General features: G+C 64.4%; 103 protein-coding genes and 3 pseudogenes (1 of these 106 only partly in view). 45 read left to right on the forward strand and 61 right to left on the reverse strand.

Annotated features, from left to right (window positions below; translation table 11 throughout):
• Positions 1-959 carry the end of a type IV pilus secretin PilQ gene (pilQ, locus tag ABL838_RS33305; protein WP_418126024.1) on the forward strand. Its footprint begins 1,198 nt before the window's first position, so only the last 959 of its 2,157 coding nucleotides appear in the window; the start codon falls outside the window, past its left edge; it ends in the stop codon at positions 957-959.
• A gap of 184 nt (positions 960-1,143) precedes the next feature.
• Here the strand turns inward: pilQ and ABL838_RS33310 are convergent, their stop codons facing one another.
• The 10 genes from ABL838_RS33310 to ABL838_RS33355 all read right to left on the reverse strand — a co-directional run bounded on the left by ABL838_RS33310 (position 1,144) and on the right by ABL838_RS33355 (position 11,551).
• Entirely contained in the window at positions 1,144-2,451 is a 1,308-nt protein-coding gene (locus tag ABL838_RS33310) for a M20 metallopeptidase family protein (protein ID WP_418126025.1), read from the reverse strand.
• Positions 2,452-2,600: 149 nt separating this feature from the next.
• Positions 2,601-3,155, reverse strand: coding sequence for a nuclear transport factor 2 family protein (locus ABL838_RS33315; protein WP_418126026.1), 555 nt, complete (start codon positions 3,153-3,155; stop codon positions 2,601-2,603).
• Positions 3,152-3,535, reverse strand: coding sequence for a VOC family protein (locus ABL838_RS33320; protein WP_418126027.1), 384 nt, complete (start codon positions 3,533-3,535; stop codon positions 3,152-3,154). Before ABL838_RS33320 ends, ABL838_RS33315 begins: the two co-directional genes overlap by 4 nt.
• The gene (locus tag ABL838_RS33325) at positions 3,532-4,290 is read right to left on the reverse strand and encodes an SDR family NAD(P)-dependent oxidoreductase (protein WP_418126028.1); all 759 of its coding nucleotides are present in this window, start codon (positions 4,288-4,290) and stop codon (positions 3,532-3,534) included. The genes ABL838_RS33320 and ABL838_RS33325 overlap by 4 nt, the downstream gene beginning before the upstream one ends.
• The gene (locus ABL838_RS33330) at positions 4,287-6,419 is read right to left on the reverse strand and encodes an acetate--CoA ligase family protein (RefSeq protein ID WP_418126029.1); all 2,133 of its coding nucleotides are present in this window, start codon (positions 6,417-6,419) and stop codon (positions 4,287-4,289) included. The genes ABL838_RS33325 and ABL838_RS33330 overlap by 4 nt, the downstream gene beginning before the upstream one ends.
• 1 nt (position 6,420) lies before the next feature.
• On the reverse strand, positions 6,421-7,182 hold the full coding sequence (locus ABL838_RS33335; RefSeq protein WP_184642370.1) for an enoyl-CoA hydratase/isomerase family protein: 762 nt from the start codon (positions 7,180-7,182) through the stop codon (positions 6,421-6,423).
• Positions 7,179-8,291, reverse strand: coding sequence for an acyl-CoA dehydrogenase family protein (locus ABL838_RS33340; protein WP_418126030.1), 1,113 nt, complete (start codon positions 8,289-8,291; stop codon positions 7,179-7,181). Before ABL838_RS33340 ends, ABL838_RS33335 begins: the two co-directional genes overlap by 4 nt.
• 5 nt (positions 8,292-8,296) lie before the next feature.
• Positions 8,297-9,457 carry an acyl-CoA dehydrogenase family protein gene (locus tag ABL838_RS33345; RefSeq protein WP_184642372.1) on the reverse strand — a complete coding sequence of 387 codons (1,161 nt, stop codon included), beginning with the start codon at positions 9,455-9,457 and terminating at the stop codon, positions 8,297-8,299.
• Between the two features lie 38 nt (positions 9,458-9,495).
• On the reverse strand, positions 9,496-10,434 hold the full coding sequence (locus ABL838_RS33350) for a flavin reductase (RefSeq protein ID WP_418126031.1): 939 nt from the start codon (positions 10,432-10,434) through the stop codon (positions 9,496-9,498).
• 25 nt (positions 10,435-10,459) lie between these two features.
• Entirely contained in the window at positions 10,460-11,551 is a 1,092-nt protein-coding gene (locus ABL838_RS33355; protein ID WP_418126032.1) for an LLM class flavin-dependent oxidoreductase, read from the reverse strand.
• 102 nt (positions 11,552-11,653) lie between these two features.
• Here ABL838_RS33355 and ABL838_RS33360 point away from each other — a divergent pair, with 102 nt between their 5' ends.
• The gene (locus tag ABL838_RS33360; RefSeq protein ID WP_184642375.1) at positions 11,654-12,565 is read left to right on the forward strand and encodes a LysR family transcriptional regulator; all 912 of its coding nucleotides are present in this window, start codon (positions 11,654-11,656) and stop codon (positions 12,563-12,565) included.
• Between the two features lie 18 nt (positions 12,566-12,583).
• Here ABL838_RS33360 and ABL838_RS33365 read toward each other — a convergent pair whose 3' ends face one another.
• Positions 12,584-13,465, reverse strand: coding sequence for an SMP-30/gluconolactonase/LRE family protein (locus ABL838_RS33365; protein WP_418126033.1), 882 nt, complete (start codon positions 13,463-13,465; stop codon positions 12,584-12,586).
• Between the two features lie 138 nt (positions 13,466-13,603).
• Here ABL838_RS33365 and ABL838_RS33370 point away from each other — a divergent pair, with 138 nt between their 5' ends.
• Both ABL838_RS33370 and ABL838_RS33375 read left to right on the forward strand, forming a co-directional pair.
• Positions 13,604-14,560: a Bug family tripartite tricarboxylate transporter substrate binding protein gene (locus ABL838_RS33370; protein WP_418126034.1), complete on the forward strand. Its 957-nt coding sequence runs from the start codon at positions 13,604-13,606 to the stop codon at positions 14,558-14,560.
• 20 nt (positions 14,561-14,580) lie between these two features.
• Positions 14,581-15,789 carry a CaiB/BaiF CoA transferase family protein gene (locus ABL838_RS33375; protein ID WP_184642378.1) on the forward strand — a complete coding sequence of 403 codons (1,209 nt, stop codon included), beginning with the start codon at positions 14,581-14,583 and terminating at the stop codon, positions 15,787-15,789.
• A gap of 63 nt (positions 15,790-15,852) precedes the next feature.
• Here the strand turns inward: ABL838_RS33375 and ABL838_RS33380 are convergent, their stop codons facing one another.
• The 4 genes and pseudogenes from ABL838_RS33380 to ABL838_RS33395 form a co-directional block, all read right to left on the reverse strand.
• The gene (locus ABL838_RS33380) at positions 15,853-17,019 is read right to left on the reverse strand and encodes an acyl-CoA dehydrogenase family protein (protein WP_418126035.1); all 1,167 of its coding nucleotides are present in this window, start codon (positions 17,017-17,019) and stop codon (positions 15,853-15,855) included.
• Positions 17,020-17,214: 195 nt separating this feature from the next.
• Positions 17,215-18,084, reverse strand: coding sequence for a prephenate dehydratase (locus ABL838_RS33385; protein WP_418126036.1), 870 nt, complete (start codon positions 18,082-18,084; stop codon positions 17,215-17,217).
• Between the two features lie 547 nt (positions 18,085-18,631).
• A pseudogene (locus tag ABL838_RS33390) lies at positions 18,632-19,348 on the reverse strand (CoA-binding protein); the annotation flags it as partial.
• A gap of 99 nt (positions 19,349-19,447) precedes the next feature.
• Positions 19,448-19,885: a helix-turn-helix domain-containing protein gene (locus tag ABL838_RS33395; protein ID WP_418126037.1), complete on the reverse strand. Its 438-nt coding sequence runs from the start codon at positions 19,883-19,885 to the stop codon at positions 19,448-19,450.
• A gap of 186 nt (positions 19,886-20,071) precedes the next feature.
• Here ABL838_RS33395 and ABL838_RS33400 point away from each other — a divergent pair, with 186 nt between their 5' ends.
• Positions 20,072-20,620 carry a hypothetical protein gene (locus ABL838_RS33400; protein ID WP_418126038.1) on the forward strand — a complete coding sequence of 183 codons (549 nt, stop codon included), beginning with the start codon at positions 20,072-20,074 and terminating at the stop codon, positions 20,618-20,620.
• Between the two features lie 215 nt (positions 20,621-20,835).
• On the opposite strand, the gene ABL838_RS33405 is transcribed toward ABL838_RS33400, so the two are convergent.
• The 3 genes from ABL838_RS33405 to ABL838_RS33415 form a co-directional block, all read right to left on the reverse strand.
• Positions 20,836-22,176, reverse strand: a complete 1,341-nt coding sequence (locus ABL838_RS33405; protein ID WP_418117918.1) for an amidohydrolase family protein — start codon at positions 22,174-22,176, stop codon at positions 20,836-20,838.
• A gap of 61 nt (positions 22,177-22,237) precedes the next feature.
• Positions 22,238-23,026: an alpha/beta fold hydrolase gene (locus ABL838_RS33410; protein ID WP_418126039.1), complete on the reverse strand. Its 789-nt coding sequence runs from the start codon at positions 23,024-23,026 to the stop codon at positions 22,238-22,240.
• Between the two features lie 10 nt (positions 23,027-23,036).
• Positions 23,037-23,906, reverse strand: a complete 870-nt coding sequence (locus ABL838_RS33415; RefSeq protein WP_418126040.1) for a fumarylacetoacetate hydrolase family protein — start codon at positions 23,904-23,906, stop codon at positions 23,037-23,039.
• Between the two features lie 185 nt (positions 23,907-24,091).
• Between ABL838_RS33415 and ABL838_RS33420 the strand changes: the two genes are divergently transcribed.
• Complete coding sequence (locus ABL838_RS33420; protein ID WP_418126041.1) at positions 24,092-24,961, forward strand: helix-turn-helix domain-containing protein; 870 nt, start codon at positions 24,092-24,094, stop codon at positions 24,959-24,961.
• Positions 24,962-25,137: 176 nt separating this feature from the next.
• On the opposite strand, the gene ABL838_RS33425 is transcribed toward ABL838_RS33420, so the two are convergent.
• The 17 genes from ABL838_RS33425 to ABL838_RS33505 all read right to left on the reverse strand — a co-directional run bounded on the left by ABL838_RS33425 (position 25,138) and on the right by ABL838_RS33505 (position 40,350).
• Positions 25,138-25,668, reverse strand: coding sequence for a hypothetical protein (locus tag ABL838_RS33425; protein ID WP_418126042.1), 531 nt, complete (start codon positions 25,666-25,668; stop codon positions 25,138-25,140).
• 114 nt (positions 25,669-25,782) lie between these two features.
• Positions 25,783-26,133 carry a hypothetical protein gene (locus ABL838_RS33430; protein ID WP_418126043.1) on the reverse strand — a complete coding sequence of 117 codons (351 nt, stop codon included), beginning with the start codon at positions 26,131-26,133 and terminating at the stop codon, positions 25,783-25,785.
• 210 nt (positions 26,134-26,343) lie between these two features.
• On the reverse strand, positions 26,344-26,808 hold the full coding sequence (locus ABL838_RS33435) for a hypothetical protein (protein WP_418126044.1): 465 nt from the start codon (positions 26,806-26,808) through the stop codon (positions 26,344-26,346).
• A gap of 142 nt (positions 26,809-26,950) precedes the next feature.
• Positions 26,951-27,424, reverse strand: a complete 474-nt coding sequence (locus ABL838_RS33440) for a hypothetical protein (RefSeq protein ID WP_418126045.1) — start codon at positions 27,422-27,424, stop codon at positions 26,951-26,953.
• A gap of 405 nt (positions 27,425-27,829) precedes the next feature.
• The gene (locus ABL838_RS33445; protein WP_418126046.1) at positions 27,830-28,675 is read right to left on the reverse strand and encodes an alpha/beta fold hydrolase; all 846 of its coding nucleotides are present in this window, start codon (positions 28,673-28,675) and stop codon (positions 27,830-27,832) included.
• A 144-nt stretch (positions 28,676-28,819) separates the two neighbouring features.
• A complete protein-coding gene (locus ABL838_RS33450) occupies positions 28,820-29,215 on the reverse strand; it encodes a nuclear transport factor 2 family protein (RefSeq protein ID WP_418126047.1) in 396 nt (131 codons plus the stop codon).
• 171 nt (positions 29,216-29,386) lie between these two features.
• Positions 29,387-29,572, reverse strand: coding sequence for a hypothetical protein (locus ABL838_RS33455; RefSeq protein ID WP_418126557.1), 186 nt, complete (start codon positions 29,570-29,572; stop codon positions 29,387-29,389).
• 915 nt (positions 29,573-30,487) lie between these two features.
• Positions 30,488-30,916: an ExbD/TolR family protein gene (locus ABL838_RS33460; RefSeq protein ID WP_418126048.1), complete on the reverse strand. Its 429-nt coding sequence runs from the start codon at positions 30,914-30,916 to the stop codon at positions 30,488-30,490.
• A 9-nt stretch (positions 30,917-30,925) separates the two neighbouring features.
• Positions 30,926-31,363 carry an ExbD/TolR family protein gene (locus tag ABL838_RS33465; RefSeq protein WP_119557233.1) on the reverse strand — a complete coding sequence of 146 codons (438 nt, stop codon included), beginning with the start codon at positions 31,361-31,363 and terminating at the stop codon, positions 30,926-30,928.
• 88 nt (positions 31,364-31,451) lie between these two features.
• On the reverse strand, positions 31,452-32,279 hold the full coding sequence (locus tag ABL838_RS33470; RefSeq protein ID WP_418126049.1) for a MotA/TolQ/ExbB proton channel family protein: 828 nt from the start codon (positions 32,277-32,279) through the stop codon (positions 31,452-31,454).
• 71 nt (positions 32,280-32,350) lie between these two features.
• Positions 32,351-32,998, reverse strand: coding sequence for an energy transducer TonB (locus ABL838_RS33475; RefSeq protein ID WP_418126050.1), 648 nt, complete (start codon positions 32,996-32,998; stop codon positions 32,351-32,353).
• A gap of 134 nt (positions 32,999-33,132) precedes the next feature.
• Positions 33,133-34,374, reverse strand: coding sequence for an NAD(P)/FAD-dependent oxidoreductase (locus tag ABL838_RS33480; RefSeq protein ID WP_418126051.1), 1,242 nt, complete (start codon positions 34,372-34,374; stop codon positions 33,133-33,135).
• A 13-nt stretch (positions 34,375-34,387) separates the two neighbouring features.
• Positions 34,388-34,750 carry a RidA family protein gene (locus tag ABL838_RS33485; RefSeq protein ID WP_418126052.1) on the reverse strand — a complete coding sequence of 121 codons (363 nt, stop codon included), beginning with the start codon at positions 34,748-34,750 and terminating at the stop codon, positions 34,388-34,390.
• Between the two features lie 102 nt (positions 34,751-34,852).
• Positions 34,853-35,968, reverse strand: coding sequence for an aminotransferase class I/II-fold pyridoxal phosphate-dependent enzyme (locus tag ABL838_RS33490; RefSeq protein WP_418126053.1), 1,116 nt, complete (start codon positions 35,966-35,968; stop codon positions 34,853-34,855).
• A complete protein-coding gene (locus ABL838_RS33495; protein WP_418126054.1) occupies positions 35,965-37,428 on the reverse strand; it encodes a M81 family metallopeptidase in 1,464 nt (487 codons plus the stop codon). Before ABL838_RS33495 ends, ABL838_RS33490 begins: the two co-directional genes overlap by 4 nt.
• A gap of 17 nt (positions 37,429-37,445) precedes the next feature.
• Positions 37,446-38,750, reverse strand: a complete 1,305-nt coding sequence (locus ABL838_RS33500; RefSeq protein ID WP_418126055.1) for an MFS transporter — start codon at positions 38,748-38,750, stop codon at positions 37,446-37,448.
• The gene (locus ABL838_RS33505; RefSeq protein ID WP_418126056.1) at positions 38,743-40,350 is read right to left on the reverse strand and encodes a serine hydrolase domain-containing protein; all 1,608 of its coding nucleotides are present in this window, start codon (positions 40,348-40,350) and stop codon (positions 38,743-38,745) included. Before ABL838_RS33505 ends, ABL838_RS33500 begins: the two co-directional genes overlap by 8 nt.
• Positions 40,351-40,403: 53 nt before the next feature.
• Here ABL838_RS33505 and ABL838_RS33510 point away from each other — a divergent pair, with 53 nt between their 5' ends.
• Positions 40,404-41,012, forward strand: a complete 609-nt coding sequence (locus ABL838_RS33510; RefSeq protein ID WP_418126057.1) for a TetR/AcrR family transcriptional regulator — start codon at positions 40,404-40,406, stop codon at positions 41,010-41,012.
• Here the strand turns inward: ABL838_RS33510 and ABL838_RS33515 are convergent.
• Together ABL838_RS33515 and ABL838_RS33520 are read right to left on the reverse strand one after the other, a co-directional pair.
• The gene (locus tag ABL838_RS33515; protein ID WP_418126058.1) at positions 40,972-42,018 is read right to left on the reverse strand and encodes a dipeptide epimerase; all 1,047 of its coding nucleotides are present in this window, start codon (positions 42,016-42,018) and stop codon (positions 40,972-40,974) included. The genes ABL838_RS33510 and ABL838_RS33515 overlap by 41 nt on opposite strands.
• 15 nt (positions 42,019-42,033) lie before the next feature.
• Positions 42,034-44,121, reverse strand: a complete 2,088-nt coding sequence (locus ABL838_RS33520) for a TonB-dependent receptor (protein ID WP_418126059.1) — start codon at positions 44,119-44,121, stop codon at positions 42,034-42,036.
• A 993-nt stretch (positions 44,122-45,114) separates the two neighbouring features.
• On the opposite strand from ABL838_RS33520, the gene ABL838_RS33525 reads away from it, so the two are divergent.
• Positions 45,115-46,209, forward strand: a complete 1,095-nt coding sequence (locus ABL838_RS33525) for a tetratricopeptide repeat protein (RefSeq protein WP_418126060.1) — start codon at positions 45,115-45,117, stop codon at positions 46,207-46,209.
• Between the two features lie 13 nt (positions 46,210-46,222).
• Positions 46,223-46,483, forward strand: a complete 261-nt coding sequence (locus tag ABL838_RS33530; RefSeq protein ID WP_418126061.1) for a hypothetical protein — start codon at positions 46,223-46,225, stop codon at positions 46,481-46,483.
• A 109-nt stretch (positions 46,484-46,592) separates the two neighbouring features.
• On the opposite strand, the pseudogene ABL838_RS33535 reads toward ABL838_RS33530, so the two are convergent.
• Positions 46,593-47,017 (reverse strand): annotated as a pseudogene (locus ABL838_RS33535) (transposase); the annotation flags it as partial.
• Positions 47,018-47,423: 406 nt separating this feature from the next.
• On the opposite strand from ABL838_RS33535, the gene ABL838_RS33540 reads away from it, so the two are divergent.
• Together ABL838_RS33540 and ABL838_RS33545 are read left to right on the forward strand one after the other, a co-directional pair.
• Positions 47,424-47,774: a hypothetical protein gene (locus ABL838_RS33540; protein WP_418126062.1), complete on the forward strand. Its 351-nt coding sequence runs from the start codon at positions 47,424-47,426 to the stop codon at positions 47,772-47,774.
• A gap of 120 nt (positions 47,775-47,894) precedes the next feature.
• Entirely contained in the window at positions 47,895-48,116 is a 222-nt protein-coding gene (locus ABL838_RS33545; protein WP_418126063.1) for a hypothetical protein, read from the forward strand.
• 23 nt (positions 48,117-48,139) lie between these two features.
• Here the strand turns inward: ABL838_RS33545 and ABL838_RS33550 are convergent, their stop codons facing one another.
• On the reverse strand, positions 48,140-49,510 hold the full coding sequence (locus ABL838_RS33550) for a RepB family plasmid replication initiator protein (protein WP_418126064.1): 1,371 nt from the start codon (positions 49,508-49,510) through the stop codon (positions 48,140-48,142).
• A gap of 656 nt (positions 49,511-50,166) precedes the next feature.
• On the opposite strand from ABL838_RS33550, the gene ABL838_RS33555 reads away from it, so the two are divergent.
• The 6 genes from ABL838_RS33555 (at position 50,167) to ABL838_RS33580 (ending at position 58,655) form a co-directional block, all read left to right on the forward strand.
• Complete coding sequence (locus ABL838_RS33555) at positions 50,167-51,321, forward strand: AAA family ATPase (protein ID WP_260319657.1); 1,155 nt, start codon at positions 50,167-50,169, stop codon at positions 51,319-51,321.
• A 540-nt stretch (positions 51,322-51,861) separates the two neighbouring features.
• Positions 51,862-52,749, forward strand: a complete 888-nt coding sequence (locus tag ABL838_RS33560; protein ID WP_418126065.1) for a ParB/RepB/Spo0J family partition protein — start codon at positions 51,862-51,864, stop codon at positions 52,747-52,749.
• Positions 52,750-54,273: 1,524 nt separating this feature from the next.
• Positions 54,274-56,139: a phage integrase family protein gene (locus tag ABL838_RS33565; RefSeq protein ID WP_418126066.1), complete on the forward strand. Its 1,866-nt coding sequence runs from the start codon at positions 54,274-54,276 to the stop codon at positions 56,137-56,139.
• 253 nt (positions 56,140-56,392) lie between these two features.
• On the forward strand, positions 56,393-57,442 hold the full coding sequence (locus ABL838_RS33570; protein ID WP_418126067.1) for a Bug family tripartite tricarboxylate transporter substrate binding protein: 1,050 nt from the start codon (positions 56,393-56,395) through the stop codon (positions 57,440-57,442).
• Positions 57,443-57,453: 11 nt separating this feature from the next.
• The gene (locus ABL838_RS33575) at positions 57,454-57,846 is read left to right on the forward strand and encodes a chorismate mutase family protein (protein WP_418126068.1); all 393 of its coding nucleotides are present in this window, start codon (positions 57,454-57,456) and stop codon (positions 57,844-57,846) included.
• A 131-nt stretch (positions 57,847-57,977) separates the two neighbouring features.
• Positions 57,978-58,655, forward strand: a complete 678-nt coding sequence (locus tag ABL838_RS33580; protein ID WP_418126069.1) for a hypothetical protein — start codon at positions 57,978-57,980, stop codon at positions 58,653-58,655.
• Positions 58,656-59,222: 567 nt separating this feature from the next.
• Here the strand turns inward: ABL838_RS33580 and ABL838_RS33585 are convergent.
• From ABL838_RS33585 to ABL838_RS33600, 4 genes are all read right to left on the reverse strand, one after another.
• The gene (locus ABL838_RS33585) at positions 59,223-59,627 is read right to left on the reverse strand and encodes a tripartite tricarboxylate transporter substrate-binding protein (protein WP_418126070.1); all 405 of its coding nucleotides are present in this window, start codon (positions 59,625-59,627) and stop codon (positions 59,223-59,225) included.
• 307 nt (positions 59,628-59,934) lie between these two features.
• Positions 59,935-60,423 carry a hypothetical protein gene (locus tag ABL838_RS33590; protein ID WP_418126071.1) on the reverse strand — a complete coding sequence of 163 codons (489 nt, stop codon included), beginning with the start codon at positions 60,421-60,423 and terminating at the stop codon, positions 59,935-59,937.
• A gap of 21 nt (positions 60,424-60,444) precedes the next feature.
• A complete protein-coding gene (gene panD, locus ABL838_RS33595; protein WP_184642643.1) occupies positions 60,445-60,846 on the reverse strand; it encodes an aspartate 1-decarboxylase in 402 nt (133 codons plus the stop codon).
• Between the two features lie 285 nt (positions 60,847-61,131).
• Complete coding sequence (locus tag ABL838_RS33600; protein WP_418126072.1) at positions 61,132-61,353, reverse strand: hypothetical protein; 222 nt, start codon at positions 61,351-61,353, stop codon at positions 61,132-61,134.
• A 489-nt stretch (positions 61,354-61,842) separates the two neighbouring features.
• Between ABL838_RS33600 and ABL838_RS33605 the strand changes: the two genes are divergently transcribed.
• Positions 61,843-62,343 carry a MarR family winged helix-turn-helix transcriptional regulator gene (locus ABL838_RS33605; protein WP_418126073.1) on the forward strand — a complete coding sequence of 167 codons (501 nt, stop codon included), beginning with the start codon at positions 61,843-61,845 and terminating at the stop codon, positions 62,341-62,343.
• Here the strand turns inward: ABL838_RS33605 and ABL838_RS33610 are convergent.
• Together ABL838_RS33610 and ABL838_RS33615 are read right to left on the reverse strand one after the other, a co-directional pair.
• Complete coding sequence (locus ABL838_RS33610; RefSeq protein WP_418126074.1) at positions 62,340-62,792, reverse strand: nuclear transport factor 2 family protein; 453 nt, start codon at positions 62,790-62,792, stop codon at positions 62,340-62,342. The genes ABL838_RS33605 and ABL838_RS33610 overlap by 4 nt on opposite strands.
• 2 nt (positions 62,793-62,794) lie before the next feature.
• Positions 62,795-63,259, reverse strand: coding sequence for a PaaI family thioesterase (locus tag ABL838_RS33615; RefSeq protein WP_418126075.1), 465 nt, complete (start codon positions 63,257-63,259; stop codon positions 62,795-62,797).
• A 30-nt stretch (positions 63,260-63,289) separates the two neighbouring features.
• Here ABL838_RS33615 and ABL838_RS33620 point away from each other — a divergent pair, with 30 nt between their 5' ends.
• The gene (locus ABL838_RS33620; protein ID WP_418126076.1) at positions 63,290-63,706 is read left to right on the forward strand and encodes a hypothetical protein; all 417 of its coding nucleotides are present in this window, start codon (positions 63,290-63,292) and stop codon (positions 63,704-63,706) included.
• Positions 63,707-63,779: 73 nt separating this feature from the next.
• Here ABL838_RS33620 and ABL838_RS33625 read toward each other — a convergent pair whose 3' ends face one another.
• Together ABL838_RS33625 and ABL838_RS33630 are read right to left on the reverse strand one after the other, a co-directional pair.
• Complete coding sequence (locus ABL838_RS33625; RefSeq protein WP_418126077.1) at positions 63,780-64,028, reverse strand: hypothetical protein; 249 nt, start codon at positions 64,026-64,028, stop codon at positions 63,780-63,782.
• Positions 64,029-64,393: 365 nt separating this feature from the next.
• A complete protein-coding gene (locus ABL838_RS33630; protein ID WP_418126079.1) occupies positions 64,394-65,857 on the reverse strand; it encodes a PLP-dependent aminotransferase family protein in 1,464 nt (487 codons plus the stop codon).
• 103 nt (positions 65,858-65,960) lie between these two features.
• Between ABL838_RS33630 and ABL838_RS33635 the strand changes: the two genes are divergently transcribed.
• Positions 65,961-67,085 carry a pyridoxal phosphate-dependent aminotransferase gene (locus ABL838_RS33635; RefSeq protein WP_418126080.1) on the forward strand — a complete coding sequence of 375 codons (1,125 nt, stop codon included), beginning with the start codon at positions 65,961-65,963 and terminating at the stop codon, positions 67,083-67,085.
• A gap of 139 nt (positions 67,086-67,224) precedes the next feature.
• Here ABL838_RS33635 and ABL838_RS33640 read toward each other — a convergent pair whose 3' ends face one another.
• From ABL838_RS33640 to gstA, 3 genes are all read right to left on the reverse strand, one after another.
• Positions 67,225-67,728: a MarR family winged helix-turn-helix transcriptional regulator gene (locus tag ABL838_RS33640; protein ID WP_418126559.1), complete on the reverse strand. Its 504-nt coding sequence runs from the start codon at positions 67,726-67,728 to the stop codon at positions 67,225-67,227.
• A gap of 250 nt (positions 67,729-67,978) precedes the next feature.
• On the reverse strand, positions 67,979-68,347 hold the full coding sequence (locus tag ABL838_RS33645) for a hypothetical protein (RefSeq protein ID WP_418126081.1): 369 nt from the start codon (positions 68,345-68,347) through the stop codon (positions 67,979-67,981).
• Positions 68,348-68,545: 198 nt separating this feature from the next.
• Positions 68,546-69,178 (reverse strand): glutathione transferase GstA, encoded by a 633-nt coding sequence (gstA, locus tag ABL838_RS33650; RefSeq protein WP_418126082.1) that lies wholly within the window; start codon positions 69,176-69,178, stop codon positions 68,546-68,548.
• A gap of 150 nt (positions 69,179-69,328) precedes the next feature.
• Here gstA and ABL838_RS33655 point away from each other — a divergent pair, with 150 nt between their 5' ends.
• From ABL838_RS33655 to ABL838_RS33665, 3 genes are all read left to right on the forward strand, one after another.
• Complete coding sequence (locus ABL838_RS33655; protein WP_418126083.1) at positions 69,329-69,658, forward strand: winged helix-turn-helix transcriptional regulator; 330 nt, start codon at positions 69,329-69,331, stop codon at positions 69,656-69,658.
• 984 nt (positions 69,659-70,642) lie between these two features.
• On the forward strand, positions 70,643-72,127 hold the full coding sequence (locus ABL838_RS33660; protein ID WP_418126084.1) for a diguanylate cyclase: 1,485 nt from the start codon (positions 70,643-70,645) through the stop codon (positions 72,125-72,127).
• Between the two features lie 283 nt (positions 72,128-72,410).
• Positions 72,411-72,647, forward strand: a complete 237-nt coding sequence (locus ABL838_RS33665) for a TRIC cation channel family protein (protein ID WP_418126085.1) — start codon at positions 72,411-72,413, stop codon at positions 72,645-72,647.
• Positions 72,648-72,680: 33 nt separating this feature from the next.
• Here the strand turns inward: ABL838_RS33665 and ABL838_RS33670 are convergent, their stop codons facing one another.
• Positions 72,681-73,340 (reverse strand): hypothetical protein, encoded by a 660-nt coding sequence (locus ABL838_RS33670; protein ID WP_418126086.1) that lies wholly within the window; start codon positions 73,338-73,340, stop codon positions 72,681-72,683.
• A 194-nt stretch (positions 73,341-73,534) separates the two neighbouring features.
• Here ABL838_RS33670 and ABL838_RS33675 point away from each other — a divergent pair, with 194 nt between their 5' ends.
• The 9 genes from ABL838_RS33675 to ABL838_RS33715 all read left to right on the forward strand — a co-directional run bounded on the left by ABL838_RS33675 (position 73,535) and on the right by ABL838_RS33715 (position 80,575).
• Positions 73,535-74,662 (forward strand): hypothetical protein, encoded by a 1,128-nt coding sequence (locus ABL838_RS33675; RefSeq protein ID WP_418126087.1) that lies wholly within the window; start codon positions 73,535-73,537, stop codon positions 74,660-74,662.
• A 220-nt stretch (positions 74,663-74,882) separates the two neighbouring features.
• Positions 74,883-75,398 carry a hypothetical protein gene (locus tag ABL838_RS33680; RefSeq protein ID WP_418126088.1) on the forward strand — a complete coding sequence of 172 codons (516 nt, stop codon included), beginning with the start codon at positions 74,883-74,885 and terminating at the stop codon, positions 75,396-75,398.
• The gene (locus ABL838_RS33685) at positions 75,395-76,096 is read left to right on the forward strand and encodes a hypothetical protein (RefSeq protein ID WP_418126089.1); all 702 of its coding nucleotides are present in this window, start codon (positions 75,395-75,397) and stop codon (positions 76,094-76,096) included. The genes ABL838_RS33680 and ABL838_RS33685 overlap by 4 nt, the downstream gene beginning before the upstream one ends.
• A 218-nt stretch (positions 76,097-76,314) precedes the next feature.
• Entirely contained in the window at positions 76,315-76,770 is a 456-nt protein-coding gene (locus ABL838_RS33690) for a hypothetical protein (RefSeq protein WP_418126090.1), read from the forward strand.
• A gap of 163 nt (positions 76,771-76,933) precedes the next feature.
• Positions 76,934-77,500 (forward strand): hypothetical protein, encoded by a 567-nt coding sequence (locus ABL838_RS33695; protein ID WP_418126091.1) that lies wholly within the window; start codon positions 76,934-76,936, stop codon positions 77,498-77,500.
• Between the two features lie 15 nt (positions 77,501-77,515).
• Positions 77,516-79,498, forward strand: coding sequence for an SMI1/KNR4 family protein (locus ABL838_RS33700; RefSeq protein ID WP_418126092.1), 1,983 nt, complete (start codon positions 77,516-77,518; stop codon positions 79,496-79,498).
• 13 nt (positions 79,499-79,511) lie between these two features.
• Entirely contained in the window at positions 79,512-79,739 is a 228-nt protein-coding gene (locus tag ABL838_RS33705) for a hypothetical protein (RefSeq protein ID WP_418126093.1), read from the forward strand.
• A gap of 96 nt (positions 79,740-79,835) precedes the next feature.
• Positions 79,836-80,351, forward strand: a complete 516-nt coding sequence (locus ABL838_RS33710; RefSeq protein WP_418126094.1) for a hypothetical protein — start codon at positions 79,836-79,838, stop codon at positions 80,349-80,351.
• Complete coding sequence (locus tag ABL838_RS33715) at positions 80,348-80,575, forward strand: hypothetical protein (RefSeq protein ID WP_418126095.1); 228 nt, start codon at positions 80,348-80,350, stop codon at positions 80,573-80,575. Before ABL838_RS33710 ends, ABL838_RS33715 begins: the two co-directional genes overlap by 4 nt.
• A 174-nt stretch (positions 80,576-80,749) precedes the next feature.
• Here the strand turns inward: ABL838_RS33715 and ABL838_RS33720 are convergent, their stop codons facing one another.
• Positions 80,750-81,838 carry a hypothetical protein gene (locus ABL838_RS33720; RefSeq protein ID WP_418126096.1) on the reverse strand — a complete coding sequence of 363 codons (1,089 nt, stop codon included), beginning with the start codon at positions 81,836-81,838 and terminating at the stop codon, positions 80,750-80,752.
• 312 nt (positions 81,839-82,150) lie between these two features.
• Between ABL838_RS33720 and ABL838_RS33725 the strand changes: the two genes are divergently transcribed.
• Positions 82,151-83,311, forward strand: a complete 1,161-nt coding sequence (locus ABL838_RS33725) for a CgeB family protein (RefSeq protein ID WP_418126097.1) — start codon at positions 82,151-82,153, stop codon at positions 83,309-83,311.
• Between the two features lie 262 nt (positions 83,312-83,573).
• Here the strand turns inward: ABL838_RS33725 and ABL838_RS33730 are convergent, their stop codons facing one another.
• Positions 83,574-83,912, reverse strand: a complete 339-nt coding sequence (locus ABL838_RS33730) for a hypothetical protein (RefSeq protein WP_418126098.1) — start codon at positions 83,910-83,912, stop codon at positions 83,574-83,576.
• Between the two features lie 157 nt (positions 83,913-84,069).
• On the opposite strand from ABL838_RS33730, the gene ABL838_RS33735 reads away from it, so the two are divergent.
• The 6 genes from ABL838_RS33735 (at position 84,070) to ABL838_RS33760 (ending at position 100,155) form a co-directional block, all read left to right on the forward strand.
• On the forward strand, positions 84,070-84,933 hold the full coding sequence (locus tag ABL838_RS33735; RefSeq protein WP_418126099.1) for a response regulator: 864 nt from the start codon (positions 84,070-84,072) through the stop codon (positions 84,931-84,933).
• 1,554 nt (positions 84,934-86,487) lie between these two features.
• Positions 86,488-92,931 (forward strand): ESPR-type extended signal peptide-containing protein, encoded by a 6,444-nt coding sequence (locus ABL838_RS33740; RefSeq protein WP_418126100.1) that lies wholly within the window; start codon positions 86,488-86,490, stop codon positions 92,929-92,931.
• 20 nt (positions 92,932-92,951) lie between these two features.
• Positions 92,952-93,800, forward strand: coding sequence for an OmpA family protein (locus tag ABL838_RS33745; protein WP_418126101.1), 849 nt, complete (start codon positions 92,952-92,954; stop codon positions 93,798-93,800).
• A 444-nt stretch (positions 93,801-94,244) separates the two neighbouring features.
• Complete coding sequence (locus ABL838_RS33750) at positions 94,245-95,162, forward strand: LysR family transcriptional regulator (RefSeq protein ID WP_418126102.1); 918 nt, start codon at positions 94,245-94,247, stop codon at positions 95,160-95,162.
• Between the two features lie 762 nt (positions 95,163-95,924).
• On the forward strand, positions 95,925-99,392 hold the full coding sequence (locus ABL838_RS33755; RefSeq protein WP_418126103.1) for an autotransporter outer membrane beta-barrel domain-containing protein: 3,468 nt from the start codon (positions 95,925-95,927) through the stop codon (positions 99,390-99,392).
• A 289-nt stretch (positions 99,393-99,681) separates the two neighbouring features.
• On the forward strand, positions 99,682-100,155 hold the full coding sequence (locus ABL838_RS33760; RefSeq protein WP_418126104.1) for a hypothetical protein: 474 nt from the start codon (positions 99,682-99,684) through the stop codon (positions 100,153-100,155).
• 158 nt (positions 100,156-100,313) lie between these two features.
• On the opposite strand, the gene ABL838_RS33765 is transcribed toward ABL838_RS33760, so the two are convergent.
• The 4 genes from ABL838_RS33765 to ABL838_RS33780 form a co-directional block, all read right to left on the reverse strand.
• A complete protein-coding gene (locus tag ABL838_RS33765) occupies positions 100,314-100,562 on the reverse strand; it encodes a hypothetical protein (RefSeq protein ID WP_418126105.1) in 249 nt (82 codons plus the stop codon).
• Positions 100,563-100,701: 139 nt separating this feature from the next.
• A complete protein-coding gene (locus ABL838_RS33770; protein WP_418126560.1) occupies positions 100,702-101,013 on the reverse strand; it encodes a hypothetical protein in 312 nt (103 codons plus the stop codon).
• A 121-nt stretch (positions 101,014-101,134) separates the two neighbouring features.
• Entirely contained in the window at positions 101,135-101,353 is a 219-nt protein-coding gene (locus tag ABL838_RS33775) for a hypothetical protein (RefSeq protein ID WP_418126106.1), read from the reverse strand.
• Positions 101,354-101,712: 359 nt separating this feature from the next.
• A complete protein-coding gene (locus ABL838_RS33780; RefSeq protein ID WP_418126107.1) occupies positions 101,713-101,904 on the reverse strand; it encodes a hypothetical protein in 192 nt (63 codons plus the stop codon).
• Positions 101,905-102,613: 709 nt separating this feature from the next.
• On the opposite strand from ABL838_RS33780, the gene ABL838_RS33785 reads away from it, so the two are divergent.
• Both ABL838_RS33785 and ABL838_RS33790 read left to right on the forward strand, forming a co-directional pair.
• A complete protein-coding gene (locus ABL838_RS33785; protein WP_418126108.1) occupies positions 102,614-104,146 on the forward strand; it encodes a diguanylate cyclase in 1,533 nt (510 codons plus the stop codon).
• Positions 104,147-104,401: 255 nt separating this feature from the next.
• A complete protein-coding gene (locus tag ABL838_RS33790) occupies positions 104,402-107,728 on the forward strand; it encodes an EAL domain-containing protein (RefSeq protein ID WP_418126109.1) in 3,327 nt (1,108 codons plus the stop codon).
• Between the two features lie 211 nt (positions 107,729-107,939).
• On the opposite strand, the gene ABL838_RS33795 is transcribed toward ABL838_RS33790, so the two are convergent.
• Positions 107,940-108,413, reverse strand: coding sequence for an Lrp/AsnC family transcriptional regulator (locus ABL838_RS33795; protein WP_418126110.1), 474 nt, complete (start codon positions 108,411-108,413; stop codon positions 107,940-107,942).
• Positions 108,414-108,531: 118 nt separating this feature from the next.
• On the opposite strand from ABL838_RS33795, the gene ABL838_RS33800 reads away from it, so the two are divergent.
• Positions 108,532-109,257, forward strand: a complete 726-nt coding sequence (locus tag ABL838_RS33800; RefSeq protein ID WP_418126111.1) for an aspartate/glutamate racemase family protein — start codon at positions 108,532-108,534, stop codon at positions 109,255-109,257.
• 358 nt (positions 109,258-109,615) lie between these two features.
• On the opposite strand, the gene ABL838_RS33805 is transcribed toward ABL838_RS33800, so the two are convergent.
• Positions 109,616-110,734, reverse strand: a complete 1,119-nt coding sequence (locus ABL838_RS33805; RefSeq protein WP_418126112.1) for a hypothetical protein — start codon at positions 110,732-110,734, stop codon at positions 109,616-109,618.
• A 51-nt stretch (positions 110,735-110,785) separates the two neighbouring features.
• Between ABL838_RS33805 and merR the strand changes: the two genes are divergently transcribed.
• Positions 110,786-111,193, forward strand: a complete 408-nt coding sequence (merR, locus tag ABL838_RS33810; protein ID WP_418126113.1) for an Hg(II)-responsive transcriptional regulator — start codon at positions 110,786-110,788, stop codon at positions 111,191-111,193.
• A 537-nt stretch (positions 111,194-111,730) separates the two neighbouring features.
• Here merR and ABL838_RS33815 read toward each other — a convergent pair.
• Positions 111,731-112,144, reverse strand: coding sequence for a hypothetical protein (locus tag ABL838_RS33815; RefSeq protein WP_418126114.1), 414 nt, complete (start codon positions 112,142-112,144; stop codon positions 111,731-111,733).
• A gap of 297 nt (positions 112,145-112,441) precedes the next feature.
• Between ABL838_RS33815 and ABL838_RS33820 the strand changes: the two are divergent.
• Both ABL838_RS33820 and ABL838_RS33825 read left to right on the forward strand, forming a co-directional pair.
• Positions 112,442-112,627: pseudogene (locus ABL838_RS33820) on the forward strand (hypothetical protein); the annotation flags it as partial.
• Between the two features lie 118 nt (positions 112,628-112,745).
• Positions 112,746-112,982 (forward strand): autotransporter outer membrane beta-barrel domain-containing protein, encoded by a 237-nt coding sequence (locus ABL838_RS33825; RefSeq protein ID WP_418126115.1) that lies wholly within the window; start codon positions 112,746-112,748, stop codon positions 112,980-112,982.
• Between the two features lie 148 nt (positions 112,983-113,130).
• Here ABL838_RS33825 and ABL838_RS33830 read toward each other — a convergent pair whose 3' ends face one another.
• Entirely contained in the window at positions 113,131-113,379 is a 249-nt protein-coding gene (locus ABL838_RS33830; protein ID WP_418126116.1) for a hypothetical protein, read from the reverse strand.
• Positions 113,380-113,933: the final 554 nt, after the last annotated feature.

A 113,933-nucleotide genomic window follows, 5' to 3' on the forward strand; every position in this document is an offset into this window, starting at 1 on the left:
CGCAGTCGTTCCAGCTCAACTACGCAAAGGCCGCGACGGTGGTACAGAACCTCAGGGGTGGCGGCGGTACTTCCGGCAGTGGCGGCAGCTCGGTCACGCGGCTGTTGAGTGCGCGCGGCAGCGCGATGTCCGAGGCCCGCACCAACCAACTCTTTGTCACCGACACCCCCGCACGCCTGACCGAGGTGAGCGAACTCATTCGCAAGCTCGACGTGCCGGTGCGGCAGGTGCTGATCGAGGCGAAGATCGTCGAGGCGTCGGATACCTTCGGCAAGTCATTGGGTGCCAGGCTGGGCGGCGGGATTGTCGATGGGAACAGCTCTGTCGGCACCACTCCTGCAGGCAGCAGTCGCGCTTTCGCGCCTTACACCAACCGCAACTTTGTGAATCTGCCAGCCGGGAGTGCCGGTAGAGGGAGTGCCCCGGGGGTGTTTGCGGTCTCCCTGTTCAGCGCAGGGTACACGCGGATGTTGAACCTGGAGGTCTCGGCACTCGAGGCCGAAGGCAGGGGCAAGCTCGTATCCAGCCCTCGCGTGGTCACCGCCGACCAGACCAAGGCCTTGATCGAGCAAGGCGAACAGATCCCGTACCAGCAGGCCACATCCAGCGGCGCCACCTCCGTCTCGTTTCGCAAGGCCGTGCTGAAGTTGGAAGTGACACCGCAGATCACTCCCGAGGGCAACATCATCCTCGCACTGGACGTGAGCAAGGACGCGCGCGGAGTGAATACATCTGCCGGTCCGGCGATCAATACCAAGCACGTAAAGACCGACGTACTGGTCGAAAACGGTGGCACCGTCGTCATCGGCGGCATCTTCGAGGTGACCGAGATCAACGACGAGTCGCGCGTGCCGGTATTGGGCGAGGTCCCCTATTTGGGCGCACTGTTTCGCAAGCGCACACGCACCTTGAACAAGGTCGAGATGCTGGTGTTTATCACCCCCAAGATGATGGGATGACCTGCGTCGAGGCTTGATGGCGAACGCTCCCTGTTGGGACCTGTCCCGCGTGGAGTGGTCTGTGCTGACGCGTCGCGTTCTACTGGCGCGTGACGCTCCCGATCCTGAAGCGGGCCGTGGAGGAGAGCCACGAAGATTGAAGGCGCAGCGAACCATCCCGATGCCAGGCGCCGGCACCAAGCGCTCAGCGCCCCTGGAACCGCGCACTGGCCAGTTGGGACAGTGTCGTCGCGGTCAGTGCGCGAACACCCACGCGCATGGCGGATTCGTCGATCTGAAACAGCGGCGAGTGATTCACCGGTGCGTCCTTGTCGCCCAGCGGCGAAGCATTCAGCATCCAGAACACGACGGGCACTCCGGTCGAACCAAAGGCACCGAAGTCTTCCGAGCCCATGGAAGCAGGCATCTGGCTCACCTTCGCGACACCGCCAGCGGCAGCCTCGAAGGCCCCCACCATCGAAAGCGTGGCGTCGCGGTCGTTGACCAGCACCTCGTAGCCGTCTCCGCTGTCGATCGTCACCTCCGCCTGCACCCCGTAGCTCGCCGCGATACCCGTGGCCCGGCGGCGGATCTCCTCCTGGGCGATCTTCTGGTTGGTCGTCGAGAGCGCGCGGATCGTACCGGCAATCTCGGCCGTCTCGGGAAGCACGTTGAAGCGATTCCCGCTTTGCAGCATGCCGGTGGTCACGATCGTCGGCCCGCCGTCAATGGTCGGGTTGAGCCGATGGCTGACGATGTTCTGCAGGCCCAGCACGGTCTCGGCCGCAGCCAGCATGGGCGTGTTGGAGACCCACGGTGCCGCGCCATGGCCGCCCGTGCCCTTGAACAGGATCCGGAACACGTCGATGCTCGCGAGCATCGGGCCCGGCCTGTAGCGGATCGCGCCGGAAGGCGCCTGGTTGCTGATGTGCTGGCCGAGCACCACGTCGACCTTGGGGTTGTCGAGCACGCCCTCGCGCACCATGGCCATGGCGCCACTGGACTTGCCCAGGCCCGGGCCGATCTCCTCGGCCGGCTGGAAGATGAAGACCACCGTGCCCGTCAGTTGCTCGCGCAGCGAGGACAGCACCTTGGCCGCCCCCAGCAGCATGGCGATGTGCGCGTCATGTCCGCAGACGTGCGAGACCGCGACAGGCTTGCCGAGCCAGTCGGCCTTGGCCACGGACTTGAAGGCCAGGTCGTTGCGCTCTTCCACGGGCAAGGCATCCATGTCCGCGCGCAGCGCCACCACGGGGCCGGGCCGTCCACCGCGAAGCACGGCCTTGATGCCGGTGCCGGCGATGCCGGTGCGCACCTGCAGACCCGGCATGCCAGCCAGGGCCTGGGCGATGTACTTCGCGGTGCCGACCTCCTGGTAGGCCAGTTCGGGGTTTTGGTGGATGTGTCGGCGCCATTCGACCAGCTGAGGCTGCGCGCCATCGGACAGGGCCAGAGCCTGCGAGAGCAGAGAGGCTGCCGTGGCGGGCGCGACACCCTGCGCGTGCGCCCCCATGAAAGAGGCTCCGAGAAGGAAAGCGCAAAGATGGCGTCGAAGGTTCATGGTGATCGCAAGAGTTGCAGAAGAAAGGAGTTGAATGAAGCGTGCGTCGTCGCACTCTATTGCCCGGCAGTGCGCTGCCTCGCGGCAAGCGCCTTGCAGAGTCACCGTCGCGACGCAGCGGATTCGTCGCGGTGAATGTCCTCTAGCAATCGATAGACCAGGTCGTCCGGCGCCGCGCGGCCATTCGGCTGCCGCGGCCCGAACAGGGCCGCGTCGTCCTGCGCAAGCTCGGGTCGCGCGCGCTCCTCGATCCAGTCGTAGACCACGGTGCGCGCAGCCACACGCCACTGCCCTGCCCGGCGCTCGAAGCGGTCGACATAGCGCCCGCAGAGAAAGGTCTGCCCTTGCGGCAGCGCGGCCGTGGACTGCAACGCGAAGAAGCTGCTCTCCACCGCGGCCGTGTCGCCATGCAACTCGATCAGCACGTTGGTGATCTGGTGGACGCGTCGCCCGCCCCGGCGCAGCTTGTCCAGGGCTTGGGCGATGAAACCCTCGGCGCTGCCGTTCCAGGCGCCGTGGCAGTCGGTGGCATCCTCCCAATAGGCCGAGCGCAGGGCGGCCTCGTCGCAGCGGTCGATGCCGCGGCAGTACCGGTACAGGCAGTCCCGGATCGCTTCGCGATCCAGCAGTGCCTGCAACGATGCCTGGCCGCTCATGTGGCGCCAGGCGGTGACCGCCGGAACAACTGCACGATGTTGCCCTCGGGGTCGCGCAACGACAGCACCATGCCGTGGCCGCCCATGTCGCGCATGCCGAGCACCTCGCCGCCCGCGTCGGCGATCCGCTCCTGCGCACCGTCGAAATCATCGACCTCGAACACCATCACCAGGCCAGAGGCAGCGGGCGCCGCCTCCTCGAGGCAGGCCAGCGAAACGTTGGTGTTGCCCACGCCATACTGGAACCAGCGGTCCCCGTCGTTGAACTTCAAAGGCAGGCCGAGCGCCGATGCGTAGAAGGCGTGCAGTTGCCGCGGCTGCTTCGCGGCGACATAGACGTTCTGCAGTCGTCGCGGGGCCGCCGGCTGTGCGGCGCTCACAGCGAGGTCTCCGAGGCGCCGCCGTCCAGGCGCAGCACTTCCGCGTTGAGGAAGCGCGCCGCATCGCCCGCCAGGAAGCAGATGGCATCGGCGATCTCCTCCACCGTGCCCAGGCGCCGCAGCGGCGTGCGCGCGATGCGCCTGGCATCGAGCTCCGCATTGCGGTGCTTGGCCGTTCCCTCGGTGGGTACTGCACCCGGCGCAACCGCATTCACCCGGATGTTGCGTCCGCCGAGGTCGGCGGCCGCCGCGCGCGTGATGCCCAGCACCCCCGCCTTGATGCCGCTGTAGACCACCGAGCGCATCGGTGACTTGAAGCCCGCGATGGACGCCACATTGACGATGGTCCCCCCGCGCTCGGCATCCATTGCCTCGGCCGCGGCCTGGATGCCCCAGATCACCGACTTGAAGCCGATTTCCACCATCCGGTCCATGACCTCGGGCGTGATCTCGGCCAGGGGCTGGTAGCGCACCCAGGCAGCATTGTTGACCATGATGTCGAGCCGCCCCGCCTCGCGCGCCAGTTGCATGACGGCCTCGCGCATGCCCTCGCGGCTGGACACGTCGCGCGGCAGCGCAATGGCCTTGCCGCCGAGCGCTCGGATCTGTGCGCAGGCCTCCTCGACGAACTCCTGTTTGAGGTCGTTGACGCCGACGGTGGCGCCCAGCCGGGCCATCGCCAGCGCGGTGGCCCGGCCGATGCCATGGCCGGCACCGCTGATGAAGGCCACGCGGCCTTCGAGGGATGCATTCATTGCTTACCTTTCTCTGCCTGTTCGGGAATGAGCAGCGCATCGAGCGCGAAGGCGCCCTGTCCCGCCTCCAGCACCACCAGCGGATTGATGTCGATCTCGGCCACTTCGCCGGCATGCCGCGCGGCAAAGCACGACAGCGCGGCAACGGCACGTGCGGCGGCCTGCACGTCGGCCTTCGGCCGACCGCGCGCACCGTCGAGCAGCGGGAATGCCTTGAGCGAACGCAGCATCGCCGCGGCCTGCGCCTCGTCGACCGGCGCGCTCTGCAGCGCCACGTCCTTGAGGACCTCGGCAAAGATGCCGCCCAGCCCCACCATGACCATCGGGCCGAACACCGGATCCTTCCGGGTCCCGAGGATCAGCTCGACGCCGCCTTGCGCCATCTGCGCCACCAGCACGCCGGTGACGCGGGCCTGGGGCACCTTGTGCGCCACGCGGGCGAGCAGGCTCTCGTAAGCCTCGATCAGCTGACCTTCGGAGCGCACATCCACCACCACGCCACCGACCTCGGTCTTGTGCGCGATGTCGGGCGAGACGATCTTGAGCACCAGCGGAAAGCCGATGTCGCGCGCGGCGGCCAGTGCCTCGTCGCGGCTGGCCGCGACGGCCTCCTTGAGCACCGGCAGCCCGGCACGGGCAAGCGCTGCCTTGGCGCTGGCTTCGGTCGCGAAGGCCTCCGCAGGCAGGGTTTCCCGCTCGATGGCCGCGCCCGCGGGGGCCGGTTCGGCGCGCGCACCGAAGTGCACCAGTGCCGCGAGCGTCGCGCAGGCCGCATCGATGCCCTCCACCACCGGGAAACCCATCGCACTGAGCTGCGCGCGCACCTCCTGCGGCGCGCGTGCGCACAGGACGATCAGGCGCGACGGGTGTTCCTTGCGCACCTGCGCGAGGGCCGTCAGGAACACTTCTCGCAGCCGAGGTACATGGAAGGCATTGGCCGACTGGAGCATCAGCGCATCGCAACTGTCGTCCTCGGCCACGGCGGCCAGCACCTTGGCCAACACCTCCGGGCGGCTGGACACCTGCGCCGTCATGTCCACCGGATTCGACGGTGATGCGAAGGGCACCACCTGCAGGATCCGCTCGCGGGTCTGCGTAGCCAGCTTGGGCAGCGCCAGGCCCTGCGCACTGGCGGCATCCGCCAGCAGCACGCCGAAACCACCAGAGGCCGTGAGCACCGCCACCTTGTTGCCACGGGGCAAGCGATCCGGCCCGAGCACGGCGAGCGCATGGCCCACCTCCAGGAGCTGTTCGATGCTCGGCACGCGGATCGCGCCGCCATTGCGCAGCACCACGTCGAACACGGCGTCCGAGCCGGCGAGCGCGCCCGTGTGAGAAGCGGCGGCGGCGCTGCCCGCTTCGGACACACCCACCTTCAGAACCACCAGCGGCTTGCCCGCCTTGCGGGCCATTGCCATGGCTTTGTGCAGCCTGGCGCCATCGCGGCAGGTCTCCATGCAGCAAAGGATGACCGAGGTGCCCGGATCCGTTGCCAGCGAGGCGATCGCATCGGCGATGTCGACATCGCACTCGTTGCCGGTGGTCAGCATCCGGCTGATGCCAAGGCCCCGCTCTGATGCGAGGCGCAGCGTGTAGCTGCCGAGATTGCCGCTCTGGGAAACGATGCCCACGGGGCCCGCGGCGGGGAAGGTATCTTCCAGCGCCACCGAAAAGGTCGCGATGCTCCTGTCCGGCACGCCGATCGCGCCGAGGCAGTTCGGCCCAACGATGCGCATCCCGCTGCGCCTGGCCACCTGTGCGATCCGGGCCTGCAGCCTGCCGCCCTCCTCGCCCATCTCGGAGAAGCCGGCGGAGAGCACCACCGCCGCGCGCACGCCGCGCCCAGCGCAGTCCTCCACGGCGTCGAGCACACCCTCCGGCGGCACGGCGATCACGGCGAGCTCGGGCGCCTCCGGCAGGTCGGCGACGCTCGCATGAGCCTGCAGCGTCTGCACGACGCCGGCCTTGCGATTGACGGGGTAGATCCGGCCCGCATAGCCGTACTTGCGAAGGAACTGCAGCGGGCGTCCGCCGATCTTGGTGACATCGTCAGAGGCACCGAGTATCGCGATCGAGCGCGGACTGAACAGCGCCTCGAGGCCGCGTCCCACTTCCACCAGCGCCTGCATCTCAGCGCCCCTTGTAGACCGGCGAGCGCTTCTCGAGGAAGGCGCGGCGCGCTTCCTGCGCATCCTCGGTCTTCGACAGCGCCATGGTGAAGTTCTGCTCGAAGCGGTAGCCATCGCGCTGCGGCATCAGATCCATCATGTTGGCCGCCTGCTTGGCATAGGCCATGGCCAGCGGCGCCTTCGCCGCGATCTCCTGCGCGAGCTGCAAGGCCACCGGCATCAGCTGGTCGGCCGGCACCACCTCGTCGAGCACGCCGCGGCGATACAGCTCTGCTGCCGACGCGCGCATGCCGGTGAAGAACAGGCGGCGTGTGAAGGAACGTCCAAACATGGTGCGCAGCATCGAGACGCCGCCGGCCAGGCCCACGTTGATCTCCGGCATGGCGAAGGTCGCGTCCTCGCTGGCCAGGAAGATGTCGCAGGCGGCCATGAGCCCGAAGCCGGCGCCGAGCGCCGGACCGTTGATGGCAGCAATCACCGGCTTGGCGCACTCGCGGATCGCATTGCCGGTCTCGCGCGTCAGGCGGTTGTGGCCGAGGAAGTCGCCGGCCTTGCCAGGGTCAGGCCGGTCCTTGAGGTCGGCACCGGCGCAGAAGTGCTTGCCGGTCCCGGTGAGGATCGCAACCCGGATGTCGGTGCGCTCGGAGATTTCGTCGAAGGCTTCGATGAGGCCGCGACGCGTCTCGCGATCGAGCGCATTGACCGGCGGCTTGTCCAGGCGGACGACGGCGACGTATTCGGAAACTTCAAGGCTGACGCTCATTGCGCACTCCTGGCGAGGTTGGAAAGGGATGAGGGACCGGCATCGCCCTGCGATGCCTTCAGGTGGGCGGCATGCAAGAGGCGGTCGCCGTAGCGGAACTCGGAGGCGATCAGGCGCTGCGCGAGGCGCGTGGCGAGCACCTCTTCGCTCAGGCCCATGCCGCCATGCATCTGGATCGCGGCTTCGGCGCAGCCGCGCGCCGTCTCGGCGAGCGACACCTTGGCCAGTCGCAGGCTCCGGCGCAGGTCGGAGCCCTTCTGTTCGTGCGCATGGAAGCAGTGGATCGTCAGCCCCTTGGCGCCGAGGTACTTCACGTACATGTCGGCCACGCGGTGGCGCAGCACCTGGAAAGTGGATAGCGCCACACCGAACTGCCGCCGCTCCTTGAGGTGGCCGAGCGTCTGCTGGGTCAGGGCGGCAAGCGCGGCCACCGTGTCGACGGCAGTGAGCAGCAGCGCGGCATCGCTGGCGGCAGCCAGTGCATTGCGGGCCTGGCCGCCGCGCGCGATGCAGCTGCCCTGCGGCACGGTGAGCCGGGCGAGTGCGAAGTCGGCACCGCGTCGGCCTTCCATCGTCCGGTAGCGCGCCACGGGCACACCGATGCGCTCGGCGTCGACGAGGAAGATCGCCGCCTCGCCATCCACCTCGGCTGGAACAAGCCAATGCGTCGCGGGCAGCGAGACATCGACACCCTGCACGAAGCCATTCAACTCGTAGCCGATGTCGAGGTGACGCGCCCGTAGCGCCATCTCCTCAGGCATGGCGGACAGGGCGATCAGCGGCGCGAGCTGCGCCGAGCCCTCGGCCACGGCCCCGAGCCAACGGTTTCCGACCTCGGGCGCGGCCGCCTGCAGCAGAAGAGGCACGACCGCGCAGGTCTCGACCACCGGAAGGTGCATGCCATGCGTGGCGAGTCCTTCGACGATCGATGCCAGGTCGGCCAGGCTGCCGCCCACGCCACCGGCTTCCTCGGGCACCAGGGTGGCGGTCCAGCCCAGCTCGCGCACCGGGTCGCCGGGCAGTTCCGGCACGGCGGCGTGGTCCTGCGCATAGCGGCTCGCCGCGTCGAGCAGCATGCCCGGAAAGAGGGACGGGAAAGAGGTGGACATGCTTGTCAGGCTCCCAGAAGTTCGTTGGCGATCACGTTGCGCTGCACTTCGGAAGTGCCGCCGGCGATCGTGCGGGCCCGCGTGAACATGTAGTTCTGGATCCAGGTGGCGGCGGGCACCTCGGGATCCGCATCGGCGAGGAAGCGATGCGCGGCCTCGGGCCCGACGGCATCGAGCGCGATCGTGGTCAGCCGCTGGGCGACATCGGCGCACGTCATCTTGATCGCGGACGGCTGCACGCCCAGCGCACGCTGGTGGATCAGATCGTCGGTCGCCTGCGCCATCATCACGCGCGCGCCCTTCGCTTCGGCTTCGCACAGCAGCAGCTTGTGGTGCAGGCCGCTGAAATCGCGTCGCCCGCGCGCGGCCGTTGCGGCCTCCTCGACCAGCCGCACCACCTGGCGACGCAGCAGCTCCAGACGGGCCACATTGGCCGGCGGCAGGCGCTCGCGCTCCAGCAGGTACTTCGCGCAGGTCCAGCCCTTGCCCACCTCGCCGACCAGGTTGTCGGCGCGCACGCGCACCTCTTCGAAGAAGACCTCGTTGAGGTGGTGCCATCCGTCGATGGTGCGGATCGGGCGCACGGTGACGCCCGGCGCATCCATCGGCACCAGGATCAGCGAGATGCCTTCCTGTTTCTTCGCCTCCCTGGAGGTGCGCACCAGCATGTAGATCATGCTGGCCTCGTGCGCATGCGAGGTCCAAATCTTCTGGCCATTGATGACCCACTCGCCCCCATCCAGGCGCGCACTGGTGGACAGCGAAGCCAGGTCCGAGCCCGAGCCTGGCTCGGAATAGCCCTGGCACCACCAGTCGGAGCCGTCCAGGATGCGCGGGAGAAAGCGCGCCTTCTGCTCAGGCGTGCCGAAGCGGATGATGACCGGCCCGATGTGACCCAGGCCATGGTGGTACAGCGGCGGGCAGTCGTTGTCGGCCATCACCTCCTCGAAGATCAGGCGCTGGCGGATGTCCCAGCCGGTGCCGCCGACCTCGGCGGGCCAGCTCGGCGCGCCCCAGCCCTGGGCGTTGAGGATCTTCTGCCACGCCTGGTATTCGCGCTTGGTGATCTTCTGGCCCGCGGCGACGACGGCACGGATCTCGGAAGGGCAGGACTTGCGGGCGAACTCCTCCAGTTCGCGCCGAAAGCCGGCGTAGTCGATGGACATTCTCGTTGTCTCCAGGGATTCGATTCGATGGGGTTTCTTCAGCCCTTGCGCAGCTGGGCAATCAGCTCGTCGAGCGCCGCGACCGCGGCGTCGGCATCGCGCCGGCGCAGGCCGCGCGCGACGTTGCGGCGCAGGGGAAAAAGGTCCGGGCGCGCGCGCACCGGCAGCACGTGCGTCATGCGCTCGCGCAGCACGCCGGTCATGGTCTGTGCCATCAGCATCAGCGCCTGGTTATGGCCCGCGGCGGCAATGGCGCGGAAGAAGCGGCTGGCCGATTCGATGCGGTCCTGGCGCGAGGCGTCGCCGGGGTGGGCCTCGATGGCGTCCACGGCGTCCTCCACCGCTGCCAGTTCGGCATCGCCGGCACGCTCGCAGGCCAGGCGCAGCAAGGTGCCGTAGAGCGTGCGGTAGGCCTCGTCGACGTCCGCGTCGCCCAGCTGGCCTTGCACCACCAGCTTGCGCAGCGACTCGGCCAGCATCATGTAGGCGCCCTTGTAGAAGACCAGCGCATGGTCGCCACCGCCGGCCGCCATGTGCCGCACCTCGCCGATGAAGACGGTGTGATCGCCCGCCTCGTGGCGGGCGAACACGCTGCACTCGAAGCTCGCCAGGCAATCGTCGATCAGCGGCATGCCCAGCAAGCCAGGCTGCCAGCCCACGCCTTCGAACTTGTCCTCGATCTTGCTGGAGGCGAAACGTCCCGACAACGCGTCCTGGCGCTCGGCCAGGATGTTGATGGCGAAGCTCTCGACCCCCAGGAAGGTCTCGCGCAGCCGGCTGGCGTTGCGCAGGCTGAACAGCACCAGCGGCGGCTCGAGCGACACCGAGCTGAACGAGTTGCAGGTCAGCCCCGCGGGCCGTCCGTCGGGCGTGCGCGTCGTGATGACCGCCACGCCGGTCGGAAAGCAACCCAGCAGCTGGCGAAACAGCGCGGGTTCGACGACGGGGCGGGTGCGTTCTTCGGCGACCTCGGACATGGGCGTTCTCCTTCGCTGCGGCGCCTCAGGCGGCAGCGACCTCGCGCTCGGCTGTGCTGGCGTGCGGCGGGTCATTGGCGATCTCCTGCTGCACCGCAGGAATGATCACCTTCGACCAGGTCTGCAGCTGGCGCAGCATGGTGGGATGGTCGAAATCGCCCATCTGCGTCTGGAAGCAGTAGTGCACCGGCTTCAGGGCGCGGATCTCGCTGACCACGCGTTCGATCACGGTGTCGATGCTGCCCACGGGCAGCAGCGCGCGCATCTCCTCGAGCGTGGGCTCGCCCTCGACGATGCCCTCTTCGACCTGGTAGTCGTCGGCGATCTGCGCGGTGCGGCGCTTCAGGCTCAAGGCCACGCGGCGCTGGTAGCGGGCGCAGTCCAGGTAGGCATCGACCTCGGCCTTGTCATTGCTGGCATAGGCCGCGCGCAGCAGGCCCACCTTCACGCCGGCCGGATCCTTGCCTTCGGCTCTCGCCACCTTGTCGATCAGCACGCGATGGGCATGCATCTTCTCCACGCCGCCATCGCCGCCTGAGACGAACACGTGGTGGTCCGACTTCACCGCGCGCGAGACAAAGGCCGGGTCCACGCTGGTGATCCACATCGGCGGCATCGGCTGCTGGACCGCGCGCTGGCTGATCGCGCTCATGGGCTGGCGGTAGTACTCGCCCTCGTAGCTGAACTTGGGCTGCTTCAGGCCCAGCTCGAGCATGTCGAGCATCTCGAAGGTGCGGGCCTTGGCCGACTCCAGCGAGACGCCGAAGCGCTCGAACTCGAAGTGCTGGTAGCCCGAGCCGATGCCCAGGTTGAGGCGGCCGTTGGACAATTGGTCCACCATGGCCACGTCGGCGATCAGCCGCGCGGGCGTGTACAGCGGTGCGACGACAATGCCGGTACCCAGCCGGATCCTGCGGGTCGCCGCGGCGCAGTGCGCGATCATGGTCAGCGGCGACGAGCACATGCCGTAGTTGCTGAAATGATGCTCCGCGAACCATGCCGCGCCGAACCCCAGCTCGTCCGCCAGGCGCGTCTGCTCCACGGCGTCGCGCAGGATCTGGTGGGAGGTTTTGTGCTTGTTTCGCTGCTGCATCAGAATGAAGATTCCGAAATCCATTGCCGGTGCTCCTGTGTGGTTGGTGCCTATGTGCACGAATCGTAGGAACGGGAGCCGCCTGCGGATCGCCAACGTGCGCACAGCTTGTTTGCATCTTTTGAAATGAAGGCCCTCGATTCGCTGCGCATCTTCGTCACCACCCAGAGGAAGGGCAGCCTCTCGGCCGCGGCGCGCAGCCTGAGCCTGTCGCCTGCGACCATTTCGCGGCGCATCAGTGCGCTCGAAGAGGAGCTGGGCGTGCAGCTGGTGGACCGCACCAGCCGCAACCTCCGCATGACCGAGGCGGGACAGGCCTTCCTGGAACGCGCCGAGGTCGTGCTCGAGTCCATGGCGGAGGCGGAGCAGGCCGCACGCGACGCCCGCCAGCGGCCCGAAGGTCGTTTGCGGGTGCATTCGCGCACCCACATCGGGCTGCGGGTGGTGGCGCCGCTGCTGCCGCGCTTCGCCCAGCTCTACCCCGACATCCACGTGGAAGTCGAGCTGTCGGAGCATCCGGTCAACCTCGTGGAGCACGACTTCGACGTCGACATCCGCACCGGCGAGTCGAACGACTCCGGCTTCGTGATCAAGCGGCTGCTGTCCAGCGACGAGGTGCTGGTGGCCAGCCCCGCCTTCGTGAAGACCTACTCGCGCATCAAGCATCCCACCGACTTGCCGCAGGTGCGCTGCCTGACCTACAAGCGCGAGCGCGAGGCCACCATCTGGAAGTACATCGACGAGGCCGGCGAGCAGCAGGAGTTGGCCATCCAGGGCGTGCTCAGCGCCAACAACGGCGAACTGCTGCGGCTGGCGGCCATCGGGGGCATGGGCATCGCGCTGCTGTCGGAGGCCACGGTGCGCGGCGACCTGCGCTCGGGCACGCTGGTGCGGCTGCTGCCGGACTACCGCTTCGCGGTGCGGGCGTACTCCAACGGCATCTTCGCCGTCTTCCGCCAGAACCGCACCCTGCCGCTGAAAGTCCGCGCCTTCGTCGATTTCGTGGCCGAAGCGCTGAAGGACGAGGATCAGCGCTAGAGCCTGCCGGCCGGGTCTCTAGCCTCGGGCGAAGCGATGCGGCAGGCGTCCTGAGGCGGGCAGGCCTTCGATCACGAACAGCCCGCCGTCGTGCGGCTTCGGGCCTTCGAGGCGGGCGCTGCGCGATATCGACGTCAGGTAAATCCGGTCGAGGCGCGCGCCCCCGAAGCACAGGCTGGTCGGGTAGGTCGCAGGCAGCGCCACGAGGCGCTCGAGCTCGCCGTCCGGTGCAAAGCGCGCGAGTTGGCCCGCGCGGGTCAGCACCGTCCAGAAAAAGCCCTGCGCGTCCACCGTCGCGCCGTCCGGTCCGGACTCGAAGCGTCCGGTGTCCACGAACTTGCGCTTATGGCGCAGCGGCCCGAACGGGTCGTAGTCGTAGGCCCAGATCGTGCGCTCCAGGCTGTCGGCCAGATAGAGCGTGTGGCCGTCGGGACTGAAGCAGGGGCCGTTGGCGAAGCCGATGTCGTCGGCCAGTTGCTCCACCCGCGCGTCGGGTCGCAGCCGGTACAGCCCGCCCAGGACAGCCTCGCCGGGTTGGCGCTCCATGTGCATCGTCCCGGCAATGAAGTTGCCGGCTGGATCGCACTTGCCGTCGTTGAAGCGCACGCGGGGATGATCCACCGTGATGTGCGCCAGGATCTCCAGTGCGCGCGTGGCGAAGTCGTAGACGGCGAAGCTGTTGCGCAGCGCGACCACGACGGCGTCGCCGCGGCATGGCGCGATGGCCCCCACGGGCGCCGGGAGGCTGTGCTGCTCGAGCACGCCGGACTGCGGACGCAGGCGCCAGAGGATGCCTGCCAGCGCGTCGATCCAGCATACGGCCTGTGCATCGGCATCCCAGCAGGGGCTTTCTCCAAGCCGGTCCCTGGTTTTTCCGATTCGGCGAATCCGTGCGTCCATGGATGAAGTGTGCCGACCGGTCCTAGCCGGTCGCGACGCGGCGTGCAAAGCATCTTTTCACTCCCTGCAGCACCGGCCCGACGGCGGCCATCTAGACTGATTCGCGAATCCGATTCCGGATCAGAACAAGGAGACAACGTGAGCTTTCGCAACACCATCGTCGGGCTGGTGATCGGCGCGTGCGCCCTCGGCAGCGCCTTCGCGCAGCAGGTCACGCGCATCGTCGTGCCGTTCGCCGCCGGCGGCGGCACCGACCAGTACTGCCGCATCCTCGCGCAGGAGCTCAACAAGCACGGGCTGAACGTCATCATCGAGAACAAGCCCGGCGCCAGCGGCATCCTCGCGGCCGACCACGTCGCCCGCGCGAAGCCCGACGGGCAGACCGTGCTCGTGTCCTCTCTGGGCACGCTGGCGAACAACAGCGTGCTCTACGATAAATTGCCCTACGACGCGGCGAAGGATTTTGCGCCGGTCACACAGATCGCCTACCAGCCGGCCATCATCGTGGGACGCACCGACCTGCCGTACAAGAACATCAAGGAGATGGTCGCCTACGCCAAGCAGCATCCGGGCAAGATCAACCGGGCCTCGCCGGGCGCGGCGATCCTCACCAACCTGGCACCGATCGCCTTCGAGAAGGCCCAGGGTTTCAGCACCACCCACATCCCGTTCAACGGTGACGCGCCGGCCTTGCAGGCGTTGCTCGGCAGCCAGATCGATATCCACGGCACATCCATCACCGGGGCGCTGCCCTACGTCAAGGCAGGCAAGCTGCGCGTGCTGGGCGTGATGGATTCGCGGCGACTGCCGCAAGTGCCCGACGCGCCGACCTTCAAGGAGCAAGGCTTCGACATGGAAGCCACGCTGTGGTATTCGCTGTCGGTGCCGGCCGGCACACCCAAGCCCGCGATCGAGCGCCTCAACAAGGCCGTCAACCAGGTGATCGCCGATCCCGACTTCGTGGCGCGGGCCCGCGCCATCGGCATGGAGCCGCGCGGCGGTAGCCCCGAGGACCTCGACAGGTTCATCAAGGCCGAGTCGGACCGCTGGCTGCCGGTGCTGCAAAGCCTGAACCTGCCCAAGCAGTCGCAATGAAAGAAGGCCCGGCCCCGCACATGAACCATCCCAACCCGCTGCCCCTGTCCGGTGTTCGCGTCCTGGACCTGTCCCGGGTCATGGCAGGGCCACTGTGCGCGATGGCGCTGGCGGACCTCGGCGCCGAGGTCATCAAGGTGGAGCATCCCGAGCGCGGCGACGACACGCGGGACTGGGGCGTTCGCATCGGCAGCCACAACACCTCCTACTTCAACAGCTGCAACCGCAACAAGCGCTCCATCTGCGTGGACCTGCAGGCCGAGGAAGGCCGCGACCTCGTGCGCGATCTGGCCACGCGCTGCGACGTGGTGATCCAGAACTTCAAGTACGGCGGCGCGCAGAAGATGGGCCTGGGCTATGAGGACCTGAAGAAGGTCAACCCCGGTATCGTGTACTGCTCGATCTCCGGCTATCCGGTCCTCGGGCCCGAGAAGGCCCGCCCCGGCTACGACCTTGTGGTCCAGGGCGAGACCGGGCTGATGGCGATGAACGGCGAGGAAGGCCAGGGACCGCTGAAGTTCGGCGTCGCCGCGGTCGACATGTTCACCGGCATGTACGCGGCGCAGGCAATCCTGGCCGTGCTGTACGCGCGCACGCGCACCGGCGAGGGACGCCATGTCCAGATGTCGCTGTACGACAGCGGCATGATGATCACCTCCTACTATGGCCTGACCGCCTGGCTGAACAAGGGCGACCCCGCCAAGTTCGGCAACTCGCATCCCTCGATCGTCCCCTACGGCGTGTTCGACGCCGCGGACGGACCGGTGGTGATCGCGGTGGGCAACAACAGCCAGTTCCGCAAGTTCTGCGAGGAAGTCATCTTCTGCGCCGAGCTTGCGCGCGACCCGCGCTTCGAGAAGAACACCGAGCGCTCAAAGAACCGCGGCGAGCTGCTGCCCATCCTGCTTGCGCAGATCCGGCAGCACACGCGGGCCGAGCTCATCGAACGCATGGACCGCGCAGGCATTCCCTGCGGCGAGGTGCTGGGGCTGTACGAAGCCCTGCAGTCGCAGCGCACGCAGCAGGCGCAGGTATGGCACCGCTTCGAGGATGCCGAGGCGGGCCCGCAGGCCGTGCATGCGCCGCCCTACGTCATCGATGGCACGCGCACGGGCGTGCGCCACCCCCCGCCGCACCTGGGCGAGCACACGGCCGAGGTGCTGGGCGAGCTGCTCGGACTGCCGCAGGAGCGGCTGCAGGCCCTCGGCGAGAAGCACGTCATCCGGTAGCGCGGTACCGCATCGTCCCGCGCACCGGCACACGCGAACGAACGCAGGCTTGCGATACCCGCCTCAGTCGTCCAGCCGGTAGCCCGCCGCGGCGATGGTGCGCTTGGCGATGTTGAGCTGGTGGATCTGGCTGGTGCCCTCGTAGAGGCGGAACAACCGGACGTCCCGGTAGAAGCGCTCGATCGCATGGCCCTGGATGAATCCCGTGCCGCCCAGCATCTGCACGCAGCGGTCGGCCACGCGCCCGCACATCTCGGAGGCGAAGTACTTGCAGATCGAGGCCTGCATCGCCACGTCCTCGCCGTCGTCGCGCTGGCGCGCGGTCTGGAGGATCAGCGCGCGGGCGGCCTGGATCTCGGTCTGACAATCGGCGATCAGCGCCTGCACCAGCTGGAAGCCGGCCACCGGCTGACCGAACTGGCGCCGCTGGCAGGTCCATGCGACCGCTTCGTCCAGCATGCGGATGGCCGGGCCGGTGCACAGCGCCGCCAGATGGATGCGCTGCTTGTTCAGCACCTTCATCGCGGTCTTGAAGCCCATGCCCTCGCGCCCGCCGAGGAGGTTGTCGGCCGGCACGCGGCAGTTCCGCAGGTGCACTTCCGACACCGGCGAGCCGGACTGCCCCATCTTGCGGTAGGGCTCGCCGGTGGACAGCCCCGGCGTGCCACGCTCGACCAGGAAGGCGCTGATGCCGCGCGCGGTGGGGTCGGCGGGATCGGTGCGTGCCATCACGGTGAACAGGCCGGCGATGGGCGCGTTGGTGATGAAGCACTTGGTGCCGTCCAGGATGTAGTGATCGCCGTCGCGCACCGCCCGGGTCTGCAAGGCGGTGGCGTCGGAGCCGGCCTGCGGCTCGGTCAGTGCGAAGGCGCCCGTCAGTTCGCCGCGCGCCAGCCGCGGCAGGAAGCGCTCCTTCTGCTGCGGCGTGCCGTCGGCCACCAGCGCTTCCGAGCCAATGCCGGTGTTGGTGCCGACGCGCGCACGAAAAGCCACCGAAGCCTGCGACAGTTCCATGGCCGCCAGCACCAGTTCCTCGGTGCTCATCCCGGCGCCACCCCAGGCTTCGGGGATGGACCAGCCGAAAAAGCCCCGGGCGGCCATGTCCTCGACCAGGTCGGCGGGCACCTCGTCGTCGCGCTCGACCTCGGCCTCGCGCGGGATCAGGCATTCACGCACATGGCGCCGCAGGTCGGCCAGGGTCTGCGGGAAGGAGGAAGGGTCTCGGATCATCGCGGCAGTCTAGGTGTGAAGACGCCGGGCGTTCCGCCCAGGGCGTGCAAAGGTGCTTTGTATGCCGTGTGGTTTGCTCCGGCCGCGGATGCGGCGGAGGCGGCGGATGGTCGCTGGTCGGACTTCGCCCCTCGGTTTTCCCCCGGGACCGCTCGCGTTGTGGCGCTCCATCAAAGCTGCGAGCACAGGATCAAATCATCGGCGCGGATAGGAGCCGAGGACGCGCAGTTCGCGATGCTCCTCCAGAAAGGCGGCCAAGGCTCCCTGCTTGGCATGTCCTTCGACTTCCACCAGATAGCGATGCGTGTCCAATGTCTTCTTACTCGGGCGCTCGTAGATCGTCAGGATCCGCACGCCTGCCGCGCCGAACTCGGCCAAGGTGCTCGACAGGGTGGCATCCGAGACAGCGACCAGCAAGGATGTCTTGTCGTCGCCGGTGGGCGCCGGCATCTGCCGGCCGAGCACCCACCAGCGGGTGACGTTGTGCGGGCCTTCCTCGATGCCGTCGACCAGCGACACGAGTGGATAGATGTCTGCCCCGACCTTCGGCCCGAACGACGCCGCATCGGGCGTCGCGCTGCGCGCGACCGCCTGTGCGGCCGCGCCCGCGCTGGCTGCGTCGATGCGACGCACGCGGGGCATCTCCCGCTCGAGCCACGGCCGCACCTCTTCGAAGGCCACCGGATGCGCGTGGACCGCCACGATATCTCCTCGCTTCGTCCCCGGTTTGGTCAACAGGCTGTATCCAAGCATCTTCGGGTACTCGGCGACGATGCGCACGTCGGGCAAGTCGATCACCGCGTCGAGGTAAGGCGTCGCGCCAACCGCGGAGGTCGTGGCGGGGACGCAGGCGCGCTCGATCTTTCCGTCCGCATAGGCCCTGAACAACTCGTCGCGCGACAACGGCACGAGATCCCTGGCACCGAACAGGTCCAGGCACGCCTGGTGCGTCCAGCTCCCTGCCGGCCCCAGGTAGCCGATGGAGCCGGCAACGGCAAGGCCCGGGGAGTTTCCAAAGAGCACCAGAACACAGGCAACAGCATTGACGGTTCTGAATTTCAGCATGGCAGCAGACAGAAAGTTGGCAGATGCAACGTGGTTCGTTGATGTGCTCGGGCTGGGAAAGTGTTTCGCATGTCAAGGGGCTGCCGCAACACCTTCGTCGTGTGCAATTCGAGGACCCTCGCGTATGCCCACACCCCGACCGGGGCGGCATGCCGCTGTTGCGTGACATGCAATGGCAGGCCTCACCAGCACGACACGGCACGGCACGGCACCGGAGCATCCGGACCTTCGTCTTCCAGTTCTGCGTAGCTACTCCTGGGGCTTCTCAGCGCAACGCGCCGACTCCAGCCACCGCGCAACCCCCTTGCCCTTGCGCTAACACGAAGATCGAATTGATCTCGGCCTTGGGCTGGCCGCGAACCCCATCGAGCAAGGGTCATGTCCTGAGCTCGTGCACCACGGCCAGCGCTCGCTCCTCGGGAAGCCACCTGCCGCAGACAACAGGCGCATCGTGGTGTCTTTGAAGAGTCCTGCCGTCACGCCTCCCGTGCCCAGCATGGATGGCCGACCAAGGGCATCGCGTACATGGCGAGGATCAGTTCGGTTTCGCCGTACAGCTCTCTGCTGCAACGAGGGCCGGCACGCCAAGCTGAGCAGAGTTGCGGACTCGGGCGCATGCGAACTGAGATAGGCCAAGACCGGTTTGTGGGACAGCCACAGGCAGTCTTCGATCGCGCCGGCCAACAGTTCGGGCCGACTGACGCCTGACGCCTGACGCCTTACGAACCAACGATGACCAAGACATCGTAGGTTGCGCTTGCCAGGAGTGCCGGGATCACCCCGCGCCGTAGATCCGGCCGCAGGCCCGCCAAGGCAACGTCGATCGGATTGCGATCGAGCGAGGTATGGTCGCCGCCTTGCAAGGCGCGCAGCGCAACTGCCGCGAGCTCGTCGGCGCCGGGGCCTCGAATCCGCAGATCCCCCTGTCGGACACAAGCGTGCCGGCGTCCCCCGTCGACGTGAAGAGGCGATCCGCCAGCCCCGCAGAACGCGCCTTGTTGCGAGCGCGGCCGAAATGTCCAGAAGGTCGCCAAAAGTCTGGGCGCGGATCACACCTGTCCGGCGGAACAGGTCCTCGTACATGCGGTCCGTGCCGGCCATCGCACCGGTGTGCGAGACGGCCACCTTGGCGCCCGCTCAGAGCACCTGACCTTGAAGGCAACGACGGGCTTGCCTGCCATCGCCGCCTTGAGCGCAGCAGCGCGGAATTTCTCGGGACGCCGGATCGCTTCGATGTCAGCGCGATGACCCGCGTCACCGGATCGGCGAGTCAACGAGTTCAGCGAGACTGAGGCCGCGCCTCAACCAGCAGGAAGAAGGCTCTGTTGCGGCTTCTGCACCACCATCGATGCGCGCGGTCGCGCTAGTGGCCTAGTCGCTCGGCAATTTCCGGACGGCCAAGGCTTCGCACGGCAGCGAGGTTTTCGAGCTGGGCAGCCCGGGGGCGAGCTTTGCCTTGCTCCCAGTGGTAGATCGTCTGACCCGAGACACCGACAAGCGTCCCGTAATCGGCGGCGGACAAGCCCAGTTTGGCGCGGTGCGCCGCTACACGCGACGCGCTGAAACGTCGACGTGGACCGCCTTCGTCGGACGGCGCCGCTTCGGCCGTCGACATCTTGCGCGAATCGAGCTTGGAGAGTTGCCGCACTGCTTTTTGCAAAGCAGCAATTTCACGCCTAAGTGCCGCAATTGCGCTGCGGTGTTGAACGCTTTGCTTCTTCAACGTTTCGATCTCCGCGCGCACCTCCTTGCGGGCTACGCGTGCGATCTCTTCCTTCAGTGCTGATGCGATATTTGGCATGGCCGCATTGTGCCTTCTGGGAGAGTTATATGACGCCGATTGATGGCAGAGTTCGGAGAACCTCTGAAAAATGATAGGTTTCTGGGCATCAATGCAGTACGACCAGAAGGTTGGAGGGTGACGTACCCATGACAAGCCGAGAGGCTACATTCGGCCAGGAACCGACATTCAAATCCAATCGAATTCATGTCTAAGACCAAGCCGCTTTCCATTTTTCCGCTCGTTCTCCTTGAGCTCACACTGGCAGCTCGTCAGTCAGTGCTTTGCTTGGCAGCCATTATTTTTCTCTGCTCCTGCGCCCCAGTTCCTTATAAGAAGGCCGAAGGACCTGAGGTCGCAACCATAACGTTGACCAACGCATCGAACAGTTGGATTCGGGCAATGGAGTCCCAGCAAGGAGATTGCAGAGATATGCATTTCATGGGCGGCAATGTCGAGTCGATTTATTCTGGCCAGAATCGCACGACATACTCGAACCCAGGTGGTGTCCTTGTCTTTAATGTTGTTGGCAACGTTGGCTTTGGCTACAAGACCATCCATTCCTGCGCGTTCAACGTAGGCCTCGTCGTCGAACCCAACGGCGAGTACGCCCTTCGGTACGTCGGCACAGACGATGGTTGCCGTCTTGAGGCACGCCAACTCACAAAAACTGGATGGCATCCCGTCGAGTTGAAGAAGTACAAGCTTCACAACTTGATCGGACCGCAATCCTGCTCCCCCGCCGAAGTTCCGTGATCCAGCTGCCGAACGGGCGGCGGCATCCGACCGCCTGCAGCGTCGGCTGAACAGCGGCGTTCGATTTGCGCCTCTCCTGAGCGGCTGCTATTGGGCGAAGACACTGACCGCAGTGGGCCCAGTGCCGAACTTCAGGAGGGTCCAATGATTGACCGCTTGCGATGAAAAGCGGCTGCTCGCCGTGACATCCAAGCGAGCAGCCGAACCCGCCGCGGTCAGTGCATCTCCGCCAAGGCTTCCTTAACGCCTTGTTCCCGCAGCGGTGTGTCGGCGCCTTCCAGATGCAGCGCAGCGTGCGGTGGAACAGGCGTGGCGCAGTCCTTATGGATCTCGCCATCCTTCATAACTAGCTGAACTTTGGCCGGATCAGTCAACAGCGACAAATCCTCCAGCGGGTCGCCGTCGATGAGGACGATGTCTGCAAGAAATCCCGCCTTCAACTGTCCGAGCTCATCGGGCCGCTGCATGATCTGGCCACCCAGTCGGGTTGCCGCCGTCAGCGCTTCCTTCGCCGTCATGCCGATGTAATCGACAAAGTACTGAAGGTCGTTGGCATTGGTGCCATGCGGCATCCACGCAAAGCCGTAGTCACCGCCCGGCAGGATGCGAATGCCGCGCTTATGCATCTCGCGCAACGAGGCGGATGCGATCTCCAACTCGCGCTTGTAGCCCATTTGAGTAGCGACAGCTTCGGTGATGCCGTACTCGGCCGCGTTGTAGGTTGTACGAATGAGCCATCCGATGCCAGGCGCGACGAAGTGCTGGTCCTTGGCCGCCTCCAGCATGTCCAGCGCCTCCGAATCGGCAAAGCTGGCGTGGTAGACCATTTCAATGCCGTGGCGCACACACTGCTTGACCGATTCGCTGGAGCGCGCATGCGCGGCCATGCGTTTTCCGTAACGCTTGGCTTCCTGCGCCAGCATGGCTACTTCGTCGTCCGCAAACGGCGACATCTCGGCCGGCAGGCCAGCGATGTACTCGCCGGACAGATTGATCTTCAGGTGATCGACGCCGTACTTGATAAAGGTGCGGGCCGACTTGCGGATCTCTTCGGGGCCGCTGCACACGCTGCCGAAACTGAGCTCCTCGAACTTCATGTGTGGCAGTGTGTTGTCGCCCAGCGCGCCGATGGTGGTGATCTCCTGGCTGCCGGCGAGGTAGCGCGGGCCTGGAAATTCGCCTGCGTCGATGGCGTTGCGCAAGACCACGTCCAGCCGCGGCTTGGCCGCTGCGGCACCAATCGCGGAGGTCCACCCCATGTCGAGATAGCGCTTGGCAACGCGCACGCACCAGAGCATGTGCTCCTCAGGCGGCATGAACTGAATAGCCGCGAGTGAAGGCTGGTCGTTCCATGAGAAGTGCGTGTGGGCCTCGGTCATCCCCGGCATGAGAAAGCGGCCCTTGCCGTCGATCACGCGCGCATCGTCGGTGCTTACGCGCTTTGGAAAGCGAGCGACTTCTACGATGCGCTTTCCTTCGACGAGAAGGTCGCCGGTATATGGATCTTCGCCCGAGCCATCGAAGATGCGGACATTGGTGAATGCAATACGGGTCATCGTTGTCTCCTCCGGCTTGCGGTGCCGGCCATGGGTTGTCGAAATGGAATCCGGCGCTGGCTCAGAGCAGTGCCGCGTAGAAGGCTTCAAGTTCTTGTGCGCAGCGCTGCGGCTGCTCGAAAGTCGTCCAGTGCCCGCATCCTTCGATCACGACGAGGCGGCTGCCTGCGATGCGTTCCTGCATGGCGCGGACATTGACCACGGGGGCTACGCCATCCTGGTCGCCGGTGACCAGGAGCGTTGGCACGCCGATGCGTTCGAGTTCGGCCGATTGCGCCCCGGCGAGCGCTGTACAGCTTTGCGCATAGCCCTCGGGCGACTGGCGCATCACGCTCTCGCGCACCAGCGCGAGCACTGCCGGCTGCTGCTCCTTTGTCTGTGTGCTCGTCGCGCCTTTCACGATGGCATCGGCAATTTCCTGCATGGCCGCCACACCGCCGCGCGCTGCGTTGGCACGGGCCGTGATGTTGGGGCATGCTGCCTCGGGAGGCGCAGCCATCGGCCCAAAGAGCGCCAGCGACTTCACCGTGCCAGGCCTGCGCAGTGCCAGGTGCTGGGCGACGATCGTGCCCATCGAGTGCGCCATCACATGCACCGACCCGATGTCGAGCGTCGAGAAAAGAAGCGTCATTGTCTCCACGTAGTACTCGATGGACAGCGCCTGGCCGTCAGCAGGCAGCGGCGACCTCGCGCTGCCCGGCAGATCGGGCCTGATGCGGCGGAAGCCACCGAGCGCCGGCACTATGGGAGTCCAGTTGTTGGACGAACCACCCAGCCCGTGAATGCACAGCAGCGCCGCGCCTTCACCATCGATCTCGACTGTCAGACCATTCAGAACTTGAGTCGTCATGCGCCCCCCTTCAGACGAATTTGTTCTCGATGGCGCCGAGCCGGTCGATTTCCACGCGCACCACATCGCCCGCGCGCAGGTAGCGCGGTGGGCTCATGCCCATGCCTACGCCGGCAGGCGTGCCAGTGGCGATGACGTCTCCGGGGTAGAGCGTGATGCCGCGCGAGATGGTCTCGATCAGCGTGGGGATGTCGAAGATCATGTTCTCGGTCGGGCCGTCTTGGCGCATTTCGCCGTTGACCCAGCAACGCACACGCGTCTTGGTGCCGTCGAACTCGTCCGCGGTGACGATCCACGGTCCCATGGGGCAAAAGGTGTCGAAAGACTTGCCCATGTCCCATTGCCCATGGCGCATCTGCACATCGCGGGCGGTCACGTCGTTGACGACCGTGTAGCCGAACACATGCGACATCGCAGCGGCGCGCGTGATGTTCTTGCCTCCCTTGCCGATCACGACGGCCAGTTCGGCTTCGTAGTCGATCTGCGTGGACACCTCGGAAGGCACGAGCACGTCGTCGTGCGGGCCCACGACGCACTCGGGCACTTTGGTGAAGACAATGGGCCACTCGTCGGTCTTGGCTGAGTTGTCCTTGAACACCGAGGCAGAAAGCTCCTTGGCGTGCGCGTGGTAGTTGCGGCCCACGCACCAGAGGTTGCGGCGCGGTTTGGGCAGCGGCGCGTCCAGCACTACGTCGGCCAGAGTGACCGCAGGACCGGACGCCTCCGGGAGCGAGCCGCCCTCGGCCAGGGATTCGATCAGCGTCAGCACGCCACTATCGGCCTGGGCCTGGGTGAGCTGCAGTGGGGTGATGGTCTTCCCGTCTTCGGAAACTAGGCCGACCTTTCGGTGGCCCTCGTTTGTAAAAGTGGCGATTCGCATGAACGTTTGCTCCTGTGTATTAGCGATGCGCCAACTTTAGAAATTGCGAGCAGAGCACGCTTATCGAGCGATCCGGCGGCGTATCAAATCGTCTGGTGTGGTCCTAAGGACTTACCCGAGGCGCTATGCCGCTCAGGGATGAGGGGAGGAACAATCGCGTCAACCCATCTCGATGAAGCACGCAGATGCAGGAAGCCTATGCACTCCACGAAGGCGCGTTCGGCACGGCAATCGTTCTGGAGGCGAGTGCCAATCTGGTCTCGCACGCACATTCGGAAACGCAACTCGCCCTTTGGCTGGGCGGCGCGCGTGCCTGCGCGCACGTCGGTACGGAAATCGTGCCCTACAGCGAAAGCGTGGCGCTAGGTGTCAACGCGTTTGAGGCGCACGACATGGTTCGCCTGGACGACACCGGTTCGAGCCTGTTCATCGTCTTCATGATCAAGAAAGACTGGCTCGATGAGCTTGGTCAGGCGAAGGACCGAAGCTTCCGGTTTCCGTCACCGCGCGTTCCCATCGGCGACGCGTTGCGCCGTTCGTGCTGGCGCGTACTTGACCTGATGATCTCCGCCGGCAGCGGACGCAAGCAGATCGACAATGAAGTGGAGCGCTTGCTGGAGGCTGCCATTGCGGCCTCTACGATCGGCGTCGATGCGCCCGCTGTGGGGGGCGGCATTGGCGTTACCCTGGACCATCGCCTGCGCGCAGCTATCGCTCATATGCGGGCGCACGTGTCTGAAAAAACGACCATCGATGAAATTGCCGCGAAGGTAGGGTTGTCGCGCGCGCATTTCTTTGCGCTGTTCCGTGACCAGCTGCACACGACGCCGCAAGTGTTCTGGAGTGGGGTGAGAGTCGAGGAGGCGATGCGGCGCGTCAGTGAAGGTGGCGAACTCACGGACGTGGCACTCGACCTCGGGTTTTCGGCCCCAGGCAATTTCTCGCGCTTCTTCAAGGAGCACACCGGGATTTCACCTTCGATTTTCAAGCGGGCTACACGTGCACCTTCGCCAGTCACTGTCACGGGAATACCGAGGGAAGGCCAGTCGTCTTAGGTACTCAGAGGAACTCCGAAGTTGTTGCGGCTTGATCAAAGAACAAGCCACCCATGGCAGAGACTTGCCAAACACCAAGCGGCATCAACGTCGGGTCTGTGCTCGGGCGACTGCTTTTGAGACCGAACCGGACATTGCCCGTGGCAACACGAGCGGCAGCTCGTGGTCAACAGCCGCTATTCCTTGCGGAACAGCAACGTGTCAGGGGCGTCTGGTTGCGTCAGTCGGCTCAGGATAAGCCCGCCACCTTTTGGCATCGACAAACGCCACCAGGCGCCGTTCGGTTCCGCATAGAACGTTACGTCGCTCTCATCCAGTGCTTGTCCAAGATTCGGCGACGGAAATCTCTCAGGTACTTCGTAGGCGCCCAACTTGTTCATGTGGCACCTGACCAACCATACAACCCGGTAGTGCTCACAGATGCTGAACTCTTCGGCACTCGGCAGGGGATAAGGCCCAGCCAGTTTTCTCCTGTGTTCGATTGCCCAAGGTGGAGGTTCACCCGACTCAATAAATGTATACAGCCCTCGCCATGGCTCAGGTTCCGGCCAGGTCTCTCGGTAGCGCTGTCGCTCTTCTTCCTTCAGGGCCAGGAAGAAAGTTCTCCATTGCCCCCAGTACTCCTCACCCCAGCCCATGCGCCACCCGACGCTACCCCATGGAATGTCAGGATGCTTGACCCACAGCGGTGACATTGCGACTGTCATGTTTCTGTGATTGGCGAGTTGGATTGGAAGGTAGACCGAGGCGGTGAAGGACGGCTATTGGCAACCGCTGATCCTGCCTCAGCTCAAGAGCGCTAGAAACATTCTCACCAAACATCATGCGGTGGGGTCAATCCTGGCGGACCTCTGCTCTGTGTTCCGCCTGCGACGTTCGCGTCGGGCGGCAAAGGACACAAAAATCAATACGACCGTCAAAGGAAGGAGCACGTTTGCAAGCATCTCTCCGACGATTCGTCCTTGGTCGTGGCTTGAAAAACGTCCCATGTCCAATGCGAGCAGCGCTTGAACTGTGAAGAAAAAATACACCGCACAGGCGGCAAGAACCAAGATGACCCCCGCTGTTCGGGAGGGCACAAGGTCTCGCCTGACAAGTAGGTTGAGGCCAGAGGCCCCGAAGTAGCCCACAAAGTAGACCACCGTGTAGATGATGAGTAGCGTTACGGCCATAGTTCCTTCTCCTCAAGACTCTGAGTTATTCTTGTCGAAGATGCCATCGCAATCGCTCGCGTCTCGACGTCTTGGTTCCTGCCTCGGGGTGAATCCTGGCCTAGATTCGAGCGTCCGCTGTTGGCCGACTGCGGTAGATGACGGCATTTTGCCGTGCGCTTTGCTAAATGCGGCGTCGCCACGATCGCTGAGAGGCGGTGCCTTTGCCTCTCATTGAACAGGCCGCATGCGCTGTTGACCGCACCTCTCGACAGATTTCAAGCTACCAGAAAATGCTCCCATGTGCCCGGTATTCTGGCTACTGAATTCGCCTTCTAACCGAACATAGCGATAGCTTGGGCAGTCAATCGACGCAGTTGAAGTAAGCCAATCCGCCGGTAGTTCCAAGGCCACCGCGTTAGAGGTGTTTCCGACACGAAAATCGTCTTGGTGCAGATAAAGTGCACGCCCTTCGAACTCGAGGCTCAGAAATCCGCCGACAACAACTCGCTTGCCGTCAAACTGATCAGGGTTGGCAATCAGCTGAACGAGAGAAACATCAAAGCGCTTGCAACCCTGCCTGGTATCGAGATCCGCACAGCGTGGCTCTCCACTCGCAAAGAAGGCAAAGAGCCCCAAGATAGAAAAAGTAGCAATGCGCCTGATCTTCCTCGCAACATGCAGGGTGGCGTTCACATGAGGTCTTTTTTATGGGTCATTGAACGATCTGCGCGATACACGTTTGACGGGCTAACCTCGAAAGTCAGTTTCGATCGTTAGTACGAAATCCTTTCGGACACCGCTCTTGGTCGAAAATAGTCGGACGCGCTCTGCAACGCTATCGACGCGCCGCACTGCGCACCCGCAGCACTTCGTCTTTTTCCTTCAATGGCAGAAAGAAAATTCCTGGCTTGAGGCTGGAAAATTCTGCCCCCTTCAAGAGAAGTAGTCGCGGAGTCGCATCGTTGTCATGAACGGCCCGGATCTGACTGAGGCTGTAGTGCATAAGCGGATCAAGTGGTATGAGCAACTCCCTTGGAACTCGCTCCGCAGTCGTAATTAAAGCCTCGTCAACAACCACGCGCAGACGGATGAGATTCTTAGAACTAGAGCCTGTGCGCGCCTGATCATCGACGACCGGGCGGCCATCCCCGTCAACCATGTCAACGCTGACGACGTGGCCGACCAGTACATGGTCAGCGTCTGCCGCCATTTCGGCGAGAGACATCTGCAACGGAAGGCTCGCCGACGCAACCAGCGGGATCGTTGCCATCAGCGACAAAAGAAAGTGTCTCGCCAAGCGTTCAATCACTTCACGATCTCCAGGAATATCCGCTTTGCCGTTTGTTGTGCAGCCAAGGGCGACGACTGCTATTGGCCGATGGCGGCCATCGTGGGATGGTTCCAAAAACAGGTTGCGAGGTACGCCTAGATGCCGCGTTCTCGAACAGATGCCCGTAAAACCCGCCTCGTTGGTCGCACGCGCTGGAAACCGATAAGGTCGATGTTCGGGGCTCTTTGTCTTGGTGCCGAATGCACCTGGACAGGTCGCTTGTGAAGGGCCCAAAACGGAAATCAGATTGCGGCGTCACGCCATGTGGAAGACACGAGTTCTCAAGGGAACATTCTCTTTTGCTATCTGCGGTGGCAGCACAAGTGGGAGGGAGAGATGCCCGGTGACCTAGTTTGCCCATGAGCGGCTCGCCTGAAAGTATCTTTAGCGGCCTACTGCGCATGTTTGGCGGAATTCGCGGACGGCCGCGATCAACTGCGCAGGCGCTTCTTCTGCCACGTACTCTCCGCCAGGAATAACCTTGCCGCTTATATTGCTGGCGCCCTTTTCACGGATCGCGGGCAGATAGTCGTCGGGGGTTTTCCCATCCGCGTCACCGCGCACATACAACATCGGAACCTCGATTCGCTTGCTGCGCGCGTTATGGCTGGCATCTTTGGTCATGGCGCGATACCAGTCGAAGCCCGCCGTGAGCGCTTCCGGGCGCTCATACGCCCTGGCATAGGCTTCCCGAGCCTCGTGCGTGATCGCCGACGCGTCACCGGCCATAGCGTTGTAGAAGAATTCGAAATACGCGCGCTGGCGTCCGGCCACCAAGGTCTCCGGCAGTGCAGGGATCGCGTGCAGCGCGAAATGGAAAATACGCGGATCAGCTAGCACCGCATCCCAGGGCGCGATGCCCGGAAGCACAGTGTTCATCACCATGGCGCCGCTAATTCTCCGCGCGTGATCGCGCGCTGCTGCGTAGGCAACCATTCCGCCCACATCGTAGCCAGCAATGATGGTGTCCCTTGCACCCAATTGCGCGGCCGCATCGAGCAAGACGGCGGCCATATCGGTTTTTTCCGAAGAAAGCGGAGTTCCCTCAGAATCACCGATGCCCGGTAGATCGAAGGCGAGCACGAATTGGTCGATGCCCAACTCCGGCAACACATGCTCGAATGCGAGGCTTGATTGCGGCCAGCCATGCAGCAGGATCACCGCGGGCTTGGAGGGATCTCCGCTCGATCGTGCTGCAATCTTCATCCCTTTGACTTCGGTAACTAGCATGCTGTAGTTTCTTCGTCGTTTGATGGGTTGTCCGAGGGATTCTCCGACGGCCGTTAACGCAAGAATTGCGCTGCGGGGCACAATGACTATGTGGGATCAACAGGCGCTGCAGCTCGATCGAACACGCGAGCCTGCGCCTCAGGCTCACGCTGGCGGGAGCAGTTGGTTCTGCTTTTCCGTCTCTGTATGAACAACGGCCAGCCATTTCCCTCCACGTTTAATCCAGGTGGTAGTGTCCAAACAAACCATTTGCTGGGTCTTTCCATTCATTTCAAAACTCTGCGACACCTCATAAGTGGCCACCGCCACCTCCGTGCTGGGAAAAAGGACTTTCTCGTTGGAGAAGGTAAAAGCGGTCAGTTTCGCCGGGCCTTCTTTCGCCATCTTGATGTACTCGTCAGGGGTGAAGTGATGGATCCCAAACATCGCCACATTGGCTGCCGGTTCCGTCAGTAGCGCGGCGGCTTTCTCCGGCTCTCCATTCACCACTGACTGCCAGAACTCTGCCTCAAGCTTCATAATGTCAGATGGAGTGGTCATGCTGCGCTCCGTGGTGATGAGATGTGAGGAAACTTCCAAAACGCTGCTTAACGGTTGTTCGCGATATGCTTTCCAGTGCTTTCGCACGCCAATGGTGTGCTGTGGAATATTCTGCGCTGGGCTTCTTCGAGTACGTTTGACAAATTGTTAAAGCATGCAGGCTCGGAGGCTTTAGCTACTCCGCGTTTTGCAAGTGATCCGCGCAACCACCGCCGGCACGAACGGCGAATCCCCTTCATGAGGAACGGTGGCGTCGATCAGCCCGGCGGCCACCAACACTGCAGCGTTGCGGATGTCGTTGGGGGCGGTCACCTCGAACGGGAACTTCTCTCCTTCAATCCGCCTAAGAAAGTCCATCGGCACTGTCACCTCCTGATATCGCCCACCAAATGTAAGTCAGCTGCACTTTCATGGGGATGATGGATGCGACGCAGTCCTACGGGCGTCTCCACAGCTACGCAATACGGTGGCTCTCGGCAGCCGCTTTTCTCCCTCCTCCCCCGGGGCTGCCCGCGGCCGCCTTCGTGCCGCCCAGCCTTCTGGCTCCTGATCGGGCGCGTTGGCGTGGGTTTTTTCTTGAGCGTGGCCCTGTCGAGGGGTTGCCTTTCCAAGCAGCTCAGGAGGGCCGCCCATGACCCTTTTAGCGTCAGCGCGAGCGATCCAGCCGAGGCACTTTTGCTTCGACAAAGCGACACCCTCAACGGGAGACGATCTCGGCACGCTAAGAACAACCTTGCAGCAAACTTGCCGCGAAAAGAAATATCGGCCGATCCATGGAACGTCTCAGCTTGCGTCGCGTTCACGTAGATGCTGCAGGCCCACAGTCCCGAAAATCCTTCGTAGGTAAAAAGCCCCTCAGCCACGGAAAACCTCCGGCTCTGCGCAGGCTTGGCAACGAAATAGGAGGTGGTGGCGAGCACTGAGCAACGCAAAGTAGCACGATCAACCCCCTCAACAATTCAGAAAAAATGGCCTACTCCGCCGTCAGCGAGTCGAAGGAGCGCTCGAATCCATTGATGCCGCCAGGCTCACAAAGAGGGTGGGTTAATATTCGATGGAAATGCCGGGTCAGGATTCCATGGAAATCAACAGGCACTGGCGGCTTGGGAGAATGACGGCCGACCTGTGAAATGGGACTACGAATGGCGCAGCCTGTATCAGTCGTCGGCAAGCGAAGCCATCACATTACTCAAAGATGCTGCTCGCCCGTTCTTGACCACACGAACCTCCCGAGATCGACCAGCCACCTGCTCCCGCAGTCGCAGACGCGCCTTAATTCGTGAACTGCTCGCTCCCGACGATGCCGATCTTCGTGACGCCCAGGCGTTGCGCGCTGGCCATCACGCCTGCGACATGCTTGTACGGCACAAGCTTGCTGGGCCTCAGATGCACCTCCGGCTGGTCAGATTGGGCGGCGACTTGCGCGAGCCGTCTTTCCAGATCGGGGCGACTCGGCACGACTTCACCGTTCCATCCGACGGTGCCGTCGGTTTCGACATCGATACGAACCTCTTCGGGCGGCTTGGGCGGTGACTGAGCCGTGCTTGGCGCCGGCATGTTCATCTTGACCGCATGGGTCTGAATTGGGATCGTGATGATGAACATGATCAGGAGCACCAGCATAACGTCGATCAGCGGCGTGGTGTTGATATCGACCATCACATCGTCGTCGCCACCACCGCTGCCTACATTCATTGCCATGTTTTCCTCCTAGCGACTGGCGACACCGGCCGGCGGCTCGGTGATGAATCCGACCTTCTGGATGCCCGCGCGCCGGCAGGCAACGACCACGCGGCCGACGGATTCGTACGGCACCTCGGCATCGCCGCGGATATGCACCTCTGGTTGCGGCTCCTTGACCGCAGAGGTCTTCAACCGACTCACCAGCGTCTCGATATCGGGCACGCGCTCCACACCCCAATAGACGTCGCCACCACGGCTGACAGCCAGCACAATGTTCTCGGGCTTGGTCTGCGTCGGAACGTTCCTCTCCTTCGGCAGATCAAGCTTGATGGATTGCGTGACCACCGGAATGGTGATCAGGAAGATGATGAGCAACACGAGCATCACATCAACCAGCGGTGTCGTGTTGATGCTGGAGTTCAGGGCCTCCTCATCATCGCCCCCGGCAGAAATGTTCATCGCCATGATGGAGTCCTCATTTCAGGGAAAAGGACCGGCAGACAAACGAAGCGCCCCTCCTTCGAGAGGCGGCGCAGCCGCCGTGTAGATGTGTTCATCGCTTGCCGGCGATCAGGACATTGTGCAGGTCGCCGCTGAAATTGCGGACCCGTTCCATCGCACGCTTGTTACGACGAATCAGCCAGTTGTAGCCCATCACCGCAGGCACCGCGACCGCCAGGCCGATGGCCGTCATGATGAGCGCCTCGCCCACGGGGCCCGCCACCTTGTCGATGGATGCCTGGCCGGAGATGCCGATGGCGGTCAGTGCGTGGTAGATGCCCCAGACCGTGCCAAAGAGACCGACGAAGGGTGCGGTCGATCCGACGGTGGCCAGGAACGCCAGGCCGTCCTGCAGGCGACTCTGGACCTTGTCCACGGCGCGCTGGATGCTCATGGTGACCCAGGTATGCAGGTCGATCTGCTCGACCAACGTGCCCTCGTGATGCTCGCTTGCGGTCAGGCCCTGCTCCGCGATGTAGCGGAAGGCGCTGCCGCTGTGCAGCGCGTCGGTACCGGCGCGCACCGTGCCGGCCTTCCAGAACGACTTGCCAGCCGCATTGGCCGCATTCATCAGCTTCTGCTGTTCGAACAGCTTGGTGAAGATGATGCACCAGCTGCCGATGCTCATGATCACCATGATCATCAATGTCCCCTTGGCAACGAAGTCGCCCTGCGCCCACAACGCGCCGAGACCGTAAGGGTTCTCGACAGCGTGAGCGGCTGCGGTGGGACTCTCGGCCGCGGCAGGCGCTGGCGTCGCCGGCGTCGGTGTCACCGCCGGTGCAGGGTCAGCCTGCGCGAAGGCGGCCAGGGGTGCCGCCATCGAGACGGTGGCAACGACGGCCAGTACGGCCGCGCGCATGAGTTGGATCAGGGACATGGATTTTTCTCCGTTGAAAACAAGAAGTGGCCGGTACGGCCAGCGCGTGGGGTGAACAGGACTGGGAGGGCTCACTCGAGCTTCCACACGTAGTCGACAGTGGTGACGGCGCCACCGACCGGATGGCCCTCGGCATCGGTCCCCGGTCGGAACGGGCACTTGCTCAGCACTTCGACTGCGGCTGCGTCCATCGTTCGGTGCTCCCGTGTCGGCCCTGAAGGCTTGTCGATCTCGGCTTTCGCGACCCGACCGGTCGCGTCGATCGTGAAGCGGATCCGCGTGGTGCCGGTGGCTTCGGCGCGCAACGCGGCGCGCGGGTACTCCGGCTTCTCGCAAGACGACACATCGATGCGTGCTGGCGTGCCGGTGGGGCGCGGCACCGCAGGCGCCGGAGGCGCGATGGCCACGGGTGTGGGCGGTGGTGCCACCGACGTGGTAGTGATCGTGGGTCCCGGATTCGGCAGTGGCGCGACGCTCACCTCCGGTGGCGGCACATAGCTCGGCGGCAGCGCGGCCTTGCGTACCGGCGGCGGACGCTTGGGAGGCTCCTGCGGAGGCGGCGGAGGTGGTGGCGGGGGCGGCTTGATCTCGTCGACGATGCTGACTTCCACCGGGGACTTGATCACGTCCACGACCTGCCGCGCCAATCCGCTGACAAGCGCCCATCCCAGCAGCAGGTGCAACAGCACCACGATGCCGAAGCCGACCAGCCACCCCATGGGTTGGCGATTCTCATTGAAATCCATTCGATATCCTCCAGGCGCTGCCAGGGCTGGCGTACGACATTCATGTACTGCGGACTCGCCTTCTCCCCGCGCGGGGCGACGAATGAAGTCGTCGGGGTGCGCCGCGACTAGCATGGAAACCTCGAGGGCGAAAACGCCGTCGCCTCCGTGTAAGGCGTGCCACCTTCGATCAGATCTGCCAGGAGCCGCGCGCTGGCCGGCCCCAACGTGAAGCCGTGGTGACCGTGCCCGAAGTTGAACCACAGGCCCTTGTGGCGCTGCGCGCGACCGATGACCGGTTTCATGTCGGCACAGCAAGGCCGACTTCCGAGCCACGGCTGCGCCTCGACCGGCAGCCCGAGGTTCAGCAGCTTGCGCACCTCGGTCTCCGCGCCGGCGAGCTGGCGTGGCGTGGAGGGAGCATCGATGCGCGCAATCTCCGCACCAGTGGTGATGCGCAGGCCACGCCGTTGCGAAGACATCACATAGCCGCGCTCCGCGTCCAGCGTCGGAACGTTGACACCGTCGCCGCCTACGTAGTGCCGGTGGTAGCCCCGCTTGATGAACAGTGGCAACCGATAGCCCATGCGCCGCGTCAGTGCGCTGGACCAGGGTCCCAATGCCACCACGGCATGACGCGCCTGCACGAGGCCTTCGTCGAGACGCACCTCCCAGCCGCCAGCGCGCTCACGCAAGCTGCTCGCGTCACCTCTGGCGAATCGGCCACCACGGTGCCGAAACGCGCTCTCGTACCGTTCGACCAGCGCGCCGGGATCAATCACGCTCCAAGAATCCAGCCAGTGCACCGCACCCGCCATGGGGATGCGAAAAGCAGGCTCGGCCGCAGCAAGGGCGCGTGCATCGAGCAGATCCAGGCCGATCCCATGGTCGCGGTGCAACTGCTGCGCGTGCGCGGCCGCAGCTTCCATTGCAGGCCCGCTGCGGTACATCAGGCGCAGTCCTTCGCGTCGTACCAGATCCTGCGCACCTGCAAGCGCCATGTAGCGCCCGTGCTCTTGCGTGACATGGGCAATCAGGCCGGCATATGCCCGGCCAATGCGTCGGTGCCGCTGCGGCGCCGAATGCCACCAGTAGCGCATCAATTGCGGCAAGGCTCCGAACAGGCCCGCCGCCTGATAGTGGATGTCCAGCCCGCGACCGACAGCTGCGGCGAGGATGGCGCGCACATCGCGCGGAAAGGCATAGGGCTCGACCGCTTCGCGCTGGATGACGCCCGCATTGCCAAAGGACGTCTCGCGCCCGGGCGGCCGCCGATCGACAAGCGTCACGGCATGGCCACGCAGCGTCAGTTCGAGCGCGGTGCAGGTGCCGACCATGCCGGCCCCAAGCACCACAATGTCGTGTGCCATCTGGATTCCGCCCTCAGGATTGCGCGGGCATCGCGGCCACGACGGAGATCTCGATGCCGGCAGGCGCCAGCAAGAGCTGCGCAACGACGGTGGTACGTGTCGGCAGAGGGGCGCGGAAGTGCCGACGGTACGCTGCGTTGAACTCTGCAAAGTCTTCCGCCCGCGCCAGATGGACAGTGACCTGCACCACATCCGCCAGGCCCAGGCCTATGCTGCCGAGCGATGCCTCGATGCGCTGCAGCGTCAGATCGGTCTGGGCTGCGATTCCCTCGGGCATGGGGCCTTGTTCGGCAATGGGCAGTTCGCCCGAGAGAAAAATCAACCCGTTCGCGCTGCGGATCTTGGAAAACGGGAGTTGCGTGACGGCGATGCTCATCTGGTTCCTCTTGCATGCCCGCGGATGACGCAGGCGAAGTCGTTGGTGAAGCTGGCGAAAGAGACCCGTGCATCGGGCACGGGGTGTGTTGCGTCCGCCCGCCTACAGCAGGCTGCGCAGCGTTGTCAGCAGCCGGTCGATGTGTTGCGGCGTGTGATCGGCAAAGGTGGCGCACCTGAGCACGCCCTCGGGGCCGGCACCCACATAGGTGGAGTAGGCGATGAAGATGCCGCGGCCGAACAGAGCGGCCTGGATGCGCTGCATTTCCTGCGCATCGCCATGAACGAAGGTGGCGACGGGACCATCGCTGTCGTCCACCTGCAGGCCGAGCTCGCGCAATCCGTCCTTGAGCGCACGGGCGTTGTCGCGCAGCCGCAGCAGGATTTCGGGATGCTGGCGGATGTGGCGCAGGCTCTGCGCCGTCATGGCCGCGCCTGCCGAGCACCCCAGGACGGCACCGCGCGCCGCCGGGGTGCGCCACAGCGACGCAATGGTTCGCGCCGAGCCCAGTGCCAACCCGCCATGGGCGCCGAAGGCCTTGGCGGTCGATCCACCCGCCACAATGCGCTCGAACGAAAGGCCGGCGGCCTCCACAGCGCCGCGTCCAAGCGGGCCCAGCGTGCCGAAGGCGTGCGACTCGTCGACCACCAGCCAGCCGCAGCGGGAAGCAATGGCCCTCGCATAGGCTTGCAGCGGTGCGATGACGCCGAACGTGGGAAACATGCCATCGGTGGCGACGAGCGGTCGCTCGCCCGGACCCAAGGTGCGCTCAAGGTGACGCGCCAGGTCGTCAGCGTCGCGATGCTTGAACAGATGTACCGGCTTCCTCGTCGCGTGGGCGCCGTCGCGCAGGCTGTAGTGAGCGCACTCGTCGAGGTAGATGGCGTCGCAGTCGGGCGCAAGGCCCGCCAGCGCGATGATGCCGAACAGATAGCCGGTGCCGAAATACATCGCGTCGTCGACATCGAAGAAGCGGCACGCCTCGGCTTCGGCCTCCTGGTTCGCGCCCGCGCTGAAGCCGTAGTGGCGCGCGAGGTGCGTGCTGGCACCAAACTGCCGCAGGGCGGCACATCCGGCGTCCAGCAGTTCGGGGGCTCCGCCCAGGCCCAGATAGCTCGAGCCGCCGAAGCACAGAAGTGCCTGTCCGTCGACCATCATCAGCGCCCCGCTGGGCGACTCGACGCGACCGCCTGCCACTTGTGAAAAGAAAGTCGTCATGCGAGATGAGGTGCCGGGTTGTCGATGGCGGGGAAGAAGTGGATATCCCGGTGCTGGTAGGGCAAGCGAGCGAAGTCCATCGACAGCGCCGCACCGGTCTCGATGACATGGCAGTCAGTGGAGAGCTTCGAGAACTCGGCGTAGTAGTGGTGACTCGATTTCACCGAGATGACCTGCGCCTCGTGAAGTGGCACCCCCAGGCCGGTAAAGGCGGTAGGCGACAAGGTCTGCTGCCGCCGGCTGCACAACACGATGTCGGTGGTTCCGCATCTCACCCAGGCCGCGCGGCCTAGCGGATCGACGATGTTGCCGACGGACTGCGAGTGTTCCTGGGCAAGACCTCGAACAGTGACATTGATCTCCAATGAGCCGCCCGCTGCTTCACCGGCCTTGCCTCCCACGCACAGCCGCAGTGGGGCATCGATGCCCGCCCCGAAGCATGCTTGCACGGCCTGCGGGTCGCACACCATGCCCACGACGCTGCGCAGGTCGGTGCGCTGGACGAGCGCCGCGAGCAGCACGGCGTGATCGCCTGGCGCCCCGCCACCCGGGTTGTCTCCCGCATCCGCCAGGATGCGCGGCACGCCGCAGCCGGGATCGAACCCCTCGAGGGCTTCGTTGACCGTCTCCAGATGTGGCAGCATCGTGCGGCGCATCCGGTAGAACGCCTGGGCGAGCTCGGTCGCCACTGCTGTGGCAAGAGCCTCGTCACCGTCCGCCACCACAAGGACCTTCGTGCCTGCGTCACTCACGTCGCCCCAGGGGAAACCATGCACCAGACTCGCGGACAGGACACCGGGGCGTGCCTCGACCTCACGCAGCCGGTCCACCAGCCCGCGCATCGGCTGGGACGTTGTGGGATAAAAGCCCACCATCCGACAATCGACCACCGCCATCACAGGACGCGTCGCACCGGTTGCAGCGGCGCGGCACACGTCGAAAAGCTCGACGGCTCTTTCCTCGTAGTCGACATGCGGATACTCGCGCATCAGGATGATGGCGTCCGCATGCTGGGTCATCGCCGCACTCATATGGCAGTGGGGATCCAGCTCCACGCCGATCACGCACCGGGGCCCCACGAGATCACGAAGGGCTCTAATCAGGTCGCCCTCGCAATCGTCCTCACCTTCGGCCGCCATGGCGCCGTGGAGAAAGAGCAGGACCATGTCCAACGGCATGGCGGCCTTCGCCGCAGCCAGGATCTCGCCGCGCAGCTGCGCATACGCCTGCGCCTCCACGCGCCCGGCCGGCTGGGCAGTGGCATAGACCCCTTCGTGAACCTCGTCGCCGTAGCGGCCGGCGGCGCGACGCCACTGCTCCACGATCGGACCGACATCGCCCAGCGCCTGGGACGGCGCAAGTCCGCGGATGATGCCCAGCTCCTCGAACGAGGCAAGCGTGGTCGGAAATGTGGAGAACGTGTTGGTCTCGGTGACCAATGCCGATGTGAATATCTTCATGAGAAAACCTGCGTGGATCAAAGTGCGCTCAAGCGTTTTGCGAGCGGAGCCATCGTGAAAAGCGCGATCACAAGAACCGATGCAGGTGCGACCACCCACAGAGAGGCCAAACGATCAAGCGAGAGCTGAGCGATTCCCGCATCCAAGGGCCCTACCCAGTCCAAGCCAAACCCGACGACGATGCCGCCAAGCGACTGACCCAGCTTCTCGGCCGAAAACAGGATGCCCAGGTACAGACCCAGGCTCTCACCCTGCGTGGAGGAGCGCGTGGCCGTTTCCATCGCCAGCGTGCTGATCAAGACGGTCAAGCCACCGCAAGCCAGACCGAACAGCGCTCCACCGGCCACCATCGAAGGCATGGTGCGAGGACCCGCGGTGAGCCAGCCGACGCCCAGCAAGGCCAGACATAACGCACCACCGAGGATGGCGGTCGGCCGCACACGACGCGCGAGCCATGGCGCCGCCGTGACGCCCAGCAGGAGTGCAAGGAAGATGGGCGTGAGCAGGACGGAAAGGTTCTCGGGTCCCGCTTGGAGCAGGTGCTTGTTGGCATACGGCAATGCACTGAACAGCGCTGTCGAACTGGTGCCGAGCAGGACGAGGATCAGAGCAACGCCATAGAAAGCCTTGTTGCGCAGCGTCGCACGCAACGCCTTCGGCAACGACGGCGCCCCCTTGCTTTCGACGCCAGTGCGCAGCGGCACTCGACGCACCACCAGCCAGCAGATGGAAAGTGCAACGAAAGCCCCGACTGCGAGCACAGCCGCCATGCCGAGATAGCCGCCATGGAATGCACTGAAGCGAGCGACGATCTGCGGCGCCAGCACGGTGACGAGCAGCCCCGCAATCGTCTGCCCGAGCGCCCGGGACGACATCAACGTGCTGCGCTCTTGCATGCCGTCGCACATGTCGCTCGCAATGGCCGTGTGCGCCACGGTGAACACCGTGAGCATCAACGATTGCACGACCAGGAGGACTCCCAGCAGCGCAAGGCGGAGAGACAGCGGAAGCGATGCCACGGGCAGGAACAGCAGCAACAACAGGACCGGCAGCGCAAGCGCATGGATCGCAATGAGCCGGCTCCTGCTTCCCATGGCGCGCGCGGCACTGTCCGTCCGACGCCCGATCCAGGGGTCGAACAGCAGGTCTGCAAGCTTCGGGACGGCGAGCAGGACACCCGCGATTGCCGGTGGAACCTTCGCAAACTCAGTCAGATAGAAGAGAAAGAGCAGCGGCACCACGCCCGAGCTCAAGGTGGACCCGAACGCCCCGGCGCCGAAGCCCGCGACGGCTCCCCGCGAAGGCGCGCGAACATCAGCCATGAGCAGCGTCTCCGGTGAAGCGCAACTGACGGGTCCGTGCCGTGTCGAGCAGCAGTTCGCGACGCCCGTCCTCCCCGGTAATCAGGCGCAGCGTCCCGTGCATGGGGATGACAGGGTCCTCGCTCACCATCAGGCAAGTGTTCGCGAGCAGCGGCTTGAGCTTGTAAGTGCTGCGCCCGTACAAACCTGCCACACGCATCGACTCGGGCCGCCCTTCGCCGATGACGATGTCACCGCCGAGTTCTTCGCTGTGCCATCTGCCGGCGAAGCGCGTCACCGCACTGTCGACCCCGTGCGAGGCGTCAACGCGCTCGCAGCGGTAGCGTCGGCCCTGCTCAGTCACGTCAATCGCCGTGACGTCTCCATATTCGTCGCGAACGATATCGACACTGAGCACGATGACCGAAAGCAGGTTCACGCGCAGCGTACCCGACTCGACCTGGGTGAGCGGCAGCGGCAGGCCGAAGCTGTGCAGGAACAGCGCATCGCCATTCCGGGAGACGGAGAAATGTCGCCCATTGGAGGCGCAGTAATAGTCGCCGCCCAGCGCCTCGACCAGCTCAGGGTTTGCCGGTGCCTCCGCGGGTTCGAGCACATCTTCCAGCAGGGCAACGAACAGCTTCTGGGCGACCTCGGTGGCCGCGACATCGCTGCGATTGCTCATGACGACGATCTGAACGCCGTGCGCCGGCGCGGCGAGCATCTGGCAGGTGCCCCCCACCACGCCACCCGCATGATGGAAGATGTCGACGCCCCGCCATTTCTCCCGGACGAGGCCGAAGCCGTACGGATTCAGAAAGCCGTTGTTCAGCTCGGCTGGCGCCAGCATCTCGTCGGACAGGGACTGCGGCCAGATCCTGGGCGATACGAGATGGGTCAACCAACGCTGCATGTCGTCGAGCGTCGAGGCGATCCCGCCCTCCCCCAGGATCACCGCCGGGAAGATGCCTTTCGAGAATCCACCGTCGGGCTTTGCGACGTGCGAGGTGGCACTGCCGAGCAACGGGTCCAGATCGGTCGCCCACAGGAACGTGTCGTGCATCGACAGCGGCTCGAACAGGCGTTCGCGCAGCCCCTGCGCCAGCGGTACGCCCAACACCCGCTCCAGCACCATGGAGAGCATTCGGTAGCCGCCGTTGTTGTAGATGAACTGCTCGCCGGGCTCGAAATTCTCCTCGTGCTGCCGACACTGGTACTCGAATGCGCCTTCGCTGGGCACGATGGTCAGCCCGTTCGAGAACAGCGAGAGATCGAGGTAGTCACGCGTCCCGCCCGTGTGGTTCATGAACTGACGCAACGTACGGGCACCCTGGCTCGCCGGCAACTCCGGCAGCCAGCGGCCGACCGGCTCGTCGATCGACAGCGCGCCTTCGTCGCGAAGCAGCAATGCCAGAGCACAGGCGAAGTGCTTGGTCGTCGAGCCGATGCGCATCTTCGTGGACGGCGTGTTGACCATGCCGGAGTCGAGACTTGCCAGGCCATAGCCGCGGCGCAGCAAGGTCTTGCCGCGCTGCTCGACACTGGCGATCAGGCCCGGTGCGTCGTTGCGATGGAGATTGGAGAGCACAGCCTCCAGCTTTTCGATAGGGGTCGCGGTCATTATGTGTTTTCCAATCCTAAAATGAACGAACAATCATTTAAATTTTCCAGAACATGCCCAAGAGAGACGAAAGCCACATGGCCGCGGTGCGGCAGCAGATCCTTGCCGCCGCCCGCGTCGTCTTCGAGCGCAAGGGGGTTGCCGAAGCCTCAATGAACGATGTCAGTACCCAGGCCGGGTTGTCGGTCGGGTCCATCTACGTCCACTTCCGCTCCAAGGAAGACGTCCTGCTGCAACTCATCGAAGCTGCGGAGGTCAACGCCGCGCCATTCGAGGCATGCAGCAGTGCCGGTGAGCTTCTGGGACTCGTGGAGTCGTCGCTCAAGCTTCAGGAGCGGCCCGACGCGACGAACCAGGTCGCCCGTACGGCGCTGGAAATCGCGGCGATCACGCGGCGCAACCCGGATGTTCAGGCGGTCGTCTCGAAGAACTTCAAGAATCTGCGCCGCGCCTTGCTGGAGACGGTGGTGCGCATCGGGAAGGACGCGAACCATCTCGAGGAAAGCGAAATGCTCGCCGTCGGAGAATCCATCCTTTCCTTGCTCGTTTCGGCGCAGGCACAGATGCTGATCGGCGTACCGACCAACACCGAAGCCAAGATGAAGGCCGCCCGGCTGCTGATCAGGCTTCTGCATGGCGCACCGGTGAGAGTAAAGCGCTGACCGATGCCGGCTGCTCGTCTGCCAACGGCATGAATGCAGCATCCTCGAAAGCGATGAGTCCGTCCGCATAGGTTGCGGATGGGGCCGTGTCAGACGCCATGAGCAAGGGCGCATCGAGATCGACCAGATCGGCCCACTGCGCTGCGATGAACGCGGGCAGGATCGCCCGGGAACGCCCACCCATGCACCCGATCATCACCTGCAGTCCGCGCTGACGCGCTTCGTGTGCAAGCGTCAGCGCAGCACTCAGACCTCCGCACTTGTCGAGCTTGATGTTGACCACCTGGTACATCTGCGCAACGCGCTCCAGATCGTCGATCGTCTGCAACGACTCGTCGGCGGCGAGCGGAATGCGGCAACCGCACCCCTTCAATGCATCGTCGTCCGTCGCGGGAAGCGGCTGTTCGATCAGTTCGACCTGATTCGCCAGCAGCGCAGCCATCATCCACTCGAGATGCGGCATCGTCCACCCCTCGTTCGCATCGACCGACAGGCGGACATCGGGCCTTTCCAGGCGAACAGCGGCCACACGTTCGGCATCCGCCGCGCTGCCATCCAGCTTGAGCTTGAGTGCCTTTGCCATCGGATAGGCCAACGCCGCCTGAGCCATCCTGTGTGGCTCGTCGACACCCAGCGTCACCATCGTCATCCGAGGTTTCACCGCTTGCAGGAACGCCATGCGATAGGCGGGCTCGCCACGTTCCGCTGCCACGAGTTGCCACAGCGCCCAGTCGAGCGCGTTGCGAGCGCCGCCAGGCGGCATCTTCTGCACCTCACGCCAAGCACCGAGCAAGTCGTTCGGCAGTCGCTCGCCGATTGCCTCCACCTCTTGTCTCATGCGCGGGCCACACTCCCCACGATAGAAGACACCAGCCGCTTCGGCATGTGCCACATGACGCCCATGACGCACCTCGATGCACAGCACCGACTGCCCGGGTAGCACGCGGCCTGCGATGACCAGCGGCTGCCGAAAGCGGATGTCCTCCGCGAAGGCTTGAATTTGCATGGCTTGCGCCCCTCCTCAGGAGAAGTCCATGCTGAGCTGAAGGCCGATGGTGCGCGGTGCGATCAGATTGACGCGGGCCGGTCCACCGGCGGTGCTCAGGGTGGTGTCGGCCGCCGTCTGGCCCCGACGGTTGGTCAGGTTGCGCACAAACAGCCCGATGTTGGCCTTGCCGATCTGCACACCGCCGCGCAGATCGATGGCGGTGTACGCGGGCATCCGATAGGCGGGAATGCCGGGCGCCTCCTTGAAGCTGTTCCAGCGGTCGCCGGTGTAGCGCAGCGTCGCACCGAGGTAGGCAGGGTTGCCGCCAAGCCTGAAGTCGTAGTCCGCCTGCAGCGCGAGCGAAAGCCGAGCCGTGTTCGGCAGCCTCTCGCCCGCCTTACCCCCGAGGTCACGGCTGTCGTCCACAAGCTTCGCGTCAATCGCGCTGAGCGCGGTTGCCAGGCGCAACGAGTCTGTCGGCGCGGCACGCAGCGTCCATTCGATACCGCGCGAGCGAGCCCGTCCAGCGTTGCCGATCCCGGAGAACCCGGCGCTGGACGTGAAGACCTGCATGTCTTTCCAGTCGATCTGGTAGAGCGCCACTTCTGTCGTGAGGCGGCCCGGCACGATGTCGCCTTTCCATCCCACCTCGTAGCTCCAAAGGCTGTCGGACCTGAACGAGGAGTTGTTGAGCGCGGTTCCGTCCAGCGGATTGATGACCAGCGGAAGCGGCCCGCCCGGGCGATAGCCGCTTGCCGCGCGGACGTACACCGCCTGCCGCTCGGCCGGACGCCAGCGGCCCGTCAGCAACCAGGTGGTCACGCCTTCAGAAGACTGGGACGCCGGCTGCGGCGCGGGGGCGAAGATGCCGCTGAAGCGCTGGTCCAGGTGCTGGCTGTTGCGACTGCGACGCACGCCCAGGGTGACGTCGGCTTCAGGTGTCAGGTAGTAAGTGCCGGTTCCGAAAATCGCTGTTTCACGAAATGTCGACGGAAACCTGGCATCAGCCAACACCGGATTCTCCGGCAGCTGGAAGGCATTGAAAGGCCGAAGGTTCTGCGTCTTGGAGCCGGACTCGTTCGTATAAAACATGCCCGCAAGCCATTCGAACTGGCGACTGCGCGGCGATGTCAATCGCACCTCCTGCGTCACCTTCCTGTTGTTGAAGGTGTAATCCATGCCATACGCGGAATTGACGATGCCGGTCGGCGCCAGCAGCGGACTGTAGAGCGCGGAGGAGTCCACCCTCCCGACGCTCGACGTGCGTTGCCACCCCGTGATCGAATCGAGAGTGGCCCACTTGAGGTCGACCTTGAGGGCGGCCGAGACGAGATCGTTGCGCACTTCGGAAGGCTCGCTCAGAAGCAGTCGCTTGGTCAGTGGTCCATCCACGGGCCGCCCCGAGGCGATATCTACATCTTCCGTCGAAGCGCCGTCGCGCCGCTGGTTCTGACTCAACGCGGTCAGGCGCAGCGTCACGTCCTTCGAAGGTGTGAGCAGCAAGGCGAGGCGAGCGCCATCTGTTTTGGAGCCGTCGACCAAGCGTCCGCCATGGTTGACGTCGCGCACGAATCCGCTCTCTGAGCGTTGGTACAACGTAGCGCGCAGTGCGGCGACACCCTCGCTCAGTGGCACATTCAGCATGCCGCGCAGCACATGGCCGCTCTTTCCGCCCTTGGTGCTCGAGGTCTCCGCGGTCGCTTGTGCGCCGAAGTAGCTCGGATCGGGTTCAACGGCCACGTACTTGATCAGCCCTCCCATCGCGCCGGCGCCGTAGAGCGTGCCTTGCGGACCGCGCAAGGACTCGACACTGGCGAGATCGAACAGGCCAAGGTCCAGCGAACTGGAACCGCCACCCGCATAGGCGGAACTCGACCCGAACGGCACGTCGTCTACGTACATGCCCACGGTCGCTCCCACTTGCGAGCCCGTAGAGATGCCACGCATCGTGATCTGACTTCCGCCAGTGCCACCACCCGACTGGTTGTGATTCATGCCAGGCAGCAGCGCAGCAAGATCGCTCAGTGATTGATAGCCTCCGCGCTCCATGTCTTCGCCTTTGAGGACATCGGCGGTCAGCGGGACCTCTCTGGCCGGTTCGCGTCGGCGCTGGGCCGTCACGCTTACCGATTCAATCGCCTTCGGCGCACTAGCAGGCTCGATTGGAGGTGCGGAGGACGAGGGTGCACTGGATTGCGCACTGGCCAGGAGGTGCATGCCACCGCATGCAATGGCAACGGCCAGGCGCAAGCACGGCGCCTTGAACTGGAATCTGGCGGAGGGAGGGTGGATCAGCATTTGTCTCGCTTTAATAATGAATGAGCCTTCATTTTTTATTGATTGTGCGGCGTTCCATGGCACGGCGCAAGAACTTCCGAGCTGGCGCTACGCTGGGGTATTCCCTACGCATCACGCTTCGGAAACGCTGTATCTATCGCGCCGCTTGCCTAGTTGAAATGGAGCTGTGCGGCGGCTCTCAGGACTAAGCGCCAAGAGCGCGATCTGGATGGCTGTGCGTAACGGGCATCAAGCTCGCGGCAGTGAAGACGGAAGCTTCGCAAACAGCGTTGGCACGACACCGCGCCGTCTGTGTTGGGCGTCGCGCTCAGCCTGTAGCCGTGTTGGATACCTACACGGAACGCGCGAGGCTCTCGAAGCGCAGGCTCAAGGGGTGATTTCCGGTCGGTGAGGACGATGCTCATTTAGCGGAAGAACTCGTCGCAGCCCAAAGTAGAGCTATGTGCAGACCCGATCCGGGAAAGGCAACTCGGCCGATCAAAATCATCGGTGCAGATCCTCAAACGCAAGGCAGCTTGAGAGCTTGAGCGCATGCCCGTTCGTTTCGAATCGAAAGACCGCTTTAGAGCACGCCGAGCGTCTCCTCTGGGCGCGATGGCGACATTCGGACTGCCCCACCAACCGGACGATGAGCGCACAGAGTGGCTGGCGCATTCAGCGCGAGATCCTCGATTTCGAGATCCACCTCTCATACGCCCCACGCCGACATACCACTAGCCGGGTAGTTTGTCTATCCACCAGGAAGAGGACTTCTCGAGCCCTGAACATCTCTGACACTCCTGCGAGGGGTATAGCAATTGGAATGAGGAGGTCATCATGCGATTGGCACTTTTTTCAGGCGCCGCACGCGCTCATTTCAGGGCCGCGCTGCTGCTGGCCGCACTGGCGATAGTGACGAACGCGTCTGCGGCGGATTCTTCTCCTGCCGAGTCGACAATCGAAACAGCCCAAAAGAATCTGGACCGTGCGGAGCGGCTTTACGGCCCAGACGAGCAACGAACAGCACACGCGCTCTATCGATTGGCCCAGGCCTATCGCGCGCAGAATCAGAAGCCCGCGACCATCCCGCTATTGACTCGCGCCCTGTCTATTCTTGACCGTACGAAATCACCTGATCCCTTTGTAGTTGTCCAAGTTCTCAACGATCTAGGATTGACCTACGCCGAACAAGGCCAGCCGCAGGAGGCGCTGCCATTCCTGCAACGAGCAGTCGACGTTGCGGAGACCTACTACAGGGCTAGCCCGAACCACTCCAATCTGATCACGCTCCTGGGAAATCTGGCGATGACCTACTCCAGGCTGGGGCAGCCGGCCGAAGCTCAGCGGCTCTATATCCGCATGGCGTACATGAGCGAGAAGACGTATGGTCCAGATGATCCGAGGACCGTCGAGATCAAGCAGCGTCATGACGACGAGAACCGCAGTCGCTCGACCAGGACGCGCGTTGCCAACATGGACTGCGAATCCATGAAGCGGACAGTCGTCGCGACCAAAGTTCCTCCCAACGCGTCCATCACGGCAGCCAATGAGACCGTGATGTTCATGACGAAGGCCGTGCTGGACATGATTGCCGCAAAGTGCCCCACCGAGCCAGGTGTGACTGCCGCGCAGATCGAGGCAGAACGTCAGCAGCGCGAACAGCAATACGCAGCCGCAGAGAGGGCTTGCAATGCCGTGCAGTCCGGTGGTCGCAAATGCATACCGCAAGCGCACACGGCAACTGCCGCAGCGAGTGCTCCTCCAGTGGCTTCGCGAGCCTCCAACTCATCGCGCAGCGGCACGATCGCCTATGACCCGGTGACAGGCAAGTGCTACCCGGAGGGCAGCCAAGAATGCAAAAACGTCCCAGGAACCACTTCGGATTCCAGCTCCGGCGGCTCATCCGGCCGAGGCATTCGCACGGCGCGCTAGGTCCGCAATCCGCATGGCCAGTTCGCCGTTGCTTCTCTACTACGACATGAGCGAGAAGCTGTCGGATCACCTGCGCGCGACTCGCGCATATCCGCTGAAGTTCGTGCTCAGCCCACTGCTGCACAAAGACTATCTGCGCGACGTGGCGCTGCTCGGTGACTCTCGCGGCAAAAAGATGGACCCGGCGAACCACATGGGCGTGCCCATTGAGATTTCCGACGATTCGCGGGGTTTTATGGTTGCACTTGATGGCAAAGAAGTCCGCCTGATGTGACGCGGCTGTCGTGCAATTGATCCATGAACTGCTGCATCCGCAGAGATGTCAGTGTTGATATCCATGGAATCCTGACCCGGCGGGGGTGCGGCTAAACACTTGGACTGGCTTATGCCGCAAGTCCAAGGCTCACCCTGTATTCGATGGGGCTGAGAGCGCCAAGAGAGATCTTGATCCGCTTCTCGTTGTACCAGCGGATGCACGAGTCGAGCGCTGCTCAATGGTGGCGTTCTTCCAGTCTCGAGGATAGAACAGCTCGTTCTTGAGCCGACCGAAGAAGCCTTCGCAAGCTGCGTTATCAGGTGAGCATGCCTTGTGAGACATCGAGCGGGCGAACTTCGCGTCGCTCATTCTTGATAGCCAGTCCGGCCAGCGGTAGTGGCCTCCTCGGTCGGAGTGGACCACGGGCCGATCGGCTGTGTTCGCCACCGTCTCGATGGCTGCGTCCAGCATCGTGTTGACCAAATCAGCGTCCGGGCTGGTCCCAATGGTCCAGCTGACCACCATTCCGTCGAAGCAGTCGATGATCGGCGAGAACTACCTCCTGGTAGTCCAAGTTTTCGTCCGCACCCCCACTGGGTCACTTCTGGACGGAAATCAACACTCAGTAGTAACACATACCCAAAACAACGTCCGCACCCATTTATGACGTGAAAGCATTCGTCTACCGGAGAGCAAGATCGCGTCCAATGGATTCGGGAATCCCCTGCAGGTGAGCTGGGTCTGCCGCCCTGGCCGTGAGCTCCCTCGGGCTTCTCATTCATCGCCGGACCGATCGCCGATCTTCACCGGATCTCGATCGAACCCACTCCGCTTCTCTACCAACGCACGCCATAACCATGCCCCTGGGTCTTAGCGGCTCGCATGACAGGAACAGACACACAGAGTCCGTCTTGCGAGGACTCCCCGGGGGCTGAATTCCCAATGTTGGAGGTAATCCATGTTCTTGAATGGCTTCGCGAAACGCATGATCACTGTGATCGTGCCTGTCTCCGCGCTGATGGCCGCATCGTTCGCGACTGCGGGGGTAAGCTGGTCTTTCGGCATCAGCGTACCCGCGCCTGCCGTCCTCGCACCAGCGCCGATCTACTACGAGCCCGCGCCGGCCTATGTCGTGCCTGCGCCTTGGTACGACCCTCCGCCGGTTCTCCTGCGTCCCGTGCCTCCGGTCTACTACCGACCGATAGCACCAGCCTCACAAGCGCCGGTCACCTCGCTGCGCGTCGAGCACAACAGCTATCACAGCAACCATTACCACTACCACGATTACGACGGGTATGACGACGACTGATGCCGTCGCGCCCTGAGATCTCGTAGCGCAACGGGCTTGCCTGTACGAGATCAGGGACCCGAGGCCAAGGTGCAGCGTTTACCGTCCCTGTCGGCCTTTCCTATGGACAGAACAAAGATCTTGGCAACCATCGTTGAAATGGGGCGCGAGGGTTTGGGGTACGCGCCAGCGGATGCGCTTGACGTCGTCGCCGAGCTGATCGCGAGGGAAGACACGCAAGGCAGCTCCTACGATATCAACGTCGAGAGACTCCTGCGTGTGGGAACCACGATCTGGAGCCTGAGGCACGGGTCTTCCTGCCCGGCAGCGGCCCGGGTGGGTCGCGCTAAAGCGTTGGCCTGACCAATGCGGCGCGACGAAGCGGCCTACATTCCCGCGACGCCCTGGGCCAGCGCGAAATCAAGCAGCACACGATCCGAGGGCTCCTCGGGCCAGGTGACCTGTGCCAGCCAGCGATGGAAGGTCGTCGCCGCGATGCGGCTGGCTGGCCCGTCGCGGCGCCAGGCCCGCGCAATGGGTGCGGCGATCTGTGCGAGCCGTTCGGCTTCGAAGCGCGACCGCATCTCGGCCTGCATGGTCTCGGGCATCTCCAGATAGAGCGCCTTGGCCTTTTGCATGCGGTCGTTCTCCCACAACTCGCGGATGCGGTGCATGCGGTCCTCGCCGCTGGGCGCAGCGGCCCGTCCCCGGGTCAGCGTAAGCGCGGATGCCGGTTCGGAGACTTCGATGGCCCCCTTCACGCCTGCATATCCCTTCTTCAGCGCGTCCTTGAAATACGCCGCCGGTGATTTGAGTTCCGGTAGCGCCTGGCTGCGAAGACGTTGCTCCACGTGCTCGAGGGTGCCGCGCAACTGCCCTTCGTCCGTGGTCGCGTACAGATCCTGGGCTTCGTCCTGCTTCAGGCCGAGCGCGATGAGCTTGCCGACAAGTTCGAGGTCGAACACGTTGCGGCTCGGATCGTCTGCGGCGCCCAGGCGCTGCTGCAGCTTGGGCAGGACGCGGAACTGGATCTCCTCGACGCGCCGCCCCTGCTTGTGTTCGATGAGCTCGAGGCTGAAGTCCTCACACAGGGCATCGATCTCGGCCAGTGCCTTGCTGATGACATCGCGCTTGAGAAAGCGGTAGTCGACCTCGGTGATGTCGCTGCGCCCAGTGAGCACGGCCGCCCACCACAGAACGTCCTCGCGCATGGACAGCCGGCTCGGCGAACTCAGGTAGCGTGCGCCGATCTCGTAGAGAACGGCAGCCGGGTAGCTGCGCATCTGGCCGCTGATCTCCAGCAGCACTCGGGTGTACTGGTGCGGCTTGACCAGCCGTTCGCGGATCTCCTCGGGATAGCGCCAGGTGATGGTGCAGGGCCGGCCCCTGCCCTGTTCCTCGATGGTGACGGTTCCGAGCAACTGGGAGGAAACCCAGCGCTTCAGGCCGGTGCCGCTGGTCGACCATTCGATGGTGGTCGCCTGCATGTCGCGCAGGTGCGATTTCAGCAGTTCCGTGTTGTTGGAGTTGAAACGGGCATCGCCAATCAGTTCACTGAGGGCGAGCTTGTAGACGGGTTCGTCAACGCCCTGGCGTTGAGAGTGGTAGAGCAGCGCGTTGTAGATACGGCGCGACAGCAGCGTGAGGCGGCCCCGCTTGGGTCGGATCGCGATGGCCTCGTTGGCCTTGGCAACGCTTTGTTCATCAGGGGCCGGCGGCGGTTTGAGCGGCTGTCGCGGAACTTCGCCGTCTTCCATGAGGCCTCTTTCAGATATCTGCAGTTTCACATCATGCCGTTGTTTTGTGAATCGGTCAATTTACAAACGCACGCTGGACCCCTCTTGAGACTTTGAAAAGAAACACTTGAAGGGATTGAAGATTTGACGAAGCGATTTTCTGAACGCTGACAAGGACTTGCATGCATTGATGTGAGCACGATTGGGATTTCGTGTGAGAGGTTTTGGGATTAAATGTGAGATCGGATGGGGTTTGAAGGCGCTTGACGTGTGAGCGGTTGGGATTTGACGTGAGTGGATTGGGGGGCGCCAAGCGATGTGGGCCGTAAAGGGACCGTGGACGCATGGGTTCGCCCCAGGAACGCGGCTGAAGCCGGGTGCAAGGAGGGGTGACTGGTGGATCGACGGTGATTTTGTTCGCCTCGGACGCCTGCACCTGAAGGAGAATCCCAAAGAACCTCACCTTGGTCCCCAAACCCTCTCACAATTGACAGGGTCGATTGCCTGGGTTCTTTGCGGATCTTGTTCATTCGACGGAATCCCATAGAATGGCTGAATTCTGTCGAATAAGGCTATTCTTCATGGCATTGCCCGCCCCTGCCGGTGCTGGAAACCAGGTTTCCACGTCCGCCCCCTCTTCTTCCTTGCCCCCCTCCCCTGCTCGCGCACGCATCGACATGCCGCGCATCGCGGCGTTGGCCGTGCGTGCCGGCTCGATGGTCGAGCAAATCCGTGGCCGCCTGCTGGCGCCCGAAGCGCGCAAGGTCGCGCCGATCTACTCCACCGCCCAGCTGGCAGCCTTGTGCGGCGTCGACAAGGCGCATGTGGCTTACCGCATCACTAAGGAAGATCTGCCCAGTGGCCGGCTGACGCCGGCCGGCGGCAAGCGCAACTTCGAACTCAGCGAGCTGCGCAGCTGGACCCGGACCTATCGCGCGGACAAGATGCGCCCGGCTGGGAAAAAGGCATTCACGATCGCGGTGGGCAACTTCAAGGGCGGCGTCGCCAAAACGACGACCGCCATGGTTCTGGCGCAGGGACTGAGCCTGCGCGGCCACCGGGTGCTGGCTATCGACACCGATCCGCAGGGGTCGCTCACGACCCTGCACGGTCTGCTGCCCGAAGCGGAGATCAGCGAGGACATGACGATCGCACCACTGTGCGATGGCAGTCAGTCCGACATCCGCTACGCGATCCGCTCGACCTACTGGGATGGGCTCGACCTGGTGGCTGCGGCCCCTTTCCTTTTCTCGGCCGAGTTCGCACTGCCGGCGCGGCAGATGCAGGAGCCGGGCGCGCGTTTCTGGGATGTGCTCAACGCCGGCCTGGAAAGCGTGCGCGATCTCTATGACGTGATCGTCATCGACACGCCCCCTTCGCTGTCCTACGTGACCATCAACGCGCTGTGGGCGGCCAACGGGATCGTGGTCCCGGTGCCACCCTCGGGCCTGGACTTCGCCTCGTCCGCGCAGTTCTGGTCGCTGCTCGCAGACCTGGGCGCCAACCTCGATGCGCAAGGCGGCGACATGGCCGGCAAGGCCTTCGACTTCCTCCACGTGCTGCTCAGCCGGGTGGACCCGAGCGACCCGGCCACGCCGGCCGTGCGCCAGTGGATCCAGGCCACGTATGGGGAATACACGCTGCCGGTGGAAATCCCGAAGACCAGCGTGACGAGCAACAAGGCGGCCGAGTTCGCAACCGTCTATGACGTGCAGAAGTACGAAGGCGCTGCCAAGACCTACAAGCGCGCTTCGGATGCCTATGACGCCTTCGTCGACTTGGTCGAGCAGTCCGTGGTGAGCAGCTGGTCGGACAAGGCACAGGTGCAATGAGGAAGACATCACTTCTTTCGAAGGGCATGCAAACGCTGGGTGGAAACCAGGTTTCCACGGGCCAACCGGCACCGCGTCGCTTGACTCACGGGGCGGGCGAACCGGCTGGCGGTCTCTCGCGGAGGACTGAAAGCTCCTGCGCGCGGTGGATCTCGCGTCGTTTGTTCTCCGCTGCCGGTCCTGCCTGGAAACCTGGTTTCCAGGCCTGGGAGCGGCGTCGTACGTGCTTTGTGGAAACCTGGTTTCCACAGCGATCGCGATGCCAGGGGGCGTTCGCATTCCGTCAGTCGGGCGCCGAGCGCTTCGCCTGGAAACCAGGTTTCCACCGCCAAGGAGGTTCCAATGGCTAGTACACGCAAACGCCTCGAAGCCTTGACCGCAGGACTGTCGATCCCCGAACCGGTGCCTGCTGCCGCAGCGCCGGTCGCTCACATACCGGCACCCCCAGTGTTGCCCGGCGTGGCTGTCCCGCCCGTGGTGGAAACCAGGTTTCCACCAGCCCAGACAGGCGCCATCGCCCCGCGCACGGGACCAGGTCAGATGCTCGCATTCCGCGGCCAGATGCAGGCCGTGGAAGGAGAGCTCGCCGCCCTGCGCGAGCGGTTGCTTCAGCACGATGGCTCGACGCCCACGCGCAAGCTCGACCCCACGACGATCCGCGCCTCGCGCTGGGCCAATCGCCATCCCACGTCGTTCGAGACCTCGGAGTTCGCTGCGCTGAAGGCCGACATCGAGCAGGCCGGCGGCAATGTGCAGCCGATCCTGGTGCGCGCCTTGGCGGATGAGCCGGGACGCTACGAGCTGGTGTTCGGTCACCGGCGTCATCGCGCATGCCTGGATCTCGGCATCCCTGTGCTGGCCGCGATCTGGCTCGACGAGCTGGGCGACATCGAGTTGTTCACGGCGATGGACCGTGAGAACCGGGAGCGTTCGGATCTCTCCGCGTACGAGCAGGGCGTGATGTACCAGCGAGCACTGGACGAGCAGCTGTTCCCGACCCAGCGCCAACTGGCCGAGAAGGTGGGCAGGAGCCACACCTGGGTTCGCAAGGCGCTGATGGTAGCGCAATTGCCATCGGCCGTGATCGAGTGTTTCCGCAGTCCCCTCGAGGTGCAGCACCGGCACGCAGAACAGCTCAATGCGGCACTCGACAAGGACCGCCGCAGCGTCCTGAAGCGCGCCGAGAAGCTGCGCGGCCTGAAGCTCGCGCCGGCTGCGGTGGTGGCGCGACTGCTGGGACTGGATGCGGGCGCAAAGCCGGAAAAGCTCGCCATCGAGAGCGAAGGCAAGACAGTGGGCTCCTGCCTGCGGGCGCCCGACGGCACCATCAAATTGACCTTGCTGCCTGGCACCGTGTCCGAACTCGCGCCGGAGGCATTGCTGAAATCCATGTCCGAGATTCTGCAAAAGGTTCGGCTGCTCGGCTGAGCAGAGACCCCCCGCCGGGCACGTGAGCACCGTTGGGAAATGGTGCCCACTGTGGCCGGACAGGGCAGGGGGCAGGCTGAAATCGGGTCAGCGACGGCGCTCGGCATGACCCAGATTTCCCCGCCGGTGTCTGGCTCCCGGCATCTTCCCGTCCAGACTGTTTTTCCTATAGCCCAGTTCCATCGGGCGCACTCAAGGCCAAGTGTCGAACGATCGGGCGCGAGAGGCTGCCCGATCCGGATGTGCTTCTGCTGGACGACCCACCGCTGCGCACAGGGCGCCCTCGGTCCCGGCAGCTTCGTGGTTCGCGACCCGGTGGGACGATCTGGTGGACGATTCTGATGCGTGTGGCAATCGCACGTCGGGATGCTCCCTGACGGTGGAAACCAGGTTTCCACCCTAGCTTCCCTGTAAACACCTCCATCCTCCGGTTCTTATCTGAAGGATTACTGATCACCAGTTGAAAGTTTGCACTCACTCCATGTCCACAATGCCGCGTGCTGAAATCCCAAAAAGTTGCACATACGACGAGCGCGATCAGGGGGTGCCGAAGACGTGGCAACCACAGGCTTCATGCGCAGTCCAAGATGGCGGGCCCGTGATCGTTCCGGCAAGTTCCGATCCAAGGACTTGGCGTCAACGAAATGCACGCGCAAGAAACGTGCTCAGGGCCGCGAGGACTGCTGGGATCGACTTGAGCAATACAGACGACCGCAGCCTGCCGGGACAGAAGGTGGGAGCGAGGATGCCGGCTTGAGCCTTGCATGGCGGAATCCTTAGGTTGCACAGCCAGTTGCAGCGCAAAGCGAAGGCAACCGCTCAACAGCGTGCCAAAGTCCAGCGGGAACCGGATCGTGGTGCTCGGCCATCGTGCGCAAAAAATCCCTATAGATCAACCACTTAGCGAAGGACCTGCGACTGCCTTCTTTGGTTTGCGCGTCCCGACAGCACAAATTATCATTGATGATTATGTGAATGATGCCGGCCTTGGCTGGAATGGATCTGGTCCAGCGGCAAAAACACGCTAGGGGGCGGGATGATTTCGCAGGACCCAGGGACGGTGGACCGATAGCATCGAGGAATACAAAGCAATGGGGGTTGTCGTGAGCACGAGGAAGGATGTCCTTGGTGGGCGCGCCAGTGACGCCGGTGTGCATCCCGGGCGGCAGGGCGCGGGCCAACCTGGACCGGGGCAAAGAGGTTGGAATCCCGGCAGCGCCGTGCACGCCGATCCGCAAGGGCGGGGGAGGGGGCTGAGCCGATGAGCCGCCATCCCGTGCCGAGCCGTGAAGAATTGGCGTCGCTGGACGATGACGAACTCGAGCGTCTGTCCCGCGAGTGGCGCGCGCGTGCCGCGCGCGGGGACACGCGGGCTTATGGCGTCGCCCATGCGTTGGAAGTCGAGTGGCGCCAGCGCGTTCGTGTCAGCCGAGCCCAGCAGTTGCCGCGACCGCCGGAGACCGAGCCGCGCCGCTGGTGGAAGTTCTGGAGGAGCCGACCGGGCTCCGTAGCTGCGCCATCCCCGTGAAGAAGGTCCCTCCGCGCAAGCTCCACCGCGGCCATTTCGCCTTCATGCGTGCGCTCGCCCAGGGCGTGGACGAGCGCGCCAGCTGGGAGCGCTACCTGCGGCTGGAGGGCGAGCATGTCGACCTGCGCACCGTGCGCCGCACGATCGCCTGGATCCGGGATGCTTTTGCCGCAGCCGCGCGCCGCGAGCGCAAGCCGGGTACGGCGCGCTTGATCCTGCTGGACCCCGAGCGTTTCACCGCGACGCCGGCGCTGCCGAGCCTGGCCGAGTTCGCGCAAGCCCAGGGTCTGGAGGATTTCTCGGAAGCCGAGCAGATCGAGGCCTACGAGGCGGCCTTCGCGCAAGGCGGTGGTGCATCGGGACGGGGTCGCGGCCAGCCCTCGCGCCGTACGCGCGTCATCGAGCGCCAGCTCGAGGCGTTGCACTGGCTGGAGCGCCTGGTCGCCCAAGACCCGCGCCCGGCAGACAGCGTGGCGGCTTGGCTGCATCCGGCACTGGCCGAGCGGCTGGAGCGCGCGGGGCTGGCGACACTGGCCACGCTGGTGGCGCACGTCAACCGCAGCGGGGCGCGCTGGTGGGTTCAGGTGCCGGGCGTGGGCCAGCGCAAGGCCGCGCGAATACTGGACTGGCTGCACGCGAACGAGCAGGTGCTCGGACTGCATGTGAGCGCTCACGCCAGCGTGCCGCGCGCGCAATTGGCGTCGTCCGTCTTGCACGGGGTCGTGCCGGCCGCCACCGCCTTGTTGCCCTACGAGAAATTCGTGCTGCCCGCCGAGTTGGACGGCCGCGCGGGCTCCTGCCGCGCCCCGCGGGAGGCCTGCCGGCTTGCGGCGTCTGACGACCACGCGGCCGTCGGTGCGTGGCTCGCTGCCAAGGGAAGCGCCGACGCGACCCGCACATCCATGAGTTCCACGCAGCGCTCCTATCGAAAGGAAGCGGAGCGGCTGCTGCTGTGGGCGGTGCTGGAGCGTGGCAAGGCGCTCTCTTCGCTCACGAGCGAGGATGCACAGGCCTACCAGGCCTTTCTGGAGAATCCGCCTGCCCAGTGGTGCGGTGCGCGCCATCACCAGCGCTGGTCCCCCATGTGGCGACCGCTGGAAGGCGCGCTGACGCCGGTCGCGCTGCGCCAGTCGCTGATCATTCTTCGCAGCCTGTTCGCTTTTCTGGTGCAGCAGGGTTACGTGGTGGGCAATCCCTTTGCGCAATCGGCACTGCCGCCCGATGCGCAGGGTCGCCTCGGCGCCCAACGGATGCTGAGCTTCGCGCAGTGGGATCACCTCGATGGATTGTTGCGAAGCCATGTGGACACCGAACCTGGACGGCGGCTGCGCCGGGGCATGCGCTGGCTCTATGCCACCGGGCTGCGCTTGGCCGAGATCACAGGTGTGCGCTGCGAGGACCTGCAGCCGGGGCCATCCTCTGTTCGCGGCGACAGCGACTGGCTGTTGTCGGTGACTGGCAAGCGCGGGGAGCGTCGGCAGGTGCCGGTGCCGATCGAATTGATCGATGAGTTGGGACAGGAGCTGGCGCGCCATGGTTTTGATCGGCAGGTGGATGCGCCCGGCAACCGCGGTGTTCCTTTGCTGGCCCGCTTCGGCACGGGGGCCGAGCATCCCGCCGCCTGGTCGCCTTCGGGGCTCTACCAAGCCATCAAGGCCTTTCTCGCGCGTGCCGCGCTCGGCCTCGAAGCGGCCGAAGCCGCACAGCTGAGAAAGGCCAGCACGCACTGGCTGCGGCACTCCCATGGGGCCCATGCCCTGCGTGGAAGAGAAGGGCGCGCGCCAGTACCGCTGGCGGTGGTGCAGAACAACCTCGGCCATGCGTCGCCGGCCACCACGGCGATGTACCTGTCGAAGTCCTGAAGGGCGGTGTCTGGCACGGCCGCGGTGCGGCACGGGCGCGCCATCGGCCGGTGTGCCGGCAGGTCGAGATTGTTGGGCGCGCCGTAGCGAACTTGCATCGCAGGCAAGCACACATGCGCGGCACTGCGCTTGTCAGGGGGCAGACGGGCCTGCCGCGTGTGGAGGTCATAGACAGCTTCTTGCGTACCAAGCAGGAGTTGATCGGGAGCGCTGTCGACGAAAGACTGGCGCCCCCATTTCAACTTCCAACATCATGTCCCTTCTGCTGTCTCGATCACCTTTCGCGCGCCTGATGTGCCTGACCGGCGCCCTCGTTTGGGCTGGCGCGGCCTGCGCGCAGCACATCGGCGCTGCGCGCGCTGAAGCGCACTCCCCGGGGACCTCGGGTCCTCCAGTCGAGGCGCTGAACTGGCCGACGCGGCCAGTGCGTCTGGTCGTGGGCTTCGGCGGCGGCTCCTCTCCCGACTTCGTGGCGCGCGTGCTTGCCGACCCACTGGCGAAGGCGCTGGGCCAACCCGTGATCGTGGAGAACCGGCCCGGCGCCAGTGGGAACATCGCGGCGGACATCGTCGCGAAGTCCTCCGATCGGCACACCGTGGGCATCCTCATCAATGGCAACATGACCATCGCCAAGGTCCTGAATCCGTCGATCTCCTACGACCCGCAGAAGGATCTGATGCCCTTGAGCATCATCTGCACGGCGCCGCTGGTGCTCGCTGCAACCCCGGAAGTCGCGAAGACCGACGCGCGGGGTTTTCTTGATGCGGCGCGCGCCGCTGGCAACAAGTGGAGCTACGGCACGCCGGGCATCGGCACGATCGGCCACCTCGGCATGGAGCTGCTGAAGGCCCGCACCGGCATCGGGGCCGTGCATGTGCCCTACCAGGGCAATCCACAGGTCATCACCGCTCTGGGCGGCGGGCAGCTGCAACTCGCCCTGCTGCCGCCGGGCCTTGCCGAACCCCAGGTCAAGGCCGGAAAGCTGCGCGCGATCGGGGTCACCTCGGCGCGCCGATCCGCGCTCGTGCCGGACTATCCGAGCTTGCAGGAAGCGGGGCTCAAAGGGTTCGAGCTTGAGATCTGGACCGCGGCTGCCGCTCCCGCCAGCCTGCCGGCGCCCATCGCGCGGCGCCTGAACGAGGTCCTCGCGGAGATCATCCGCTCGCCCGAGGTGCAGCAGAAGCTCTTCCAGCACGGCTACGAGGCCGTCGGGATCTCGGGCGACGCATTGCTCCATCGGGTGAAGACTGACACGGCGGCGCTCACGCAGATCATCGCGAGCCAGGGCATCAAGCTCGAATGAGGAGAGCAGGCATGACTACCCCATCCCAACGCCTGCACGGCGGCGCGGACGCGTCGGCCGCGGCCCCTGAGGCGATCTCTCCTTCATCTTCTTCCGCTCAGAGCGCTGCCGCCGAGCGGATCCTGCAGTCACTGCGCGACGAACTCGACGGCTTGGACCGCACGCTGCTGGAGACCCTGAGACAGCGACTGGACTGCTGCTGTCGCATCGGGCAGCACAAGCGCGACCATGCGATTGCGATGATGCAGCCGCACCGCATCGGCGTGGTGCAGGAGCGGGCGGCGGCCTTTGCCGCCGAACACGGCATGAGCCCGCCGTTCCTGCGCGCCCTCTACGAACTCATCATCGCCGAGACCTGCAGGCTGGAGGACGAGATCATCGGCGCACCTGCCGCTGCTGCATGAAGCCACCTCTCCTCCACCGGATCGCAAGGGGCTCGAGGCACACCCTCTGGCATCTCCACTGCCGTACGCCCCGCGAGGCTTCCGGCTGGAGGCGAGCCTCCCTTGGCCGTCCTGTTTTGCCGTTGAAACACATGATCATCTTTTCGACACTGGGCCCGCGAGGCAGCAACCACCACTTCGTTCTCGAGCAGTACCTCGCCGCGCACGGACTCGAACAGCTCGCACGCGTCGCCCTGTTCGACGACTTCCACAGCGGCGCGCGTGCTTTGGTGGCCGGCGAAGCCGACTACCTGCTGCAGTGCGCCGTTCATCCCGCGGCAGCGGAGATCACGGGCACCTATCGCAACGCCATGGTGGTGGTCGACGCCTTCGTATCTCCGAGCCAGCCGATGGCGCTTGTGCAGGCCAAGGGAAGCGAGGAAAACGCCTCCAGGGTGGGCGTGCAGCCTGCCACGCAAAGCTATGCCGACCTCTCCGCGTGGCCGGAAAAAGTCCATGAACCCACGGTGCTCGCAGTCCAGGCCGGCCTGGAGGAAGGCCGCTACGGCGCTGGCATCGTCTTCACGTCGTTCGCGGCTGCGCGCACCGAGTGCTTCGAGGTCGTCGAGCCCATCGGTACCGTGTGCGATGGCTGGATCGTCTACGGGCGCGAGCCCATCGATGAAGGCAGGGCCGTGGTCTGGAGGGACAGTCCCGTGGCACGTCAGTTCCGGCAGCGGACGGCACGACCGGTGAAGACGAGCGTTGTCCGTCCCTGGGCGAACGCCGGCCCTCGGCGCCAACCGCCGAAAGCCTGCGGGCCGTCCTAGTCCGGGATCGTCAACCGCATCTCGAAGGTGCCGACGATCGCGCCGCGCTCCCTCTGGCCTTCTTTCTCGGCGGCAGCCTTGGCCAGCAGCAAAGCGCGGGGGAGGCGCCATTGCGCGTCGTTTTGTGGCTCGCTTCTGAAATGTTCGGCCCATGCCAGGTAGGCTTGAGTCGCTGCGGGCGATCCAGATGGTCATGGAGCGTTCACCGAAAGCCCTCCCAGGCGGTGTGTGCTCCTGAGGGCTCGCGCCGTCGCCGCTCAACAAGATCTCATGGGTCATCGTGTCCCCCTCGCTCTGCGCGCAACGATGAAGCTTGTGCTGGGATGGCCCGTGGAGGCTTTTCGACGGCCCGGACGAGATCGGGCTCGCTGCAGCACGTGGGGGGACGCTCCTTCTGATTGGGAGGGCGGCCGTCGCCGAAGGCGGTGGACTGCCGCTCGCGACGACGGCGCTTGCCGGTGCGGCGCGTTGGATCCCACGCCGTGGCCGTACTCAGCCTGTGGGAGGCCCGGTCCGGATCGAGTCCTCACTGCCGTCGCCGTCGGTGCACGCAAGGCTTCCGCGCGCTCAATCCAGCGTCGCGCCGGACTGTTTCACAAGCTTCTGATGCTTCGTCATTTCGGATTGAAAGAACGCGGGTGCGAGATCGGGCCCGGTATGCAGGATGTTGAGGCCTTGTGCAGCCACGGCCGCTTGCGCTTCCGGTGACGCCAGGGCCGCCTTGATGGCAGCATGGTCGGCATCGACGATGGCCTTGGGCAGCACTGCCGGGCCAATGAGCGCGATCCAAGCATCGAAGCTGTACTTCCGCGCGCCGGCTTCTGCCAGCGTGGGAACATCCGGCAGCGCGGCGGAACGCGTCGGTGTCGAGATGGCCAGCGCTCGCAGCGCGCCGGCCTTGATCTGCGGCGCGACCTGCGAAATCGAAACGAAGCCCAGCTGGACCTGTCCACCGATGAGGTCGGTGAGCAAGTAGCGTGCTCGAGGTCGGCGATACGACGGCTCAGCGCCGAAGCAGCGATGTGCGCCGCGCCGCGCACGATCAAGCCGCTCGCGCGGCAGAGACAGAAAGGCGCACGCTGTAGGCGTCGATGCGTCGGGACAAGTGGAGCCTCTGGGGGCGCTGAAAGCCGCTTGGGAGATCGAAGAGGATGCTGAACGTGCAAGCGTAATGGAACGCTGGGCAGCGGCGTCACCAGATCGAGAAATTGGTAGCGATTGCCGGCCGCTCGAAGCAACAGCCCAAAGCTGCAGACGCTTCCTCCAAGCCTGCCGATGCTCAGTGTCCTGGCGGATCGGTACCCGAATCGGGTGGGACCTCGTAGAGGCTTGCCGGAAGGCCTTGCATCTGAGGACCATGGAGGGTGCATCCGTCGAGCGAGTCGCCTGCGTTCAGGGCGTTGTTCAAGGCAGCGACCACGGAGCTCATGTCGGCGATGTTTCGAAAGCGTGCCCGAGGTCCGTGGTGAAAGATGTGCAGCGCGATCGGCAGGGCATGCACGAAAGCGGACTCGGCGCGCAGTGGAATGCGCTGCCACGTCCCGTTCGCATCGAGCGCCTGGAAATAGTCCGGCAGCTTCAGGGTCGGGCACAGATGCGAGGCCAGCACCAGACCGAAGGCTTCGGGAATGCAGTCGCGCAGGCGGCGGGTGCCCATGTCGTCACCGATCAGGGCGATGAACTGATCGGCCAGACGTTCCTCGGTCGCCCCGTCCGCGCCGAGCAATTCGATGGCCTGCGCGACGATATCGGCCGAAATCTCGTTCATCGCGATGGGTGCTCGGCGTCTTCAGGCGATGGCAGCTTCGCCCGAGGCGGCCTGCACCGGGATGTGGGCGCGCTCTTCCTTGATGCGATTGGCACCGTCCACGAACACCAGCTTGGGCTGGTAGCTCTTCACATGGTCTTCCGGCACCAGGCCGAAGGCCGCAATGATGATCAGGTCGCCGACCGACGCACGGCGTGCGGCCGAGCCGTTGACCGAGATGATGCCGCTTCCCCTCTCGCCACGGATGGCGTAGGTGACGAAACGCTCGCCGTTGTTGATGTTCCAGATGTGGACCTGCTCGTTCTCGGCCAGGTTGGCCGCATCGAGCAGGTCCTCGTCGATGGCGCACGAGCCCTCGTAGTGCAGTTCGCAGTCTGTGACCGCGACGCGGTGGATCTTGGACTTGAGCAAGGTTCGGAACATGGAGCGAGGTCTTTCTCTCAGGCAAGAGGTGGATCGGTCTGGCGTTCATCGCTGGCACGGCAAAGGCAAAGCGCCTGCGGCCGCGGCGGGCGAAGGATAGCCGAGCGGATGCCGGCAGCAGCGCCAGGCGCAGGAGGGCCTGCGTCGAGCGCTGTTGGCCCTGAAAGTGTGTTTGCGCTTCGGCCCGGTGCTCGTGTGAGACTGGAGCCGGCGAGCGATCGGCCGCGACAAGAAGAGCACGGTCATCGGCGCTGCAGCGGGGGCGGTCGCTACAGCAGGCCTCGGCTACAACTGGAGCAGCATTCGCAACAAGCTCAACCGCCGGACAGTCGATGCCGGCACGCGGTTCATCGAACAGCCGGGCGGCTCCCTGAAGGTCAGCGTTCCCAGCCAGGTCGCCTTCGATACGGACAGTGCGACGATCAGACCGCATTTCGCCGCGTGCTTGACCAGGTGGCCCAGACCATCGCGCAGGAACCTGGCGTCACCGCCTGCGTGGTCGGCCATGCGGACAGCGCCGGCAATCCGATCGCTACATGACCCTGTCGCAACCCCGTGCGCGGAGCGTCGAGGCCTATCTGGTCGATCACGCGTCGCGAAAGAGCGTTGGATCGCCCGAGGGGCGGGGGCAGACCCAACCGGTTGCAAGCAATGCCACAGAAGTGGGCGCATGCACAATCGCCGTGCCGAGATCCACCTGCGGCCCGTGCGCGAGGCCAGGTAGTTGCTCTCGACCGAGTTCGCGCGGCTGTGGTCTTCGCACAGCTGATCGGCAAGCTGGCCCAGCCGACCACTTCCTCGCGCGAGAAACGGCACGTGCTGCGAACGCTGCGCTATGCTTGTGCGATGGTTGGTGAACTCCACTGCCGCGCTTCCAAGCGGGTCGAGATTGCTGGCATTCCCGACGTGCCAACTGGCCGGATGCGATTCCGCGGCCACATCGCGGAAAAAGCTGCGCCGGCGCGCCGAGCATGGCCCCGTGCGTGACGACAAGGTATGCCCAAGACTTCCTCCAAGCCGATTCATGTGCCGAACCCGGCTTTCGAACTGCCGCGCGTTGCCCGTGCGGGCATGCGCGAACTCCATCCACAGGATGGCGCGTTGCTGCTCATGCACTTCGCCTTTCGGGGCCTCGTGGTCAAGGCCGATGCCTTCCTGGCGGAGCACGGCCTCTCGCGCGTGCACCATCGCCTGCTTTACGCGGTGGCGCGCGCCGAAGGCATCTCGATCGGGCAGCTGATCGAACTCCTGGGCGTGACGAAGCAGGCGATGCACCGCCCTCTCAAGTTCCTTCAGGACGCCGGCTACGTCGTGGCCGAACGCGATGCGAACGAGCACCGCTCGAAGAGGCTGCGGCTGACGGCGCTGGGCGCGCGCATCGAGAAGCAGGCCTCGAAAAACGAACGCGAGGCGATGGAATCCGCACTGCAGACGGTGTCGCCCAATGAGCAGGACGCCTGGCGCAAGGTGATGACCGCGCTGGCCCGGCTGGCCTAGCGGCCGTGGACAGACAGCGGGCCGGCGGGCCACCAGGGGTGGATCGCGGCGAGCTGTGCAGCCGTGTCGGGGTACTCGCGAAACCGAGCGACCCTGCCGGCTGCCACTTCGAAGAGATGTGCCCATTGATTGTCGTAGCGGCGCTGCGTTGCGCGTGACGTGCACACGGCCTTGCCGGCCGCGACCGCTGATGCGGCCTCTTCGTCGACGAGGAAGCGCGCGGGTTCGAAGGCGTGGAAGATCAGGTGCGCATCCAGGGCGGCAACGAACCTGCGGACGCCGTCGTGTCCATGATGGGCACCCGCCCACGGCATGAAATCGGGGAGCCCGGGGGCTTCGAACTCGGAGTCGGGCGTCACCAGCGCGCACAGCGCATCGAGATCGCGCGCCGCGAAGGCCGCACAGCACCCGCGCACGGGATGCAGCAGTTCACCACGCGATGAGTGCATGCTCAGGCCGGCTTGATCATCAGCGTCGCCGAAGCGAGTGCATGCAGCTTGCCGTCCTGGCCGCGAATCTCCGCATTGCATACGCCCATGCTGCGCGTCTTCTCGAGCAAGCGGGCGGTGGCCACATAGCCGATGCCGGCCACCAGTGGGCGCACGTACTTCACGTTGAGGTCCACGGTCGAATATGGCGTGCCGGCGTCCAACGCAGAAAAAAGCGCCAGCGCGGCCGCGCCATCGAGGCAGGTCGCCGCGAAGCCACCGTGCACCATGCCCGCCGGATTCAGGTGGCGCGCGTCGGGCGTGACGGTCATGCAGACCTCGCCTGGCTGAACGCTCGTCAATTGCATGGGCATCGTGTGCGCGATGCTCGATCGCTCGATGCGCCCGGCCTGCATGGCCTGGAGCACTTGCAGTCCACTGATCGCGGGGGCTTCGGTGGGCGGCGATTTTTCGGTAGCATCTTTCATGTCAATATTATTGACCTTAAAGTGAAGGCGATGCAACTGGCAGGCTGGACGATCCTCTTGGCCCTGAACACCCTGTGGTTCGGGATGGGTGCGTTTCATTTTTCGTTGCGCCCGCACGCCGCGGCCCGGATGCTCGCTGCGCGCGCTCAACGCACGAGTCCGTTGTTCCATACGCTCAGCGACGCGATCCGCTTCCTAGGCGGGCTCAACCTGGCGTTCGCAGTGTTCTGCCTGTTGCTGCTCGTGTCCGCAGACCTTTTCCCCGAACGCGGTCAGCGGGCGCTGTTCGCTGCGGCGCTGGCCCTGGCGCATGCGAGCCAGTTCATGGTGAACGTCCTGATGCTGGGAAAGCACCGTCGTCAGGAAGCCGGTGCGTGGCCCGTGCTCGAGGGACCGATGCTCTTCATCTTTGCTATCGATGGTGTGCTGATGGTTGCCACGGCATAGTTGCCCTGTGGATCGCGCGTTGACTCTGTCCCTCGGTCCGGGCCCATGTACGGGCATCGCGGGTTTCGCGCAGCTACCAACGAGAGCTGATGAACAACACGCTCGAAGCGTCGGCCGGATGATTCCGGCCGCCGGCGCGGTGCCACTCAGGCCAAGCCGTGCCCAGCGGCGTGAAGCTGCCCAGTTCGTAGGTCGTATGCGTGGTTTGCTTGCGGTCTGGGCGGGTGTGCTCGGTGCGTATCAGTCTGTCGCCATCCCATTCGTAGACTGTTTTGCTTTCTTGGCCCTCGGGATGAATGTGCTCTTTGACGAACTTGCGCATACGTCGGCCATGGCGTCATGGGCGTCATAGGCGTAGCTACAGATGCGACTGGCGGCCTGGTCGAACACCTGCACGTCGACGAGTTGATTGGCCCCGTCGTAATGCGTGAGCAGCCTGCGATTGTCGGTGTCAATGGACTCTGTCCGATTGCCCGGTCGTCGTAACGGTAGCGGGGGTAAAGCGGCGACTGCTTGCGTGCCTTGATCGCTTTGACGTGTGTCGCGCCGGCCTTCTCGGCCGGACGCACCCGCAACTCGCACGCCCAGTAGGACTACACGGCGGGATGATCATGTGCTGCATCGATGCAGCTTGTCGATGCCAGGCTGAACAACTTGACTTCGCCGTCTCTGCAACATCGTCCTTGCTCAGCGCAACGCTTCCGCTGCGAGCGCTCCCAATGTACGCAGGCCCTTCTCGATGCGCGCGTCCCATCCGTAGCCCCCACTCAGCCGCATGCAGTGCGCATAGCGCCCACTCGCTGAGAACACCACGCCGGGAGCGAAGCACACCCCTTTCTTCAGCGCTTGCACGAACAACGCCCGTGTGTCGACAGTCTTGGGCAACTCAAGCCACAACACGAAATTACCTTCTGGTCGCGTGACCGTGGTGCCCGGCGGAAAGGCCTGTCCGATGGTGCGCGACATGCGCTCCAGCGTGTCGGCGAATTGACGGCGCAGGCGGCGCAGATGACGGTCGTAGTCGCCGTTAGAGAGAAATTCTGCAAGCGCAGTCTGTGCCAGCACCGGAGTGGCTAGCGTCGAGGCGAGTTTGCTCTCGAGCACGCGTGCCATGTGACGCCCCGGCACGACCCACCCGATTCGATAGCCCGGCGCCAGCGTCTTCGAGAATGAACCACAGTAGATGGTGTTGTCGTGGCGATCGAGCGCACTGAAGGGAATCGGCCGCTCCTTGCCGAAATGAATGTCACCGTAGACGTCGTCTTCGATCAGTGGCACGCGGTGCGTCGCAAGCAGGCGCAGCACTTCGCGGCGATTCTCCAACGACATCGTGAATCCCATCGGATTCTGGAAGCTTGAGGCCAGGACGCAGGCGCGCACCCGGCCTGCGACGAGCACCTCGCGCAGCGCGTTGACCACCACGCCGGTCTCGGCATCGGTTGGCAGCTCCACAACCCGGAGGCCGCGCATGCGTAACACTTGGAGGAGGCCAAAGTATGTCGGCGACTCGATCGCGACCGCATCGCCAGGTTCGGTGACCGCATCGAGTGCGAGTGCCAGGGCTTCGGTGCAGCCGCAGGTGACGGCGATGGCGTCGGGCGAAAGCGCCTGTCCGAAGCGCATGGCGCGGCGCGCAATTTCCATGCGCAGCGGCAGCTCACCGCGCGGCGGCGAGTAGGTGTTGAGGAGCGAGCCCTTCACGCGTGCGGTGCGCGCCAGGATGCGGTCGAGTTTCGAGGAGGCAAGGATCCGCGCGCTCGGTATGGCGCAGCCCAGCGGTACGTAGGCCTCGTTCGATGCGTTCTCGAGCAGTTGCAGCATCAGGCCCGACACCGCCACCTTGGTCGGATGCAGCGGCGGGCGCGGGGGAGCCGGCAGCGGCAACGCTGCGGACATGCGCGCAACGTAGTAGCCCGACCGCGGTCGCACCTCAAGCACCCCGCGATCCTCGAGCACCTTGTAGGCCTGCACCACAGTGTTCAGGCTTGCACGGTGCTGGGCGCTGATTTCACGCAATGACGGCGCGCGGCTTCCAGCGGGCAAAGTGCCGCTTTCGACGAGTCCAGCAATGAAATCGGCGAGCTCTTCGTAGCGAAACCGTGTAGCGAGTCGTGAATCGGAATCACCGGTGGGGCGTGCTTCAAACGACATGGCTTCAACTGTCTCCGTGCGAATTTCAAAAAACTGTGGCTGTTATCTACGCCTGAAAGCTCGCACCATCGATGGCAGCCACACAAGACGAATACAAGAAGCTATGGATCGATTTCCGAACAACGACATCATCTCGCTGATTTCGAGCGCGCCGCGTCACGACCTGGCCGAGAGCGTGGGGCCGAACCTCCGACTCGACGCGCTGTTCGATTCGGACCGCGCAGAGCTCGGCGCGCTTCAGCTGGGCTACGGCACTGCGGCGGGCGATGCGGCGCTGCGTGCGCAGATCGCCACCCGTTACGACGTGAATGCGGGCGATGTGGTCATCACCGTCGGAGGCATGCATGCACTATTTCTCCTTGCCCTTACGCTCTGCAGGCCAGGCGACGAAGCAGTGATCGCGCAGCCGGCCTTTCCGCTCGTACGCAATGCGCTCGGCGCAGTTGGCGCGACCGTGCGCTCGCTGGCGCTGAACTTCGACACTGGCTACCGGCTCGATGTTCGGGCGCTGCAGGCGCTGCTGTCGCCGAAGACCCGGATCGTGAGTCTCGCTTCGCCGCAGAATCCGTCGGGTGTCGCGATATCGCCTTCGATGCTGCACGAGGTGGCCGAGCTCATGCGCGCCCACGCACCTGACGCGTGGCTGATCGTCGATGAGACCTACCGCGAGGCGGCTTACGGCGTTGATCCGACGGCACCCAGCGCCAGCGCGCTGGGACCTCGGGTGGTCACCGTGGCGTCGCTCTCCAAGTGCCATGGCGCCGCGGGGCTGCGCATCGGCTGGGCGATCGTGCGCGACGCGACGTTGCGGCAATCGCTGGTCACGGCGAAGTTCAACACCGTGATCTCGTGCTCGCCACTGGACGAAGCACTGGCAGTCGCGGTCCTGAAGCAAGGGGAGCACATTGTCGCCGCTCGGCGGCAGCATCTCGCGCACAACCTGGGAACGCTCGAAGCCTGGATCGGTCGCCATGCCGAACGGATCGAATGGGTGCCCCCGGACGCTGGCGCGCTGTGCTGCGTGCGGCTGAAGCCGCAGGTCTATGACGACGCGGCGCTTCAGCACTTTCGGACGGCATTGCACGAATGTGATGTCCGCCTTGCACCCGGCCCCTGGTTCGGTGACGAACCTCGTGTATTCCGCCTCGGCTTCGGCCTCGCGACGAACGCAGAGCTTGCCGCCGCGCTGGACCGCGTGGGCCAGGCACTGGAGTGGGCTGCGGCCTGAGGTCTTGCAACGCAGGGGCTTGTGCTGGCAATGAAAGGTCATGCCGAAAAGCCCGAACAGAACTTGCGACCGCGGTACCACGATTGAATCACCTGAGGGAGGTTCAAGCGCGGACATTCGCCGTCATGATCAATCACCGTCAAGTTGAAGGCTTCTTGCGCAGGCCGGCGACGAGCTTGGTCAGCAAATCACCGAGTTGCTTCTGATCCTTCTGGCTCAGCGATGCCAATGCGAGTTGCTCATTGGCGACGTGCAACGGCAGAAGCCTTTCGATGAGCGCCAATCCGGCAGGCGTGAGTCTCACCAAGATACTTCGTCGGTCGCTGGGAGTGGGCGCGCGCTCAATCAGCCCCTTGCGTTCCAGTCGGTCCAGACGACTGGTCATGGCGCCCGACGACAGCATCAGTCCTTCATACAGTTTCGTGGGCGTCAAAGCGTAAGGCGCTCCCGCACGACGCAAAGTGGCGATGACGTCGAATTCGCCCTGGTGCAGCTGGAACTGCGCGGCAAGCGGAGAGAACCAGTCGCGCTCAAGGAGCTGGGTCGCTTCCAGCAATCGTCCTATCAGAGCCATGACCTTGGCATCGACGTCCGGCCGTTCCCGCTCCCACTCTTCCTGCGCGCGCTTTGCCCGATCCTTCATATCCATCTCTGTGCAAAGTTCTACCTAACCGGCTACCCATGCCCCTCGCACCGGCACTATGTCGAATATTTAATTCGATGTCAAGATACTTGATATCGAGATATAAATCACCGCAACCCGTCATCTGGCCTGCTCGCCAGCATCGCCCTCTTTGCCACTGACCATGCCTGGACGCTGTGCTGGCGGCCGTTCGAGTTTCGTTCGCGGTGTGCCCAAGACACCCAAAGCCTCCACGCGATCGTCGATCTCTCTATTGAGCCTGCGCATCAAAATACGCTTCCCAAGTCCTGGGCGAAGCAGTGAAGCCCTTGGCCCTCTTGAATGCAGCCGTTGCCTGCGCCGGGCGAGCGGACGCGAGCAACGCGACGCCGAGGTTGTAGTGCGTGTTTCTGTCGGTCGAACCAAGTCGCACAGCCTTTTCGAGCAACTCAGCAGCGTGCCGGTGTTTGCCTTGATCACAAAGCACCGCGCCAAGGCATGTGAGCAGGGCAACATCGTCAGGTGCGTCATTCAACGCCTTGCGTAGAACCGCCTCCGCCGTTGCCATGCTCGACGCCCAACTTTTGGGATTGGCAAAGGCATCTTGGACCAAGGTGCGACTTTCGGTGACAGCATTCATGCGTTCTACGGGGCCGCCATTGGCGGCTTCAAGTCGAGACTATGCGGCAAGCCTTCGAGCAATATCGATCCCGCGGCTCGCCCCAGGATCGATTTTCCCTGCATGAGCAAGGGCCAAGCATCCAGAAGTTGCTTGCCTTGGCACGTTTTCATACTGCACGAATGGCCCGACCCTTGGCTGTGGCGCTCCTGCTGATGCCTACTTGAGACCTTCCGCGTCCAGCGACCTGCGCACTGCGGGTCTCGCACGCATCCGTTCGTACCAGTATTTGAGATTCTGCAGACCGTCGAAGTGGATGTTGGTCTTGTAAACCGATTCCAGCCACGACGCTTGCCCCCACTGCGTGAGCGAGTACAGGTACGCGTCGGCCACGGTGTAGATATCTCCCATCAGGTAGTCCTTGCCGAGCAGTTGCTCGTCCAGCCAGGCGTAGCGCTTTTCCAGTTTCGGCTTGGCCGTCCCGGCGCCGTACTTGCCAGCTAGCCCCGCGTACAGGAGCGGGATGAAGCCCTTGTGGATCTCCGAGGTGAGGAAGCTCAGCCACTCCTGCAATCGATAGCGATCCATGGTGCCATTCGAGGGAGCCAGTTGCGACTCGGGCTTCAGGTCGGCAAGGTACTGAACGATCGCGGGGCCTTCACGCAGCAAAGTGCCGTCATCGAGTTCAAGCAAGGGAACGTAGCCAAAGGGGCTGAGTTCGCGAAAGTCGCGGCCGTCGACTGTCCTGTGGGTTTTGTAGTCAACCTTGACCAAGCTCACGTCCAAGCCAAGTTCATTGGCGACGATGTGTGGTGACAGTGAGCAAGCGCCTGGCATGTAGTACAGCCTCATAGAATTTCCGTGGTGGTTGCAGAAAGTGGCGCCTCCGAAACAGAGCACCTGAGGACGATGCTATGCACCAGGGATAGATTTGGAAGAAGGCAATAAAATTGCACATAGGTTAAAAAACTATACCGGCGGACCTTCTCTGGTGGATGTGCTATGAAATCGAACGTCTCCGGCTGCTCTGTCGAAGAGGCCATGCGCTTGCTGGGCGGACGCTGGCGGCTGCTTCTGGTGTCCTATCTCGTCGACGGGCCGAAGCGATTCAATGAACTGCGTCGGGACTTGCCGCGTATCTCCCCGCGGTCCCTTACCCTCGACCTTCGAGCACTCGAAGAAGCAGGCCTCGTCAGGCGCACGGTGCACCAAACTGCTCCCGTAAAAGTCGAATACGAGTTGACGGTCGATGGCGAGCGCCTCAGGCCCGTGGTAAGTGTGATGATGGATTTTGGGCTCTGGCTCAAGGAGAGGCCCCCGAGCCTGGCCTGAATCCATTTCGCTTTTGCGAATCGATCGGAGCAATGCCAACTCGACTGACGTAGGAGGCCGCTTGGGTCGGTTCGGTCTTCTGCAGCGGCCCTTCCTCAACTGTGGCGCTGCGCTTGCGTGTTGAAGCTCGATGTCGGAGTCACCCGTCACTTCATCAATGCACAGGCACGCCCGATCGAGCCCTTCACCAAACTCTTGACTTGGCGTTGCCGCCGCTCGCCCAGGGCCAGTGTGAAGCCGCCCGAGAGTTCGGCGCATGCCGGTAGGCGCAGCGACTGCGCTGCAGGGCGAGACTGCGGCGCTGACCGCTCATAGCTATATCTCCCTCCAGTGTCTGCAGGCACTGCCAGATGTGTCGGGACGGCGGCTTCCTTGCTGCGAGGCGTCAGGACTTGACGATCCAGGCTCGAAAGCATGAAGCGTACCTACGCAATGAGAGATGGCCGCCCGACCGCTCTGGGACTGTGCTACGGAGATCAGAGGCAGGTCGTTCGCAGCCCTTTAAGAAATTTGGCGGAATTCGCAACGCGCGCGAACCTTCGAATGCATGGTTTTCGCCTGCGTACGAGATCGTCAGTCGTTCCGATGTACCGCAGAGGACGGCGATTCATCCATCGGTACGTTCAGCGATGGAGTCGCTTGAGAGCTTGCCGCGCGGGGGGACGCAACGGCAGGAGCTTTACTCGCGCGGTCTCAGGTGGCGCAGCATGCAGAAAGCGGTCTCATCTCACAGCGTCGAGGTCTTGCGAAGGCTATGGTTGATCTGCCCAGCGCAATATGAACTTGGCTGCTGCGATGTTCAGATTCGCGCGGATATATCTGGTCCGAGCCTGACGCTCGATGCTGCTTCGTGGAGCCATCCCGCCGATGAGAAAAGCTTCCTCTCCCACGCTACGTGAGAAGACTCCGGACACGTCCTTCGGCTCATGGACGAACGACGATGCGGCTTCTCTCACTCGAGAATCGGATAGGCAAAGAAGCCGCGTGATCCACGGCACTACTCTGTTTGTGATCTTCGTGTGCGGGGCATTGCTGGTCATGAATGGTTGGTTGATCATGCGCGCTCGCGCGGCAGAAGACGAGCAGATTGCGCGGGCGAACACCAATCTGGCGCGCGCGGTCAGTCAGCAAGTCGAAAGTACCGTCGCCCTGGCCGAGCACATCATCTCCGGCATCGTCTTCGAACTCGAACGTGCGGACGTCGTGCCCGAGACACTCGAGCGCCTTCAGCCGGTCCTCGTGAACCATGTGTCGGAGATTCAGGCCATCAAGGGAATCTTCGTCTACGACGAACAAGGCCGCTGGCTCGTCCATTCGGAAGCGATCGCAGCGGGCTCACGCAATAATTCAGACCGCGAGTATTTTGTCTATCACCGAACCAATCCGAGTGCCCGTGCGCTGATTGGCGGTCCCATCATAAGCCGCTCTTCCGGCGAGTGGGTGGTCCCGGTGTCCCGACGAATCAACGACCCGACCGGCAAGTTCGCCGGTGTGGTGCTGGTCACGCTCAGCGTCAAGGACCTGCTCTCTGTCCTGGAGCGCTTTCAGATCGGTAGGCAGGGATCCATCGCAGTGTTCGGGACCGACCAGCTCCTGGTTCGCAGACCCTTCCGGGAGGCCGATATGGGCAGGCGCAACACCGACTCTCCGTTGCAACGGCGCTTCCAGTCATCGCGTTCCGGCACCATCGAAGCGCGCTCCGCTATCGATGGCATTACCCGGATCATCAGTTTCGAAAGCCTGTTGAACTATCCGCTTCGTGTGACGGTAGCCGTGGGCAAGTACGAAGCGCTCAAGGAATGGAAGTTCGCGTCGATCTATCAAACGATCTGGGTTGTTCTCCTGTGCCTGCTCGTTAGCGTGTCGGGACGCTACCTGATCCGATCGATGCGCAGACGACTGGTGGCCGAATCACATTTGCGCAGCGCTCGGGATGCGCTGGCGGAGGCCAACGAGCGCTTGGAGCATCTCGCCCAGGAAGACGGGCTGACGGGGCTGGCCAACCGCCGCTATTTCGATTCGCGCCTGCTACTTGCCTTCGCGCAGGCCCAGGCAAGCCAGACAGCGCTAGCGATCGTCATGGTCGATGTGGACGAGTTCAAGAAGTACAACGATCTGTACGGCCATCTCGAGGGCGACGAGTGCTTGCGTCGGGTTGCCCATGCGCTGCGCGCGACGGTCCGGCGCTCGGAGCTTGTTGCGCGCTATGGCGGCGAGGAAATGGTTCTGTTGCTACCCGCGACGGACGCCGAAGGAGCGCTCGAGGTCGCGCAAAGGGCACGGCTTGCTGTCATCGATCTGCAGATCCCCCATGCAGCGTCGGCGTTGGGTCAAGTATCCGTCAGCCTAGGCGTGGCGGCCGAAATCCCCTCGCTCTGCAGCACGCCGTCTGAGCTTCTGAAGGCGGCGGACGAAGCCCTGTATCTTGCCAAACAGGAGGGGCGTAATACGTCCAGGGTGCATGATTGACTGGGAGCGCTGTCAAGTAGGACCCGGATCGAACATTGCCGAGCCCTCAAAGGGCATGGCACGCGAGGGCCTCGGGTTCAATCCGGCTGATGCACTTGACAATATCGTTGTATTGATCGGCGAGGAGGATCCGAAGAGCGCATTCCATGAGGCCACGTCGAGCCACTGTTGCGACTGGCCGCATGCATTCGGGCATTGAGGCACAGGCAGCTCTTGCCGCATGCCGCCGACACCCAGACGCTCGGATTCCCGTCTGCAAGAAAGCCTCGGTGAGCGATGCGTAGTGCTGCTGCAGGTGCTGGATTTCACCGGGTTTTCCGTGTTTGCGCTCAGCGGCGTCGTTGCAGCGGGCCGCGCGGGGCTGGACCGGCTTGGCGTGGTCGTGATTGCGTCCGGCACATCGGTGGGGGGCCCCTGCGCGACCTGCTGTGCTTGGTATCCGGTGTTCTGGGGGCAGGATGCACGCTACGTCTACGTGATCCTCGCGGCGGCCGTGATCGTGACCTGCTGTGTGTCCTGATGCTGCTGCATGGCCGTCTTCCGCCGAGGGCTCTCAGAGCGCCCGGTCGTACAGGCCGCAGCGGGCATCCTGTACGACGCGGCCCCATTCGTTGAGCACCAGCGCGCTCCCGCGCGGCTGGACGAACCGGTGCACCACGAGGTCCTCGACGTCCAGCACGACCTGGCTGCCGTCGGGCCGGTGAGCAAGCAGCACCGGACGCCGCCAACTGAGCATCCGTGCGCGCCCGTTGCGCGGGGCCAGGTCCAGCGCCCATTGGAAATTGGGACGGCCAAGGGTGATCAGTTCGCCCAGCAGCAGGCCGAGATCACTCAGGAACGAGAAGACGATCTCGTCCCCGTTGCGCTTGCTGCCCAGCCAGCGCGCAGAGGATGCGAGCGCAGCGTGCTGGTCGTGCAGCGCCGGCATCACCTCGTTCATCCACAGGTGCAAGGCATCGAGCAGCGCGCCGGGCTCGGCCCCCGCCAGCACGGGCTCGATGTCGATGGCGGCCTCGTCGCGCAGTAGCGTGGTCAACGCCTTCAACCGGGACTCGCGCTGCGTCATCAAGGCATGCAGGTTGCCTTGCGCTTGCAAGAGGGTCAGCGTTTCGCCTCCGCCGGGGTGAGGCAGGTCGTAGGCCGGGTAGTCGACGAGCCGCCGCTCCAGCGTCGATGCTCGCGTCGGCGCGACCTTTTTGAGCCAGTTCAGCATCGTGCCATTTTCAAGGTGATTCGATCGGCATGCCACGGGTGCACTTGAGCGTGCATGGAAGTCGTGTGACGAGGTTTCAATGTTTTTTTGCTGCTGATACAGTCCGCTCCGACCACGCCGGCCAGCAACGGGTGATCTGACCTTGCGCATTGGAACCGGCAACGGCGCCGAGGTCCGAAGAGCGTCATCGACGAATGCATGAAGGCGAGGGATGGTTGGCAATGGCTCATGATGGATTGCTGAACACGGGACGCAGGGCGCGGCTCGCTTTGCGATCGATGCTTGCGACAGTGGTGGTCTGGATGGCGATGGGCGCTGGGCCGGCCGTCGCAGCAGAGCCACCCACGACCTTGTCGTCGCGCTTGCCGGGCAAGCTGCTCGTCGAGAGCGGCCGCGGCCGCGCCTTCGACACGCACCTGATCGAGCTGGCCAGCGGCCGTTCGCAGATACTGCCGCGCAGCCCGGCGGGCGAGGCGCAAAGCAGCGCCGACGTCTGGCGGCCCGGCCAGCCCGGCGGCAGCGGGACATTGGTGCGCACCGATCCCATTGGCAACCTGGCCTTCTTCGATGGCCGTTCTTTGCGCGAGGACGGGGGCATTGCGTTACAGCCGCTGCGCGAGCGTGGCCTCGATCCGAAATTCCGTTCGGCCGTTCCCTCGCCCGACGGACGCCTGCTGGCGGGCTATTGGTGGCCGAACGGCGACGGCAAGCCGCGGCTGTTCGTCATCACGCGCGGCCTAAAGCTGATCGACAACGGCTCACCGCTGCGCTATCCGAGCGATGGCGCGACACAGGCGATCGACTGGCTGCCCGATGGGCGTTACGTCTATCTGGCAGGCGACACGCTGGTCGTCGCTCGGCCCGGCGGCGGCATCGTGTCGCAGGGCCGATTGGCGCTGCCGCGGGGTGTTGATCCCGAGGGAGCGCGGCTGAAGGCCAGTCCCGACGGCAGGCACGTGCTGCTGACGATGGACACACGCACACGCGTGCCGCTCGGGCTGCTCTTCACGGCGCGCATCGACGGCAGCGAGGTGAAGCTGCTCACAGAGCCCGGTGGGCGGCTGGCGCGCGACAACGACGTGCGACTGTCGATGCAGGGTGCGACCTGGTCGCCGGACGGACGGTGGATCGCGTTCGTCGTACGCGGCGTCAACCCGGGCGTGGCGGGTGCCTACAGCGCCTGCCAGCCTGTGCTGGTGGTGCCGTTCGATGGTGCTTCGCATGTCATCGACGGCGTTGGCGATGAGGAACGATACGGTCTGCGCGTGCGGGGCGAATCAACGCCGTTGAAAGCCTGCGGCACCGTGGGCTGGTTGCCTTGACCGCATGGCTGCGGCCATGGGGCGCACAGCCGCGGATTTCAGGTCCTGAGCCTGCCTGTGCATTGCATGGCGCGACGGTTGTCCGGGCATGCACCGCAGGCCGTTGGGCAGAGGCGGCTTCCTGAACTACGAGGAAAGATTTCAAGTGCAGGCCGAGGCGGGCGTGTGACTCGGCGTTGCTTACACTGCTCATTTCTTCAAGAGTTGACGAGTGCCTTTCTTGACAACCGGAGTGGTGTTTCGTGCCCGCCTTGCGTCTTTGATGGTCATGGGTTTGTCTGTCTGGCTCGACAACGCCTGCGCCATGTCGCGCATTGGAGAGGCCGAAGTCCGGCTGCAAGACGGACAGCCATGCTTCACGATCAGCGACAAGGAAGCGAAGCGGGGGCCTTCGTTTCTGCTGCAGGCGGTGATCCTCAGCGACAGCTCCACGAAACCGGTGAACACGGTCTGGTCGATGGCACCTGACCTTGCGTCCTCCTTGAAGATGTCTCCCGCGAATTGCGTCGTCTATGGCCAGATCCTGGACGGCGCCACTGCCTCGCCTGCCTCCGCACCGGCGCTGCGGGCCGGCAGGGTGTATCGGGTCTATCTCAATACGCGCTCATCGGACTCATCCGATCCGACGCGAGGGCAGGATGCCAGTTTCTGCCTGGTGGCCGACCAGACGGGGGACCGGCGGCTGGTGCAGGTGAGGTACGGCATGCGCGCCTGGGACACGGGATACTGCGAATGACCGAAGGTGCTGGCGCAAACACAGAGTTCCCGGCAAGCCTAAAGGGTCGTATCGAGAATGTTGCCGGGCAGTCTCATCACCCGCGGCAACTGGTTGAAAAGAGAATAGGACCGTTCCGTAGCGTGGTGGGGGCGCTGGCGATATGGATGCTCGCGGCACCGTTGGTCGTTCGGGCTGATGCCAGAGGGCCGTCGACGAGGTCGGCCACCGCTGCCATGAAAAGTGCTGCGGCATGGCAAGTCCTATTGCCCGAAGCCTGCGTGTCGCTGTCCGTGGAGGACCGTGCCCGGCTGCCGCGACCTTGGAAGCCCTATGCCGAAGCTGTGCGCCGCTGCGAGTTGGCGGCGCCCGGCGCTCAGTCACAAATTGCGTTGATTTCGGTCTTCGCCGAGGAGTACTTCCGGGGACGTCCTGCCAACGCGCCGTGGGAGGACTTTCCCAAACCGCTGCTGGTCGATCGCGATTTCCGTTGTGTGGGTGGCTTGCGCGAACTTTTTCCCCATGATCAGCCGCGGGCGTTGACGCTGCGCGTTGGCCTGTGGCGCAAAGGCGTACCGCAGGAAATCCGCGGCCAGGTGGACGACCCAGCCGTTGGCGGCGGCTACGTGCTGCCAGTGTTGCGTTGGAGCGAGGTCGATCACCGCTACCGCGAAGCGAGTGGAGCGGTCTCCAGCGACTCCTCATGTTCACACTTCTGAATGCGGTCATCACGCCGTGACCGAGCACTCCGATGAGTGAGACAGCCGTGAGGGACTTGGCGGGAACTCCCAGGTGCAGTTCCTGCTGGTTCAATGGGACGAGTACGAATGCGTCAGGGAAATGAAGCGCCACCGGCCGCAAGTTCTTGCCATGGCGAAGGTGAAGCGGAAACGCGTAGCCTGGCCAGGGCGGTCGGGCATGGTGCGGGCCGAATTCGATGACCAACGCCGGCAATGTCTGGCACTTCGATGGCCAGACCTGGCGGAGGCTCGACTTCCCCTGCGACATCGACTTGGAAACGGTAGTTTGCGCCGGCGATGGGCAGGTCTACATCAGTAGCGAGCAGGGCACGACCTTCAAGGGACGGGGCGCGCGTTGGCAGCGGATTCACGAGGGCTCGATGTCGCTGCCTTTCAAGGACATGGTCTGGTACGAAGACCGGGTCTGGGCGACTTCCGACTACGGGGTCTGGCACATCCACAACGACAAGGTCGAAAGCGCAGAGCTGCCCGATCACATGGGGACTTGCGCCGGCAACCTCTGTGTGGGAGATGGCGTCCTGCTGTTGGTCGGCTACGGTGGCGCAGCCTACAAGCGGGACGGCCATAGGACCCGGATCTTCAGCGCCGCGGCCATGCAGCGCGAACTGTGCGAGCAAAAGGCCAATGAATGAATCTGACTGACCTGAAGCGCGAGAGCGTTCTTATCCCACCATGTTGAGCCACTACCCCCGCTTTCGCCGAGGTGCGCCGCCGGGCGTGGTGCCCAAGCTGGGCGGGCTGCCCTGGGGCCTGCCCGCACCGATGTGGCCTGTCTGCAAGGAATGCGGCCGTCCCATGAGCCATCTGGCCCAGTTGCCGGCCGACGCCTGCGCGTTGCCTGGCGTGCAGGACGGCGAAGTGCTGTTCGTCTTCAAGTGCGAATGGGACAGCGTGTGTAGCTTCTGGGAGGCCGATGGAGGTGCCAACGCCGTCTTCACAGTGCCGCATCAGGCGCTGGCAAATGCGCCGACGCCGGCGCCTGCGGCCGAAAACGGTGGCCTGCCCGAAGTGTTGCTCGAGCTCGCAATCACGCATTGGTATGCGGCCGACGACGGCGTTCCCGCCGAGTTGGAGGACGCTTTTTACGACTACGGCCGGCACGCCGACCTGCCTGACGAGGTCGCCCACCCACACAACTGGGCCAGCGCCTGGCGCACCAAGGCCGGCGGCGTGCCGTACTGGACCGCCAATGGCGCGCAGCAGGTACCTCCCGGTCGACTGGTGCTGCAGATCGACAACTGGGTGAGCCTGGAGGAAGGTGGTGGCACCGAGGTGGCGAATTTTTGCTCGGACGGAACCGCCTATGTTTTCGTGGACCGGTCGCAGGCGCCCCCGGTCTACTCCATGATCATCAACCGCTAGAGCCATATTCCCGCGATGCCGACACCCGAGAGCGCCAAGACCGCTGCACGTTTTCCTGTTGTTCTTTCCTGGCGCTGCGCAGGCTCCGTATCTCCGGCCGACACAGCCGGACTCGCGCGCCTGTGGAAGACCTGGAACGATCAGCTGTCATCCATGGAGTCGGTGGCTGCTGGCCGTGGCTGGCAGATCGAGCCCCTGACCTTCGACGAGCCGCTGCCCGAAAAAAAACTGAAGGCGCTCGACACCCAACTCAGGCGGCGCATGGGGCGCCCCTTGCCCGCGCAGCTGCGCTGGCTGTTCACCCAGGCTTCGGCTTGTACCTTCAGCTGGCGCGCGCCGGACGAGGACGAGCCGGACGGCGAGTTCGCCGCCTGCTACAGCGGCGGCGGAACGCTCTGGGACGTCGAGCAGATCGATGCCAGCGGGCGGGCGTTGTCCAACTGGGTCGAGGGCTGGGTGGCGGACCTGAGGGAGAACCAAGAGGATGCCGAGGCCACGGCGTTGCAGGCCCTCTGGGAGCGGCACCTGCCGTTCATGGAACTGCGCAACGGCGACTTGCTGGCGCTGGACCTGCGCAGCGAAGACCCTGACTGCCGGCCGGTGCGCTATTTCAGTCACGAACAGGATGGCCCGCACGGTCATGTGATCGCGGCCGACCTGTTCGAATTCCTCAGTGGCTGGATCGTGCTGGGTTGCGTGGGCTCGACCTGGCATTGCTGGCACCTGTTCACGGCCGACGAGGGCTCCGAGCGCGTGCGTTGGGACAGTGCAGGCCCGGTCGCCGCGCGTTGGCGCGTGTGGCTGGCCGACGACCCTGCGTACGCCCCTGCGCAAGGCGCGGTGCGTCCCAAGCCCGTGCGTGCCAGCACGCCCGCCGATTTCGCACTGCTCAAGGCGGCGGTCGAAGGGAGCGTCAAGGCGGCCGAAGCAGCGATTGCCGCAGGTGCCCAGCTGGACTGCGCTGATCTGGACGACTACTACTACAAGGAGAACACGGCCGTGGTCCTGGCCGCCCGGCGTGACGATCTCGCGATGCTGGAATGCCTGGTGCGGCATGGCGCCTCGCTGGCCACCCATGAGCTGCCGCTCTTGGCCGCAATGACCACTGCGAAGGCTCCGACACTGCTGTGGCTGATCCAGGCCGGCGCCCGCGTCGACCCCTGGCCCGAAGAGCGTTTCGCGGCCTTGCACCGCCTGCTGGATGCCGAGCAACTGTCCGACGACGAGTACTTCGCTGTGCTCGACGCGATGCTCGCTGCGGGTGCGAATCCTGACGTAGGGTGGGACACCTCATCCGGTGTGGCGACGACCACGCTGCTGATGCGCGCAGGCCCCGTGACCCAGGCCCGCCTTCTCGCCGCTGGCGCCAATCCGCGGGCGCGGGACCTGCAAGGCCGCACAGCCATGCACTACGCCCGTTCGCTCGAGGAGATCAGGCTGCTGCTCGATCATGGTCTGGACGTGAATGATCTCTCCCGCCCTGCGCCAGACGAGACGGCTACCACTCCCTTGCAGAAGGTACTGGAGGAATGGTCGCAGACCGCGCCCACCGAGGCCGTGCAGGCCTTCCTGTCGGCCGGGGCCGACCCGGCCCTGACGGATTCGCAGGGAAACAACGCCTGGGCCTACTGCAGGCACCTTGAGTGCGCCCGGCTGCTGGCCGAGCGCCTGCCTTTCGATCCGAGCTGGCGCAACGCCCGGGGCCAGACCTGCCTGCACTTCGCGGTGGAGCAGGGGCACCGCCTCTACACCCATTCCAACACCCTGTGGGCCCAGATGGTGCGCTGGGGCCTGCAGGCCGATGCCCAGGATGCCGACGGCAACACGGCGCTGCACCTCATGGCCGGGCATGTCGACAGCGAGCACGACTTGCCCGGCATCCAGTTGCTGCTCGACCTGGGTGCCTCCTGGGATGTCCGCAACCGTGCGGGCAAGACGCCCCGGGATCTGCTCAAGAAGAAGTACCGGAGCGCGGCTGGCTCGCTGAAGGCGCAATGAAGGCCGACCAGGTTTGAACGCCGACAACACTCAAGGACACGGAATGTTTGCGCTGAAGACAATCGGAGAAATCTCCACTGCATTTTCTTGTCCCTCCTGGCTGAAGCAGTCGGACCTCGTGCTGGTGCACACGGGCAACCTGAACCTTGAAGACAACCTGACGCTGGATTGGGAGGCTGGCTGGGACGATGGCGGGATCGTCGCTACGCTGTCCATGCTGCCGCACAAGGGGCCTCTGTAAGACTTGGCCGCTGGAGCAAGCATCCGCGGCCTTTGCATCGATGGGGACCTGCACATAACGGGCGCACTGGTGAACGCCGGCGCCGACTCTGGCCCGATGCTGCTGGTCGCCGGTTCGCTCAGTGCGCGGCAAGTCAGTTGTGGTGGTGCCCACGTCGAGATTGGTGGCGACCTTCGCGTGGAGGAATTGGTCTATGGACACTACAGCCACGGCCAGCTGATTGTGGGCGGCCAGCTTTTCGCCCAGGCATTGATTAACGACGACCATTTTGTCGATGTCCGAGAGACCGCGAGCAGCAACAAGGTCGTGTACATCGACATGTCTCGGGAACGGGATCCGGATGACGACGACCGCGTGCCCGCGGCCTTGAGGAAGCCGCTGAAGAAGTCGCCGCTGTCGTTGGGAGTGGCCCTGGACGGATTGCGCAAAGGACGCAGCCTTGCCTCGATGGCGTCTCCGCAGACGCTGGAAGAATGGCGTGACGTGGTATGGCGTGACTGCACCTGCGCAGCCAAGATCCCGAAGGAACCGCGCATCGAAGCCACGTACCTTTCGCTGCTGCGCCGCAATGTCCACTGCGGCGGCCTGAGATTCTCGAATTGGTTTGCATGATCCCGTCCAAGCAACTGACGCCATCAGTGCGCAGGGCGTGCTTCATGCTGGCGCCCAAGAGCCTGCTGATGCTGCCATCGCAGTTCGAGTTGCAGCGCGAATACGAGGAATGCTTCCTGGCGCTGGGCGATCCGCAAAAGCTGGCCGACGAGATCCCTGCTCAATTCATGAGTCCAGCGATGACCGCTTACCTGAACGGGCGCGCAAACAAGCTTCCGGTCTAGGCACCCAGGTGCTGAGCGCCGCCGCAAACTCACCGCCGACTACGCCGAGGACGGTGCCGTTCTCACTCTTCACCGTGTCGCTGCCGATGCCGATGCCGATGTGATTTCAAGGGATGCGCCCGTTTCGAAATCCGGGTCACACGCGTTTGCTGTTGAAGGGTAAAAGCGACCGGCTCATCTGCGGATCGGCTCGTTGTCGGGATGATGGATCCGGACCCACTGCCTGCCGTCAAACCGTGCCAGGTCCCTGATCCCGATGCTCCACAGCACGCCGTCGACGCGGTCCAGCCGCCATGCGTCCTGCAACTCGGGCTTGAGCTTCGACTTCACCCGTGAAATCGACTGCCCATCGAACCGGAAGAGGCCGTCCTCGGTACTGAGGTAGACCGCACCGTCGAATGGGGCTAGGCAGACAAACGTCCGGCGATCCTCCGAGCGGCCCAGCCTCCGGAACCCCGTTCGTGCGCTGCCCTTGAGCAGCGTCCCGTTGTGCCCGCACACCCAGACCTCATCCGGGCCGTTGCAGCGCACCCATTCCAGATGCTCACTCACTGGTAACCCGATCTCGGTCCATTGCTCGCCGTCGAAATGCGCCATGAAGCCGCGCAGTCCCACCACGTAGACGTCGCTGGCGCCGGTACCGTCTATGCAACTCAGCATCGGTGCGGTCGAGATGGCCTCCAGCATCTCGCCGATGCGATCGGCGCCATCCTGGGCAGGATCGACCCTCACGCGAATGCCCTGGTCGTTCTCGCGCCAGTCGTCGACGCCGAAGCGGCGATACACCTGCCCGTGCTGGCCGCAGGCCCACAGCTGGCCGTCGATCTCTCGCAGGTGGCTCATCAGGCCACCGAAGCTGCCCTCCAGCATCCCCGCGCCGGAAATCCGCTCGGTGCGGACCTCCCTCGTACTGCCGCGAACGAAATGGACAGCACCTTGTGCGCCGAGGCAGACGAATCGCTTCTTGTCTGGCGGCAACGTCCGGTACGCGTGCACCGACACGATGTTGTCCTCGAGATCGAAGTACCCGAATGGCAGCTCCTGCTCGGCCGGGTTGTATGTCGACATCCGTGTGTGTGCGGTCTCGCGCGGATCCAGGGTGTTCAGCTGGGTTGCCAGGAACACGAAGTCGGGTGCGACGACCACGCCGTCGAGGTAGTACACAGATGAAATGTCGATGGATTCCATTGTTTTCTTTGCTTTCCGATCGGCGCGTTTCTTGTTCTCGAAACGCGCCCGCTTCTTCCTGTCGAAATGGTCCACGTCCTTGGCGTCGATAGGGCAGAGGACGTTGCCGAAACGTGCCGCAGCTCGAAGGGGTGTCCAACCGCTTCGCCCCGACGGGGACGAGGATGATCGATTGACGCATGAGACTGTTGATTCCATGCGATTCTGACTCCACTGGGAGCGAGCGCTTTGCTCCGGGCCTCGTCAGAGGCCGGTAAACCGCAACGTGCTGGCTGGACCCACGAGCGATTGCGTGGGCACGCGGATTGCCATATCGCCGAAGCCGTCATGGCGGAGGAGAGTCAGATGCAAGCCGGCTCTAGCAGCGACCCTGCATGCCAGGGGCGCATGCGTTTCGTGATGTTCTGTCATTCGCTCGTTTCGGATTGGAACCACGGGAACGCACATTTTCTGCGCGGCTTGTGCAGCGAACTCATCGCGCGCGGACACGAGGTGGTCGTCTACGAACCGAGGCGGGGCTGGAGCCGCGCCAACCTGGAGGCGGAGCATGGGCGCGCACCCCTTGCCGATTTCGCGCGTTGCTATCACGAGCTTGCGAGCATCGCCTACGATCGCTCCACACTCGATCTGAGCGTGGTGCTCGATGGTGCCGACGTGGTGCTGGTCCATGAGTGGACCGATCACTCGGTGGTGCGTCGCATCGGGCAGCACCGTCGCGATGGTGGCCGTTACCGGCTGCTCTTCCATGACACGCATCACCGCGCGGTGACGGACGAGCGCGCCATGGCTGCTTACGACCTTTCGCACTACGACGGCGTCCTCGCCCTCGGTAACGTGGTGCGGGACCTGTATCGCGCGCGAGGCTGGGCCCAACACGCGTGGACTTGGCACGAAGCGGCTGACGTGCGGCGGTTCCACCCGGTGAAGACACTGAAGAAGACGGGTCTCCGCCGCGGCGAGCTTGTGTGGATCGGCAACTGGGGCGACGGCAGGCGCGTCGCAGAGATCGAGGAGTTCGTGCTCGGCCCCGTGCGGCGGCTGGAACTCAAGGCGCGTGTGTACGGTGTGCGCTACTCCGATCGCGCACTTTTCCAGCTGTATTCGGCAGGCGCGGATTTCGCCGGATGGCTGCCCAATTTCAAGATGCCTGCTGTGTTCGCCCGCCACGCGGTGACGATCCATGTGCCGCACAAACCGCATGCGGACGCCTTGCCGGGTGTTCCGGCCATCCGCATGTTCGAGGCGCTCGCCTGTGGCATTCCGCTGGTCAGCGGCAGGTGGAATGACGCTGAGGGCTCGTTCTCCCCAGGGCGCGATCATCTGGTAGCGCGTGGAGGTGCAGCGATGCAGCGACATTTGCGCGACGTGCTGGAGGACCCTGCGCTCGCTCAGTCACTGGCGGAGCAGGGCCTCGCGACGGTACGTGACCGCCATACCTGTGCGCATCGGGTGGACGAACTTTTCGCCATCCTGGCCGAGCTCGGGCCCGTCCCGGCGATGAAGCCGGTTGCGTTGCCGCAGAGCGTGTTCTATGAAGGACATCCTTGATGGCGAAGCGCGTGCAGTTTTTGCAGCAAAATTTCCTTCGACGGCAATTCTTGCCGGCGGCACACCGTCTCATTTCTTCAGGCCATTCAGGGGCATGAAAATGATCCGCGACGCATCCTTCGCGCACGAGATGAGGCGAAACCGTTATTGGTTGCGATGGCCCGTTGGCGCTGGTAGAGGTTGCCCAAGGACGTATCACTGGGCACTCCTCGATGCCAGCGGGCCATCCCCCGCTCGAAGGCGTCGGGCGGCTTGCAGCCGCTCAATCGCCGCAGCCTGAAAGCATCCCTGCATCGTCGACGCTCGGTGGCGCACGCAAGTTTTCGCTGCTGGGGCGCGCCGAGCAAGAGTGCCCCGGTCTGCGTTCGACGGCGTGTCCGATCGCTTCCATAAAGGCGTTCGCGAGCGCTTCCATGCTTGGAAGCACGGATGCGGGGCCGCCCGCATACGTACTGGCCAGCGCAAGCAACTGTCCGCTGCTCGCTTTGAAGGCTGTGCGCAATGCCTTCGGCTTTGGATGACTGGCGATCAGGGCTGCACACAGTGCCTCTATGGTCCTGAGTTCACCGGCCATGCGGCCCGTTTGAGTGTCTGTGTCCATGAAGCGCGCGCGGGGCATCGACAAGGAACGAGGATGCGGCGCACCGACACTGTCGATTGATGGATTTGATCAATCAACGAACGCAGCCCTATAAATCGGGGCTCTTCGTTCCTGCTTGAGGCTTGTGCTCGATCGACTGGATGGACCGGTGTTTCCCATGAATTTGAAAGCAGTTTGGCGCCAGGCCAACGACGATCTGGACGAAGGCGAACTTGAGACAGTGCCGCGCGAGGTGGCGGCGCGGGATCTGCTTGCCTGGTCCCAACGCGCCATCGGCATGACAGCGTCTCCACAAGCCGATGTGATCGCCATCGCCGATGACGACCCGCAGGCGCGGCAACTGCTCGGCGGCTATCTTTCGCAATCAGGCTACGAGGTGCTCGAGGCACGCAGCGGCGGGTCGTTGTCCTCAATCCTTGCTCGCCGTGTCGTCGATCTCATCGTGCTCGACATCCTGTTGCCGGGTGAGGACGGCTTCACTGTCTGCAGGCGCTTGCGTGCCGAGGGCCTGCGCACGCCGATCATCATCCTCAGCGCGAGGGCCGAGGATTCCGACCGAATCCGGGGCTTGACGATAGGAGCCGACGACTACGTCGGCAAGCCGTTCAACCCGCGCGAACTGCGCGCGCGCATCCAGTCAATCTTGCGACGCCGGCCTCCCAAGGAGGAGCCGGGCGGCCCGTCGATGGGCCACGAGGTCGTGCAGTTCGGACCGTTCGAGTTCAACCTGGGCACGCGTACGCTGCGCAAGCATGGGAAGATCTTCGGCATCACGACGGTCCAGATTGCCCTCCTGAAGGTCTTGGTCCGCCATGCACGGCAACCGCTGTCGCGCGATAAGCTCGCCCTGGCCGCGCATGGACGTGAGCTCGGTGTCTTCGATCGCAGTCTGGACGTGCAGGTTTCTCGGCTGCGCAAGCTGCTGCAGGACGGAGAGTTTTCCTATATCCAGACTATCTGGGGCGTGGGCTACATGTTCGAGCCCAGTGGCCGGGGCGACCTGGTTCGCGCCCGTCGCTGAAGGGCCGGCAGCGTCCACCGCACGCAGTTAGCCGGGCACCTGCCCCACTTCGCCGGCAAACCATCGAAAGATGTGGTCTGGCTTCTTCTGCCGTTGGTCGACCGCACGAAGAGAAACCCTCGTTCCGCATTGCCCATGGCGTCGACTGGGATGCCGGCTGCGCGCAAGGCAGTGAGTTCCGCGCTGGCGCCGATGTCGAACGGCAGCTTCAAGGTCACGGTCGCGTTGTGAATGGTCCGTCGGGGCATTGCTGTGCCTTCCTTCCTGGCGCGCCAGTGGACCCCAACAGGGCCTCTTCACGGATCCCACGTTCATAGGAGGCGGGCAGGGACGTCGGGCTCCGCGGTGCCAAAGCAGCAATCCAGTCTGCGAGTGCGCAACCCGTCTTGCGCCGTCGGTGGTGTCGCTTGGGCGCGAGCGACCGAGTCTCCTTTGTCGCCGTGCACCCGCCGACGAAGCAGCGCACTGTTCACGTCGAGGCCCGTGGCTCGACGGATGAGGAGCGCCTCTCGACAGCCTGCAGCAAGTCCTCGGTGTCTCTGGCTGTGTGCCATGTGCGCGAGTGCAGGGTCGTCGCCAGAAGAAATAGGCCCCCCGGTGTGAACGAAGGTTCGCGCGTGAATTGGATGGATTCAATTCATGGCCACGCACCTACGTGGCGTCATCGATGGGGGATTTTTAATCTGTAGCTTTTTATTCCTATTGAAATTGAAATGCACCAATTCATTTTTCAATGTAATCGCGACAGCGGCTCTTGGCGGCACGAGTCGGGAAGTCGGAGGCGTGACATATGTGCAACATCGACAATGCATAGGCTGCCTCAAAAAACCTCTGGCATTTAGCGCAATGCCTTGCAAAGGAAGGCATCTCGTGCTTGCTGGTTCGTGAGAGCTGAATTGATATGCCGGCCTGTTCGCATCCGGAGAAGGACTCTGGGTGACCAAGAGGCCCGGTGCAGGTATCCCACAGCTCTGGGTTGCCCAGTTGCATGACAGCCGCGCCACCGCCCGGGACCCCCTGTGAGGTCTCGAAAGACAAGTGCCTGGGACCGCGAGCGGGGATTTCCGTTGGAGAAACTTCCTTGGGAAGCGAGCTGAGCGCCGGAGCCTTCGGTTTCACCTCGCAGGCAGCTCTTTGATTGCACTCATCGTCGGGCGCGATGGTTCAGGCACGGGCGTATCTCTTCTCCCCGGGTCGCTGACCGGTGGTGCCTTGTCTGTCAGAACAGCTCCGCGCGTAACTTTCCTGCAATCCCGGCAAAACGCCACAAAACGCCAGTGCGATTCATTCTGCACCCAATGAAAGATGCCAATAACAGCCAAGAAGTCACATCCGGGGGCGAACATATTGTGGTAAGTAAATAAATTTCTTAGTAACTTTATATTACTATTATTTGTGAGTGTTCGTTTAAAAATCTAAATTAAATCCATCAAATTGCTCCGAAAAGCAACAGGCCAAGTTGCAATCGTTAACGTCGTCATCAATAGTTGTTAACAACAGTTAATTGAGAAATTCCCAGGGAGAAGCGGTTTTTGAATCGAATGGACGGAGCCCATGAATACAACTTATTGTTCTATTTGGAATGAATCCCTTGGCGCCTGGGTGGCGGCGTCGGAAAACACTCGCGCTCGCGGCAAGCGAGGCAGCAGTCGCGTAGTGAACGCATCCACTCTGCGCGCACTGTTCGTTCAAGGACACTTGCGCGCGGGGGCCATGAGTGTGCTGCTCACCATGATCGGAATCGGAGGGGCCTCGCTCGCGCAGGCGCAGGTGAACTGCGCTGCGGCGCCCTACAACTATTACAGCGGCAGTGCAACGTGCGCGGGCTTTCAGTCTCAAGCGACTATGGCAGGAGCCACTGCCATCGGCTTCAACGCCGCTAGCACAGGGCTGAATGCCACGACCCTCGGCTATGGCGCCATTGCCTCGGCGACGAATTCCCTCTACCTGGGCGCACGCGCCGCCCCCGGGACAGGCGCACTGAGCGAAAGTTCCATCGCGATCGGCACGGACGTCACCTCCAGCGGCTTGGGTGGCATCGGAATTGGCGTGCAGTCGCAGGCAACTGGAAAGTTCGGCGTTGCCGTGGGTGTACAAGCCATCGCCGGAGCGGAGGGGGCAGTCGCGGTCGGCGGCGGCGCGACAGGATCCGCATTCAACGGTGTATCTGTTGGCGCCGGAGCCACAGCCTCTGGCGTCAACTCTATTTATCTTGGCGCTCGCACTGCCCCGGCGACCGGTTCACTGAGCGAGAGCTCAATCGGAATCGGTACGGACGTGACCGCGAGTAACACATACGCTACCGCCATCGGCTTCAATACGAGGGCGACTGGGTTGCGCAGCATTGCCCTTGGATTCCGCGCAAACGCACTCGCCCTCGATACCATCGCACAAGGCAACAGCGCCAACGCAGCGGCCCAGAATGCGATCGCGATCGGCTTCCAGTCGGTCGCATCCACGATCAATTCGGTCTATCTCGGCTCGCGCACCGCGGTAGGTACCGGCGCCTTGGCCGAGAGCACCGTCGCCATCGGCACGGACGTCACGGCATCCCAGGGCAACGCCACCGCGATAGGCTTCCAGAGCAAGGCGACTGCAGGCAGCGCAGTGGCTCTCGGCCCGAACGCGACAGCTTCAGATGCTGCAGCAATGGCACTGGGTTCCGGCACGATCGCAAGCAATATCAATGCAGTAGCGCTTGGCGCCGCGGCCCAAGCCACAGCAGCCGGCGCCAGCGCACTGGGCACGTTCGCCAATGCTGCAGGAGGGAACTCCACGGCGGTCGGCGTCAGCTCCACGGCCAGCGGCAACTTTGCCGTGGCGGCAGGATGGAGTTCCAAAGCCAGCGCCGAGCGTTCTTTTGCGGGGGGCTATCAAGCCAATGCGGCTGCGGTCGATGCCCTCGCGTTCGGTACGAACGCGAAGGCAGACTCCGCCGAAGCGGTCGCTGTGGGTACCAATGCCATCGCCACCGGCGGCAAGGCCGTCTCCATCGGTTCCGGCAACACGGCCTATGGCAATGGCGCTGTCGCCATCGGCGATCCGAGTTTTGCGAGCGGCACAGGCGCTTTCGTCGGTGGCGCGGACAACATCGCCAACAGCGACGGCACCGCCTCGGCCACCGCGGCCAACCAGGCAAACGGCGCAGTGGCCATCGGCAACGGCAACAAGGCGATCGGCCAAGGGTCGGTGGCATTGGGCAACGGCTCCACGGCCGGCGCGGTCGGCAAGGCAGGCGGCGTGGCCATCGGCGATGCGGCGAGCGCGACCGCCAATGCAGGCGACGTGGCGCTGGGCTCCGGCTCGGTGACGGCCACAGCGGTGGGTACCCCCAACGTGACCATCGGCGGCACGGTCTACAACTTCCAGGGCACCACGCCGACGAGCACCGTGAGCGTGGGCAGCGTGGGCAATGAGCGGACCATCACCAATGTAGCGGCGGGGCGGATTTCTGCGACCTCGACCGACGCCATCAACGGCTCGCAGTTGTTCGCCGCCAACCAAGCGATTCAGGCCATTGCGGCCAGCACGCCCACCCACTACTACAGCGTGAACGACGGCGGCACGCAGCAGGCGAACTACACCAACAACGGCGCGACCGGGGCCAACTCTCTGGCGGCCGGCGTCGCAGCCTCGGCATCGGGCGATCAGTCGGTGGCGCAGGGCTTCCAGTCGAGCGCGTCGGCCGGCGACGCCATCGCGATCGGCACCGGCACCAAGGCGTCGGCTGTCAGCAGCACCGCGATCGGCGTCAATGCCGTGGCATCGGGCGTCAGCGGCTCCACGGCGGTAGGTGCCTTCTCCAATGCCAGTGCCACCAATAGCCTAGCGGTCGGCGAATTCGCCAGCGCTTCCGGCGAGGGCGCTTCGGCGGTCGGCCCCGGCGCGAACGCCGCGGCGGCGCGCGCCACGGCGCTCGGCAACGCCGCGTCCGTCACGGCCGCGGGCGGTGTCGCCGTGGGCGACACGGCTGGCGCCAAAGCGGCGAACAGCGTGGCGCTGGGCGCGAATTCGGTCGCCAACAATGCGGACGATGTGGCACTGGGCTCCGGCTCGACCACCGCCACAGCGGTCGGCACAGCCAGCACGGTGATCAACGGCACGACCTACAACTTCGCGGGTACCACGCCGGGTTCGACGGTGAGTGTCGGTGCCGCCGGCGCTGAACGCACGATCACCAACGTGGCGGCCGGTCGGATCTCCAAGGCTTCGACCGACGCGATCAACGGCTCGCAGCTCTTCGCCACCAACGCCGCAATCGATGACGTGGCCGTCACGGCCGGCAAGGGTTGGAACGTGACCACGGCCCAGACAGGCACGGGCACCGCAACGGGCACGAGCATGCAGAACATTGCCCCGGGCGGCACCGCCACCTATACGGCGGGAAACAACATCGCGATCACGCAGAACGGCTCCGAGGTGCAGATCGCCACCAGCGCGACGCCGAGCTTCACCAGCGTGACAGCCGGCGGCACGGTCATCAACAACGCCGGCCTCACGATCACGGGCGGCCCGAGCGTGACGAACACCGGCATCAATGCGAACAACATGGTGATCACCAACGTGGCACCAGGTGTGGCGCCTACGGATGCGGTGAACGTGGACCAATTGACCACCACAGTGGCGGCCAGCAAGACCAAGTACTACAGCGTGAACGACAACGGGGTGGCGGGCGCTAACGTCAACAACGACGGCGCGCTGGGCATCAACTCCATCGCCGCGGGCGTGGGTGCGAGCACCACCAAGGCCGCCACCGGCAGCGTGGCCATGGGCAACAACGCTGCAGTCAGCGTCGTGAACGGGGTGGCGCTGGGCACTGGCGCGTCGGCTGGCACCAATGCGGGTGACGTGGCATTGGGCTCGGGCTCGGTCACGGCGGCCGTGGTCAACACGCCGAGTGCGACCGTCAACGGCACGGTCCACAACTTCCAGGGCACCGCGGCGACGAGCACCGTGAGCGTGGGCGCCGTCGGCGCCGAGCGCACCGTCACCAACGTGGCCGCGGGCCGGATCTCCGGCACATCGACCGATGCGATCAACGGCTCGCAGCTGTTCGCCACCAACACCGAGCTGGCCAATATCGGGGTGACGGCCGGCAAGGGTTGGAACGTGACCACGGCCCAAACGGGCACGGGCACCGTGACGGGCACCAGCGTGCAGAACATCGCTCCGGGCGGCACCGCCACCTACACGGCGGGCAACAACATCGCGATCACGCAGAACGGCTCGGAGGTGCAGATCGCCACCAGCGCAACGCCGAGCTTCACCAGCGTGACGACGGGCGGCACGGTGCTGAACAACAACGGCCTGACGATCACGGGCGGTCCGAGCGTGACGAACACCGGCATCAATGCCAACAACACCGTGATCACCAACGTGGCGCCGGGTGTGGCGCCCACCGATGCGGTGAACCTGAGCCAGCTGACCACCCAGGTGAACGGCGCCAAGATCCATTACTACGCCGTGAACGACAATGGCACGCAGCAGGCGAACTATGCGAACGACGGCGCCACCGGCATCAACGCCCTGGCCGCCGGTGTGAACGCTTTGGCCGCAGGCACCAGCGGCGTTGCGATGGGCAACGGCGCGCGCGCCAATGCCGCGGACACCATCGCGATCGGCAGTGCTGCGACGGCCAGTTCCGCGGAGGCGGTGGCCATCGGCAAGGGCGCGACAGCCGCGGGCGGCAAGGCCATCTCGATCGGCTCGGGCAACACCGCCTACGGCGACGGGGCCGTGGCGATCGGCGATCCGAGCTATGCCAGTGGCAGCGGTGCCTTCACTGGCGGTGCCAACAACGTTGCCAACAACGACGGCACGGCCTCGGCCACGGCAGCCAATCAGGCCAATGGCGCGGTTGCCATCGGCAATGGCAACAAGGCCGTCGGCCAGGGCTCGGTGGCCCTGGGCAACGGTTCCACAGCCGGTGCAGCCGGCAAGGCGGGCGGCGTGGCCATCGGCGATGCGGCAACGGCGACGGCCAATGCGGGCGACGTCGCGCTGGGGTCAGGCTCGGTCACGGCCACGGCGGTCGGCACGGCCAGCACGACCATCAACGGCACGGTCTACAACTTCCAGGGCACCACGCCGACGAGCACCGTGAGCGTGGGCAGCGTGGGCAATGAGCGCACCATCACGAACGTGGCGGCCGGCCGAATCTCGGGCACCTCGACTGACGCCATCAACGGCTCGCAGCTGTTCGCCACCAACCAGTCGATCGAGAGCCTTAGCACCACGGTCACCGCCAACAAGACCAAGTACTACAGCGTCAATTCCGCAGGCGGCGGGAACGAAACCAACAACGGCGCGACGGGCGCCGACGCCATTGCCTCGGGCAAGAACGCGGCGGCTGCCGGAACATCGGCGGTGGCCATCGGCCTCGGCGCCACCGCGGCCGACGCGAACAGCGTGGCGCTGGGTTCGGGCTCGGCAACGGCCGCAGCGGTGGGAACCGCCAGCACGACGATCAACGGCACGACCTACAACTTCCAGGGTACCTCGCCCATCGGCACAGTCAGCGTCGGCACCTTCGGCGGCGAACGCACGATCACCAATGTGGCGGCCGGCAGGATCTCCGGCACCTCGACCGATGCAGTCAACGGCTCGCAGCTCTTCGCCACCAACCAGTCGATCGAGAACCTGAGCAGCACGGTCACGGCCAACAAGATCAGGTACTTCAGCGTCCAGTCCACCGGGGGTGGCAACGAAAACAACAACGGCGCCACGGGTGCCGACGCTGTCGCCGTGGGCAAGGATGCGAGCGCCACCGTCGACAACGGGATCGCACTAGGCTCGGGCTCCGTTTCCGACCGCACGGTCGCGGGCAGCACCGGCAACATCCCGGCGGGCAGTTCCCTGATCCCGTTCAACACGACCGACCGCACGCTGCTGGGCGCCCTCTCCGTCGGCAGCGCGACCACCTACCGCCAGATCACCAACGTCGCCGACGGCACGCAGGCGCAAGATGCTGTGACGGTGCGCCAGCTCAGCGGCGCGCTGCAGTCCTTCGCGGTCACGCCGATCCAGTACTTCCACGCCAACTCCACGGCGGCCGACTCGCTGGCCATCGGCGCGGAATCCGTCGCGGTCGGCCCGCAGACGGTGGTCAACGGCAACAACGGCGTGGGCATCGGCAACGGTGCCGTGGTGCAGCAGAGCGCGCCCGGTGGCATCGCGATCGGCCAGGGCTCGACCTCGCACCTGGCCGACTCGATCGCGCTGGGCACGCAGTCGTCGGCCGCCGCGGTGCAGGGCGTGGCGCTGGGCGCCGGCACCAGCGTGACGCAGGCCGGCGGCGTGGCGCTGGGCGCGGGCTCGGTGGCTTCGACGGCGGCGGGCGTGGCCGGCTACGTGCCGCCCACCGCGACCGACGCGCAGCGCATCGCCATCGGTGCGACCACGAGCACGCTGGCGGCCGTGTCGGTGGGCAATGCCGCCAGCGGCCAGTTCCGCCAGATCACCGGCGTGGCCGCGGGCACGGCCGACAGCGATGCGGTCAACGTGTCGCAGCTGCGGGGCGTGCAGGGCCAGGTGGCGGTGATCGATCAGTCGACGGTCAAGTACGACACCAACGCCGACGGCACGACCAACTACAACAGCGTGACCATGGGCGGCAGCAACGCCACCGGCCCGGTCACGGTGCACAACGTGGCACCGGGCGTGGCGGGCACCGACGCGGTCAACGTCAACCAGCTCAACGCGACCAGCGCCGGCCTGAACAACCGCATCAACGCCCTGGGCGACAAGGTCGATGCCAACACGCGGATGCTCTCGGGTGGCATCGCGGCCTCGGCAGCGATGGCCGTGGTCACGCCGGTGGAGCCCGGGCGCTATCACGTGAGCGGGGCGGTGGCTGGCTACAACGGGCAGGCGGGCATTGGCTTCAACCTGCTCAAACGCTCGGACAACGGACAGACCACCCTGCATGCGGGCGTGGGCTGGGCCACCGGTGGCAGCAAGGCCATCGTGCGTGTGGGTTTCGGGTTCTCGTTCGACTGAGCGCAAGAGGAACAACATTCATGAAGACACACAATGCAATCCAACGCCTCGCACTGACCGCCCTCGTGGCGGTGCTGGGGGCCTGCGCGTCGGGTACCCAAGCACCGGAGCAGGCAGGCGCGGCGCCTGCCGCCACCGAGTCGGTGCGCTTTCCCGAGGCGGGCAGTGCCTGGCTCAAGGGGGGGACCTTCGTCAATGTGGAGCAACTGCGCCGCGTCGGACGGGGGATGACGAAAAACCAGGTGCGCGAGCTCATCAGCTATCCGCACTTCAGCGAAGGACTGTTCGGCCCGAAGGAGTGGGACTATCTGTTCAACTTCCGCACCGGGCGCGGCGACGAGTTCGTCACCTGCCAGTACAAGGTGGTCTACAAAGATGGGCTGTCCGACGCGATGTACTGGAAGGACCCGGCTTGCGCGGGCTACGTCGCGGCCAGGGCGGAGGGGGTGGCGCCGATCCCGGCCGCCGCCGTGGTAGCGGCGCCGCAGCGGTTCAAGTTGGCCGCGGACGCGCTGTTTGCTTTCGACAAGTCGGGCATCGCCGACATGTCGGCCGACGGGCGGGCGCAGCTCGACCAGTTGGCCGCACAGCTCAAGGGTCAGTACAAGCGCTTCGACACGATCACCGTGATCGGTCACACGGACAGGCTGGGCGGCGACACCTACAACCAGGCGCTGTCGGCCGCGCGTGCGGCGACTGTGCGCGACTACCTGATCGCGCAGGGCCTGCCGCGCTCGGCGCTGCGCGCCTTCGGGGTCGGCAAGACGCAGCCCCTGGTCTCGTGTACCGACGGCGGGCCGCGCAGCCAGCTCATTGCCTGCCTGCAGCCCAACCGCCGCGTCGAGCTCGAGGTCAGCGGCGAGCGATAGGCCGCCGGGGCTCTAAGGCCCCCACATGGCCGGTGGGATCGCTGTCCCAGCGAGTGCCATGAGGGCTCAGGCCGGGATCCGGTGGATTAGGCATCGGAACCCCATCGGATTCCCAGCGCTTCATGCGCTGGGGTCGAGGCGTTCATCGACACCCGACCGCGCGTTGCCCTGCGCGTCCAGGGCTGACTGATTGACCTGTACAGGCGCCTCGCTTCGTCCGAAGTCAGCGGGACGTCATCCGCGAGCTCCCCCAATGGACTTTGCAGGGGCAGGTCTCCCGATTGCTCAGTTGCTCAAGCACTTTCGAACGATCGGGAGAACGGATTGCGGGTTTTTGAGTTCGCGCGAAGGCGCCTGGCAGGAACCAAAGGTGCATGCGGGTTGCGTGCCCTGGCGCAGGAGGAGGGGGCAACCATCCGAATCTCAACAATAGAAAGAATCTTCGTGCTCGATCTGAATGAAGTGGCGATGTTTGTGCAGGTCGTCCGGTGTGGCAGTTTTGCCGAGGCCGCGCGGCGGCTGAACATGCCGTCGCCAACGGTGAGCCGGCGCATCCAGCAGCTCGAAGCGCGGCTGGGCACGCGGCTGATGCAGCGGTCCACGCGCAAGCTCGAGCTGACCAGTGCAGGGCGGGCCTTTTACGAACGCTGCGGACCCGCCATCAAGCAACTCATTGAGGCCGGGCAATTGCAAATCGCGGACAGCTCGGCGCCGAGTGGCCCGGTACGGGTGGCTGTACCGACCCTTTTCTTCGATTTCTTCGACATGGCATGGGTGGCGGCGTTCCTGGCGGCTCATCCGCTGGTCACGTTGGATTTCGTACCCAGCGATCTGTCGTTGGATCTGATCGCGGATCGCATCGATGTCGCTTTTTGCTGCGGCCCCTTGCAAGACTCCAGCTATGCGGCCCGGAGGATTTGCGCGAGCGACGCAGAGCTCATTGCGAGCCCTGCGTATTTGACGGCTCAAGGCATGCCGGCCTCGCCGGAGGAACTGAGCGAGCACGCGTGCGTGGTGCAATCCGACGCCAGCGGCAGCACGTGGCGCTTGCGGGACATGGCCGGCGTGGAGACGAACGTGCGAGTCCAGGGGCGCTTCAAGAGCAACGCGCACCAGGCACTGCGCAAGGCGGCCTGCGCGGGGCTCGGCATTGCGGCCTTGCCCTCGATCCTGACAGCCGCCGATGTCGCTGCGGGACGGCTGGTGCGGGTGCTGCCGGGATACACGCGCGTAGACCCCGGCTTGAACGTCGTGTACCCGAGCCGGGGGCGCCGCCCGCTGGCCGTTTCCATGTTCGTCGAGATGGTGGTGGAGAGACTCGGCCTGAAGGACCACGCCGCCATGGGCCGTGCGATCGTCTGAGGTGTCAAGGCGCGCTGCCATGTGCCGGGCGACACTTGCCGTGTGTCTGGCACGAGGGCGGCCTCGTAGCCAGGAGTCGCCCTTGCGCAATGCGAGGCCGCGACCTCTGGGATCGGGCCGTCACTTGCCGTGGAGCTCGCGAGCACTGCTGCCGATGGGCGACTCGCGCATGCCTGCTTTGGCGCAAGCGGTTCAGGTGCGCATGGCGAAGGCCTGATTGAGTCAGCATCATGCATGAACTGCGTCGCTCGCAGCGGGCAGTTCTTGCCTTTCCGTCAATGACTGTCCCCCGCGGAGGCATGCGCGGCCTCTCCCTCGACGCGTGGCGCTGCCAATGGCAGCAGCGGGGACGACTCGCCCATTGCAAAGACGATCCGTCGGGCGTCTTGAGCCAGGATTTCCTGTTGGCCAAGGCTCCCGTACTGCTGGCCGCGTGAGTGCCGCGTGCACCTTCTGGCCCCTGCGCATGTCGGTGCCATCGCTCGTCGATCTCATCGACTAATGCGCACTCGTCCGTCTGCCACATTGATTGCATCGACAAATGAACGGGTGAATTCCATTTCTTGAATCAATGAGAGTTAACAAATGTGAACGATTTGGCGTTCGATGGAGAAATGCAAATTGCGCTCGAGAAATGGCAACTTTCGTTTCCCAGAGTGCACTAGAGTCCGCCCCGTCTCCGAGGCCGCAGCGCCGGTCACACGCGATCGAGAGCGCGGTCATCCGGATGCGTCATCTTTCTTTATTGCCAGGACTCAAGTAATGAACAAGATATTTCGCGTCGTTTGGAACGACGCACTTTCCCTTTGGACCGTCGCCTCCGAATTCGGGCGTGGCCATGCGAGATCGACAGCGGCCTCCCAGGGGGCGAGCCTGGTTGCCGCCACCTTGCTGGCAGCGGTTTCCCTGCCGGCCGCTGCCGCATGCGCGACCGACACGGGCGCCAACACGGTCAGTTGCACGGGGACCGACCAGGCCGCCACCGTGGGCAGCGGGCCGGCGACGCCGAGCGGCATCGCGGTCATGGTCACGTCGGGCACGACGGTCAGTACCGGCAACAGCTCGGGTATCAGCGTCGGCAGCGCGGCCAGCATCGTGGTCCAGAGCAAGGCCACGGTCCAGAACAGCTCCACCGGCGCAGACAGCCCCTACGGAGGCAACCTCGGCGCCAACACGATCGAGTTCAACAACAACAGCACCCTCGTCGTCGAGCAAGGCGCCAACGTCTTTGCCGATGGGACAGCTTCCAACTCGGAAGCCGTCAATCCTTTGGGTAGCGGCAATACGATCATCAATCACGGCACCGTGCGATCGACCCACGCTGCAATCTGGTTCCAGGCGAATTCGGGCAACAACACGATCCTCAACACCGGCACGATGGAAGCAGGTTATGTGGCGGGCAACACCAATCCCGGCACCGCCACCGTGTTCGGCGCCAACGGAACCTCCGCCGTCGACTTCACCAACAAGGGCAGCGTGATCGGCTCGCTCAACTTTGCCAACGGCAACGATGCGCTGCATGTCTACACGGGGTCGTCGATCACCGGCAACATCAGCGGCGGTGGCGGCGCCAACCTCCTGACGCTCGAAAGCGACGACGGCGCCGCCGCGACGTTCGCGCCGCGGTCCCTGGCTGGCTTCCAGACGCTGCAGAGCAATGGCGGGGCCTGGACCTTCAACGTCGCCCTGCCGTCCTCGGGCATCACCAGCACGACCGTCAACGGCGGCACGTTCATCCTCGGCGCCAACGCCAGCACCTACACGGGCAGCATGACCGTGGGTCCGGCCGGCGTATTGCAAAGCAGTGCGCAATTCGCACCTTCGTCGATCACCGACAACGGTCTGGTGCGTTTCGCCCAACCCGACAACGCGACCTACGGTGGCCTCGTGAGCGGCACGGGTGGCATCGAGAAGACCGGCGCAGGTACGCTCACCTTGACGCAGGATCAAGCCTTCACAGGTACCACCACGATCAGCGCCGGCGTGCTGCAACTTGGCAATGGTGGCGCCACCGGCGCAGTGAAAGGCGTCATCGTCGACAACGCGACGCTGGCGGTCAATCGCTCGAGCGAATTGACGCTGTCCGGCACCATCAGCGGCACCGGCTCGCTGGTGCAGGCCGGCACAGGCACGACGATCCTCGCTGCTGACAACACCTACGCCGGCGGCACCGTCATCAGCGCCGGCACGCTGCAGCTCGGCAACGGCGGCACCTCCGGCAGCATCGTGGGCAACATCCTCAACAACGCGACGCTGGCCATCAACCGCTCGGACGCGCTCACGGTATCGGGCACGATCAGCGGTTCCGGCTCGCTCGTCAAAGAAGGCGATGGCACCACGACGCTCACCGCGGCCAACAGCTATGCCGGCGGCACTGCGCTCAAGCAAGGCCGATTGAACGTCGGCAACAGTCAGGCGCTGGGTGCTGGCACGCTGGCGATGGATGATGGCACCACGCTCGGCTTTGTGGCCGACGGCCTGAACCTGGCCAACGCGATTCAGCTGACCGGCAGCAACGACCCGGTCATCGACACTGGCGTCTTCAACGCGACCCTCAGCGGCGCCATCAGCGGAGGTGGCTTCATCACCAAGCTGGGCAGCGGTACGCTGACCCTCTCGGGGACCAATGGCTACACGGGCGCGACCAATGTGGCTGAAGGCACCCTGAAGGCGGGTGCCACAGGGACCTTCAGCACGGCCTCGGCGCACACCGTGCAAAGAGGAGCCACGCTCGACCTCGCGGGCTTCAGTCAGACGGTCGCCTCGCTCGCCAACAGCGGCACGGTCTCGCTTGTGGGCACGGCACCGGGCACGACCCTCACCGTCAACGGCGCTTACGTGGGCAACAACGGCGTGCTGCGGCTCGGGACAGTTCTGGGCGACAGCACCAGCCTGAGCGATCGGCTGGCGCTCAATGGCGCGAGCGCCTCGGCCAGCGGCAGGACGACGGTGCAGATCACTCAGCTCGGCGGGCTGGGTGCGCTGACCACAGGCAACGGCATCGAGGTGATCTCGGCGCTCAACGGCGCCACCACCACCGCACAATCCAGCAAGGACGCCTTCTCGCTCGCAGGCGGTCACGTCGACGCCGGTGCCTACGAGTACCGCCTGTACGCTGCCGATGCCAACGGCGCAGGCGAGAACTGGTACCTGCGCTCGACCACGACGGCAACGGCCGCGACGGGCAACACGGCCAATGCGATCAATGCGACCGCCACAGGCAGCGCTGCCGCTGTGCAGGTCCCGACCTACCGGGCCGAAGTGCCGCTCTACGCGGCACTTCCGGGCCAACTGCGCCAGGGCAACCTCGCAATGCTCGGCAACCTGCACCTGCGGGTGGGCGATGACGATGCCAAGGTCAGCGCCGACGGGTCACCTTCGCTCGCGTCCCCCTCCCTGGGCCGCCGCGCCTGGGCGCGCGTGCTCTCCACCGACATCGACATCCAGCAGGGTGGCGCGGTATCGCCATCGAGCAAGGGCCGCCTCACCGGCTTCCAGGCCGGCACCGACCTGCTGGCCACACCGAACTGGCGCGCGGGCCTCTACGTCGGCCAGCTCGACGGCGACGCCAGCGTGAGAGGCTTCGCCAGCGGCATCCAGAACCTGGGCGTGGGCCGCAACGACCTGCGCAGCCAGTACCTGGGCGTGTACGGCACCTACACCAGCGACAGCGGCTTCTACGCCGACGCGGTGGTGCAGTCGGGCCGACACCGCTACACCGTCGAGCCGCTGGCGAGCCAGGGCATGAGCGGCAAGGGCAACAGCCTGCTGGGCTCTATCGAGGTGGGTCAGTCCTTCGCGCTGGGCGGCAGCGGCTGGCGCATCGAGCCGCAGCTGCAGCTGATCCACCAGCACATGGACCTGGGCAACTCCGCCATCGTCGGCGCCGTCGTCCAGCCGCAGGCCGACAGCGGCTGGATCGCGCGTGCTGGCGTGCGGGTGAAGGGCGAGATCGCCACCGGCGTCGGCACACTGCAGCCGTACGGCCGCTTCAACGTCTACCGGACGTCGAGCGGCGCGGACATCGCCCGCTTCGTGAACGGCGCGACCACCACCGACATCGCAGCCCCGACCGGCGGCACGAGCACCGAACTCGCGGGCGGCTTCACGCTGGCCCTCGGCGAGTCGACGAGCCTGTACGGCGAAATCGGCAAGCTCTGGGCGAGCGGCGGCAACGCCAGGGTGAAGAGCTCGATCAACGGCTCGGTGGGCGTGCGCGTGAAGTGGTGAGATGAGGATCCGCCGCGCGTCGAATTGATTCGCGGCGGTGTATCTCAGACATCCGTAAGGCAGCTTCGAGGCTGCCGCATGTTGGTGGATCAATCCAGGGGCGGACCCGAGCGGTTGGTTCGCGAGCGCATGACCGATCCTTCCCCGGTCGCCAGTGGTATCAGCCGCCGTCTATGCATCGAATTCTCGACGCAGCCCCTTGCCAGCCCACTCCTGCTGGGATTCGACGCGGCAGAAACGCCCGAGGAACGGTCGGGATGGCGACTTATTTTTCCTCTGGACACTTTCAATGCCGGAACGCGAGTTGCCCGGCATCCTTCCGGCATCGCTCGCCGGCGAGCCGCAGGGTTTGGTCGCGGCGATCGAGGTAGGCGCCCCAACTCTCTACCTACTCGCGGCGCAACTGGCTGCATCGCGCGCTCTTGGAGGTGGGAAAGGAATTTGGCGGCGGCTGCCTGATTTCTTCTGCCCGGAATCGGAGGTGCTGACAACAGGCTTCGAAGAGACCGGTTTCCTTGTCGCAGCACTCACGTCATCAGCGTTGCTCGCGAGTGTTGCGACCATCGATGGTTGGCTGGAGAGCATCGCAGCAGAGCCAGGGCGCTTGACGGCGCGGATGGGCGTTGCCGCCGACGACGAGGGGGCGCCCGAGGACAGTGATCGCCTGCCCCACCTGTTCTGGTCCCTTCGTTGTTTACGAACAGAATTCGGGGGCGCACAGTCAAGCGGGCGGCCTTTGCTCCATGCACGGGACCTGTTCTGATTTGCCGTTTTTGGTCGGACCTTCCGGCAAGACTGGGAGTTCCGCGAAGGCACTGGGTTCGATGCTTGTCTCGGTCGTGCGCCTACCTCCGTTCGGAGTGTCCAACTGCATCAGGACAAGCGCGTCGCACGCGTCGGTCGGATGCAACGGGTGCGATTTCAACATCCTGTGTCAAGATCTTCTGACTGGGCCGAATCCGGCGGGTGCGACAGGAGCAGTCCATGCCTCAGTGACCAGATGCACGCCGCCAGACGCAGCAGTCTTTCGACGTTGGCGTCGTGATAGCCGCTCGTTGGATCTTCCTCGCCGACCATCACCACAATGCAGTCAAGCGCATCGAGTGCCGTGAACCCCCGCCCTGTGCGCGCCACGTCAATGGCTGTGGCCAAGATTTCTGTTCGATTCACCGAGGTCTCCGGAATAGTTATTGACTGCAGGCGATCACCTGCCGGCGGTGACGTTGTCATCATGGCGCCAGTGCCCGTGAGAGCGAAAGCGGGTAAGCCCCTTCTGTTGCTCAATGGCCGGGAACGCCGCAGTCCACGATCAAAGCCAAGATGCCACGTGTGCAGCTTGAGCGCCCTCGGCCGTCGAGGGGCACCTGGGCTGGATGGCGCGCCTGATGCGATCCGCGTATATCCTCATTGCCGACACCATCGCACCACCTCTCCGATGTACTCGGCCACGTTGGCCGCATAGTCCGGGTTCTTCACTTTCAGAAGGCGTTCGAGAAGCGCCTTCGGATCGGGTGAGGGTCTCGCGCGTCAGTGGCTCCCAGGGAGCCGATGCCATGAAATTGGCGAACTCGTGCTGCGGCAGGGCGGACAGGAAGACCTGTCCGCTGGTCGTGCAGTACAGGCGCTTTCTGCCCTGCCTCGGAGTGCGCGTATAGGCATCCTGGCTGCAATCGTTGCCGCATCAGATGCGCAGCGCTCGGTCGAAGTCCTTGAGCTTTCGCCGCTCTATGTGAAGACAACGCTCACGGGGTGCCGCAAGCCGTGAATCCGCGCGCTGTGGCGACATCTTCTCGACGATGAATCCGGGCTGAAGGTTCCGCCTTCAGCCCGCACGCGAGGCTGCTCCAGCACCGAGATCTCGCGGTTCTTGATGGGCCGAGGCCCCGCACGTTGCGACTGATGTCATGCAGCTTGGCCGCGTGCATCTGGTTGTTATGGCAGGAGTTGAGCGCGGTGCGCATCCGTGTCTTCTCGATGTCTCGAAGGGCTGTTCCTGTGGCTGGCCGATCTGAGCGGCACGCCGATGCGGTGGCTGTGTGGTCTAGGTGCCAGCGTTGCGTCGCGGCTGTGCGTGGCCGTCGCGGCCGGGCGCTGGGCGCTGGGCGCTGGGCGCCGCCTTTGCCACAAGCACCGCGTAGCGCATCGTTTGCCCGCGCCTGTCAGCCAGGGCGGAGAGTGTTTAGCGCTTCCGGGACAGCTGCATCCAGTCGGATGGTGGTTGCCACTTTGGCGTCAGCCTTGGTGGCTGCCAGCAGGATGCCCGCGCTTCACTTCTTCGATGGACTGGAGCAAATCCTTTTCGAATTGCGCCAGTTCCTAGTCAATCTTCGACATCGATGGCTTGCTCCTTCAGCTTCAGCAGGGTAGCGGTGGGAATGTTGTCGAACCTGGCCTTCACGTAGACCCGCAACAGCACCAGATTTCCCTGTTCGTTGCGGTTGAAACAATTCATCCCGTGGCGTCTGCCCATGCCGGGGCGGATCCAACGGATCTTGCGTAGACCCAGTGCCATTGATCACGTTGCCGCTTTCGAAGCCGAACGCAACCTCGAGCAAGTGCTTTTGGCTTGGTCCGGCGTTGCGACGACATGCTTTGTGTATGGCGCTTCAGTTGAGATCGGGGTCACTGCTGGATGGAAATCAACAGTCGATGCCTGGACGAACATTGGCTCATTGGAATCGCTGCCGAAGTGCTGCACGTGACCCTCCTTCCTGGACGTCCTCGAGTCGGCCCACTCTACAGGGCCTAGCGCGGATATTGGGTCGGAATGGCGGGATGGGTGTCGGCGGGAAGGTAGTGCCGATGGATGCTTGCCCTTTGTTCGAGCGCTGAGGGCCCGCATCCCTTTGGCGTCGATACGGTTTTGTTTCCCTGCGGGTTTCCGGAGGGATGCTCTTGCGCTGAGCGCTCGCGGACACACGAGGATTCAGCTGTTGCCGCTGTGCGCGCGGCCGCTGTCGTGTGATCATCGCTACACCACCTATGCTGCGCTCGCCGATGCCGCGCAGATCGATGGGCCCGTGCGAGCCTCCTGCCGATCTGAACCAGAGCTTGGCAGCGTGGTGGAGCGAAGGAGTAACACCATCCGCTTACGCTTGGCCACCGTTCAGCGCGAGTGGTGCGGTCCCGGGCCGAGAAACCCGTCGTCCACGGGTCTCAAATCGCCTTGGATGTGTCAAAGTCCGTTCATGGCTCTCCTCCTCTCATCGCAAGAGTAAGCAGTGCTGCGACGACTGTCCCTCGCATCCAGGACGGTGGTCTTCGTGGCCCTTGTGTGCTTGGGCCTGCTCGCGATCGATGGCTGGAACAGTTGGCAGTCCCGCCAGCTCCACCTGCGCCAGATGAGCGTGGCGACATCGAATCTCGCGCGCGCCATGGCGCAGCAGGCGGACGATCAGATCAAGCTGGCCGACACAGTGCTCGTTGGTCTCGTCGAGCGGATCGAATCCGACGGAACAGGACCTGCCGAGATCGCGCGGCTGCGCGAATTTCTCGCAGGACGCATCGCGCAGCTTCCGCAACTGGACGGTCTTCATGTCTACGACGAGGACGGCAATTGGGTCGCGAACTCCCGCCAGATCTGGCCGCAGAACCTGAACAACGCCGACCGGGAGTATTTCCAGTTCCATCGCGCGAACACGAGCCGCGGCCCGCACGTCGGCGTACCCGTGACGAGTCGAACCACCGGAAGGTCGCTGGTGCCGATTTCGCGGCGCATCAACCATGCCGACGGCAGCTTTGCCGGCGTGGCGCTCGCCACGATCCGGGTTGATTTCTTCGTGAATTTCTACGCCAGCCTCGACATCGGGCAGGCCGGGGCTCTGGGGCTGATTCTTGAAGATGGAACCATGATCACGCGTCGTCCCTACAGTCCGAGCACGGTGGGGCGCGACATGCGCGGCAGCGACCTTTTTCAGGCCTACCGTTCTCAGGGACCGGTGGGTACGGCCTACATCAGGTCTGCGCAGGACGGGGTCCTGCGGCTCAACAGCTTCCGGCGTCTTCCGAACTATCCGCTGTTCGTCGCGGCGTCCCTTTCCAAGGAGGAAATCCTCGCCGACTGGTGGCGCGAGACACTGTGGCACTCGGGCGGCGTCGTTCTTCTTGTCTTGGTCGTCGCTGCCGTCGGCTGGCGCCTGGTCAAGCAGTTCGAGCTGCAAGTCCAGACGGAGGCCGAGTTGCGACGCGCGCGCGATGCGCTGGAGACCTTGAACGGGACCCTCAAGACGCTCGCGATGGAAGATGGGCTGACCGGCCTTGCCAATCGCCGCAAGTTCGACGTGACCCTGAACACCGAGATCGGGCGTGCCGTTCGCGACGCCAGCACCCTGGCGCTCATCATGATCGATGTGGACTGCTTCAAGCAGTACAACGACATCTATGGCCATGCGGCGGGCGACGAATGCCTGCAGAAGATCGGGCGCACGGTCGCGGCCCTGGCCGCCAGGCGTCCGGGTGATCTTGCGGCTCGCTATGGCGGAGAGGAACTGGCGGTGCTGTTGCCGAACACCGACGTGCAGGACGCGCTCCTGCTGGCGGAACGGATCCGCAATGCGGTGCGCGATCTGAAGATCGCGCATGCGGGTGTGGAGAACGGTTTCGTGACGCTCAGTGCCGGCGTGGAGGCGTTGAGGCCTTCCGCATTGGACGGACAGTCCAAGGAACTGATCGAGGCGGCAGACAAGGCCCTGTACCAGGCGAAGACCCAAGGACGCGATCGCGTCTGTGCTGCGGCACATCCCTCCACGTCCTGACTGGCGCGCTAAGGCGTTCGAACGCCTTCGCGCGGCCCGACCAGCGTCGACGACGCTCTTTCCGAAGACGGGCTGCTTGCCGCTTGCCTTGAGCCACCAGTGCCACGCTTTTTCTAATTCTTAAGAATTAAGTCTTGGTGAGCCATCGGAATCACGCCTTGTTATCTTCGTAACGAATTGCGTGACGGACCTGCGTGGCCTCGATATATTGCGTCAACGATGTAAGGGTCTGAGCCAGCGACGGGGGCAAGTCCAATGTCAAAGTCCATCTGGGTCAAGGTTCGTCTGCCGCTGGCGATCCTTGGGATTGGCATCGCGATGTCGATCGCCCTCGGCGTCTCCGTCCACCAGGAGATCGAGCGCAGCGCACAGACGCGCTTCGATGCAACCGCGCTGGACCTGGCGCGAAAGGTCGAGGACCGCTTCGATGACTACGTCGCCGTCCTCACCGGGCTGCGGGCGAGGTTCAATACCCCCGATGCGGTGACACGCAGCGATTTCAGGAACTTCGTCGCGGGGCTCAACCTGGCGAACACCTATCCCGGGTTCCAGGCGGCCACCTACGCACCCTACGTCGCCGCCGATGAGAAGAGCGCCTTCGAGGCGCAGGTGCGTCGCGATGCGAGTCTCGGCGTGGCTCCCAGCTTCGCCATCAAGCCGCCCGGTGAACGCGACATCTACTACCCGCTGCTCTATATAGAACCCCAGGCCGGCAACGAGAAGCTGCTGGGCAACGACCTGGGCGCGATGCCCGATCGGGGGAATGCGCTGGAGCAGGGGCGTGACACCGGGGGGCTCGTCACGTCCGGCCGCAAGGTTCGCATCCCTGGGCGCGAGGCCGATATCGGATTGGCGATGCGGCTGCCGGTCTATCGGCCGCACATGCCGCTCGATACGCTCGAGCAGCGCCGTCGCGCCTACATGGGCTCGGTGGGCACGGGCCTGAGCATCGCCGGCATGCTGCGCGATGTGGTCAGCCCCGATCGCGCGGGCACGCTGCGACTGCGCCTTGCCGATGGCGGGCGGGGCAAGGGAGCGATCGGAACGCGCGTCGAGGCGAGGTTCGTTGCGCCTACCCCGATCGGTGAGCAGCAGTTGCTGTTCGACAGCGCCGCGCTGACGAAGCACGCCGCGGCGATCGCTTCGCCCGCGCGCAGCTTCCGGCGCATGCTCGGCTTCGAGCTGGGCGGCCACTCCTGGTTCGTCGAGGTCGAACAAGACCAAAGCGAGGTCTTCGGCCCACTCGACAGGGCCACGCCTTGGTTTATCGTTCTCGGCGGGCTGACCACCAGCATGCTGCTCGCAGGCATCGTCTTTTCGCTGACCACCTCGCGCACCCGGGCCCAGGTCCTGGCGAGCGAGATGACCGGCCACCTGCGGGTGAGCGAACGGCAGTGGAAGGACGCCCAGCAGCTGGCCAGCCTGGGCGGCTGGACTCTTGATCCGGAAACCGGCGCGCTGCAATGCTCCGAGCAAGCGCGACGGATCCTGGGCTTTGCGGGAGATTCCTCACCGCCGGACCTGTACGCGCTGCTCTCGCGCGTGCCGGCCTCGGAGCGCGCGGCAGTCCACCAGCAGATCACATCGGCCGTCCAGTCCGCGCAGCGCAGCGAATTCGAACATCGCCTGAGCATGCCCGACGGCACCGAGCGCTGGCTGCACGTCATTGCGCAGTCGGGCGAGGAGGCGGGCAAGATGCTGGTGCGCGGCACGGTGCGCGACACCACGCGGCCGCGCAAGGATGCGCTGCGCCAGAAGCTCGAGTACAAGATCGCACGGCTGCTGGCCGGTGACGGCCGGACCGAGACGGTGATCGCGCTGGCCCTGGAGGCGATCTGCAGCGAACTGCGCTGGGACTGTGGCGCGCTGTGGAGCGTCGGCGAGGACGGTGTGGTTCGTTGTGACGCCATCTGGCATGCCGAAGACCAGGAGTCTGCGGTGTCGCAGTTCGCCTGCGCCAGCCGGTCGCGCGAGTACCGGCCCGACGAAGGCTCGCTGGGGCGCGCCCTGGGCATTGGTGGCGTGGTACGCATCGACACGCAGGCGTCGCCGGCCCATTTCGCCCGCGATGCGATGGCCCGCGAAGCGGGACTCATCAGCGGTCTTATCGTGCCGATCGTGGCCCCGGGGGCGGCCACGGCACTGGAGCTCTTCGGTTCCAGACACTCCGTGAGTGAGGCCGAGACGTTGGAGTCGCTGCGGGTCATCGCACTGCAGATCTCTCAGTACCGGCAGCGCAAGGAGGCCGAGAAGACCTTGCGCTTCATGGCCAGCCATGACGAGCTGACGGGGCTGCTCAATCGTTCGTCGCTGCAGCGGGAGCTTGCGCGCGCCATCCGGCGCAGCAACCGCCAGCAGAAGCAGTTCGCCGTGATGTTCGTGGACCTTGACCGCTTCAAGCACATCAACGACACACTGGGCCACGGCGTGGGCGACGAGATGATCAAGGGATGCGGCAAGCGCCTCAAGGCCTTGTTGCGCAAGACCGATGTGGTGGCGCGCTTCGGCGGCGACGAGTTCGTACTGCTGCTGGAGGATCTGGACAGCGCCAACGATGCCGCAGTGATCGCGGAGCGTGTCCTCGCGCGCTGCGCCGAACCCTTCGTGATCGAGGGGCGCGAACTGCACGTCACCGCGAGCGTGGGCGTGAGCATCTACCCGGAGAACGGCGGCGATGCCGAGACGCTGCTGAAGAACGCCGACGCCGCCATGTACCGCGCCAAGGAAAAGGGCCGCAACACCTACCGCTTCTACGCAGCGAAGATGAACGCGCAGAGCACCGAGCAGCTCATGCTGGAAAGCGCCCTGCGCCACGCCCTGGAGCGCGGCGAACTGGAAATGCACTACCAGCCGAAGATGAACCTGCAGACGCAGCGCATCGTCGGCGTGGAGGCGCTGATGCGCTGGCGCCATCCGGTGCTGGGCATGATTCCGCCGGTGCAGTTCATTCCGATCGCCGAGGAGCTCGGCCTGATCGTGTCGATGGGCAAGTGGGCGCTGGAAAGAGCCTGTGCCGACGCGCTCGCATGGCAGAAGCACGGCCTGCCGGAGGTGCTGACCAGCGTCAACCTGTCGCCGCGCCAGTTCGAGAGCCGCACGCTGGTGGCCGACGTCAAGGCCATCCTGGAGTCGTCGGGCCTCGATCCTTCGCTGCTCGAGCTGGAGATCACCGAGAGCGCGATGATGGCGGACCCGGAGCACGCGGTGGCGATTCTGCGCACCATCCGCGACATGGGCGTAGGCCTGGCCATCGACGACTTCGGCACGGGGTACTCGTCGCTGTCGTACCTGAAGCACTTTCCGCTCTCCACGGTCAAGATCGACCGCTCCTTCATCAACGACCTTTCGCAGGACGCGGACGCGCGCGCTCTCATCGACGGAATCATCACGCTGGCCCACGGGCTGCGGATGAAGGTGGTGGCCGAAGGGGTGGAGACGCCCGTCCAGTTCAACTACCTGCACAGCCACGGATGCGACGAAGCCCAGGGCTACTGGCTGTGCAAGCCTGTGCCGGCCGACGAGGCACGCGATTTCATGGCGCGTCACCTGCGCAACCAGTCGCTCCCTTCAGCGGCCGTCTGACAACGGGGTGCTCGGGGCATGAGGAGCCCACCCCGTAAGCGCCGCGTCTGACCGCACGCCGAATACAGCGACATGGGGCTTCTCAAGGGCAAGGATTTTCACGATTTCCAAGAGCGCGCTGCGGCAGACGGCGATGTCGTCCTTCCGGATCTCGCATGGCGCCTTCGTTTATGCATCCCCCGCACAGGAAGCGGCCGGCAGTGCTGGGCGTTCACGGCCCGCTGCCATCCACCACCACGCGCGGCTGGAACTTGATCCGGTTGACGACCACCAGGCTGGAAACCGTCGCGACGGCTGCATCACTGTAGAGCACCCGTGTGAGGAAACTCTCGTAGGCCTCCATGTCGGCCACTTGCACGATCAGCACGATATCAGGGGCGCCCGTCACCAGGTAGCACTGCGACACCTCGGGTTGCCCGACCATCTTGCGCTTGAAGCCATCGACCACGTCGAGGCTGGCACGCGCGAGCGTTACTTCCACCACGACGGTGACCAACTGGCCCAGTGCCTTCGGGTCCACGATCGACATGTCGCCGATGATGACCTTCGCCTCGCGCAAGGCGCGCACGCGTTTCAGGCAGGCTGGGGGCGAGAGACCGACGCGCTCGGCCAGCGCCAGGTTCGAGATCTGGTTGTCCTCCTGCAGGCAGGCCAGGATGCGGCGGTCGATGGCATCGAGCTTCACGATATTCACTTCGTGGCGGAAAAACAAAACATCCGGAAAGCGCCGAAGGCGAACGAGCGCGCCGATTTTGCGGGCCGAGCTCTACGATTCTCTGCCACCTCTATCCAATGCGCACAACATGAAGCACCTCGGAATCCTCGCCCACAGCGCCGAAGGCTCGGCGCTTTGCTACCTCGCGGCCTGTCACGAAGGCAGCCGACAGCTCGGCCCCCACTTGCATCCCGACATCACGACCTCGGTGATCGCAATGGGACACAGCATGCCTGCATGGGAGCGCCACGCGCTGCAGCCGATCCGTGCCACGCTGGCCGTGACGGTCCAGCGCCTGCTGGCTGCCGGGTGCGACTTCTTCGTGTGCCCCGACAACACTGCACACCTGGCCCTGCAGGCCCAAGGCCCCGCGTTGGCGCTGCCCGGTCTGCACATCGCCGATGTGGTTGCGAAAGCGGCACGGGATGCAGACCATCGGACGCTGGGCGTGCTGGGCACTCGATGGACCATGGAGGGGCCACTGTACCGCGAGGCTCTGGCACGCCAAGGCTTGGCGTGCAGGTCGCCCGCGCACGAAGATCGGGCGTTCGTCCACAGGCTCATCTTCGAAGAGCTGTGCAACGGCGTCCTGCGCGATGCATCACGTGCCGAATGTCAGCGCGTTATCGCGCGCTTGGCCGAGAGTGGTTGCGATGCCGTGGTGCTGGGCTGCACCGAGATTCCGCTGCTCATCGGGCCTGGCGACTCACCGTTGCCGACCCTCGACTCCACGCGCTTGCTGGCGGCTAGGGGCGTGGCCGTGGCGCTGGGGAAAGCGCCCTTTCCGAGCTGGCGCGGCGGTCCTGTGCACTGACCCTGCGCCCCGGCGCGCTGCGATGCGCCGGGCGAAGGCAGCAACGCCTTCGACCACGGCTGCCGAGCTTGCCGGCCGCCCGGCTGGCCGAATCACCAGAGGGCGCTGGCACCATGGCGCAACTCCAAAGGAACGTCTTCGGCCGGTTGCAGCGGCGTGGACCGAGGACCATTTGACCTGCTGCCTCCTGTTCGAGGACCGGATCCACACAGGCGGTCCCTACAGGGTGGTTGGTCGCTCATCATCTTCAGCAAGGCAGCATGCAAACACACCGGCTTCTCGATGGGAGCGGAGGACGGCCGGCTGTCTGCTTGGGCGGAAGAGCTTTCGGGGCGCGCCTCGGCGTGTCCTGGCCCCATCAGGCGCTCGGCACCTTTGCAATCCCATGCAAATCCACCACCAACGTGCCTTCATCCCAGCGGTATGACTGGACGGCCTGCATGAACTCGACAACGTCCAGTGCCACTGTCTCCATGCGACAACCTCGCGCGCTCGGAAGGGACGCAAATCGCACCAGGGCGGGCGTCACGATCATTTCGCCCCGCTGGTGATGCCGTGCGCCGAAGACCTCTGGCGAACCCCAGTACACCGCGGTGGTCTCGGCGCGTATTTCTTTCAACGAAGCGTGTTGGCACAGTCGCTGCAAGCGCAAGAGCGTGGATGCGAAGTCTGGGCTCACGTGGAGCGTTGCAAACGATGGAACGAGATCAAGTACCGTCGCCATGCCGATCCAAACATCCATTTCAGGAACGGCACAGATTTCAGGTGCTCTTGCCTGTGCAGCACGCGCATGCAGGACCTGTGCCGCAAGCCACGAGCATTTGCGCACGGCTTCCTCGCCTCGCAGCGCTTGCGTTACCGGCGACGACGCATTGGCTTCGTCTCGGCCGAACACCAGTGCGGATGCAGGATCCTCGATCCATTCGGGAGCCTCGACAGTCGAATTTCGCCCGAGGTACAAATGCACACCAGCGGTGCGCACGGCGCGTTGCAGACCGAAGAGTCCGCCGCAACGCGGTAGACAGCGTCCCAGGTTCCATTGCATTCCCATGATGGCGCTTGCGTAGTCCACCGCCTCCAAGCAGGTGGCAAAGTCAGCGACGCGTTCGGCGGCACCGGAGATCAAGCGCAGGAACACCGAATACATTGCGGCAGGACCATCGCGGTGTGACTTCAGTACTTTCATCGGCCACGCGCCAGCGCCGCTGGCGCAGGACGCCGCTGACGTCAACGCCTCCACTTCGATCCTGACGCACGTCCAAGCGTGGGTGGCGACGACGTCGGGATGTCGCAGGAAGGGGAGCTCACGGTCGACGTTGGACGAGCCATGCAGCGGCCAATGCAAGTCGGATTCGCCCGTTTGGCGAGGTAGCTCGAGTTGGTTTGCGCCAAACTCAAAGTTGCGCGATTCCTTCCTGCCTGTAGAGACAAGCGGCCCGGACAGGACGGTCTGTTGTGACGTCACGATGTTTGACAATGTTTTTGCACTCGATCCTAAACTCCGTACCCAAGTACGGAGTCAACATCCATGGATCAGAAAGCCGGCAAATTCAGTATCGGAAGCTTCGCAAGCTCGGCAGGCGTTAACGTGGAGACGATCCGGTTCTATCAACGAAAAGGCCTGCTGCCGATGCCCCGAAAGCCGGGGGGAGGCAGCGTCCACCACTATGGCGATGCGGACGTGGCTCGCGTGCGATTCATCAAATCCGCACAGCGCCTGGGTTTCAGCCTTGGCGAGGTGGCTCAATTGCTGGAACTGGAAGACGGTACGCACTGTTGCGATGTGCGCGTGCTGGCGCAGCAGAAGTTGGTGGACATCAGGGAAAAGCTCGCGGACCTCCATCGGATCGAGGCGGTGCTGTCCAGCTTGGTTCAAGACTGTTGCGAGCGGCGCGAAACAGAGCGGTGCCCGCTCATCGTCAGTTTGCAGCGGTAACCGACTTGCGAGGCCCAGTTCAACTGCAAGCACACCCTGACATGTTCGACCTTCAGTGGCATTCGCTCGGAGGGACGGGGCACGGGGCCGTCCGACTTGCCTCTTTGAGCGCACCCCATCGAAGCGGCGTTCGGGGGCTTGCGCCTTGCAGCAGCTTGGCGAGGACAGCAGCGCCCCCAAGGCCGACGAGGATAGGGCATCCCCGCGCGCTGGCTGGCAAGCAACACGAGAGCGCAAATTCGGCCATCAGCCTCGACTTCGATCTTTCTTCGATCTCCGGACCCGGCAGGCAAACATTGGAGCCCGCTCCAAAAAACGCAGGAAGTGAAGCGCGTAGCGTGCCCATTGAAGGGCCGTATTACGCCTTCTGTCGGGCGCGATCGCAGTGGCTCCAGGGCGGGCGCGAGCTATATCGTGCCGATCCACTTGGCGGCGGGGCTGACTGCCTGGCAAGGTTCGGCCCGTGGCCCCCGTGTGAACTCCAGCCTATGCGTCGTTGCGCGCTCGGCCTGCGCATTTTCCGAGGCCCGCTGCAAATCACCGTGTGCCGCGCGAGACCACGATCGAGGCGTCCTCGGGCACGGTGACTTCGCCCCTTAGGACGCCGGCGGCCTGCGCAGCCATCTCCTCGGCGGCTCGCGCCTTGCTGGCGATTTCCGCCAGTTTGCGGGTGCGTTCATGAGGCGACAGATCGACTTCGCAGCTGAGCAGATCCAGGCATGCCTTCAAGGCCTGACTCGCCGACATGAGGCACATGTGCGTCGCGAAGCGGGTGCGATTGCCCAGTTCCGTGTCCTCCTTGACCCTGAGCTCAGACTCCGTCGGCGGGAGGCCCCCCAGATTGGTCGGCTCGAAGTAGTGCGCTGGCGTGGCTCCAAGCTCCGTTTCGGTGAGCACGAAATTGATGGCCCTGCTGGCGGCATCAATGGTTGAAAAGTTCCTCGTAGGCATGATGGCTCTTCCTCAGAACGCTCAGGCGCTGCCCGATGGCTGCGGGAAAGGGCGCTGGTACGCCTGCGTGCAGCTGCCGAGTGTGCAACTCGCGGTGCGCAACCGGTCGGTGGTCGCCTCCTGCGCGAAGGGACGGTCTCTGGTGTTGCAGCGTAACTCCATGCTCGCCTCCTGCAGGCTATGACTTGCGAATGATGGAGCCTGCTGCGCCGGCCGGCCAACAGGCGATGTAAGGCGAAGTTGTTCAAGGTCGTCAAAAAACCGAGTCACGTTGCCGTGACGCGACATTTGTCGAGGATGCTGGTGCGAACCTTCGGTCCGAAGACTCGTGGAATTCAAGGAAAGGATGTCTGGCTGACAGGTGCGAAACGTTTGAAGCGTGCTCGGGACAAACGCCGTGCAGCCGCGAGGCGACTGCCCGGCGCGGTCGCGCTGGAGCCGTTCGCCGCGCTGGCCCACGTGCGCGTGAAGAGCGACTCCTTCTTCGAACCCGGTGGACTGTCCGCGCTGCATGGCGGGGGTGGCAGCGTCGACGCCACCTTCTCCCCCGCTGGGGGGGCGCGCCAGCACGCAGCTGGGCGACAACATCCGCCTGCGTGGCATGCTGGACTGGCGCCATGCCTTCGGCGACACCACGCCCACCAGCATGCATGCGTTTGCGGGCAGCATTCCGTTCACGATCTCGGGCGTGCCGCTGGCGAAGAATGTGGCGGTGCTGGAAGCGGGGGTGGAAACGCAGCTGCGCCCCAACCTCAAGTTGGGAGCAGCCTATTCGGGGCAGTTCGGTGGCGGGCTGAAGGATCACGGCTTCAAGGCCATTCTGAACTGGACGTTCTGATGACACCCCGCGTGGGCGAAGCCAGTGCAAGACGAGTGTCCATTGCGCTGACCTGCTGAGACTGGTGCGACGAATGCACCGGTGTCTCCTGGAGACACGGGCGATGCTTTGTGCCACCGCCGAGGTCGACTGATGCTGAAGGAATGCGCTATCGAGATGGCCGAAAGGCAGTGTGCTTGTGCACTTTTTCCTGTCGCAACAGGAAGCCTTCAACGGCAAGACGCACGCGTGAGAAAGCCGCCTCAGGCGTTGACTGATTGATGGCAACGATCAGGCAACGCATCTCGCCACAGTAGAGCAGTTCGGCCCGCAACGTTACAGGCTGGCCGTTTCCGCCTTGGCGAAACACGACCGCGCTCCACCCGTTTGGCAACAGTGCATCCAATTCGCCGTCCATGGGCCCCGGATATGCAGCATCAAAGGTCCGCTGCTCGTAGGACGTTGCCGCATCGCGTGTCCTAGCAGCGTTTCCCCATCTGGGCCCGCCACCGCTGCGGCCCTTTTGGGGTGTGCGGTCGCCTGGCCTGGCTATGGCGCTTACCGTCGTGTGCGCCTACCTTGGCCATGAGCCTTGGGTCGGCGCTGGGAAGCGCGACGCGGACCCCCTGCTGTGTCCACGCTGGTGGAACGAAAACGGCGCAGATGATCCTGCGGTGGTGATGACGAAAGGCCCGCGTGAAGATTGGCCTCGACGCGAAGGCGGGTCTGTTCTGTGTCGAAGATGCTGAGCGGAGCGCCCTAAGAATTGAAAAATGGCGCTCATGCAGCCTGCCGCGCCACCGTTGTCAGGGGCGTGTGCTTTGCCGAGAAGGCCGGCGCTTCTCCAGCCTGGGCGGTTGTCAAAAAACCCCTCCAGTGCCATCTATTAGAGTGACAGGCCGCGATGGCGCGTATGGTGGGTGGGCTTGTTGCTTGTGCCCATCATCGATCCGGGTGCCACGCTCATGCTGA

Source organism: Variovorax sp. 160MFSha2.1, assembly GCF_048305075.1.
Lineage (GTDB): Bacteria > Pseudomonadota > Gammaproteobacteria > Burkholderiales > Burkholderiaceae_C > Variovorax > Variovorax guangxiensis.

What these genes read in the sequence shown, in the direction of transcription:
- ABL838_RS33310 (WP_418126025.1), bottom strand. Translation starts at nt 2,451, where the DNA reads ATGGGGGCGCACGCGCAGGGTGTCGCGCCCGCCACGGCAGCCTCTCTG.
- ABL838_RS33315 (WP_418126026.1), bottom strand. Translation starts at nt 3,155, where the DNA reads ATGAGCGGCCAGGCATCGTTGCAGGCACTGCTGGATCGCGAAGCGATC.
- ABL838_RS33325 (WP_418126028.1), bottom strand. Translation starts at nt 4,290, where the DNA reads ATGAATGCATCCCTCGAAGGCCGCGTGGCCTTCATCAGCGGTGCCGGC.
- ABL838_RS33330 (WP_418126029.1), bottom strand. Translation starts at nt 6,419, where the DNA reads ATGCAGGCGCTGGTGGAAGTGGGACGCGGCCTCGAGGCGCTGTTCAGT.
- ABL838_RS33335 (WP_184642370.1), bottom strand. Translation starts at nt 7,182, where the DNA reads ATGAGCGTCAGCCTTGAAGTTTCCGAATACGTCGCCGTCGTCCGCCTG.
- ABL838_RS33340 (WP_418126030.1), bottom strand. Translation starts at nt 8,291, where the DNA reads ATGTCCACCTCTTTCCCGTCCCTCTTTCCGGGCATGCTGCTCGACGCG.
- ABL838_RS33345 (WP_184642372.1), bottom strand. Translation starts at nt 9,457, where the DNA reads ATGTCCATCGACTACGCCGGCTTTCGGCGCGAACTGGAGGAGTTCGCC.
- ABL838_RS33350 (WP_418126031.1), bottom strand. Translation starts at nt 10,434, where the DNA reads ATGTCCGAGGTCGCCGAAGAACGCACCCGCCCCGTCGTCGAACCCGCG.
- ABL838_RS33355 (WP_418126032.1), bottom strand. Translation starts at nt 11,551, where the DNA reads ATGGATTTCGGAATCTTCATTCTGATGCAGCAGCGAAACAAGCACAAA.
- ABL838_RS33360 (WP_184642375.1), top strand. Translation starts at nt 11,654, where the DNA reads ATGAAGGCCCTCGATTCGCTGCGCATCTTCGTCACCACCCAGAGGAAG.
- ABL838_RS33365 (WP_418126033.1), bottom strand. Translation starts at nt 13,465, where the DNA reads ATGGACGCACGGATTCGCCGAATCGGAAAAACCAGGGACCGGCTTGGA.
- ABL838_RS33375 (WP_184642378.1), top strand. Translation starts at nt 14,581, where the DNA reads ATGAACCATCCCAACCCGCTGCCCCTGTCCGGTGTTCGCGTCCTGGAC.
- ABL838_RS33380 (WP_418126035.1), bottom strand. Translation starts at nt 17,019, where the DNA reads ATGATCCGAGACCCTTCCTCCTTCCCGCAGACCCTGGCCGACCTGCGG.
- ABL838_RS33385 (WP_418126036.1), bottom strand. Translation starts at nt 18,084, where the DNA reads ATGCTGAAATTCAGAACCGTCAATGCTGTTGCCTGTGTTCTGGTGCTC.
- ABL838_RS33395 (WP_418126037.1), bottom strand. Translation starts at nt 19,885, where the DNA reads ATGCCAAATATCGCATCAGCACTGAAGGAAGAGATCGCACGCGTAGCC.
- ABL838_RS33400 (WP_418126038.1), top strand. Translation starts at nt 20,072, where the DNA reads ATGTCTAAGACCAAGCCGCTTTCCATTTTTCCGCTCGTTCTCCTTGAG.
- ABL838_RS33405 (WP_418117918.1), bottom strand. Translation starts at nt 22,176, where the DNA reads ATGACCCGTATTGCATTCACCAATGTCCGCATCTTCGATGGCTCGGGC.
- ABL838_RS33410 (WP_418126039.1), bottom strand. Translation starts at nt 23,026, where the DNA reads ATGACGACTCAAGTTCTGAATGGTCTGACAGTCGAGATCGATGGTGAA.
- ABL838_RS33415 (WP_418126040.1), bottom strand. Translation starts at nt 23,906, where the DNA reads ATGCGAATCGCCACTTTTACAAACGAGGGCCACCGAAAGGTCGGCCTA.
- ABL838_RS33420 (WP_418126041.1), top strand. Translation starts at nt 24,092, where the DNA reads ATGCAGGAAGCCTATGCACTCCACGAAGGCGCGTTCGGCACGGCAATC.
- ABL838_RS33425 (WP_418126042.1), bottom strand. Translation starts at nt 25,668, where the DNA reads ATGACAGTCGCAATGTCACCGCTGTGGGTCAAGCATCCTGACATTCCA.
- ABL838_RS33430 (WP_418126043.1), bottom strand. Translation starts at nt 26,133, where the DNA reads ATGGCCGTAACGCTACTCATCATCTACACGGTGGTCTACTTTGTGGGC.
- ABL838_RS33445 (WP_418126046.1), bottom strand. Translation starts at nt 28,675, where the DNA reads ATGCTAGTTACCGAAGTCAAAGGGATGAAGATTGCAGCACGATCGAGC.
- ABL838_RS33450 (WP_418126047.1), bottom strand. Translation starts at nt 29,215, where the DNA reads ATGACCACTCCATCTGACATTATGAAGCTTGAGGCAGAGTTCTGGCAG.
- ABL838_RS33455 (WP_418126557.1), bottom strand. Translation starts at nt 29,572, where the DNA reads ATGGACTTTCTTAGGCGGATTGAAGGAGAGAAGTTCCCGTTCGAGGTG.
- ABL838_RS33460 (WP_418126048.1), bottom strand. Translation starts at nt 30,916, where the DNA reads ATGGCAATGAATGTAGGCAGCGGTGGTGGCGACGACGATGTGATGGTC.
- ABL838_RS33465 (WP_119557233.1), bottom strand. Translation starts at nt 31,363, where the DNA reads ATGGCGATGAACATTTCTGCCGGGGGCGATGATGAGGAGGCCCTGAAC.
- ABL838_RS33470 (WP_418126049.1), bottom strand. Translation starts at nt 32,279, where the DNA reads ATGTCCCTGATCCAACTCATGCGCGCGGCCGTACTGGCCGTCGTTGCC.
- ABL838_RS33475 (WP_418126050.1), bottom strand. Translation starts at nt 32,998, where the DNA reads ATGGGGTGGCTGGTCGGCTTCGGCATCGTGGTGCTGTTGCACCTGCTG.
- ABL838_RS33480 (WP_418126051.1), bottom strand. Translation starts at nt 34,374, where the DNA reads ATGGCACACGACATTGTGGTGCTTGGGGCCGGCATGGTCGGCACCTGC.
- ABL838_RS33485 (WP_418126052.1), bottom strand. Translation starts at nt 34,750, where the DNA reads ATGAGCATCGCCGTCACGCAACTCCCGTTTTCCAAGATCCGCAGCGCG.
- ABL838_RS33490 (WP_418126053.1), bottom strand. Translation starts at nt 35,968, where the DNA reads ATGACGACTTTCTTTTCACAAGTGGCAGGCGGTCGCGTCGAGTCGCCC.
- ABL838_RS33495 (WP_418126054.1), bottom strand. Translation starts at nt 37,428, where the DNA reads ATGAAGATATTCACATCGGCATTGGTCACCGAGACCAACACGTTCTCC.
- ABL838_RS33500 (WP_418126055.1), bottom strand. Translation starts at nt 38,750, where the DNA reads ATGGCTGATGTTCGCGCGCCTTCGCGGGGAGCCGTCGCGGGCTTCGGC.
- ABL838_RS33505 (WP_418126056.1), bottom strand. Translation starts at nt 40,350, where the DNA reads ATGACCGCGACCCCTATCGAAAAGCTGGAGGCTGTGCTCTCCAATCTC.
- ABL838_RS33510 (WP_418126057.1), top strand. Translation starts at nt 40,404, where the DNA reads ATGCCCAAGAGAGACGAAAGCCACATGGCCGCGGTGCGGCAGCAGATC.
- ABL838_RS33515 (WP_418126058.1), bottom strand. Translation starts at nt 42,018, where the DNA reads ATGCAAATTCAAGCCTTCGCGGAGGACATCCGCTTTCGGCAGCCGCTG.
- ABL838_RS33525 (WP_418126060.1), top strand. Translation starts at nt 45,115, where the DNA reads ATGCGATTGGCACTTTTTTCAGGCGCCGCACGCGCTCATTTCAGGGCC.
- ABL838_RS33530 (WP_418126061.1), top strand. Translation starts at nt 46,223, where the DNA reads ATGGCCAGTTCGCCGTTGCTTCTCTACTACGACATGAGCGAGAAGCTG.
- ABL838_RS33540 (WP_418126062.1), top strand. Translation starts at nt 47,424, where the DNA reads ATGTTCTTGAATGGCTTCGCGAAACGCATGATCACTGTGATCGTGCCT.
- ABL838_RS33550 (WP_418126064.1), bottom strand. Translation starts at nt 49,510, where the DNA reads ATGGAAGACGGCGAAGTTCCGCGACAGCCGCTCAAACCGCCGCCGGCC.
- ABL838_RS33555 (WP_260319657.1), top strand. Translation starts at nt 50,167, where the DNA reads ATGCCGCGCATCGCGGCGTTGGCCGTGCGTGCCGGCTCGATGGTCGAG.
- ABL838_RS33560 (WP_418126065.1), top strand. Translation starts at nt 51,862, where the DNA reads ATGCTCGCATTCCGCGGCCAGATGCAGGCCGTGGAAGGAGAGCTCGCC.
- ABL838_RS33570 (WP_418126067.1), top strand. Translation starts at nt 56,393, where the DNA reads ATGTCCCTTCTGCTGTCTCGATCACCTTTCGCGCGCCTGATGTGCCTG.
- ABL838_RS33575 (WP_418126068.1), top strand. Translation starts at nt 57,454, where the DNA reads ATGACTACCCCATCCCAACGCCTGCACGGCGGCGCGGACGCGTCGGCC.
- ABL838_RS33580 (WP_418126069.1), top strand. Translation starts at nt 57,978, where the DNA reads ATGATCATCTTTTCGACACTGGGCCCGCGAGGCAGCAACCACCACTTC.
- ABL838_RS33590 (WP_418126071.1), bottom strand. Translation starts at nt 60,423, where the DNA reads ATGAACGAGATTTCGGCCGATATCGTCGCGCAGGCCATCGAATTGCTC.
- panD (WP_184642643.1), bottom strand. Translation starts at nt 60,846, where the DNA reads ATGTTCCGAACCTTGCTCAAGTCCAAGATCCACCGCGTCGCGGTCACA.
- ABL838_RS33600 (WP_418126072.1), bottom strand. Translation starts at nt 61,353, where the DNA reads ATGGCCGACCACGCAGGCGGTGACGCCAGGTTCCTGCGCGATGGTCTG.
- ABL838_RS33605 (WP_418126073.1), top strand. Translation starts at nt 61,843, where the DNA reads ATGCCCAAGACTTCCTCCAAGCCGATTCATGTGCCGAACCCGGCTTTC.
- ABL838_RS33610 (WP_418126074.1), bottom strand. Translation starts at nt 62,792, where the DNA reads ATGCACTCATCGCGTGGTGAACTGCTGCATCCCGTGCGCGGGTGCTGT.
- ABL838_RS33615 (WP_418126075.1), bottom strand. Translation starts at nt 63,259, where the DNA reads ATGAAAGATGCTACCGAAAAATCGCCGCCCACCGAAGCCCCCGCGATC.
- ABL838_RS33620 (WP_418126076.1), top strand. Translation starts at nt 63,290, where the DNA reads ATGCAACTGGCAGGCTGGACGATCCTCTTGGCCCTGAACACCCTGTGG.
- ABL838_RS33625 (WP_418126077.1), bottom strand. Translation starts at nt 64,028, where the DNA reads ATGCGCAAGTTCGTCAAAGAGCACATTCATCCCGAGGGCCAAGAAAGC.
- ABL838_RS33630 (WP_418126079.1), bottom strand. Translation starts at nt 65,857, where the DNA reads ATGTCGTTTGAAGCACGCCCCACCGGTGATTCCGATTCACGACTCGCT.
- ABL838_RS33635 (WP_418126080.1), top strand. Translation starts at nt 65,961, where the DNA reads ATGGATCGATTTCCGAACAACGACATCATCTCGCTGATTTCGAGCGCG.
- ABL838_RS33640 (WP_418126559.1), bottom strand. Translation starts at nt 67,728, where the DNA reads ATGAAGGATCGGGCAAAGCGCGCGCAGGAAGAGTGGGAGCGGGAACGG.
- ABL838_RS33645 (WP_418126081.1), bottom strand. Translation starts at nt 68,347, where the DNA reads ATGAATGCTGTCACCGAAAGTCGCACCTTGGTCCAAGATGCCTTTGCC.
- gstA (WP_418126082.1), bottom strand. Translation starts at nt 69,178, where the DNA reads ATGAGGCTGTACTACATGCCAGGCGCTTGCTCACTGTCACCACACATC.
- ABL838_RS33655 (WP_418126083.1), top strand. Translation starts at nt 69,329, where the DNA reads ATGAAATCGAACGTCTCCGGCTGCTCTGTCGAAGAGGCCATGCGCTTG.
- ABL838_RS33670 (WP_418126086.1), bottom strand. Translation starts at nt 73,340, where the DNA reads ATGCTGAACTGGCTCAAAAAGGTCGCGCCGACGCGAGCATCGACGCTG.
- ABL838_RS33675 (WP_418126087.1), top strand. Translation starts at nt 73,535, where the DNA reads ATGCATGAAGGCGAGGGATGGTTGGCAATGGCTCATGATGGATTGCTG.
- ABL838_RS33685 (WP_418126089.1), top strand. Translation starts at nt 75,395, where the DNA reads ATGACCGAAGGTGCTGGCGCAAACACAGAGTTCCCGGCAAGCCTAAAG.
- ABL838_RS33690 (WP_418126090.1), top strand. Translation starts at nt 76,315, where the DNA reads ATGACCAACGCCGGCAATGTCTGGCACTTCGATGGCCAGACCTGGCGG.
- ABL838_RS33695 (WP_418126091.1), top strand. Translation starts at nt 76,934, where the DNA reads ATGAGCCATCTGGCCCAGTTGCCGGCCGACGCCTGCGCGTTGCCTGGC.
- ABL838_RS33700 (WP_418126092.1), top strand. Translation starts at nt 77,516, where the DNA reads ATGCCGACACCCGAGAGCGCCAAGACCGCTGCACGTTTTCCTGTTGTT.
- ABL838_RS33710 (WP_418126094.1), top strand. Translation starts at nt 79,836, where the DNA reads ATGCTGCTGGTCGCCGGTTCGCTCAGTGCGCGGCAAGTCAGTTGTGGT.
- ABL838_RS33715 (WP_418126095.1), top strand. Translation starts at nt 80,348, where the DNA reads ATGATCCCGTCCAAGCAACTGACGCCATCAGTGCGCAGGGCGTGCTTC.
- ABL838_RS33725 (WP_418126097.1), top strand. Translation starts at nt 82,151, where the DNA reads ATGCGTTTCGTGATGTTCTGTCATTCGCTCGTTTCGGATTGGAACCAC.
- ABL838_RS33730 (WP_418126098.1), bottom strand. Translation starts at nt 83,912, where the DNA reads ATGGACACAGACACTCAAACGGGCCGCATGGCCGGTGAACTCAGGACC.
- ABL838_RS33735 (WP_418126099.1), top strand. Translation starts at nt 84,070, where the DNA reads ATGAATTTGAAAGCAGTTTGGCGCCAGGCCAACGACGATCTGGACGAA.
- ABL838_RS33740 (WP_418126100.1), top strand. Translation starts at nt 86,488, where the DNA reads ATGAATACAACTTATTGTTCTATTTGGAATGAATCCCTTGGCGCCTGG.
- ABL838_RS33745 (WP_418126101.1), top strand. Translation starts at nt 92,952, where the DNA reads ATGAAGACACACAATGCAATCCAACGCCTCGCACTGACCGCCCTCGTG.
- ABL838_RS33755 (WP_418126103.1), top strand. Translation starts at nt 95,925, where the DNA reads ATGAACAAGATATTTCGCGTCGTTTGGAACGACGCACTTTCCCTTTGG.
- ABL838_RS33760 (WP_418126104.1), top strand. Translation starts at nt 99,682, where the DNA reads ATGCCGGAACGCGAGTTGCCCGGCATCCTTCCGGCATCGCTCGCCGGC.
- ABL838_RS33775 (WP_418126106.1), bottom strand. Translation starts at nt 101,353, where the DNA reads ATGCGCACCGCGCTCAACTCCTGCCATAACAACCAGATGCACGCGGCC.
- ABL838_RS33780 (WP_418126107.1), bottom strand. Translation starts at nt 101,904, where the DNA reads ATGGCACTGGGTCTACGCAAGATCCGTTGGATCCGCCCCGGCATGGGC.
- ABL838_RS33790 (WP_418126109.1), top strand. Translation starts at nt 104,402, where the DNA reads ATGTCAAAGTCCATCTGGGTCAAGGTTCGTCTGCCGCTGGCGATCCTT.
- ABL838_RS33800 (WP_418126111.1), top strand. Translation starts at nt 108,532, where the DNA reads ATGAAGCACCTCGGAATCCTCGCCCACAGCGCCGAAGGCTCGGCGCTT.
- merR (WP_418126113.1), top strand. Translation starts at nt 110,786, where the DNA reads ATGGATCAGAAAGCCGGCAAATTCAGTATCGGAAGCTTCGCAAGCTCG.
- ABL838_RS33815 (WP_418126114.1), bottom strand. Translation starts at nt 112,144, where the DNA reads ATGCCTACGAGGAACTTTTCAACCATTGATGCCGCCAGCAGGGCCATC.
- ABL838_RS33825 (WP_418126115.1), top strand. Translation starts at nt 112,746, where the DNA reads ATGCTGGACTGGCGCCATGCCTTCGGCGACACCACGCCCACCAGCATG.
- ABL838_RS33830 (WP_418126116.1), bottom strand. Translation starts at nt 113,379, where the DNA reads ATGGACGGCGAATTGGATGCACTGTTGCCAAACGGGTGGAGCGCGGTC.